General features: G+C 62.2%; 74 protein-coding genes and 1 pseudogene (1 of these 75 running past the window's edge). 40 read left to right on the top strand and 35 right to left on the bottom strand.

The genetic code is table 11. From position 1 onward, the window contains the following. The first annotated feature begins 141 nt into the window (after nt 1–141). Complete coding sequence (locus L0V05_RS11440) at nt 142–1,584, top strand: aldehyde dehydrogenase family protein (RefSeq protein ID WP_234870535.1); 1,443 nt, start codon at nt 142–144, stop codon at nt 1,582–1,584. Then, nucleotides 1,581–2,021: a GlcG/HbpS family heme-binding protein gene (locus tag L0V05_RS11435; RefSeq protein WP_234870533.1), complete on the top strand. Its 441-nt coding sequence runs from the start codon at nt 1,581–1,583 to the stop codon at nt 2,019–2,021. The genes L0V05_RS11440 and L0V05_RS11435 overlap by 4 nt, the downstream gene beginning before the upstream one ends. 28 nt (nt 2,022–2,049) lie before the next feature. On the opposite strand, the gene L0V05_RS11430 is transcribed toward L0V05_RS11435, so the two are convergent. The 4 genes from L0V05_RS11430 to L0V05_RS11415 all read right to left on the bottom strand — a co-directional run bounded on the left by L0V05_RS11430 (nt 2,050) and on the right by L0V05_RS11415 (nt 6,751). Then, a complete protein-coding gene (locus L0V05_RS11430; protein ID WP_234870531.1) occupies nt 2,050–3,132 on the bottom strand; it encodes a glycerol dehydrogenase in 1,083 nt (360 codons plus the stop codon). Nucleotides 3,133–3,774: 642 nt separating this feature from the next. Beyond that, complete coding sequence (locus L0V05_RS11425) at nt 3,775–5,463, bottom strand: subtype B tannase (protein WP_234870529.1); 1,689 nt, start codon at nt 5,461–5,463, stop codon at nt 3,775–3,777. A gap of 38 nt (nt 5,464–5,501) precedes the next feature. Next, nucleotides 5,502–6,248 carry a siderophore-interacting protein gene (locus tag L0V05_RS11420; protein WP_234870528.1) on the bottom strand — a complete coding sequence of 249 codons (747 nt, stop codon included), beginning with the start codon at nt 6,246–6,248 and terminating at the stop codon, nt 5,502–5,504. Beyond that, nucleotides 6,248–6,751, bottom strand: coding sequence for a DUF4405 domain-containing protein (locus tag L0V05_RS11415; protein ID WP_234870526.1), 504 nt, complete (start codon nt 6,749–6,751; stop codon nt 6,248–6,250). The genes L0V05_RS11420 and L0V05_RS11415 overlap by 1 nt, the downstream gene beginning before the upstream one ends. 231 nt (nt 6,752–6,982) lie before the next feature. Here L0V05_RS11415 and L0V05_RS11410 point away from each other — a divergent pair, with 231 nt between their 5' ends. The 5 genes and pseudogenes from L0V05_RS11410 to cyoD all read left to right on the top strand — a co-directional run bounded on the left by L0V05_RS11410 (nt 6,983) and on the right by cyoD (nt 11,105). Beyond that, nucleotides 6,983–7,204 (top strand): hypothetical protein, encoded by a 222-nt coding sequence (locus L0V05_RS11410; RefSeq protein WP_234870524.1) that lies wholly within the window; start codon nt 6,983–6,985, stop codon nt 7,202–7,204. An 89-nt stretch (nt 7,205–7,293) separates the two neighbouring features. Beyond that, a complete protein-coding gene (locus L0V05_RS11405) occupies nt 7,294–8,115 on the top strand; it encodes a cytochrome c oxidase subunit II (protein WP_234870522.1) in 822 nt (273 codons plus the stop codon). Beyond that, a pseudogene (locus L0V05_RS11395) lies at nt 8,112–10,192 on the top strand (cbb3-type cytochrome c oxidase subunit I). Before L0V05_RS11405 ends, L0V05_RS11395 begins: the two are co-directional and overlap by 4 nt. Continuing rightward, the gene (locus tag L0V05_RS11390; RefSeq protein WP_234870517.1) at nt 10,189–10,812 is read left to right on the top strand and encodes a cytochrome c oxidase subunit 3; all 624 of its coding nucleotides are present in this window, start codon (nt 10,189–10,191) and stop codon (nt 10,810–10,812) included. The pseudogene L0V05_RS11395 and the gene L0V05_RS11390 overlap by 4 nt, the downstream one beginning before the upstream one ends. Then, nucleotides 10,809–11,105, top strand: coding sequence for a cytochrome o ubiquinol oxidase subunit IV (cyoD, locus tag L0V05_RS11385; protein WP_234870515.1), 297 nt, complete (start codon nt 10,809–10,811; stop codon nt 11,103–11,105). Before L0V05_RS11390 ends, cyoD begins: the two co-directional genes overlap by 4 nt. 74 nt (nt 11,106–11,179) lie before the next feature. Here cyoD and L0V05_RS11380 read toward each other — a convergent pair whose 3' ends face one another. From L0V05_RS11380 to L0V05_RS11365, 4 genes are all read right to left on the bottom strand, one after another. Continuing rightward, nucleotides 11,180–11,581, bottom strand: a complete 402-nt coding sequence (locus L0V05_RS11380) for a DUF1398 domain-containing protein (RefSeq protein WP_234870514.1) — start codon at nt 11,579–11,581, stop codon at nt 11,180–11,182. Between the two features lie 38 nt (nt 11,582–11,619). Beyond that, nucleotides 11,620–12,075: a MarR family winged helix-turn-helix transcriptional regulator gene (locus tag L0V05_RS11375; RefSeq protein ID WP_234870512.1), complete on the bottom strand. Its 456-nt coding sequence runs from the start codon at nt 12,073–12,075 to the stop codon at nt 11,620–11,622. Nucleotides 12,076–12,182: 107 nt separating this feature from the next. Continuing rightward, nucleotides 12,183–12,914 (bottom strand): response regulator transcription factor, encoded by a 732-nt coding sequence (locus tag L0V05_RS11370; protein WP_234870510.1) that lies wholly within the window; start codon nt 12,912–12,914, stop codon nt 12,183–12,185. After that, nucleotides 12,911–14,179: a GAF domain-containing sensor histidine kinase gene (locus L0V05_RS11365; protein WP_234870508.1), complete on the bottom strand. Its 1,269-nt coding sequence runs from the start codon at nt 14,177–14,179 to the stop codon at nt 12,911–12,913. Before L0V05_RS11365 ends, L0V05_RS11370 begins: the two co-directional genes overlap by 4 nt. Nucleotides 14,180–14,445: 266 nt before the next feature. On the opposite strand from L0V05_RS11365, the gene L0V05_RS11360 reads away from it, so the two are divergent. The 5 genes from L0V05_RS11360 to L0V05_RS11340 all read left to right on the top strand — a co-directional run bounded on the left by L0V05_RS11360 (nt 14,446) and on the right by L0V05_RS11340 (nt 19,812). Further along, entirely contained in the window at nt 14,446–15,456 is a 1,011-nt protein-coding gene (locus tag L0V05_RS11360; protein ID WP_234870507.1) for an ABC transporter substrate-binding protein, read from the top strand. 82 nt (nt 15,457–15,538) lie between these two features. Continuing rightward, entirely contained in the window at nt 15,539–16,993 is a 1,455-nt protein-coding gene (locus L0V05_RS11355) for a sugar ABC transporter ATP-binding protein (RefSeq protein ID WP_234870505.1), read from the top strand. Between the two features lie 17 nt (nt 16,994–17,010). Then, nucleotides 17,011–17,931, top strand: coding sequence for an ABC transporter permease (locus L0V05_RS11350; RefSeq protein ID WP_234870503.1), 921 nt, complete (start codon nt 17,011–17,013; stop codon nt 17,929–17,931). Next, the gene (locus L0V05_RS11345; protein WP_234870501.1) at nt 17,928–18,878 is read left to right on the top strand and encodes an ABC transporter permease; all 951 of its coding nucleotides are present in this window, start codon (nt 17,928–17,930) and stop codon (nt 18,876–18,878) included. The genes L0V05_RS11350 and L0V05_RS11345 overlap by 4 nt, the downstream gene beginning before the upstream one ends. 16 nt (nt 18,879–18,894) lie before the next feature. Beyond that, a complete protein-coding gene (locus L0V05_RS11340; protein WP_234870499.1) occupies nt 18,895–19,812 on the top strand; it encodes an SMP-30/gluconolactonase/LRE family protein in 918 nt (305 codons plus the stop codon). Nucleotides 19,813–19,815: 3 nt separating this feature from the next. Here the strand turns inward: L0V05_RS11340 and L0V05_RS11335 are convergent, their stop codons facing one another. The 10 genes from L0V05_RS11335 to L0V05_RS11290 form a co-directional block, all read right to left on the bottom strand. Then, nucleotides 19,816–20,646, bottom strand: a complete 831-nt coding sequence (locus tag L0V05_RS11335) for a DMT family transporter (RefSeq protein ID WP_234870497.1) — start codon at nt 20,644–20,646, stop codon at nt 19,816–19,818. Between the two features lie 553 nt (nt 20,647–21,199). Then, complete coding sequence (locus L0V05_RS11330) at nt 21,200–22,600, bottom strand: FAD-binding oxidoreductase (RefSeq protein ID WP_234870495.1); 1,401 nt, start codon at nt 22,598–22,600, stop codon at nt 21,200–21,202. Then, the gene (locus L0V05_RS11325) at nt 22,600–23,532 is read right to left on the bottom strand and encodes a 2-hydroxyacid dehydrogenase (RefSeq protein WP_234870493.1); all 933 of its coding nucleotides are present in this window, start codon (nt 23,530–23,532) and stop codon (nt 22,600–22,602) included. The genes L0V05_RS11330 and L0V05_RS11325 overlap by 1 nt, the downstream gene beginning before the upstream one ends. A gap of 11 nt (nt 23,533–23,543) precedes the next feature. Next, nucleotides 23,544–24,263, bottom strand: a complete 720-nt coding sequence (locus tag L0V05_RS11320) for an HpcH/HpaI aldolase family protein (RefSeq protein ID WP_234870492.1) — start codon at nt 24,261–24,263, stop codon at nt 23,544–23,546. Then, complete coding sequence (locus L0V05_RS11315) at nt 24,256–24,942, bottom strand: RraA family protein (protein ID WP_234870490.1); 687 nt, start codon at nt 24,940–24,942, stop codon at nt 24,256–24,258. The genes L0V05_RS11320 and L0V05_RS11315 overlap by 8 nt, the downstream gene beginning before the upstream one ends. A 19-nt stretch (nt 24,943–24,961) precedes the next feature. Further along, the gene (locus L0V05_RS11310; RefSeq protein WP_234870488.1) at nt 24,962–26,035 is read right to left on the bottom strand and encodes an ABC transporter ATP-binding protein; all 1,074 of its coding nucleotides are present in this window, start codon (nt 26,033–26,035) and stop codon (nt 24,962–24,964) included. Nucleotides 26,036–26,092: 57 nt separating this feature from the next. After that, complete coding sequence (locus tag L0V05_RS11305) at nt 26,093–27,124, bottom strand: ABC transporter substrate-binding protein (protein ID WP_234870486.1); 1,032 nt, start codon at nt 27,122–27,124, stop codon at nt 26,093–26,095. Between the two features lie 33 nt (nt 27,125–27,157). Further along, on the bottom strand, nt 27,158–27,982 hold the full coding sequence (locus L0V05_RS11300) for an ABC transporter permease (RefSeq protein WP_234870484.1): 825 nt from the start codon (nt 27,980–27,982) through the stop codon (nt 27,158–27,160). Beyond that, entirely contained in the window at nt 27,979–28,797 is an 819-nt protein-coding gene (locus L0V05_RS11295; RefSeq protein ID WP_234870483.1) for an ABC transporter permease, read from the bottom strand. The genes L0V05_RS11300 and L0V05_RS11295 overlap by 4 nt, the downstream gene beginning before the upstream one ends. A 38-nt stretch (nt 28,798–28,835) precedes the next feature. Next, nucleotides 28,836–29,501, bottom strand: coding sequence for a GntR family transcriptional regulator (locus L0V05_RS11290; protein ID WP_234870481.1), 666 nt, complete (start codon nt 29,499–29,501; stop codon nt 28,836–28,838). A gap of 93 nt (nt 29,502–29,594) precedes the next feature. Here L0V05_RS11290 and L0V05_RS11285 point away from each other — a divergent pair, with 93 nt between their 5' ends. Further along, a complete protein-coding gene (locus L0V05_RS11285) occupies nt 29,595–31,139 on the top strand; it encodes a gamma-glutamyltransferase (protein ID WP_234870479.1) in 1,545 nt (514 codons plus the stop codon). 141 nt (nt 31,140–31,280) lie between these two features. On the opposite strand, the gene L0V05_RS11280 is transcribed toward L0V05_RS11285, so the two are convergent. After that, nucleotides 31,281–32,618, bottom strand: a complete 1,338-nt coding sequence (locus L0V05_RS11280) for a sigma-54-dependent transcriptional regulator (protein ID WP_234870477.1) — start codon at nt 32,616–32,618, stop codon at nt 31,281–31,283. Continuing rightward, nucleotides 32,615–34,321 (bottom strand): sensor histidine kinase, encoded by a 1,707-nt coding sequence (locus tag L0V05_RS11275; protein WP_234870476.1) that lies wholly within the window; start codon nt 34,319–34,321, stop codon nt 32,615–32,617. Before L0V05_RS11275 ends, L0V05_RS11280 begins: the two co-directional genes overlap by 4 nt. 184 nt (nt 34,322–34,505) lie before the next feature. On the opposite strand from L0V05_RS11275, the gene L0V05_RS11270 reads away from it, so the two are divergent. Then, complete coding sequence (locus L0V05_RS11270) at nt 34,506–35,870, top strand: dicarboxylate/amino acid:cation symporter (RefSeq protein ID WP_234870474.1); 1,365 nt, start codon at nt 34,506–34,508, stop codon at nt 35,868–35,870. A 308-nt stretch (nt 35,871–36,178) separates the two neighbouring features. Here L0V05_RS11270 and L0V05_RS11265 read toward each other — a convergent pair whose 3' ends face one another. After that, nucleotides 36,179–42,181: a calcium-binding protein gene (locus tag L0V05_RS11265; RefSeq protein WP_264757842.1), complete on the bottom strand. Its 6,003-nt coding sequence runs from the start codon at nt 42,179–42,181 to the stop codon at nt 36,179–36,181. A 463-nt stretch (nt 42,182–42,644) separates the two neighbouring features. On the opposite strand from L0V05_RS11265, the gene L0V05_RS11255 reads away from it, so the two are divergent. Further along, on the top strand, nt 42,645–43,418 hold the full coding sequence (locus L0V05_RS11255) for an L-fucose dehydrogenase (RefSeq protein ID WP_234870472.1): 774 nt from the start codon (nt 42,645–42,647) through the stop codon (nt 43,416–43,418). A 32-nt stretch (nt 43,419–43,450) separates the two neighbouring features. Next, nucleotides 43,451–44,377, top strand: a complete 927-nt coding sequence (locus L0V05_RS11250; protein WP_234870470.1) for a sugar kinase — start codon at nt 43,451–43,453, stop codon at nt 44,375–44,377. Between the two features lie 42 nt (nt 44,378–44,419). On the opposite strand, the gene L0V05_RS11245 is transcribed toward L0V05_RS11250, so the two are convergent. The 4 genes from L0V05_RS11245 to L0V05_RS11230 form a co-directional block, all read right to left on the bottom strand. Continuing rightward, nucleotides 44,420–45,547: a mannitol dehydrogenase family protein gene (locus tag L0V05_RS11245; protein WP_234870468.1), complete on the bottom strand. Its 1,128-nt coding sequence runs from the start codon at nt 45,545–45,547 to the stop codon at nt 44,420–44,422. Continuing rightward, nucleotides 45,544–46,482, bottom strand: coding sequence for a zinc-binding alcohol dehydrogenase family protein (locus L0V05_RS11240; RefSeq protein ID WP_234870466.1), 939 nt, complete (start codon nt 46,480–46,482; stop codon nt 45,544–45,546). The genes L0V05_RS11245 and L0V05_RS11240 overlap by 4 nt, the downstream gene beginning before the upstream one ends. Before the next feature lie 346 nt (nt 46,483–46,828). Beyond that, the gene (locus tag L0V05_RS11235; RefSeq protein WP_234870464.1) at nt 46,829–48,211 is read right to left on the bottom strand and encodes a sensor histidine kinase; all 1,383 of its coding nucleotides are present in this window, start codon (nt 48,209–48,211) and stop codon (nt 46,829–46,831) included. Continuing rightward, nucleotides 48,208–48,879 carry a response regulator transcription factor gene (locus L0V05_RS11230; protein WP_234870462.1) on the bottom strand — a complete coding sequence of 224 codons (672 nt, stop codon included), beginning with the start codon at nt 48,877–48,879 and terminating at the stop codon, nt 48,208–48,210. Before L0V05_RS11230 ends, L0V05_RS11235 begins: the two co-directional genes overlap by 4 nt. Nucleotides 48,880–48,958: 79 nt before the next feature. On the opposite strand from L0V05_RS11230, the gene L0V05_RS11225 reads away from it, so the two are divergent. From L0V05_RS11225 to L0V05_RS11205, 5 genes are all read left to right on the top strand, one after another. After that, the gene (locus L0V05_RS11225) at nt 48,959–50,047 is read left to right on the top strand and encodes an ABC transporter substrate-binding protein (RefSeq protein ID WP_234870461.1); all 1,089 of its coding nucleotides are present in this window, start codon (nt 48,959–48,961) and stop codon (nt 50,045–50,047) included. Between the two features lie 190 nt (nt 50,048–50,237). Then, the gene (locus tag L0V05_RS11220; RefSeq protein WP_234870459.1) at nt 50,238–51,179 is read left to right on the top strand and encodes a Bug family tripartite tricarboxylate transporter substrate binding protein; all 942 of its coding nucleotides are present in this window, start codon (nt 50,238–50,240) and stop codon (nt 51,177–51,179) included. Then, on the top strand, nt 51,176–51,670 hold the full coding sequence (locus tag L0V05_RS11215) for a tripartite tricarboxylate transporter TctB family protein (protein ID WP_234870457.1): 495 nt from the start codon (nt 51,176–51,178) through the stop codon (nt 51,668–51,670). The genes L0V05_RS11220 and L0V05_RS11215 overlap by 4 nt, the downstream gene beginning before the upstream one ends. Nucleotides 51,671–51,673: 3 nt before the next feature. Further along, entirely contained in the window at nt 51,674–53,191 is a 1,518-nt protein-coding gene (locus L0V05_RS11210) for a tripartite tricarboxylate transporter permease (RefSeq protein WP_234870455.1), read from the top strand. 127 nt (nt 53,192–53,318) lie between these two features. Further along, nucleotides 53,319–53,474: a hypothetical protein gene (locus L0V05_RS11205; protein WP_234870453.1), complete on the top strand. Its 156-nt coding sequence runs from the start codon at nt 53,319–53,321 to the stop codon at nt 53,472–53,474. A gap of 105 nt (nt 53,475–53,579) precedes the next feature. Here the strand turns inward: L0V05_RS11205 and L0V05_RS11200 are convergent, their stop codons facing one another. Beyond that, nucleotides 53,580–54,020 (bottom strand): GAF domain-containing protein, encoded by a 441-nt coding sequence (locus L0V05_RS11200; RefSeq protein ID WP_234870451.1) that lies wholly within the window; start codon nt 54,018–54,020, stop codon nt 53,580–53,582. Nucleotides 54,021–54,115: 95 nt separating this feature from the next. Beyond that, nucleotides 54,116–54,478 (bottom strand): hypothetical protein, encoded by a 363-nt coding sequence (locus L0V05_RS11195; RefSeq protein ID WP_234870449.1) that lies wholly within the window; start codon nt 54,476–54,478, stop codon nt 54,116–54,118. Nucleotides 54,479–54,605: 127 nt separating this feature from the next. Here L0V05_RS11195 and ppsA point away from each other — a divergent pair, with 127 nt between their 5' ends. From ppsA to L0V05_RS11170, 5 genes are all read left to right on the top strand, one after another. Continuing rightward, nucleotides 54,606–56,999 (top strand): phosphoenolpyruvate synthase, encoded by a 2,394-nt coding sequence (gene ppsA / locus L0V05_RS11190; RefSeq protein WP_234870447.1) that lies wholly within the window; start codon nt 54,606–54,608, stop codon nt 56,997–56,999. 547 nt (nt 57,000–57,546) lie between these two features. Continuing rightward, a complete protein-coding gene (locus tag L0V05_RS11185; RefSeq protein WP_234870446.1) occupies nt 57,547–57,951 on the top strand; it encodes a hypothetical protein in 405 nt (134 codons plus the stop codon). An 11-nt stretch (nt 57,952–57,962) separates the two neighbouring features. Beyond that, entirely contained in the window at nt 57,963–58,355 is a 393-nt protein-coding gene (locus tag L0V05_RS11180) for a c-type cytochrome (protein ID WP_234870444.1), read from the top strand. A gap of 294 nt (nt 58,356–58,649) precedes the next feature. After that, nucleotides 58,650–61,331: a bifunctional lysylphosphatidylglycerol flippase/synthetase MprF gene (gene mprF, locus L0V05_RS11175; RefSeq protein WP_406565966.1), complete on the top strand. Its 2,682-nt coding sequence runs from the start codon at nt 58,650–58,652 to the stop codon at nt 61,329–61,331. Continuing rightward, on the top strand, nt 61,331–62,698 hold the full coding sequence (locus L0V05_RS11170) for an AcvB/VirJ family lysyl-phosphatidylglycerol hydrolase (protein WP_234870440.1): 1,368 nt from the start codon (nt 61,331–61,333) through the stop codon (nt 62,696–62,698). The genes mprF and L0V05_RS11170 overlap by 1 nt, the downstream gene beginning before the upstream one ends. 116 nt (nt 62,699–62,814) lie before the next feature. Here the strand turns inward: L0V05_RS11170 and L0V05_RS11165 are convergent, their stop codons facing one another. Then, the gene (locus tag L0V05_RS11165; RefSeq protein ID WP_234870438.1) at nt 62,815–63,717 is read right to left on the bottom strand and encodes a LysR family transcriptional regulator; all 903 of its coding nucleotides are present in this window, start codon (nt 63,715–63,717) and stop codon (nt 62,815–62,817) included. A 118-nt stretch (nt 63,718–63,835) separates the two neighbouring features. Between L0V05_RS11165 and cuyA the strand changes: the two genes are divergently transcribed. From cuyA to hisD, 6 genes are all read left to right on the top strand, one after another. After that, on the top strand, nt 63,836–64,855 hold the full coding sequence (gene cuyA / locus L0V05_RS11160; protein WP_234870607.1) for a D-cysteate sulfo-lyase: 1,020 nt from the start codon (nt 63,836–63,838) through the stop codon (nt 64,853–64,855). Nucleotides 64,856–65,035: 180 nt separating this feature from the next. Next, a complete protein-coding gene (cuyB, locus tag L0V05_RS11155) occupies nt 65,036–65,764 on the top strand; it encodes a cysteate racemase (protein ID WP_234870437.1) in 729 nt (242 codons plus the stop codon). A gap of 42 nt (nt 65,765–65,806) precedes the next feature. After that, a complete protein-coding gene (locus L0V05_RS11150; protein WP_234870435.1) occupies nt 65,807–66,796 on the top strand; it encodes a taurine ABC transporter substrate-binding protein in 990 nt (329 codons plus the stop codon). Nucleotides 66,797–66,863: 67 nt separating this feature from the next. Then, nucleotides 66,864–67,652, top strand: coding sequence for a taurine ABC transporter ATP-binding protein (locus L0V05_RS11145; RefSeq protein ID WP_234870433.1), 789 nt, complete (start codon nt 66,864–66,866; stop codon nt 67,650–67,652). After that, nucleotides 67,649–68,518 (top strand): ABC transporter permease subunit, encoded by an 870-nt coding sequence (locus tag L0V05_RS11140; protein ID WP_234870431.1) that lies wholly within the window; start codon nt 67,649–67,651, stop codon nt 68,516–68,518. The genes L0V05_RS11145 and L0V05_RS11140 overlap by 4 nt, the downstream gene beginning before the upstream one ends. 16 nt (nt 68,519–68,534) lie before the next feature. Then, nucleotides 68,535–69,845 (top strand): histidinol dehydrogenase, encoded by a 1,311-nt coding sequence (hisD, locus tag L0V05_RS11135; RefSeq protein WP_234870429.1) that lies wholly within the window; start codon nt 68,535–68,537, stop codon nt 69,843–69,845. A gap of 68 nt (nt 69,846–69,913) precedes the next feature. Here hisD and L0V05_RS11130 read toward each other — a convergent pair whose 3' ends face one another. Beyond that, on the bottom strand, nt 69,914–70,843 hold the full coding sequence (locus L0V05_RS11130; protein ID WP_234870427.1) for a LysR substrate-binding domain-containing protein: 930 nt from the start codon (nt 70,841–70,843) through the stop codon (nt 69,914–69,916). Between the two features lie 99 nt (nt 70,844–70,942). On the opposite strand from L0V05_RS11130, the gene L0V05_RS11125 reads away from it, so the two are divergent. The 6 genes from L0V05_RS11125 to L0V05_RS11100 all read left to right on the top strand — a co-directional run bounded on the left by L0V05_RS11125 (nt 70,943) and on the right by L0V05_RS11100 (nt 78,623). Beyond that, a complete protein-coding gene (locus L0V05_RS11125; protein ID WP_234870425.1) occupies nt 70,943–71,731 on the top strand; it encodes a HalD/BesD family halogenase in 789 nt (262 codons plus the stop codon). Between the two features lie 11 nt (nt 71,732–71,742). After that, nucleotides 71,743–72,879, top strand: coding sequence for an aromatic ring-hydroxylating oxygenase subunit alpha (locus L0V05_RS11120; protein ID WP_234870423.1), 1,137 nt, complete (start codon nt 71,743–71,745; stop codon nt 72,877–72,879). Between the two features lie 131 nt (nt 72,880–73,010). Next, the gene (locus L0V05_RS11115) at nt 73,011–74,669 is read left to right on the top strand and encodes an ABC transporter substrate-binding protein (RefSeq protein ID WP_234870421.1); all 1,659 of its coding nucleotides are present in this window, start codon (nt 73,011–73,013) and stop codon (nt 74,667–74,669) included. Nucleotides 74,670–74,828: 159 nt separating this feature from the next. Continuing rightward, nucleotides 74,829–75,767 carry an ABC transporter permease gene (locus L0V05_RS11110; protein ID WP_234870419.1) on the top strand — a complete coding sequence of 313 codons (939 nt, stop codon included), beginning with the start codon at nt 74,829–74,831 and terminating at the stop codon, nt 75,765–75,767. Further along, a complete protein-coding gene (locus L0V05_RS11105; protein WP_234870418.1) occupies nt 75,764–76,636 on the top strand; it encodes an ABC transporter permease in 873 nt (290 codons plus the stop codon). Before L0V05_RS11110 ends, L0V05_RS11105 begins: the two co-directional genes overlap by 4 nt. Next, nucleotides 76,629–78,623 (top strand): dipeptide ABC transporter ATP-binding protein, encoded by a 1,995-nt coding sequence (locus tag L0V05_RS11100; protein WP_234870416.1) that lies wholly within the window; start codon nt 76,629–76,631, stop codon nt 78,621–78,623. Before L0V05_RS11105 ends, L0V05_RS11100 begins: the two co-directional genes overlap by 8 nt. Nucleotides 78,624–78,721: 98 nt before the next feature. On the opposite strand, the gene L0V05_RS11095 is transcribed toward L0V05_RS11100, so the two are convergent. The 3 genes from L0V05_RS11095 to L0V05_RS11085 are packed head-to-tail and all read right to left on the bottom strand — an operon-like array spanning nt 78,722 to nt 84,171. Next, nucleotides 78,722–80,470 (bottom strand): Mur ligase family protein, encoded by a 1,749-nt coding sequence (locus L0V05_RS11095; RefSeq protein WP_234870414.1) that lies wholly within the window; start codon nt 80,468–80,470, stop codon nt 78,722–78,724. Between the two features lie 3 nt (nt 80,471–80,473). Continuing rightward, nucleotides 80,474–83,269, bottom strand: coding sequence for a cyanophycin synthetase (cphA, locus tag L0V05_RS11090; RefSeq protein ID WP_234870412.1), 2,796 nt, complete (start codon nt 83,267–83,269; stop codon nt 80,474–80,476). 29 nt (nt 83,270–83,298) lie between these two features. Next, nucleotides 83,299–84,171: a cyanophycinase gene (locus tag L0V05_RS11085; protein WP_234870410.1), complete on the bottom strand. Its 873-nt coding sequence runs from the start codon at nt 84,169–84,171 to the stop codon at nt 83,299–83,301. Between the two features lie 260 nt (nt 84,172–84,431). Between L0V05_RS11085 and L0V05_RS11080 the strand changes: the two genes are divergently transcribed. Both L0V05_RS11080 and L0V05_RS20515 read left to right on the top strand, forming a co-directional pair. After that, on the top strand, nt 84,432–86,342 hold the full coding sequence (locus L0V05_RS11080) for an elongation factor G (protein WP_234870408.1): 1,911 nt from the start codon (nt 84,432–84,434) through the stop codon (nt 86,340–86,342). Nucleotides 86,343–86,912: 570 nt separating this feature from the next. Continuing rightward, on the top strand, nt 86,913–87,047 hold the full coding sequence (locus L0V05_RS20515; protein ID WP_255683698.1) for a hypothetical protein: 135 nt from the start codon (nt 86,913–86,915) through the stop codon (nt 87,045–87,047). 82 nt (nt 87,048–87,129) lie between these two features. Here L0V05_RS20515 and L0V05_RS11075 read toward each other — a convergent pair whose 3' ends face one another. The 3 genes in view from L0V05_RS11075 to L0V05_RS11065 are tightly spaced (each overlapping or abutting the next) and all read right to left on the bottom strand, a layout consistent with a single transcriptional unit that may run on beyond the window. Beyond that, nucleotides 87,130–88,041, bottom strand: a complete 912-nt coding sequence (locus tag L0V05_RS11075) for an ABC transporter permease (RefSeq protein ID WP_234870406.1) — start codon at nt 88,039–88,041, stop codon at nt 87,130–87,132. Beyond that, nucleotides 88,038–89,123 carry an ABC transporter permease gene (locus tag L0V05_RS11070; RefSeq protein ID WP_234870404.1) on the bottom strand — a complete coding sequence of 362 codons (1,086 nt, stop codon included), beginning with the start codon at nt 89,121–89,123 and terminating at the stop codon, nt 88,038–88,040. The genes L0V05_RS11075 and L0V05_RS11070 overlap by 4 nt, the downstream gene beginning before the upstream one ends. After that, nucleotides 89,123–90,129, bottom strand: the 3' portion of a protein-coding gene (locus L0V05_RS11065) for an ABC transporter ATP-binding protein (protein ID WP_234870402.1). 484 nt of this gene lie beyond the right edge of the window; the window shows 1,007 of its 1,491 coding nt (coding positions 485–1,491); its start codon lies off the right edge, out of view; its stop codon occupies nt 89,123–89,125. Before L0V05_RS11065 ends, L0V05_RS11070 begins: the two co-directional genes overlap by 1 nt.

The following is a 90,129-nucleotide window of genomic DNA, read 5'->3' as shown; positions in this document are numbered from 1 at the left end:
CCAATCCCTCATCGCCGCAAACTGGAAGGGCCTCTCCGACAAGGCCAGCTTCCAACAGCGACAGACAAACAATCCCATCCTCATCTCAATGGGTATCGATGACCAGCGAAGAAAGATAACCCGAATGGAAGGAAGCGCATGATGCAACGCCACATGAACCTGATCGATGGAAGCTGGGTCGGCTCCGACTTCACGGTGAACGGGAACCCTTCCGATTTGGCCTCACCTGTCGGGGAATATGCGCGTGGATCGGCCGCTGATGCCGGGGCGGCCATCGCTGCTGCGCAGGCGACTGCGCCAGGCTGGGCACGCATGCCACTGCTGCAGCGACAAGCCATCCTGCGCAAGGCGGCCGACGAGATCACGGCGCGCCGCGAGGAGCTTGGCAGGCTGTTGTCGAGCGAGGAGGGAAAGACCCTGCCGGAAGGAATAGGCGAGGCAACACGCGCCGGACAGATCTTCGATTTCTACGCTGGCGAAATCCTGCGCCAGAGCGGCGAGATAATCAGTTCGGTCAGGCCAGGGATCGGGATCGAGATTTCGCGCGAGCCGGTTGGAGTCGTGGGCATCATCACGCCATGGAACTTCCCGATTGCGATCCCGGCGTGGAAGATCGCGCCTGCCCTTGCCTACGGCAATACGGTCGTTTTCAAGCCGGCCGATCTGGTGCCGGGCTGCGCTTGGGCACTGGTGGACATCCTGCATCGGGCGGGTCTTCCGCCGGGCGTGCTGAATCTGGTGATGGGGCGCGGATCAGTCGTGGGGCAGGTGATGCTGGAAAGCCCGACAATCACTGCAATGTCCTTCACCGGTTCGACAGCGACGGGGGCGCGTGTCGCGGAAGCATCCGCCCGCTTGGGGAGGCGTGTGCAGCTTGAGATGGGAGGCAAGAATCCACTGGTCGTTCTTGATGATGCCGACCTGTCCGTGGCGGTCGATTGTGCCGTGCAGGGCGCCTATTTCTCAACCGGACAGCGTTGTACTGCGTCTTCTCGCCTGGTCGTCACCGAAGGAATCCATGATGCCTTCGTCGCGGCGCTGACGGAGCGCCTTGGTCAACTTACGGTGGGTCATGCACTTGAGGCAGGCGTCCAGATCGGACCGGTGGTGGATCCCGGACAACTTGAACAGGATGAGCGATACATAGCGATCGGCCAGCAGGAGGGGGCGCAACTGGTCTTTGGCGGGCAGCGGGTGCAGCGGTCGACAGAGGGGCACTTCCTGACCCCGGCGCTGTTCACCGAGGCCAACAACACCATGCGCATTGCGCGTGAGGAGATCTTCGGACCCGTCGCTTGCGTCATCCGGGTCAAGGACTATGACGAGGCGCTGAGCGTGGCGAACGATACGGAGTTCGGGCTGTCTTCGGGCATCGTGACCAGAAGCCTTGCACATGCGACCCATTTCAAGCGGGAGGCGCAGGCTGGAATGGTCATGGTCAACCTGCCGACAGCGGGGGTCGATTTCCACGTGCCCTTCGGAGGACGCAAGGCGTCAAGCCTTGGGCCGCGTGAACAGGGACGGCATGCAGTCGAGTTCTTTACCACGGTCAAGACGGCTTACATTTCGGCAGGTGCACCATGACTGGTACGGCGGCGACAACCACGCGACGGGACATCACTACCGAAACCGCCGCTGCCCTTGTCAGGGCAGCGATCGACGAGGCGACACGGATCAAAGTCAGGATCTGTGCCGTTGCCGTGGACGCCAGTGGCCTGCCGCTTGCCCTCTTGCGCATGAACGGCGTGAACGAGCCCATGGTTGCCTTCGCGACGGACAAAGCCTGGACGGCTGCGACAATGCGCCGGGGAACCGATGCCTTGCGCCAGAGGATGGAGCAGGACCCGCTGCGCCTGGGGGCCGCGAACAGAGAGCGGCTGATGCTTTGGGGCGGTGGGCTTCCGATTGTGATCGACGGCGAGGTTGTCGGAGCGATCGGCGTCTCGGGTGCGCTGGTCGATCAGGATGTGCATTGCGCAGAGGCCGCTCTGGCAAGTTGCGGACTCTCCTCGACTGCGTAGGGCAATCGTCTCTACCAGTGCATGCTCTTCAGATAAGCCTTTGCAACGCTGCGACGACCTGATCCTCTGAAACGGCAAAAGGTTCGTTGTGGATGATCTCGCCGGGACGGCACGCCCGACGGGCAACCAACTGGAGTTTTGCGTCCGTCACGTCGGAAATCCCGATATCTGCCAGCCTGGTGGGCAGACGGGTCTCTTGGCAGAACCGTCGCACCCGGTCGAACTCCGCGTCCTGTCCGTTGAGGATCAGACCGGCCAGCACCCCAATGGCGACCTTCTCGCCATGAAGAAAAGCGTGCGTTTCGTCCAACTCGGTCAATCCGTGATGGATCGCATGGGCTGCGGCAACTCCGCCCGACTCGAACCCCAGGCCTGACAGCAATATGTTTGCCTCGACCACGCGCTCGAGTGCAGGACCGGCTACACGCTTGTCACACTCTGCCAGTGCAGCCGCTCCATGTTCGAGGACCGTTTCGAGACATTGGCGTGCTACCGCATAGGCAAGCGGCAACCCCGGCAGTCCAAGGCAGTTCTTCGCGCCGCTTGTCTGGCAGGAATTCGCCTCGTACCACGTCGCCAATGCGTCACCGATTCCTGCCGCCAGAAAGCGGGAAGGGGCGTTGGCTATGATCTCGGTGTCAACAAGAACCAGGTCGGGGTTTCTTGGCAGGAACAGATCATGGGCCACTGTGCCTTCGTCCTTGTAGATGACCGACAGCGCAGAGCAAGGCGCATCCGAGGCCGCAATGGTCGGCACAATGATCACCGGCAGGCCGGCCTTCGCCGCCGCAGCCTTGGCGGTATCAAGCGTCTTGCCGCCGCCGATCCCGACGACGACGGTAGCAGCGTTGTGCGCGGCAAGACCAATGAGGTCTGAAATGGCACTTTCCGTGCATTCCCCGCCAAAGCGGTGCTGGCTGAAGTGCTCGATGGATGCCAGGCATCGCGCCGTCCGCTCCGAAACCATGTCGAAGATGGCTGCGTCCACCAAAACACAGGCGCGGCCGGAGAATCGTGCCGCTTCTTCTCCCAGTCGATCGAGTGCGCCTTTGCCTTGCAGATACCTGCCCGGGAATCGCGCCCCGCGGATGATTTGTGCACTGTTGGGCATCGACCCCTCGTTCCCTTTTTCACTAAGCTAGAATTTCGAAATGTTACATGTCAATTGGGGCCGGCATGTTGAACTCTGATCTTTCGCCTGCCGCAGTTTCGATCGCGCAATCGTTGTGCGCCCTGTCGCGACGATGCGCAGGCGGGCTGGCTCCACATCGACTTTGCGCCGCATGACGCTGGCCTGCAACGCTTTGGGCGCTCAGCGCAGGGCTTGGCGATCCAGCCCAGATAGGCAGTCCGCGCGGGTCGCAGACGATTGGTAGTACGATCCACGGCCTCTATCCGATCGGGGATGGGATGGCCCCGCCTTCGTCCCTACGCCGGATCGAGGAGTGGCCGTCAGGAACCGAAGCGGCTGGCGGAATCGCCACTTCCGATTCATCGGTCGAACTGTCCCGAAGGCCAGGACCGAGGACTGTCCGCCCTATATGCAACTGAAGGACCTGGCCAGAGCTAGAGGGCTGCTTGCAGCACCTCAACCGCTGGAGTTGAAGTCGCAGACATTTGCCTGGATCTCCGACGCGCGAATATTCGGTATGCTCAAGCAACAGAACCTTGGTCTCAGACGTTAGGGGCGTCTCGCAAACGAGCGGCCACAGATTGTCTCCTGTGGTCGCAGAGTATCGATGGCGCCCTGCGGCTACTTCGCGCCCGCAAGCATCCGCGCTAGCCAGTGATAGGCTTCCTGAACGTCGTAGTCGCCGCTATGCGGTGTCATCCAGGGGAGGGCAAAGTTGACCTCCCGCACGTCGGAATCGCCCGCGATGGCGCGAGATAGGGCGACTTCGACGGCAAAGGACGTGTCACGGTCGATCATCCCGTGACGGACATACCAGTAGGGCGCGGCTTTCGCGTCCGTCCTCAGATAGGACATCGGGTCGATCATGCGGATCTGTTCAGCGAGATGCGCTCCGTCGCCCGCAAGCCAAGTCTGCCAGTCGGCTCCCGTGTCGTCCATGCCCGATCCGTCGCCAGCGATGTCATTCGCGTTCCAGCCATAGGGTGTAAAGTTGGACCATGCCTGGCCGACCGTGCCGAACAGCGTGTTCTCGCCGTCGATGCCTTCATTGCCGGTGTTGTTGCTGCGGTCGAAGGCCGGCACGGGCTTCAGCGCCGTGACCTGTGCCACGAAGGCCAGGAAGGCCTGCAGGTCGAAACCTGTGACCCGCCCTGCCTCGACGCTGACCCAGGTGTTGGGCAGGTTGATCGCGACTTCGCCGCCGAACATGCGCGGGATGGTCACGTCAAAAGGCTCGCCCATCGCAGGCACCGAGCCGCCGGTAGCGACATGTCGTTCGACCGAGGCGATCACCTCGGCCGAGATCGCCTCGGTCATCGTTTCGACGGTCAGCGCCTGACCGTCGGCCAGCGTCAGGCCGAGGCCTGCGAGGTATTCTGGATAGGCCATCGCCAGCTTGGCCGAGGCCGAGGACTGCTCATCCGTCAAGAGCCCTCCCGCGGTGTTTCCTGCGCCGCGCAACGGGCCATAGAGCCATTCGTACGCCATGTCCGCATGGCCAAGATCGGTGATCGGGCAGTATGCGATCGCAGCGAATACCGCGTCCGAAAGCGTGCTCGTTTTGTCGGCGGCCATACCTGCGGCCCCGATTTCGGCCAGATAGGGCTGGTAGTCGGAACTGTCGCCAGAGGCTGCGACGACCGCTGTCAATCCGCCACCACCCGATGTGCCGGTCACGACGATCCGTTCGGCAGATCCCGGAAGGGCGGAATCGTTCAGCCGCAGCCAGCGGATTGCCGCCTTGGTATCGACGACCGCCGCAGGCGCATGGCCGGGATAGCTGCCGTTGACCGCGATGATTCCACGCCCGCGCGTCCCGACATCAACATAAACATACCCTGCAGCCAGTGCCGCGCCTGCCTTGTCGGTATCGCTGTCCGAGACATATGCCTTGCCCTCTTCGATTCCGTCCCGCAACTCACTGGCGAACCACCCGCCATTGCTGACGTTCAGGATGATGGCCGAGGTGTCGGTCGCGCCTGGCGGAACAAAGATGGCGAGCTTTTGGTAAGCGTACGGATCGGCCAGCGTCTGTGTCTTTGACCTGGACGGGCTGCCCCCGGGCCCCATACTGCGGGCAGGTTGCTCCTCGGCCATGGCGATCGGCTTGCCCACATATACGGCCTCATAGCGACGCAGAGCCATCGGCGACCCGTCCACCGTCACATGGACCGTGGCATAGGCGGCCGGGTCGATCCGCAGTTCAGCATCATGGGTGCCCTGTGCCAATGCAGCCCCTCCGCTCAGGACCAATGTCGTTGCTGTTGCAGCAAGCCAGCCTGCCTCTTTGCTCAATGTCCCAGATTTCATTTCAAAGCTTCCTTCCAGTCTGTCGTGCAGCGCGGGGATCAGAGATCCTTGACCGAGGCATCGGCCTCGCCGACAACCCAGTAGCCCGCCGCGCGCAGCCATTCCGGCGGGACGCCCCGCGCCAGCACCGCATCGCGCAGGGCGCGGGCTACGCCGGCCTCTGCGGCGATCCAGACAAAAGTCTGCGGCGGCAATGCTACCGCCTCAAGCGCGGTTGCGAGCGCGGTCGCATCGGCCGGGTCTTTGCGATGCACCCAAATCGGCTCATGATCCGCCTTTGTCTCGACCACCTGTTGGTCGGCAATGTCGGATACGGCGACAATACTGGTTACGGTCGCGCCGGGTGGCAACTCCTCGATCCGCCGCGCGATGGAGGGCAAGGCAGTCTCGTCCCCGATCAGCACCCACGACGCCACCGGCCCGCCAATGACCAGAGACCCGCGCGGGCCGCCGATCTCGGCCCGGTCGCCGGGGCGCGCCTGCAGGGCCCAGAGTGTTGCAGGTCCCGCATCGTGCAGGGCAAAGTCGATCTCGAGCCAACTCTCCTCTGGGTCATGGCGGCGGGGCGTATAGTCGCGCATGACCTTGCCACCCGTGCCATCTGGGACAAAGAGTTTCACGTGATCCGCCGGCGACGCCGACACGAAATCTGCCAACTCCGGACCGCCCAGGCGGAGGCGCAACATGTTGGGCGTGACGCGCCGGCTGGAGATAATGCTTAGCTCACGCCGCCTGGTTTCGTGGCGCAGGCGTGTCAGGAGGGGTGTCTTCGAGGACTGGTCCATCACTCGCCTCCCGTGATCAGGGCTACGTCGAGGTCGGCCTCGGTCTTGGCCGAAGTCGCGGCGATTTCGGTCAGGGGCTGACCGGCGTCATTTACCGTGAGGCCCGCAGCGGCGAGCCGGGCCGTCAGGGCTTCGGTCGTCAGGCCGATCGCGGGGGCTACGTCCGATAGAGGCCGCGTGAGCACCAGATGCGCCAGCTGGAATTGTGGTGGGCCGCCGACCGCGGCACTCTCGCCGGCAGGCAGCAGGAACACCCCCGCGGCAAGAGCCGAGACCGCCAGCGCGACAACCATCGGCATGTGACGGAAGTAGGATATCATCGGGCGCCAGTTCCGCCACAGGTGCAGGCCGAAGGGCAGGATCAGCACCATCGACAGCCATTCGTGCATGCCGTGAAATCCGCCGGGGCCGACGTGGAAGAACAGGGCAATGCCCGAAATCAGCGAGACGATAAACAGGCCCGTGATGAACGGGGTTGCGTAGCCGGAGAGCATCTTCGTCATCTGGTCAGGTCCTCGTGAGTCATAGTCGAAGCTTGTCCTCCCGTGATTCCTACGCCCATGCCCCCGTTTTCCGTCGCTGTCCTTGTGGAGATTCTTGAATGGCAACGGACCGGGGTTAGTAGGCGGTAGAGGGTCGCGAGATCCAGTCCGGCGGGACACAAGAAGCGGGTCCGGGCCGGCGGATCAAATGGGCCGCCAGCCCAATGACCCGGACAGGAACTGGGCAGGCCCATGGCCGAAGGGCCAATCGGCATCGCCATTCTCGAAGAAGACGACAAGGTCACCCGTCGACTCCAATCCATTTTCGGCGACCGGCCTGTTGCAGAGCAGGGCCACGAAGCGGGGTGCGCCGCCGCGCACGCTTTCAGCTTGATTTCAGACGGGAAGTCAGGAGTGTTACGGCCACAGATGACGGCAGTGCGCAATACGGAAGCGAAGGTTGAATCGCGATGATCCGGTGGAAATCGGGACTTCCGTTCCTTTGCGTCTGCATGGCTGGGTCAGCTTCTTGGGCTCGGGGGATTTTGTCTCCGCTTGGACCGGTGGCCGAAGCACAGCGCGCGCATCTTATCACGGTGACGGCCGTTACCATGGTCGCGGTCCTGCCCGTGCTGATCGGAGTGCCGCTGATCCTGTGGCGCTACCGGCGTGTCAAGAAAGGCGTCTATCGGCCCGACTTCGAGTATTCGCGCGGCCTCGAACTGGCGATGTGGGGGGTGCCGTTCGTGCTGTTCGTCTTGCTCTCGATCCTGCTTTGGCGTTCGACGATTGCGCTCGATCCCTACCGACCGCTCGGCCCCGATCCGCTTGAGGTTCAGGTTGTCGGTCTCGACTGGAAATGGGTCTTCCTTTACCCCGAACAGGGTGTGGCAACGGTCGGCACGCTGGTTCTGCCCGAAGACAGACCGGTGACGCTGAAGCTGACGACCGATACCGTCATGCAAAGCTTCATGGTGCCGGCGCTGTCAGGTCAGATCTATGCCATGCCGGGAATGGTGACGACGCAGAACCTGATCGCCGACCGCACCGGCGTCGCCGAGGGGCGGAACATGCAGTTCAACGGGCCGGACTTTGCCCAGCAGACGGTGCGGACAGAGGTTCTGACCGAAGGCGACTGGACCGACTGGATGGAAGCCGCCGCCTCGGCGCCAGTTCTTGACGTGACGAGTTACGCCGAGCTCGCACGGGCCGGGACGATCGAAGACGCGAGGCTGCAGTTCGGCATAGCCGAAGGGCCGATCCGGCTGCGCCTCGGCGCTCCGGACCTGTTTTCGACGATCGTCGATCGATATCATCGTGGCCAGCCCGTCCCGGCCTCGGCCCAACCCGGTGCACCCGGCTATCAGCCCGAGGCTCTCCGATGAGTGCCTTTTTCGGTCGTTTGGACCTGACGCAGACCCCATTCTACGAACTGGTCACTTCTCCTACCGCGAGCTCGATCGTCGCGGCCAGCGCGGCGGGCCTCGTCGTCCTGGGCGCCATCGTCACACTGGCGCTGCTGACCCGCTATCGGCTCTGGGGGCCGCTTTTCCGCGACTGGCTGTCAAGTGCCGACCACAAGCGGATCGGCGTCATGTATATCGTGCTCGCCGTCGTCATGCTGGCCCGCGGCGTGGCAGAGGGTGCCGTGATGCGCGCCCAGCAGGCGACAGCGCTGTCTGGCGGTTTCCTGACGGCCGAGCATTTCGGCGAGCTGTTCAGCACGCACGGCACCATCATGATTTTTTTTTTGCCATGCCGATGGTGGCCGGTCTCATCAACATCGTCCTGCCGCTGCAGATCGGCGCGCGCGACATGGCCTTTCCAGTGATGAACCAGGTGAGCCTAGGCCTGACCACGGCGGGTGCCGCATTGATGATGATCTCGCTGGTCATCGGCGAGTTCGCGACGGGCGGTTGGACGAACTATCCACCCTATACCGGAGCGGTCTTCAGCCCCGGCGTGGGTCCGGATTACTGGATCTGGTCGGTGGTCATCGCGGGGATCGGATCGCTGATGTCGGGCATCAATTTCTGCGTGACGATCTACAAGTGTCGGGCGCCGGGCATGACCCTGATGCGGATGCCGCTCTTTGTCTGGACCACGCTGTGCAGCGCGATCATGCTGGTCTATGCCATGCCGCCGATAACGGTGTCGTCGCTGATGCTGGCGCTGGACCGGGTGTTGGGTTTCCACTTCTTCACCAACGACCTTGGCGGCAACATGATGAACTACGCCAACATCTTCTGGATGTTCGGCCACCCCGAGGTCTACATCCTCGTCCTGCCCGCCTATGGCATCTGGTCCGAGATCGCGTCCACCTTCTCGTCCAAGAGACTTTACGGTTACTCCTCGCTGGTCCTTGCCACGATGGCGATCGCTGTCATCGCCTTTACCGTCTGGCTCCACCACTTCTTCACGATGGGGCAGAGTGCGTCGGTCAACATCGCCTTCGGGATCGCGACCATGGTGATCGCGGTGCCGACCGGGGTGAAGGTCTACGACTGGATGGCGACGCTCTGGCGCGGGCGGATCCGCATGACCGTGCCGATGGTTTACATGACCGGGTTCTTCATCCTGTTCACGGTTGGCGGCCTTACGGGCGTGATCCTTGCCAACCCTTCTGTCGACTACCAGGTGCACAACTCGGTCTTCCTTGTCGCGCATTTCCACAACGTGCTGATCCCCGGCGTCCTTTACGGCGTGCTCGCTGGCATTCACTATTGGTTCCCGAAGGTCTTCGGCTTCCGGCTGGATGAGCGGACGGGTCGTCTGACCGCGTGGCTTTGGGTCATCGGCTTCAGCCTGACGTTCCTTCCGCTCTATGTCCTGGGCCTGCAAGGCATGCCGCGCCGGTTGCCGAGCTTTACCGAAGCCGCCTATGGGCCTTGGGTGACGATTGCCGGATTTGGCGCGCTGGTGATCCTGTTGGCGCTGACCATGCTGTTCGTGACCCTCTGGGTCAGCATCCGTCAACGCGGGCAACTGTCGGTGCCGTTGGGGGATCCCTGGGACGGGCGCACGCTGGAGTGGAGCATTCCCTCCCCGGCGCCTGCGTGGAATTTCGCCACCATCCCGGTCGTGAGAGACCGCGATGACTTTGTTGCGCGAAAGGGCGCAGGGCAGGCCTATGAAGCGCCTGCGCGCTATGAGGATATCGAGATGCCAAGGCCGACATATCTTGGCCTGACCCTATGTCTGGCGATGACGGTCATGGGCTTTGCCATTGTCTGGCATATCTGGTGGCTCGCGCTTGTGAGCTTTGTGATCGTGCCTGCATCGCTGATCTATCGCGCGTTCCTGCCGGAGTCGGAGGTCGAGGCCGTCGTTCCTGCCGCGGTCGTTGCAGCAGAGGACAGGGCATGGCGCAAGGCGATCGCCGAGGCGCGGGGCGTCACGCGGGACGAGGAGGACAGCCCCGCCAACTGCGGGCTTGCCGCGCCCGAGGGGGAGCCGGCATGATCCACCGCCTTTATCCCGGCCTGAACCTTGGCCCGGCCCATGGTGACGATCATGCGGAAGCAGAGCCGGTCATCTTTGGCTTCTGGGTCTTCCTGATGAGCGATCTCATCACCTTCGGGATCCTTTTTGCCACCTACGCGACGTCGGCCACGACAATGGGCCGCGCGGGCGGACCCGGGCCTGCCGAGCTGTTCAACCTGGGCAGTGTCGCCCTGCAGACGGGTGCGCTGCTGGCGAGTTCGCTGACCTGTGGGCTTGCGGCGCTGGCGGTGAAGCACCGTCTTGGCTCAGGAACTGCTGTTGGCTGGCTGATCGCGACGATGCTGCTCGGCACGATGTTTCTTGGGCTCGAGCTTCGCGACTTTCACCAGATGATCGGCGCAGGGGCGACACCAGACCGGTCGGCCTGGCTGTCGTCCTACTTCGCGCTGGTCGGATTGCACGGGCTGCACATCTCGGCAGGGCTGATCTGGGCGGCGGTGATGATCGGCCTTCTGCATCGCCAGCCAGAGGAGGGACGCACGAAGCAAAGGTTGTTGATGTTCGGCCTGTACTGGCATTTTCTCGACCTGATCTGGATCGGCATTCTGTCCGTGGTGTTCCTGGCGGGGCTGGCATGAGCGAGTTCAGGAGAGATGTCCTGCGCTATCTGGTCGGCGCAGTCCTGTGCGCCTGGCTGACCCTGGCCGCCTTCGCGGCTATCATTCTCGACCTGCCCAGAACCGACAGCATGGCGGTGATCGCGGTGGCTGCGATCGCCCAGATTGTCGTTCAGCTCTTCTGTTTCCTGCATATCGACCTCAACCGCCGACAGCGCGAAGATCTGCTCTTGATCCTGTTCTCGATCCTGCAGCTTGCCATCATGATCGGCGGAACGATCTGGGTGATGACCGACCTACACAGCCGCATGTAGATCTCTCGCGTCTCCGACCCAGCAATCTCGACATTGCTGACTGGCTTGGGCCCGTGCACAGGACCGCGCTGCCGTCAGCTTGGGAATAGCTCGACCTGCGTTTCGGCCGTGCGACCGAAATAGACCACCCGGCGGCCAAGGAAGCTGACGAGGTATCCGGCGCATCCCGCCTGCTTCACCTTTTCACAGAAGGCCACGTAGCTGTAGTCGCTCGGATTGGACTGGGCCCAACGCACCAGACGTTGGACCTCTGCAGCATCGAACGCTTGGGAGACCGGCGACGTTGACTGCACCATTGGAAACGTGACGTTCTCGCCTGTCGGCAGGTAGTAGGTCTGACTGTTGCAGCGATAGTCGACTGTATAGCCTTCAAAGCCGGCTGCGATCAGCTTGCCGACGATCTGGGGAAAGCTGAGGCTGCCATCATGCGCGCGATTCAGGCAGTCCTGGGCAATGGAAATCCGTTCCGCGTCCATGGCGGTTCCTTTTGTACTGGGGGAGCTGGGCTTGTGGATCAGTCGACTGGGATCGTTGAAAGCCCCTGTCGGTCGATAAGTGTCTTGAGAAGGTGCAACAGCGCTCCCCGCTCTACCTCTGTCAGGACGCCGAAGAACTCGGCGTCATTCGCATCTGCGAGGGCGGCGAGCCTGGGCACCTTTGCGCGGCCCCCGTCGGTCAGCGAAAGCAACTGCGCGCGGCGATCCGTTTCGATGCCCTTTCGCAGGACAAGTCCCTTTTCAGTCAGCCGATCGGCAAGCTTGCTGATCGCGCCGCGTGTCATGCCCATCCGCTCGGCAAGGACGCCCGAAGCGATGCCCTCTTCATCATGCAGGCTGCGCAGAAAGACCCACTCCGCCACAGTTACGTTCTCGGCTGCGACCTTGCGCGCAAAGCCTTGAGAGACGGCATTCGAGACCATGCGCATCCAGTAGCCTGTGTGATCCGTAAGGTTCGAGACGGGGTGCTTCATGATGTCACGATTTATTGTTGACTAGGAAACTAAATAGAGATGGTTTCCTAGTCAACAACATTTGGATCTATCAGGTGCTAGCATTATGGGACGTGCCCTCAGACACGTCAGGACCGACGTCCGGCCGAAAGCCAGGATTGCAATTCGGCTTCCGCGCGCTCCAGCGATCCATAGTTCAGCAACTTGCGCAGAACCGCCACCGTGACGGCCCGGGTGCGCAAATTCAGCGCAGGCTCGTCGCGGTCTGGATCCCCGGTCTGGCTAACGCCGAGCTTTTCGTAGATCTGGTGCAGGCGGTTCTGAACCGACCGCAGGGAAAGGTTCCTGCGCTCAGCGATAGCCCTGTCCGACAAGCCCAACGCCATGTCGACAAGGATCTCGTATTCGACGTCGGAGAAACCGCCAGTCCGAGCGAAACTGCGCTGCTGCATGCCGCGCACCTCGTTGTCGATCACGCACTGATCCTGAAGGAAGATTCCCCTCAGCGCGAGAAACAGCCGCTCTTCCGAAGCGGACTTCAGCACATAGCCATAGGCCGCACCCGCGGGCACGATGCGGCTGATGCCGCGCACATAGGCCTCGTCCGAGTAGTTGGACCAGAACAGAATCCGCGTCGCCGGTCTCTCGTGCCAGATGGTACGGGCAGCTTCGATCCCGTTGCGGCCGCTCATCTGCAAGTCCATCACGATATTGGCTTGCGGATGGCTGCGGGCCAACCGCTCTGCATCCAATCCGTTCACCGCCTCCAGCACGTCGTCGCATTCGGGAAGAGCAATACCGATCTGCTCGCGCAGGTAGGAGCAATGGAGCGGATCATCCTCGACCAAGAGCACCTTCATTCTGCAGCCGCCTTTCCATCGGAAGCGGTCTCGGTTCCGCCGCGGACTGGAAGGACGATGGTCACCTTTGTGCCTCGCCCGCCCGGGTCATCCTGCAGCGCGAAACGTGCCGATATCAGTCGCGCCCTCGTTTTCATGTTCTCGATCCCGCTGCCGCGACGGATGCGGCGATCAGAGGTGCCCTTTCCGTCGTCGATCACAGCGATCCCCACGTGATCCCGCCCCTTGTCCAGGCGCACGACGATCCGTTTTGGTTCGGCATGCTGGACGGCATTGTTGATCGCCTCCTGCACGATGCGAAAGAGGGCTATGCTGACCTTCGGATCCAGCCCGTCGAAAGCGGCCCTGCTGTCGCCCGAGATCTGCCAGTCGATCGCCTGCCCACTGTCGCGGATCGAGCGCTCCAACTGGTTCTCGACCGCATGAGCGAAGCCGAAGAGCTGAAGGACCGAAGGTTGCGCTTCTTCGATGATCTGGCGCAGATCCTCCATGCAGGCATGAAATCCCCGCACCACGGGCTTCAGCGCATCGGCCGAAACCGGGCCGCTCAATGCAAGCCGTTCCAGCCTGCGGACCAGACGCGTAAGATCGGCCAAGGTCTGGTCGTGCAAGTCCATTCCGATGCGTTGGCGCTCGCCTTCCAAAGCCTCGGTCAGTTTCAGCGCACCAAGACGAAGCCCTTCTTCTCGGGCCTTTGCCTCGGCTTCGACCACCGAGGCGAGCCGGGCCTGTTCCGCCGCACGCAGAGCGAAGAAATAGGGTGACAAGAGATCGGCGATGTACCGGGCGTTGCGGACATCAATCGGCCCATAGGCGCCTTGGCTGCATAGGGAACAACTGAGGGCGCCGATCACTTCGCCATGAACGACCATCGGAACATGGATGCGGCTGCGAAGACCATGGTCGAAGATCGGGCGATGGCCAGGTTTCTCGGCGCAGAAACGGGCGTCATTGCACGCGTCGTAGGACAGGATGTGGTCTACCTCGCCCTCCAGGAGGTTGCGTATCGGGCTTTGCTCCACGGGGTCAAGTGACTTGCTCCATTCCGTCTGGATCCCACTTTCATAGGCCGTATGGAAGCGCCCGTCACCCCGAACTATGCAGACATCGAGGTGGTCATGCGGAACGATCTGGGCCACTTCGGTGGCTACGGCCTGGATGGCGGAACGGAAATCGAGCTTCCCCGCCATGACGCGTGATATTGCGAAAAGATGGTCGATCAGCTCTCTCGGTGCGCTATCCACCTTGCCACCTCTTCGCGTCATGTCCGGGCCACCGACGTCGCACTCTATCATGACAGAACCTGCGCAAGGCACCACGGCAGAGGTTGCACAAGCTTTGCGGTTTCACGCAAATCTTCAGCGCGAACCCGCAAACGGCGTGCCGATTCAACCCTATACCGCACGAAGGTTTCCCACCATCCTCGGTTCCGCTGAGGGAGGAACTCAGTCCATCACAAGACCGAGATGATCGCCACGCGGGCGGTCCGGCCGTCCGTGCCGTTCAGACGGACAGCACCTGGGAGGATTCGATGACGACGAGAAAGCTGCTTCTCGCTACCGCAGCCCTGGCCTCCGTGGCCTGCGCTGCGCATGCGGATACTTCGGGCAAGAAGATCGCCCTGTCGAACAACTATGCCGGCAATTCCTGGCGGCAGGCCATGCTGCAAAGCTGGGACAAGGTGACCAAGCAGGCCGTGGCCGACGGTGTCGTCGCCGCTGCTGATGCCTTCACCACCGCCGAAAACCAGGCGACCGAGCAGGCCGCCCAAATCCAGAACATGATCCTTCAGGGCTATGACGCGATCGTAGTCAACGCTGCCTCGCCCACCGCGCTGAACGGCGCGATCAAGGAAGCCTGCGATGCCGGCATCGTGGTCGTATCTTTCGATGGCATCGTGGACGAGCCCTGCGCGTGGCGCGTCGCTGTAGACTTCAAGGGCATGGGCAAGTCCGAGATTGAATACCTGAAGGGTGCTCTGCCGGATGGGGGAAATCTCCTCGAAATCCGTGGCCTTGCAGGGGTCTTCGTCGATGACGCGATCTCGGCAGGGATCAACGAGGGCGTCGCCGAGAACCCGCAATTCAAGAACGTCGGCGCGGTCCACGGCGACTGGGCGCAGGACGTGGCGCAGAAGGCTGTGGCGGGCATCCTGCCGTCGCTGCCCGAGATCGCTGCCGTCGTGACCCAGGGTGGTGATGGCTATGGCGCGGCCCAGGCCTTTGCGGCGGCCGGCCGTCCGACGCCCATCATCATCATGGGCAACCGCCAGGACGAGCTGAAGTGGTGGAAGGAGCAGAAAGACGCCAACGGCTACAAGACCATGTCGGTCTCGATTGCGCCGGGCGTCTCGACCTTGGCCTTCTGGGTTGCCCAGCAGATCCTCGACGGCAAGGAAGTGCCGAAGGACCTGACCGTGCCCTTCCTGCGCATCGATCAGGACACCCTGGAAGCCAATCTGGCCAATACCCCTGAGGGCGGTGTCGCTAACGTGGAATACAGCCAGGAAGACGCAATCAAGGTGATCGAGGGCACCAAGTAGCGCCTATCTCAGCGCTGCGGCTGTGCCATTCTGCCGGGCATCCGCTTGCCCGGCAGACTTCTGATCTGGAGCCCTGATACCGATGCCTCTCGCACCCGGCGCGCTTCTTGAAGTGCAAGATGTGGTCATGCACTTCGGTGAGGTTACCGCTCTCGATGGCGTGTCGCTGTCCATCCGTCCCGGCGAATGCATCGGTCTGGTCGGCCATAACGGGGCCGGAAAATCTACCATAGTGTCTGTCATAAATGGTGGGCTGGCTCCCAGTCAGGGGCGGATCCTGGCCGATGGCCAGCCGCTTGCTAGCTATGGCATCACGCGCGCCCGGGCTCTGGGCCTGCGATCAGTGTTCCAGGAACTTGCGCTCTGCCCCAACCTGACCATCGTCGAGAACGCCCGCATTGCACATCCCGAGCTAAAGGGCTGGCGGTGGCGGGCCGAGGCGCGGCGCATCATCGCGGCGAGCCTCGACCAGATCTTCCCTGGCCACGGCATTGACCCCGGGGCACAGGTCGGCACGCTCTCCATCGCCGAGCGGCAGATGGTTGAAATTGCGATGGCCTTCTCGAATTCCGCTTCGGCTCCGCGCATAGTCATTCTCGACGAACCGACCTCCTCCCTAGATGCCGGCCTCGCCGCGATGCTGCTGGCCCATGTCCGCCGCTTCATCGCGGCCGGGGGGGCCATCCTGCTTATCAGCCATATCCTCGACGAGATCCTGTCGACCGCGAGCCGCATCGTCGTAATGAAGGACGGCAAGGTCGTGGCCGAGCGCCCCGCAGCGGAGTTCACACCGGCGAGCCTTGTCGAGGCCATGGGCTCGTCGACCAGAGAGTTGCAGGGGCGGCGGCAAGCCGAGAGCAAGGGTGCGCCCGTCCTGACTCTCGATTTGCCAAACGGACAGGGCTTTCACGCCGGAAAGGGCGAGATCGTCGGGTTGGCTGGCCTGGGCGGACATGGCCAGACCGAAATGCTCCTCGCCCTTTTCGATGCCCATGCGAGCTCCTGGTGGCCGGCGCGCGGTCCAGAGGTCGCCTTTGTCGCTGGCGACCGGCGCAGCAACGGCATTTTCGAACTGTGGAGCATCCTGAAGAACACCACCATCGCGTCGCTCGATGACCTCACACGCCGCGGCCTTCTGCATCGTCCGGTAGAGGCGGCACGCGGAGCGGAGTGGAAATCCCGCATCGCCATCCGCACGCCTGATCTCGACAACCCAATTCTCTCTCTCTCGGGCGGCAACCAGCAAAAGGTGCTTTTCGCACGCGCTCTCTCCACCCGGTCGCCGGTTGTTTTGATGGATGATCCAATGCGCGGGGTCGATATCGGCACCAAGCAGGAAGTCTACCGCATCATCCGCGCCGAGGCCGAGGCTGGTCGAACATTCGTTTGGTACTCTACCGAGATGGAGGAAATGGGCCTCTGCGACCGGGTCTATGTCTTCCGCGATGGTGCCATCGTGGCCGAACTGAAGGGCGAGGCCATCACCGAAAAGGCGATCCTGGCGGCGTCGTTCAAAGGCGAGGGAGCCGCTGCATGAGGCGCTCTTCCGACACTATGAGGCTTTTGGTGCCAGTGCTGTCGCTTGCAGCGCTGTTGGCCGGGGTGTTCTATCTGCAACCGCGGGCGATGAGCTATACCGGGCTTAACCTGCTGTTCAACCTCGCAGTTCCGATTGCTTTGGCCACCGTCGCCCAGATGCTGATCATGGCGGTGAACGACCTCGATCTTTCGATGGGCACCTTCGTCAGCTTCGTGGCCTGCGTCACCGCGACCTTCCTGAACGACACTCCGTTGCTGGGTATTGCGATACTTGCAGCATCGATCGCGGTCTATGCGATCCTCGGCGTAGTGATCTACCTGCGGAACCTTCCCGCCATCGTTGTGACGCTGGGCATGAGTTTTGTCTGGGGCGGGCTTGCCGTTCTGATCCTGCCCTCACCGGGGGGCGAGGCGCCAGCCTGGGCGCGGGCCATCATGACGGTCAAGCCGCCGTTCGCGCCCGTGGCCATCTTCGCCTCAGTGCTGATTGCGGTCGTCGCCCATATGATTGTCATGCGCTCCTCGCTGGGCGTCCTCATCCGCGCCTTGGGCGGGAATGCCAAGACTGTGGAGCGGTCGGGAACCTCTATCCTCAAGATACGGGCCTTGGCCTACGGGTTGGCGGGGCTTTTCGCCGTGCTGGCTGGCGTGGCGCTGGTAGGTCTCGCGACCTCGGCGGATGCCAATATCGCGCTGCGCTACACGCTTCTGTCCATCGCCGGAGTTATCCTTGGCGGCGGAGAGTTCATCGGGGGGCGGGTCTCGCCCATCGGTGCGGTGATAGGGGCGCTGACCCTGACACTGGCAGGCTCGTTCTTGTCGTTCCTGCACATCTCGCCCGACTGGCAGATCGGTGCGCAGGGCGCGATCCTGATTGTGGTTCTAGCGCTGCGGCTCCTGCTCAACCGGCTCGAGTCAAGGGGAGCCACAAGATGAATGCCCTGAACCGCCTGCTTTCGCGCCCCTGGCTTTGGTCCTTTGCGGCCGCTCTCGCCGTGTGGATCGCCACTGTCGCGGTAACCGCGGGTGCCTCTAGCGGCGGATTGACCGATGCCGCGCTTACCTTCGCCGCTTTCTCGGTCTTCGTGGGCATCGGGCAGATGTTCGTGATCACCCTTGGACCTGGCAATGTCGATCTGTCGGTTCCTGCCAACATGACGCTTGCCGGCACCGTCGCGCTGAAGCTGATGGACACCCAGGACAGCATGATCCTGCCCGGGATCCTGGTTACGCTTCTGGTTGGTCTCTGCATCGGTCTTGCCAATTACGCGCTGATCAAGGCGCTGCGCATCCCGCCGATCATCGCCACATTGTCCACCAGCTTCATAATCCAGTCCGCCGCGATCTGGACCAACCGTGGCCTGCGCATCAAGCCGCCTCCGGTGCTCGCGGATTTCGCCACCTCATCCACCTTCTTCGTACCCAACATGGCGCTACTGGCGCTGCTTGTCTCGGTGCTGGCGTGGGTGCTGCTGAACCATACGATCTTTGGGCGCTGGATCGCCGCCATCGGGCAAAGCATGCCCGCCGCGCGCATGGCGGGCGTCCCGGTCGATGGAACGCGACTGGCCACCTATGTGCTCTGCGCGATCCTGGCGGCGGTGAATGGTTTCCTGCTTTCCTGCTTTTCAGGCGGAGCGGCGCTGAACATGGGCAACGAGTATCTCCTGATGTCGATCGCCGTGGTCGTCATCGGCGGCAGCGCAGTGGCCGGCGGCGACAGCAACGTGCCCGGCATCTGGGGCGCGAGCCTCTTGATGTTTCTTATCGTCTCGATGTTGAACACCTACCAGTTCGAGGCCGGCTACAGGCTGATCATGACGGGGCTGATCATCATCGCCGTCATCCTCGTCGCTTCGGGCCGGCAAGCAAGACCCCGTTAGTGGAAGGCTCAGTGAAGTGTCCGATAACCCGTATGTCATCGACGATCCGCGCTTCATCCAACTGATAGTCGGCTCGGCGCGGCTGGACAAACTTGTCACCGGCTGCCGATGGGCAGAGGGTCCGGTCTGGTTTGGTGACATGGGTTGCCTTCTGTTCAGCGACATTCCCAACCAGCGCATCCTGCGCTGGTCTGCCGATGAAACGGGCGGAGGCGGCGTTACGGTCTATCGCCAGCCGTCGAACTTTGCCAACGGCCAGACCCGGGATCGGCAGGGGCGCCTCGTCACTTGCGAGCATGGCAGCCGCAGGGTGACCCGAACCGAAACCGATGGCAAAGTCACAGTACTTGCCGACAGCTACGAGGGCCGCCCGCTCAACTCGCCCAATGACGTGATCGTTAGCTCTGACGGCGCGGTGTGGTTCAGCGATCCGACCTACGGGATCCTATCAGATTACGAAGGCTACCGGGCAGTGCCGGAGCAGCCGGTGCGCGGCGTCTACCGACTTGACCCTTCGGGCAAGCTCGAACGGGTGCTCGACGACTTCCTTCAGCCCAATGGCCTAGCGTTCTCCCCGGATGAACAGGTGCTCTATGTGGCCGACAGCGGGGCGAGCCATGAACCCGGAGCCCCGCGCCATATCCGTGCTTTCGAAATGCGGGATGGCAAGCCGGTCCGCGGGCGGGTCTTCGCCCATATCGACAATGGCCTGCCAGATGGCATCCGTGTGGATGCGCAAGGCAATCTCTGGTCCTCGGCCGGCGACGGGGTGCATTGCTTCGCCGCTGACGGCACGCGGCTGGGAAAGATCCTGGTCCCGGAATGCGTGGCCAACCTCACTTTCGGCGGGCCGCGGCGCAACCGGCTTTTCCTGACGGCGACAAGTTCGCTCTACGCGGTCTATCTGGCGGTCAACGGCGCGCAGCGACCCTGACTGTCATCTCCGATCGCGCCGGGTAGCAAGGATCAGCCCGGCCAGGATGATCAGCCCGGCCCCAGCCAGTATCGCGGCATTGGGCCGGTCGCGGAACACCAAGGCGCCGAAAACCAGCGCCCACACCAAAAGGGAGTAGGTGAAAGGCATCAGATGCGCCGCGGGCGCATGCTTGAAGGCGCGGTTCACAAGGAGATGGGCCGCCATGGCAACCACACCGAGGAGGCAGAGCAGGCTTCCGTCGCGCCAACCCGGCGTCTGCCACGCGCCGGGCATGATTGTCAGCCCGACCATCGAGGCGATCAGCGCCCCGACAATCTGCCAGAACACAAGGACCCAGTCAGGCGTGCTGCGGAGCCTGCGGCTGAGGATCATCGCCAGTGCGTAGGCGAACGAGCCGGCGATTGGCAATGCCGCTGCCGTGCCAAGGCTCTGCCCCGAAGGCTGTAGCGCCACCACGACACCGGCAAAACCGAGAAGGATCGCCCCCCACGCCCAGCCATCGACCCGCTCGCCCAGAAGCCAGGGCGATAGTGCGGCTACATAGATCGTCGCGGCCAGCCAGTAGGTCACGACATCGGCGAGCGGTAACAGTGCCACGGCCGCGTAGAATTCCATGCCCTCGACAACCAGCACAAACGCCCGCAGCCAAGGTTGTTCCACCTGCCACAACTGGTTGACCCGATCGCCCCAAGCGTTGGGGCGCAGCAGCACGAGCAGCACCGTCAATGCGGCGAGGCCGCGCATCGCCATCAGCAGGCTGACCGAGTAGCTTGCGACCAGCCATTTACCGAGGACGTCGTTGAGCGAGAACACCAGCATCGCCAAGAGCATCACGCCGATGGCCTAGCCCTGCCGATCGCTTTCATTCATCGCTTGGTCCGCTTCTTGTGGTGCAGCATCGCCGTTAGCTCTGGTCAGCAGAAGAGAAAAACCACAAATGCCAGAGCGTCGTCGCTACAATTCAGCATCGCTGCTCAAGCCAATGCCGTGGGACTGGTGCTGTCCGCTCCGGACTTGTCCGTCATGAGTTCATGCTGCTGTTGAGCAAGGTGTCAGAGAAGCGTTTGGTGCGAGGGGACAGGTCGGCTGCAAACCACTGGCGACAGCGCATCGCTTCCGTTTATTCGACTTCACGGCCACTCCGGAGGAATTCCCCCTCAAGTCGATCATGTATGCCCGATCGCGACACGCAGCGCAAAATGCCGAGCGACCGCTGCGAAAGTGCGGGTAAGGAAGACAAGATGAATCGGCGATCAGAAGCCGCTAGGAGAGCTTGCCTCCAAGTTCCTGGCGACGAGTGCCAGTCTGCAAACGCCAGCGCGCCTTCACCTTTCTGCCAGGATCCAGCAACTGCTTCCGGGTCTATGCTGGCCGCATTGCGCGGCTACGCACGATGACCGTCCGGGATCAACGGAAAGGCCTTGCCCCTGTTTAGCAGTCCCGCCGGGTCAAGCGACCGCTTGATGCGTCGCAGCAACTCTTGCTCGTTCATCGGGGCAAGGCGTTGATACTCGGAAAGCCGGTATTGGCCGAGCCCGTGCTCGGCGGTAATGGATCCGCCCAGGCTCCATGCCAGATCATGTACCTTCTGGGTGATCGCCGTTGCCTTTGTCGGGCTGAAGCCGACGACATTGGCATGAAGGTTCCCATCGCCGACGTGGCCGAAAACGTTGGTTCGTGCGTTCGGGTCGAGGGATGACATCGCGCCTTCGAACGAGGCCACGAACTGGGGGATCGCGCTGATTGGAACAGAGATGTCGTGCTTTAGGCTTGGTCCGGAGGTGGCCTCGGCAAGAGTGATGTTCTCACGTAGCGCCCAGAGTTCGGCCGCTTGTCTTTCCGATGTTGCAAGTGAGCCGTCCAGGATGAGGCCGAGTTCAAGGGCTTCGCCGACCAGGTCCTCGAAGGCTGTGGCCAAGCCCGGCAACGAAGACGCAAGTTCAATCAGAACAAACCATCCAGAGGAATTGACTGGAGGCGTCAGCCCGACATTCCGCGCCACCAACTCGACCGACTGCTCCGACATCAATTCGAACGCCGTCAAGGCCTCGCCGCATCGCGCCATGGCGTAGTTGAACAGTCCAAGAACCGTCGCCAGATCGGCCACCGCGAGCAACGCGACGTGTCGCTGCCGAAGCGGAGGAGCCATTCTAAGAACGGCAGCAGTTACGATGCCTAGGGCGCCTTCGGTGCCGACAAAGAGCTGTTTCCAGTCAAGGCCGGCATTGTTCTTGCGCAGGTGTCGCAGCCCATCAAGGCAAGTGCCATCGGCCAGAACCACTTCGAGACCAAGAACCCACTCGCGGGTCATACCATGGCGAACGACATGCACGCCGCCCGCATTCGTCGAAATGATACCGCCGATGGTCGCCGTGCCCTCGGAGGCAATCGAAATGGGAAGCTCGAGACCCTCTGCCGCAGCCAGGCGGCGGGCTTCAGCCAACGAGATGCCGGCCTCGAGTTCAATCGTCATGCCAATCCGGTCTACTCGTCGGACTGCCTGCATACGCGCCAGCGAGAGCACGACCTGCTGACCGGAGGCATCTGGTGTTGCTCCACCCGCCAGTCCGGTGTTGCCGCCTTGTGGAACGACACAAACGCCGCGACTGGCGCACGCCCTCAGCACGCTCGCGACCTGGGCTGTAGACCTTGGCAAGAGAACCGCCACCGCGCTCCCATGAAACGCGCGCCGCCAATCCGTCAGATAAGGCCCCATGGCCCCGCGATCGGCGATGACATTGGTTTCGCCGATGGCGGTGCGGAGATCGGACAGAAGATTGTCCATCAGTAACCCCGGGCGGCGTCCGCGATGGCCTCACAAGTCCCCGTCGCCTCGAACTGGCGGATATTGGCAGCTATGACGGCCGCGCCTGTTCCGGCGTCGATATAAGAGGCGATGTGGGGCGTTACGCGGATCGCTGGATGCTTCCAGAATGGGTGGTCCGGGGGCAGCGGTTCGGTTCGGAAGACGTCCAGTGTCGCGCCTGCAAGCTGACCCTCGGACAGTGCGGCGAGGAGGTCAGCCTCGACCAGATGTCCACCTCGACCGGCATTGATAAGCCGCGCCCCCTTTGGCAATTGCGAGAAGGTTTCGGCGTTCAGGATGTCGCGTGTCTCGGCGGTAAGGGGCAGAAGGCAGACCAGGATCTCGGTTCGCGCCAGAAAGTCCGGAAGCGCGTCTTTCCCGGCGAAGACGGTCACGTCCTCGACGGCCCCGCCTGATCTTGACCAGCCCGCCACGTCGAAGCCGAGCGACACAAGAGTTGCCGCGCAGGCCCGGGCAATCTGGCCCAGACCCATGATCCCGACACGCCGTTTGCCGGCCACCGGTGTCACGATCTGCTGCCAATGGGCGCGCGACTGGAATTCGTCGGTCACGGCAAGGTCGCGGTGATGCGTCAGGACATGCAGCGCGACGTATTCGCGAAGACGCTGGATCATGTCCGGTCCCGTCGTGCGCAGGATCGGCAAGTGCTTTGGCAACTCCGGGTCGCGCAGGACATGGTCCACACCTGCGCCGACCGACACCACCGCCTTGATGTTGGGGAAGGAAGCGATCCCACCGGCAGGTGGGGCCCAGACCACGGCATATTCAACCGCCGCCAGATCGCCGGGATCATCGAAATCCCTCACTTCGAACTCGGGAAGAAGGCCAGAAAGAAGACGCACCCAGTCGCGGGTTTCCGCGTCATCACCCAGATAGACCACGATCGACATTCAACTACCCTTCAGGCCTTCAGGCCCTGCTCGATACCCGTCCAAAGCGCGCCGTATTCGTCGACGGTGACCTGCCATGCCGCGCCAAGCTCGCGGGCGAGGCTGCGCTCGACCGCGGACCAGGCCGGCATGATCCAGGGCTTGCCCGCCGCCTTTGCCGCCCCGGCGATGCGGCGCAAATCCGCAAAGTCGGCCTCGGTCTTGGAATAGGCGCCGCGCCCGCGGCTCAGCGACAGATCGGAGGGTCCGACAAAGACGCCATCGACCGTGGGCAGGGCCAGGATCGCCTCGATATCCTCTAGCGCCTCCGCGCTTTCGACCATCGGGAGGCAAAGCGTGTTCGCATTCTCGCCCGTGTAGTAGGCCTGCGTCACCGCGTCGTAGCGGGAAGGGCGGGTGCCCGAGAAGCTTCGATTGCCTAGCGGCGGGTATTTCGCGGCCAATGTGACCTTTCGTGCGTGATCGACCGAGCCGATATGCGGGATGATGACCCCGTGGCAGCCGATATCTAGCGCCTGCTGGATCGGGATGGTCTCGGGGCCGAGGACCTTTGCGAAGACCTGCGCGCCAAGCGCGCGGATCAGGGCCACCAGCTTGTCGGTCGGGTCGAGGTCGAAATAACCATGCTCGATGTCGAGCACGAACTTGCGGCATCCGAGACCAAAGGCGATCTCGACCAGCTGGTGATGCGGCGTCGACAGCCAGACGGCGTGAGGCGAAAGGTCAGACACCGGCACCCTCCATCCCGTTCTTGGCCAACATCGCGCGGATATCCACGAGGTCCTGGAGCATCTCGCCCTTTTGCAGCCGTTCGATCCAGCCGCCCTCCTCTTCCTGATCCTTGAGGGCGATTTCGGTCAGGCGGTCGATCCGCGACTGCGGGATCACCACGACTCCGCAGTCGTCGGCCAGTACGGCATCGCCCGGTGTGACCGCAACGCCGCCGATCGAGACCGGCACATTGAAGCCGCCGCCCAGGTTGAGAAGTTTCGTGGTGATGGCCGAGGTCTGGCGCGCCCAGGTTGGAACACCTGCGGCAATGATCGCTGCCGGGTCGGTGATGGCACCGTCGATGATGACGCCCGCCAGCCCGCGGATCTTGGCGACGGCGGCCATGAAGCCGCCCCAGCAGGCGTGTGTCTTGTCGCCCGCCCGGTCGATCACCAGAATGTCGCCGGGACGGACACGGTCCATCGCATGGTAGAGCAGGGTCGAGTCCGCACCTGCGATCTGGACGGTCACGGCTGCGCCCGCGACGCGTGCCTCGCCCAGAAGCGGGCGGATCCCGAGGTCAACGAAGCCAGCATGAAGGTAATGCCCAAGGGTGGCCGCCTCTACCTTCGCAAGGCGGGCCGTCCGTTCGGGCGACAACTGCGCCGGCAAGGGCTCGATGCGATAGATGTCGCTCATATCAATCTCGTTCCTAGGTTCAGCTCGTGAAGATGCGAAGGCTGTCGGTTTCGAAGCCGAGGGGCATGCGTTCGCCAATCGCGGGGGGGATTCCGCCGGAATTCTGCTGGCGCACGATGACCTTGCTGCCGTCCGCCATCCGGTAGGTCAGACGCAGGTCTGTTCCGATGAAGTCGATCTCGACCAGTTCCCCGACCGGTCCGGTGCCGGCAGGTTCGCGGCGGACCCGCTCGGGACGAAGCGCCAGCGTCACGGCCGCGCCGGCCGACGCTGTGGTGCCTTCGGCGCGGTAGGTCTGGCCAAGAGCCTCGACGACGCTCGAGCCATGGTCGGCGCTTACCATACGGGCCGGGATCAGGTTGGTTTCGCCAATGAACTCGGCAGCATAAAGGGACTGCGGCGCGTTGTAGAGATTGGCCGGCGTATCAAGCTGCACGATCCGGCCACCCTGCATCAGCGCGATGCGGTCACTCAGCGTGAGGGCCTCTTCCTGGTCATGCGTCACGAAGACGAAGGTGATCCCCAGCCGCCGCTGCATGTCCTTGAGTTCCAGCTGCATCTCCTTCCGCAGCTTGAGGTCCAGCGCACCCAGTGGCTCATCCAACAGCAGGACGGTCGGTTCATTGACCAGCGCCCGGGCGAGTGCCACACGCTGCTGTTGCCCGCCCGACAACTGGGACGGTTTGCGATCCCCGTACCGTCCCATCTGCACCATCTCAAGCGCAGCCATCGCCCGGGCGCGCTGCTCGGCCCGGGGCAGGCGGCGCACCCTGAGGGGGAAGGCGACGTTGTCGAGGATCGTCAGATGGGGAAACAGCGCATAGCTCTGGAACACCGTATGCACCGGCCGCTGATAGGCGGGAATGTCGGAGACATCCTGACCCGAGATCAGGATCTGCCCTTCAGTCGGCAGCTCGAACCCGGCGATCAGGCGCAGCGTCGTCGTCTTGCCGCAGCCCGAAGCCCCCAGCATGGTGAAGAACTCGCCTGAACGGATCGTCAGGTCGAGATGATCGACAGCCGTCATCGTGCCGAAGCGCTTTACCACGCCGCGCAGATCAACAGCCGGCTGGGCAGGAGAATTGTCTTGCATGGGGATGCCTTGTTGCTGCACCGGGCGCGAGTCAGGCCCCGCGCCCGGCCTGGCCCGTTACTGGGCGGCTTTCACCTTGGTCCAGCCATCCTGGTACAGCTTCATCGCGTCACCCAGATCGAGGATGAAGTCGGCATTGGCGATGGTTTTCTCATCCGGGAACACGGCCGAGTTGCTGGCCAGATCGGCCGGAAGCAATGCCTTGGATGCCGGCACGACCGTCGCGGTCTGGGTCAGTTCGGTGGTCTTGGCGGCCACTTCCGGGCGCAGGATGTAGGACAGGAACTTGTAGGCCGCGTCGGGGTTCGGCGCGTCGTTCAGGATCGAATAACCGTCGATCCACATCGTGCCACCTTCCTCGGGCAGGACATAGACGACATCCGGGTTGTCCTTGATCGCCTGCAGAACCGAGGACGACCAGCTTTCGACGATGCAGGCCTCGCCCGAGGAAACGAGGTCGGCGAAGTTCGTGCTGTTGTAGCCGGCCAGCATCGGCTTCTGGGCAATAAGTGTTTCGGTTGCCTTGGCGATCTCGTCTGGGTTGGTGGTGTTGGCGTTGAAGCCGTTCACCTGCAGGCCGGCGATATAGGCGGCAAGCATGTTGTCCAGCATGTAGACCCGGCCCTTGTATTTCTCGTCGAACAGGGCCTTCCAGCTGGTGATCGGCTCATCCACGCAGGTCTTGTTGTAGGCAAGGCCTGTCGTACCCCAGACATAGGGGATCGAGTACTTGTTGCCCGGATCGTAGGACACTTCCTTGAACGAGGGCCCGATGTTGTCGTAGGTGTCGATCTTCGAATGATCGAGTTCGACGATCTTGCCGCGGTTGATGAGGATCTGGACCGCGTATTGCGACGGGTTCACGAGGTCATAGCCCGATCCGCCCGCATCGAGCTTGGCGATCATCGACTCGTTGCTGTCGAAGGTGTCGAAGGTCACGGCGATGCCGGTTTCCTTCTCGAAGTCCTGCAGGACTTCATCGGGCATCTCGCCGGCCCAGCCGTAGATGCGAAGCTCTTCAGCAAGCGCCGGGCAGGCAGCCACGAGGGCAAGGACCGAGGCTGCGACGGTTTGGGAAAGTCTGGTCATGGGTCAACTCCTTGGTGGACATGATCCGGCTGTTCACCGCCGGTTGGATTTCAGCATCAGGGGCAGATAGCGCCCCATCACGAGAAGCAGGATCGCGACGTTCGCCGCGACCATCATTGCGCCGAGCGCGTTGATTTCAGGGGTAATTCCAAGCTTGAGCATCGAGTAGATGCGCAGGGGCAGGGTGGTGGTGCCGACGCCCGAGGTGAAGGTCGACATCACGAGGTTGTCGAAGGACAGGGTTGCCGACAGGATGAATGCGGTGGCGATCGCGGGCATCAACTGCGGCAACGTCACCATGCGGAAGGTCTGCCATTCGTTGGCGCCGAGATCGGCCGCGGCATCCTCGAGCCGGACATCCAACGAAGCGGCAGCGGCGCGGATGATCAGCGTGGCGAAGGGGATCGAGACCAGCACATGGCCCACGATCATGCTGCCATAGCCAAGCGTGATACCGGCGAACGTCATAAACACCAGAAGCGCGACACTGAGGACGATCTCGGGAAGGACCAGCGGCGCGGCAAGGGCAGCGCCCAGCAGGTCGCGGCCCGGAAACTCGCGTCGGGTGATCGCGACAGCGGCCAGCGCGCCGATGGCGGTCGCGATGGCGGCGCTGCCCACGGCGACGATCAGGCTGACATGCAGCGCCTTCACGATATTGCGGTTGTGCCAGACCTTCACGAACCAGTCGAAGGAGAAGCCTGTCCAGACGACGGTCGATTTCCCGGCGTTGAAGGCAAAGGCGACCAGCACCACGATCGGCAGCAGCATGAACAGGTATGTCAGCAGCGTGACCCAGCCCGAAATGCCGTGAACGAACGTGCGGGTAAACCAGCCGGGATGGGTGCGCGTGGTCATTGCATCCGCTCCACCCACCGCAGTGCCCGCATGTAGAGGAGTATTCCGACACCGGCCAAGGCAAGCAGCAGCATCGACACCGCCGCCCCAAGGGGAATGTTGCGGAACTCGAGGAAGAGCTGGACGATCAGGTTGCCCAGGATGATGTCCTTGCCGCCCCCAAGAAGGACCGGGATTGCGAAGACGCCCATTGAGGGCACAAAGACGAAAAGCGCAGCCGCCAGGACGCCCGGCAGGGAAAGGGGCAGCGTGACGCGGAAGAAGGTCTCGGCCGGACCAGCTCCAAGGTCCGCCCCGGCTTCGATCAGTTTGCGATCGATGGGCTGAAGCGCGGCATAAATCGGGAAGACCGTCAGGGGTAGGAACGCATAGACCATTCCGACCAGCGTCGCGCCGTAAGTGCCGAGCATGCCCACTGGTGCATCGATCAGCCCGGTCCAGAGCATCCCCTGGTTGATCAGGCCGCCCCGGCCGAGAAGTACGACCCAGGCCGAAATGCGGATCAGGAAGTTGATCCAGAACGGGATCAGAAGCAGCAGCAACAGGGCCGGTGCCCATCGCCCTGCCTTGAAGGCAATGAAATAGGCGACGGGATAGCCGATCAGCAGGCAAAGGATCGTCGTGGAGGCCGCGAGCTCGAGCGAGTTCACGAAGACCAAGAGGTATACGCTTTGAAACAGGTCCGCGTAGTTCTGCAACGTGAAGCCGGGCAGGACCGCGCCGTAGGAATCGCGCAGGGCAAAGCTGTAGGCCGCGACGATGCAGAGCGGCAGCAGTACGAATAGGACGAGCAACAGAACCGAAGGGGCCAGCATCGCCCCGATTTCAAGCCTTTGTCTGGCCGCGCGCCGCATCACAGGGCCTGTCGACGGCTGCCGGACAGGCTGTCGGCCATCGCCTGCATCGGATTGATCGTCAGGTGCCGCCCCATCGCTGCACTTGCCGCAGCGACATCACGCATCCGGATCGCGGTCAGGACCGAACGGTAGTTGTCGATCTCCTCCTGCACGAGCGTAACCGGAACGCGCGAGACATAGAGGCTACGAACCGACAGGCCGAACAGGAAGTTCAGATATTGCTTGGCAAATCGATTGTCCGATGCGTCGGCGATGATGCGGTGGAACTCTTCGTCGGCGGCAAGCTGCCAATGGACGTCCTCGCGATGGTCGTCCATCTCGGCTTCCATCCGCGCAAGGAAGGCGTCGAATTTCGCAAGGTCTTCGGGGCCGCGCCGTTCGGCCGCCAGGCCGGCAGTGAAGCACTCGAGTTCCCGCCGAAGCTCGTAGGCGCGCATCAGGTCAGCAGGGGTAGCGCTGGCCACGACATAGCCGCGCCGCCCCATGGAAACGACAAGCCCCTCCTGCTCCAGCCGAAGAACGGCTTCGCGCAGGGGCGTGCGGCCGATGCTCAGATCTTCCGTCAGGCGTTTTTCGTCGAGGACCGCATTCGGCGGCAGGATCGCCATCATGATCCTGCTGCGGAGTTCGGCATAGGCCTCGTCGCTCTTGCGCTTGTTCATATCCCGTCGCTCGACCGATATACTTACAATATATTTACGATATACTCGATTCGGCTCATCTGGCAAGATGGGTTGCACGGAAAGGAGAACATGATGCCAACAGCCGCCGACCAGTGGGTCACCCGCAAGCCCTTCGTCACGGGATCGAAGGGCGTCGTCGCTGCCCAGCACGTTCAGGCCGCACGCGCTGGCGCCGAACTGCTGGAGCGCGGTGGAAATGCAGTCGACGCCGCCGTCGCGGCCGCGCTGGCGCTTGGCCCCGTCGAACCCTGGATGTGCGGCGTCGGGGGCAGCGGCTTCATGGTGATCTGGCTTGCGAAAGAAGAGCGCGCGGTCGCCCTCGACTATCAGGGGGTGTTGCCCGCCGATCTGACCGTTGCCGACTATCCGATCGACCCGACCTTGCCTGTGACCTCGATGGGCTTTCCTGCGGTGCGCGGCTTCGCGAACACGCAAGGCGCGACCGCGGTCACCGTGCCGGGGGCCGTAGCGGGCTTTGACCACGCTCTGCAACACTATGGCAGATCTACCCTCGCCGACGCTCTTGAACCGGCGATCCGGCTTGCGGAAGACGGGATTGCGGCCAGCTGGTTCTGCACCCTGATGATCGCCTCTGAAATGACGATCCTGCGCAACGATCCCGTGGCCTCGGCGGTCTTTTTGCCGAACGGTGCGCCGCTTCAGCCAGGCGAGAGGCTGCAGATCCCGAACCTTGCCGAAACGCTCCGTCGCCTCGCACGAGATGGCGCGGCAACGCTCTATGGGGGCGACCTCGGTCGGCAGTTTGTCGAAGAAATGCGGACCAGGGGCAGCAGGATTACGATCCGTGACCTCGAGTCATATGCAGTTCACGACTACGAACCCATGGAAGCGCGGCATCGCGGTATGCGCCTCTTTACACCCGGCGAGCAGAGCGGGGGCATGCGGCAGCGCGATTTCCTGGCAGAAGTCGCGGCGCGGATGCCCGCACCGCGCCGCCAACCTGACGCCGAAAGCTGGCTCGTCTATGCCGAAGCGCTTGAGCAGGCTTGGCGCGCGCACCGCCTGCGCAACGGTACTCTGTCTGAAGTGGGCAGCTCGACCTCGTCGTTGTCGGCCGTCGATGCCGAGGGCAACATGGTCGCCTTGACCTATACGTTGCTCGACCATTTCGGCGCGGGCATCGTCTTGCCCGAGAGCGGACTTCTCCTAAACAACGGCGCGAGCTATTTCGACCCACGCCCGGATTTGCGCACCTCGATGCAGGGCGGAAAGCGGATCAATTCTTCCAACATGGTTCCGACAATCGCGGTGCGCGACGGTATCGCGCAATTCGCCATCGGAGCCTCTGGCGGCGACCTCATCATGCCCTGCGTTTCTCAGATCGCGGCGCTGATGATCGACTTCGGAATGTCACTGGAGGAAGCGATGCATTCACCTCGCCTCGATGCCTCCCATCGCGGCAGCGTCAGGGCAGACCCTCGACTTGGCGCGGAGACGCTGAAACACTTGTCTTCTCGATTTGCTCTGGAGGTTTCCGGCAATGTCGTGATGCCGAAGCTTTACGCTTGCCCGTCTGGAGTGGCCCGTCTGCCGGACGGTTCGGCTGGAGGTGTGAATGACCCCTGCCTTCCAGACGGTGGCGCCGTTGCTGTCTGACACAGCGAGACAGACGCGCCGCAAGCAATGGCTCGCGTGCGCGTCTGCTCGCGCGGTTTAGGCGACCAATTCAATGGCGTGCCCCGTAGTCTTTCGCATGGTTACCGGAAGAACTGGTGGCGTCCCGCCTTCGGTTATGCCTTATCGAAACACAGAGGGGTCAATGCCATGGCGGGCCATCTTGTCATAAAGCGTCTTCCTCGGAATCTTCAGAAGCTGCAATGCCTCCACAACCGATCCGCCGGTCTGCCGCAATACCGATCGGATCAGCGCGGCTTCGTACTCGGCCACCTGAGCCGCGAGGCTTGCCCGTGCGTCGATGCTCTCGTCACGAAATAGGGGGACCGGATCGAGCCCCATGGCCACGGCCTCGGCGAACTGTTGCAGTTCGCGCAGGTTTCCCGGCCAATCATGGCTGTCGAGCCTGGCCTGCACCCCTGCCGAGACCGTTGGCACGGGAAGACCCTGGCGGCGGCTGATGTCGATCAGCAGGCGTCGGAAGATACCCTGCAAATCCTCACGCCGGGCCGAAAGTGGCGGAACATGGATTGAAACGCCGGAAAGGCGATACAGGAGGTCGGACCGGAAATCGCCACGGGATGCCAGCGCCGGAAGATCGGTCGAAGTCGAGGCGAGCATCCTAACATCGAGGGGCCGCTGGGATGTTGCTCCGGCTGGCAGGAACTCGGTGCTACCAAGGATGGACAGCAGCCGCGCTTGCAGAGCCGGCAAAAGCGTGTCGATCGCATCGAAGAAAAGCGTCCCCCGCTGCGCCTTTTCAAGAAGACCCGGAATGCGTTCCGCACGGTTTCCAAGACCTGCTTGACCGAAGAATTCTGCATCGAAACGCGAGGCATCAAGCGCAGCGCAGATGACGTGCACGAAGGGGCGCGATCGGCGGTTCCCCTTGGCATGCAGGGCGCGTGCAACGGCCTCCTTGCCCGATCCAACCGCGCCGATAATCAATGCGTTCACTCCGGTCTCGGCGACGCGGTCGATCGTCTGCCGCAGATGCGTGGCGATGGGGCTGTTGCCCCAGAGGAACGGGTCTTCGCCTGAAGCAGCGGCAAATCCCTCACGCAGGAGGCGGTTCTCGAGGACCAACGCCCGGGACTGCGAGGCACGCCTGAGGGCAGCCGCAAGTTCGTCGGCGCCGGCGGGCTTTGTCAGGAAATCCCAGGCGCCTGCCTTTAGCGCGGCAACGGCCATCTGCACGTCGCCGTGCCCGGTCAGCAGGATGACGGGCAGTTCGGGATCGAGAGCCTGAATCCGGCGCTGGAGCTCTAGCCCGTCCATCCCGGGCATCCGTACGTCTGTCAGGATCACGCCTGGATAATCGGGCGACAGGCCCTGCAATGCGGGTTGGGCCGAGGTGAAGGCCTCGGGCTCGAAGCCGGCAAGTCGAAGGGTCTGCACCTGCGCCGACAAGAGGTCGGGTTCATCATCGACGATCCTGACCTTTGTCCCACCCGGAGTCATTTCGGACCCCTCGGCAGGTCGATGCGGAAGGTTGCTCCCTGTCCGGGGGCGAACGGATCGGCGCGCAGGTCGCCACCGAAGTCGCGCATGATCCCCTGGGCAATGACCAGACCCAATCCAAGGCCATCGGGCTTGCTCGTCGCAAATGGCATGAAGAGTTGCGAGACGATCTCGGGCGAAAGTCCCGGCCCATTGTCGGTGATCGAAAGCTCGACCCTTTCCCCGAAATTGGTGAAACCAAGAGTGATACGGGGATCTGCCTGACCCGCCATAGCCTCTTGCGCGTTCTGGATAAGGTTGACGAGAACCTGCTCCAGCCGGACCGCCTCGACTATCACCGTCAGGTCTGGCGGGATGTCGGGCAAGACGATCTGCGCCCCTTCGACGCGCCTGCGGCTCGCCGTCAGCAGGACCGAGGCTTCGATCGCATCGCGCAGCTTCACCGGCCGGATCTCTCCAGTTGCCTTACGGGAAAAGCCCCGCAGTTCGGTCGTGATCTGGCTGATCCGGTCACTCATCCGAACGATCGAACCAAGGTTCTCCACGACATCCGGAGCCACGCGTTTGGGTAGCATGGCCTGGGCGTTCTCTGCGAGAAGACGGATCGTCGCGAGCGGTTGGTTGATCTCGTGCGCAAGACCTGCTGTCACTTGGCCAAGCGTCGCGAGTTTGTTGGCCTGAACGAGGTCGGCCTGCATTCCGGCAAGCCGCTGCTCGGCTCGACGGCGTTCGGCCATCTCGTCTTGCAGGTCCTTGGTCCGTTCCCTTACGGCCGCCTCAAGCTCGAGGCGACGGTTTGCTTCGGCGCGGACGCGGGCAAGTGCGCGCCTGCGACCGAGGAGCGTCCTGTCCAGCCCAAAGGCCGCAAGAAACATCAGTGAGCCGGCGCCGAGTGCTGCAATCAGGTCGGACTGGCGGGCGGAGGCAGTCGAGGTCACCACGTGCAGGGTCCATGGGGTCAAGGCAATGGGACGGGCGACTGCCAACTCGTTGCTGGCCAAGGGCTGCGCCGGCCGGAAGCGCGTTTCAGGCCGGCTGGAAAGGATGACGTCGCCCTCCGCTCCGGTGACGAAGGTCTGGTCGGCGCTAATGGCCCAGGCAGATTCAAGCTTGTCGAACTCCGTCTTAACAACGACCACCCCAAGCACGCCCTCGGGGCCGGTCACATCGTGGGAAAGATAGAGACCGGGCCGGTGACTGACGGTGCCGAGCGCGAATTGCATTGCCGTGCCATCACGCAACGCCTTGGTGAAGTAGTCGCGGAAGCTGTAATTGACCCCGACGAAGGAATCCGGCTCGTCCCAGTTCGAAGCGGCGATCGCGTCCCCGTCACGATCGAGAACATAGATGACCGAGCTTTGCGTGTCTGCCCGCATCCGGTCGAGCTTGATCGAGACTGCCTCATGCTCGCTGAAGCTCAAGCCGCGCAAGGCGTCCCGGACCAAATCATCGTCAGACAGGATTGCTGCCACCGCCCGCTGCTGGGACAGGATGCTTTCCAGCGATTGGGCCCGTGACTGGGCGCTCGACAGGGCCTCGGTTTCGATGCGCTGTAGCTGGCTTTGGTGGGCCAGCAGGTAGGCGGCAATTGCGCCAGAAACTACCAGGCAAAGCGAGATGAGGCGGATCAGGCCAAGATGCCGGGACGCCAGGCCCGTCAGGAAGGACTCATCTGGCGAGCTTGGCATGCTGCTTCCGTCCATATGCAATATTCCGCACTCAGTAAGGATATTTGTGCGATTATCCACACAGAATGAGCATCTTCAATCAATTCATTTCCCAATGAATCAACATGTTGGGTGTCCAATCCGGTTTCAGGCTCGGCTCCAAGGCATTTGGTAGTCTTTCCGTCACGTTCTCGTCACGAGATCCTTGGAGGAGGAAATCATGCAACTCGACCTACCCGCGTCCGGCGGCGCAGTGGCGCGTCCTTTCTACCGCCATCTCTACTTTCAGGTTCTGGTGGCTATCGCCGCTGGCGCACTTCTTGGCCATTTCTGGCCGAGCGTCGGCGAAGCGATGAAGCCACTTGGTGACGCCTTCATCAAGCTTGTGAAGATGATCATCACCCCGGTGATCTTCCTGACGATCGTGACCGGTCTTGCCGGGATGACCTCGCTGCGCGGTGTTGGATCGGTCGTGGGCAAGGCCTTCGCCTATTTCCTGTTCTTTTCGACCCTTGCCCTGATCGTGGGGATGGTGGTTGCGAACGTCGTCCAGCCGGGAGCAGGGATGAACATCGATCCTGCTACCCTGGATCCTGCCAAGATCACGTCATATGCCGAAAAGGCCCATGAAACGACGCTGACTGGCTTTCTCATGGACGTCATTCCCACGACGATGACCTCGGCCTTTGTTGAAGGAAACATCCTGCAGGTGCTGTTCGTCGCGATCCTTTTCGGGATCTCGCTGATCCTCATCGGCGACAAGGCAAAGCCGATCATCACGCTGTTCGAGGCCGCCGGTGCTGCCGTGTTCCGGGTGGTCGACATCCTGATGAAGGCGGCACCGATCGGGGCTTTCGGCGCCTTCGCCTTCACGATCGGCAAGTACGGCATCGGCTCGGTCGTCAACCTCGCCGCGTTGGTCGGGACCTTCTATCTGACCTCGCTCCTGTTCGTGGTTGTTGTCCTTGGAGCAGTCTGCTGGTTCAACGGCTTCTCGATCTTCCGGCTGATCGGCTATCTGAAGGCTGAGCTTCTGCTTGTCCTTGGCACGTCATCGTCCGAATCCGCACTGCCTTCGCTGATGGAGAAGATGGAAAAAGCCGGTTGCCGCCGGTCTGTCGTTGGGCTGGTTGTGCCGACGGGTTATTCCTTCAACCTCGATGGCACCAACATCTACATGACCCTTGCCGCGCTGTTCATCGCACAGGCAACCAACATCGAGTTGAGCATTCAGGACCAGATCCTGCTTCTGCTTGTGGCGATGCTGTCGTCCAAGGGTGCCGCCGGCGTGACGGGCGCGGGATTTATCACCCTTGCCGCTACTCTGTCAGTCGTCCCGTCGGTCCCGGTGGCAGGCATGGCGATCATCCTGGGCGTCGACCGGTTCATGTCGGAATGCCGTTCGCTGACTAACTTCATCGGCAACGCCGTGGCCACGATCGTGGTCAGCCGTTGGGAAGGCGCGCTGGACCAAGATCGCCTTGAGGCGGCACTTGGTGGGCGCCCGTTCGGCAAAGTCCGCCCGGTGACCAATCTGGCCGTTGCCCCAGCCGGACTGAATATCGGCGAAGCCAGCGCTGATTGATCCGGGGCGCCAGGGGAACTGGTGGCACCAGTCCGATCGAAAGAGGGGTCGGATTGGTTGCCCACGGCGCCAGACGCGCTCTTCGCCTGATGCAATTGTCTGCCCCGGTTCCTCGCCGGGGCAGACTTTTTCGGTCCAAGGTCAGGCTTGACCAGACAGTCCGACGCGGCAGCTTTGGATGTGTTCCCGGCAACCTGCCATGGATGGGACGCCATTGGTGCGGCGCCCCCATAGACGAACGAGGACCGATCCCGCAAACCGGCAGTCGGACGCTTTGGCCCTTCGGGCAGCCGCTTTCCTGTTCCCCTTTAGATTATGTCGAAGTTATCCGCAGTAGGACTGCCGAGAGGACTGGTCAGGTTTGCGAACTTGATCGCGTCTACGCCACCAACGCCATCTGCGTCATAGAGCAGCGATCCCGTTGTTGCGTCGTACAGGATCCTGTGGTCGGCAGTTGTTGCGGCTGCACCGAGCGCGAAGGCGGCGTCATCCAACGGTCCCGTCGACGCCAGTCCCGCAAACACGCCGTCACGGGTGAGCTGGAAATGGTCATGGCCAGGGTCGAAGGACTGAACCGTATCGACATTGGTCGGCCCGAGCGCAGTATTGAACACGAAGGTATCGTCGCCATCGCTGCCGAAGAGGACATCGTTCCCATCGCCCCCCGCCAGCGTATCGTTGCCGATGCCGCCCTTGAGTAGGTCGAGGCCCGATCCTCCTTTCAGAAGGTCGTTGCCAATCCCACCGTCGAGTGTGTCATTGCCTGCATCGCCAGTCAGTTGATTGGCACCTGCATTGCCCGTCAGGCTGTCGTTGAAGGACGATCCCGTCAGGTGCTCGATGCTGATAAGGGTGTCCGTCCCTGAGCCCCCCGTTGCCTGGGCCGCCGCAATGGCTAGGTTCACTTTCACTGCGCTTGAGGCGGTGGTGTAGGAAACGGTGTCACTGCCTGCGGCCCCGTTCAGGATGTTGTTGCCGGCTCCGGCAATCAACAGGTTGTTCAGGCCGTTTCCAGTCAAGTTAGCAGCTCCGCCCAGAGCGATCCGGCCTTCCTCGACGTTGGCCCCGAGCGTGTATGCGGCCAGGAAGGAATTGACCCGGTCGGTCCCGCCGACCGCGGCAATGGCACTGCTCTCCACGACGACATCACTGACGTTATCGACAAAGTAGAGATCGCTGCCGTCCCCGCCGACCATGGTGTCAATCCCTGCGGCGCCATTCAACGTGTCGTCGCCGGCTCCGCCGGTAAGCCGGTTCGCCGCGCCAGAGCCAGTCAAGGCGTCGTTGTGCCCGGAGCCAACAGCGTTTTCGATGTTGATGACCCGGTCCAATCCCGAGTTGCCTGTCGCCTGTGCTGTGGTCAAAGCAAGGTTAATCGCAACTCCACCCGAGGCCGTGGAGTACGAGACGGTATCGACCCCGTTGCCTCCATTTATGACGTTGTCACCGGCCCCTGCAGAAAGGGTGTTTGCAAGGTCGTTGCCAGTCAGGTTGGCGACCCCGGCAGAAAGGATCACGCCGTTTTCGATGTTGGCGCCAAGCGTATAGCTCGCAAGCAGCGAATTGACCCGGTCGATGCCACCGGTTGCGGCCACGGCGTTCGTTTCGGTTACGACATCGCCAACGCTATCGACTGTGTAGGTGTCGCTGCCATCGCCGCCCAGCATCGTGTCGGCGCCTGCTCCTCCGTCGATCGTGTCGTTGCCGCCATTTCCAACCAGACGGTTGTCACCAGCATTGCCGGTAATCGAGTCGTTGAAGCCCGAACCTGCAAGGTGTTCGATATCCACAAGCGTATCCGAGCCCGAGCCGCCAGTCGCCTGCGCCCCCAACACCGCAAGAGATACCGTCACGGCCGACCCAGCGTAGATGTAGGAAGCCGTATCCGACCCGCTGTCACCGTCGAGCGTGTTGTTGCCGGCACCCGCAAAGACTGTGTTGGCAAGGCTATTGCCCGTGATGTTGGCAGTGGCGCCTGACAAGATCCGCCCATTCTCGACGTTGGCGCCGAGGGTATATGCGCCAAGGCTGGAGTTCACGAGATCGGTGCCGCCACTCGCCGCTACCGCGTTGATTTCCGAAACGATATCGCCAGCACTATCGACAAAGTAGATGTCGCTGCCGTCACCGCCGACCATGGTGTCGTCGCCAGCGCCACCGTCGAGCACGTCGTTGCCGGCACCGCCGATCAATTGGTTGGCTGCGCCCGAGCCTGTAAGCGTGTCGCTATAGGCCGAGCCGGTGAGATGCTCGATGTCGATCAGCCTGTCCGCTCCGGATCCACCGGTCGCCTGCACAGTAGTGATCGCGAGATTGAGCCGTACCCCGCCGCTAGCCGTAGAGTAGGACGCGACGTCGCTGCCTGCGCCACCATTCAACACGTTGTTGCCGGCCCCTGCGGTCAGCAAGTTGTTCAACTCGTTCCCGGTCATGCTCGCCACACCGGCAGACAAGATGCGTCCATTCTCGACGTTGGCGCCAAGCGTGTAGGCTGCGAGATTGGACATTACGGTGTCGGTCCCGCCAGTGACGGAGTCACTGTTGGTCTCGGATACGACATCTCCGATGCTATCGACGGTATAGCTGTCACTGCCATTGCCGCCAATCATCGTGTCGTTGCCGACGGCACCATTGATGGCGTCATTCCCATCAAGGCCGAGAAGCCGGTTTCCGCCGGCGTTCCCTGTCAACGTATCGTTCGAGTTCGACCCTTCGATATTTTCTATGGCAACGAGCGTGTCTGTACCTGATCCTCCGGTCGCCTGGGCAGTTGTCAATCCGAGGTTCAGCCGCACACCCGCCGTTGCAGAGATATAGGATACAGTATCGGTGCCTGCGTCACCGTTCAGGATGTTGTTGCCCGACCCGGCATACAGGGTATTGCCGAGGGCGTTGCCCGTCAGGTTCGCCGCTCCACCAGAGAGGATCCTGCCATTCTCGACATTGGCCGTGAGCGTGTAGGCCGAGAGGAACGAGTTGACGAGATCAACACCACCAGTTGAACTGCTGGCATTGGTTTCAGACACGGCGTCCCCGACGTTGTCGACAGTATAGGCGTCACTTCCATCGCCGCCCACCATCGTGTCTGCGCCAGTTCCGCCATTCAGTGTGTCACTGCCTGCCCCGCCGGTAATGCGGTTCGCGCCACCATTACCGGTCAGCGTGTCGCTGAAGGCGGACCCAATCAGGTTCTCGATGCTGAGGAGGGTATCCAAACCTGAATTGCCAGTTGCCTGCGCTGTCGTTACCGCAAGGCTGACAGTCACTGGACCGGATGCGGCGGAATAGGAAACCGTGTCGATTCCCGCGCCGCCGTTCATCACGTTGTCGCCGGCACCCGCAAAGAGCGTGTTGCCCAGGCCGTTCCCGGTCATGCTCGCCACACCGGCAGACATGATGCGTCCATTCTCGACGTTGGTGCCAAGCGAATAGGCCGCCAGATAGGAGTTTACCAAATCTGTGCCACCCGTTGCGGCAGCCGCGTTGGTTTCCGAAACGACATCGCCGGTACTATCGACGAAGTAGCTATCGCTGCCATCTCCGCCGACCATGGTGTCGTCACCGATACCGCCGTCGAGCACGTCATTGCCGGCGCCACCGGTCAGTCGGTTTGCCTCGCCGTTCCCCGTAAGCGTATCGTTTCCAATGCCACCGGTCAGCGCTTCGATCTCGATGAAGGTATCCCCGATGGCAATGCCAGTATTCAGGCCGCTGTCGGACAGGTTGGCAACAAGACCGACCGTTGCGTCGGCATAATCGGCTGTATCGAAGCCGTCTCCGCCGTTGAGTTCATCGCGACCGACTCCGCCGCGTAACAGGTCACTGCCATCATCGCCTCTGAGCAAGTCGTCTTCTGCTCCGCCGAACAGTCGATCGCTCCCACCTCTACCGGAGAGCCAGTTCTGCAAGCCGTTCCCTGTGATGGTGTCAGCCACCTCCGTACCTGAGACGCCATCAATCAAGGTCAGTTTGTCGGTCGCGCCAAAGCCGTCAACCACGGTGCCGGTCGCAAGATTGGCTACGATCCCGCGGGTTCCGCCTTCGTTTGCATCGTTCCGGTAAGCAGCGACTTCGAAACCACTGGTGCCGACCATGGTATCGGCACCGCCAAGCCCTTCGAACTCGATCCAGCCCGCGCCTGCCAGTCCGGTAAACTTGTCGGCCAGACGCGTTCCCTGGACCGCCTCGATGCCGATCAGGAGGTCTGCCTTGCCATAAGTGTCAATCGCGACGCCGGTCGTCAGATTGACGTTCACGCCCTTCAGGTTCGGGTTGTCCCACTCTTCGTTGCGGTACTGAACCCGGTCAAATCCATTGGCTCCGCCGATAATCGTGTCTGCGCCATCATGGCCGGTGAACCCTTCGAAACGCCAAGTATCCACCGCCTCGTCGATCGACGAGATGATGTCGTTGTCCTGGGACCCTTCGAAGAAATGTGCGTAAGTGAAGGTGTCGTTTACCAGACCCGCAAAGCCAGATTTGGTCGTCCCGGTTCCATCAGCTCCAACGGAGATCGTCAGACCGCCAACACTGCGCAGATCGGAATAGCTGATGTCGATCCCGTCATCCTGAACATTGAACAGCGACGCCGAGCCGATGATCGTGTTGGCGCCAAGGCCGGGCTTGATGTAATCGCCCCAGATCTCGCTGGTTCCCGATGCATCTATCTGGTCGTTGCCATCTCCGCCTTCGATATAGTCGTTGCCTCCACCGCCAATCAGCGTGTCGTTGCCGGAATAGCCGATAAGGTCATTGTCCTTACCGTCTCCGGTCAGACGGTCATTGAAATCCGTGCCTTCGGCCAACTCGATCGAGATGAGCGTATCGGTGTTTCCGAAGCCGTCTTTGGCGGTCCCGGTAGACAGATTGACGGTGACACCAGAATTCCCCCCGTTTTCGGCGTCGTTCGAGTAAACCACTCTGTCGCGGTCACCGGTGCCACCATCGATCAAGTCTGTGCCGGATCCCCCGGTGAACCGGTCATCTCCATTGCCACCAAAGAGTGAATCGTTGTCGGATCCTCCCTCCAGTTCATCGTCGTCATCACCGCCAGACAGTGAATCGTTCCCGCCTTCGCCAGACAGATTCTGCGCCCCGCTTGCGCCGGTCATGACATCGTCAAAGCCAGTGCCGCGGATCCGATCGATGCCGGAGAAGACGTCAGTCGAGCCTGACCAGTCGAGGATGGAGCCCGCTGTGGCCGACGAAAACACAACCGAGATACCTGTCGCGGCGTCGCCGTCGTCCTTGTAGGACATCGTGTCCCAGTCGGCACCTCCGTAGACAACGTCAAAACCTGCCCCGGCTTCGATGTAGTCTTCGCCGGTTCCTCCATTGAGTGTGTCGTTGCCGTAGAAGCCGCCGAGGTAATCGTTCCCACCGTTCCCGATCAGGGAATCGTTGCCCTCGTCGCCGAAAAACTCCTCATCTCCGGCTCCGCCATAGACGGAGTCGTTGAAGATCGATCCATTGACGGCCTCGATCGAGATGAACTTCTCGGCGAAGCCGAAGTTGTCGATTCCGGTTCCGGTTGCAAGGTTTACGAGGATCCCTCTGGTGCCGTTGCCTTCGCCATCATCGAAGTAGTCGACCCGATCCCAGCCCGTGCCGCCATCGAAAGTGTCGCTTCCGGTGCCGCCACGAAAATTGTCATCACCGCCTCGTCCGACAAAGCTGTCATTGCCTTGACGGCCCTGTAGGGTGTTGTTGCCACCATTGCCGCGCAACACGTCAGAGAAAACAGAGCCGCGGGCATCTGCAAAATTCAGCAAGGTATCCGTGTTGCCGAATCCATCCCTCGCAACGCCCGTCCCAAGATCGACGATTACGCCTTGCTTGGCGCCATATCGATCATCTCGAATATAATCTACCCGGTTCCCTCCGCCGCCACCATTGAGCGTGTCGTTGCCGGCGAGGCCCATGATATTGTTCCATTCGTCATCACCGACGATGGAATCTCCAAACCTGCTGCCGCGCACCCGTTCGATTTCGCTGACGACATCCGTGCCGCCCAACCCGTCAGTTGCAATTCCGGTACTAAGATTGACGTTGACGCCTGATAGTGCTTCGTCGTTGGCGAGTTCGTCTTCATCGTCGCCACCTGATCCGCCGTCGATCGTGTCATTGCCGGCTCCTCCAATCAGGTAGTCGCCCTCGTCTCCGCCAAAGATTGAGTCGTTACCGTTTCCGCCAAGAATGTCGTCCTCGCCTCCGAGGCCTTTCAGGGTGTCGTTGCCGCCATTACCTTCAATGTAATCACCGTCTTCGGTGCCATCGATTGCTTCCGCACTGCTCCCGCCGATAAAATCCATAACTCCGCCCCCCCCCGAGGATTGAGAACTCACAAAATATCAATGTATCACAACATTAGCATTTGCTGAAACGCTGATACACACCTGCCATTCCCAGATCGGGCCGCCCGGCATTGGTCGAACTGCATGAGTTGTCCTTCGGCCAAAGGCGATGATCTGCTCTCTTGCCTGATGAGAAATGATCCATCGAACCTTGCCGGGCTGATTGGACAGGAATGGTGCGCAGTTTGAGGCGTTGGGACAGGGTTTCTGTAGCGGCGGTCATGTTGCCGGAGGAAAAGCCACTTCCAATCAATGTTTTGATGCAGAAAGACCCGAATGCTGGCAATCTGCGCAGGTTGGGGTGTTCAACGCGGCAGCCCTGTCGCCGCCCCTCGAATGCCGTGGTCCGGCAAGAGAAGGCGGCAAAGCGAGAAGACGCGACCGTGGAGCGGCGCGGGCATGCAATCGAGGACTTGGAAAGATGGATCTGGGCTTGACCGACAAGGTCGTTGTGGTGACTGGCGGTGCTGCCGGCATAGGTGCAGCAATTTCGCTCAATCTGGCTCGGGAGGGGGCAGTACCTGTCATCTTTGCGAGGACGCCGCCGGAGCCGCCCTTCCTCGAAGAATTGGCGGCGTTGAGCCCGAGATCGGGCTGGGTGAGCGTCGATCTAACGCGCGACGATCGGTGCGTCGCCGCAGTCGCGGAAGCGAGAGAAAAATGGGGCCCCATCTATGGTTTGGTGAACAATGCGGGGATAAATGACGGTATCGGCTTGGATGCCGGTCCTGCAGAGTTTCGAGCATCTCTCGATCGCAATCTGGTCCATTACTACACCTTGGCGCATCTGCTCCTTGAAGATCTCAAGCAAACACGTGGGGCTATCGTCAACATTTCATCGAAGACGGCGTTGACAGGCCAGGGCAATACGTCTGCCTATGTGGCAGCCAAGGCTGGGCAACTGGGACTGACCCGGGAATGGGCGGCTGCCTTGGCCCGATTTGGTGTGCGGGTCAATGCCGTTATTCCGGCTGAAGTGATGACACCTCTTTATTCGCGTTGGCTCAAGACCTTCGAGGACCCGGATGCCAAACTTGCAGAGATTACATCCCGCATTCCTCTTGGCCGCAGAATGACAAAGGATTTCGAGATTGCAGACACGGTGGTTTTCGCCCTGTCAAATCGGGCTGGTCATACGACGGGTCAATGGCTGTTTGTCGACGGTGGATACACTCATCTTGATCGCGCCCTTTGAAAAGCAATCAAGCACAATCTAGGCGGCGCTAAATGCAAGTGATCTCCATCGGCGAATGCATGGTCGAGTTGCAGCAGAGCGACAACGGTCTTTGGCGCCAAGGCTTCGCGGGCGACACGATGAACGTAGCCTGGGCCATGCGCGCACTCCTGTCGTCCGAATGGCAGGTCCATTATCTGACGATGATTGGGACGGACAGGATTTCCGACCAGATGTTAGATTTCATTGCATCGGCCGGCATCGAAACGCGACAGATTGCCCGTCACCCGAAACTGATCCCGGGCCTCTACACGATCGCCAATGACGCGACCGGTGAGCGGTTCTTCACCTATTGGCGGTCCAGTTCGGCCGCTCGCCACTTGGCGGACGACCCGGAATGGATCGCAGGAGCTGTCTCATCCGCTGGCCTGGTCTACCTCTCCGGCATCACCCTCGCCATCCTTGAGCCCGACCGCCGCAAGGCCCTTATCGAAGTATTGGGTCAGAGGGACGATCGCCCGTTCCGTGTCGCTATGGATCCCAACATCCGCTCGCGCCTCTGGGAGAATGCGACCGTCATGCGAGAGACAATCACGGCCGCCGCTTCGGTCTGCGATATCTTGCTGCCGACCTTTGATGACGAGGCGGCGGGGTTTGGCGACAAAACACCCGAGGTAACCCTCAAGCGGTACTACGCTCTTGGAGCGGGCGAAGTCATCGTCAAGAATGGAACACATCCTACCCTCTTCCATGAGAAGTGCCTGGAAGGCGCTGTTCCGGTCCAGCCATCTGCAAGCGTCGTGGACACAACGGGTGCGGGGGATAGTTTCAACGGGGCCTATCTGGCAGCGCGCCTGCGCGGCGAACGAATACGGGACGCAGTGCGAAAGGCGCAGTCTGTTGCGGGGCGGGTGGTTCAGCAGCGGGGTGCGCTCTGCGATATGCAGCAGCTTCGAAATGCGTACTCCGACGGTTGTTGACAGCAGATCGCCCAGCGCCAGAGCCGAAATCGGGACGCGAGCCTATGTTCGACCGGCTTCCGCTAATCGCTCGAGTTGCGGAAACCAGAGTTCAGGCTGGGACTGATGCACCCAATCCAGAAATGCCCGGACCCGATTCTGGATCTTGATCGAGTGGTTCTGGGCGATGTCTGAAAGTCGGTGATTGAGGAAGGGGTTATCGAACCGCTCCATAGTCTGGACAACGTACGCTTCTGCCTGATCGCCCATATCGTGTGCGAAGAACCCGGGTATGACTTCGTCCCGATAGAGCGTGAGAAGACCATTCCGGATCCGCGGAACTGACAGCATTTCACGTACGGTCTCGTCAGGCTTGCGCTGCTGATCCAGCCACTGCGCAGCAAGCCAGGTATGTCCGAGATTCAGGATATGAAGCTTCAGCCGCAAGAAGGGGGTGAGATCATCGGTGTAAACGACACTGGGATGAGCGAAGGGCTCGACAAACTGTGGAACACGCCGAATAGCCCAAAGCGCATAGGGCTCCGCCACGGCCCCCACGGGATCCAGGGGCTCCGAAACGATCCGGTCGACGAGTGTGTCGCAGATCGTGACGGAATGCGCGAACCAATCGAGGAAATCCTGACGCTCATTCCAATCGCGCCCGAGTTGGAACAGGATGCGGCGCAACTCCTGGCCGTTATTCGAAATAAGCTCGCACGGCAGGATGAGCAACGGAGCGGCGCCTCTGTCGTAGCGATTGCGAAGGAGGCGCAAGAGTTTCGCGGGAAAACTGGCAGGAGGCGCGCCTGACAGGACTAGGCCAGGGTCCCTGTCCTCGTCTGCTACCGAAAAGCCCAGTTCGCCCACGTTACTGACGACGATATCGGTTTCTTCGGCGAAGATGCGCTCGACCAGTTGCCAGTCGCAAGAGGCGTCAATCGCACGGCTAACGCTCTTGACCATTACCTGTCGTTCTATCGTTCGTCCGGCCTCTAGGCCGCGAATGATCACCGGAAATCCCGAAGGATCGGCAAAGGCACGGACGCGTCCCGCGCGTTCGGCTCCGGGGGTGGACTTCACTATGGTTATCGGACCAATCTGCTGACCGGCCTCGCGCGCTTCATGGACAAAAAGATCCACATGAGCCTGCAGAAACCTGCTGGTCCCGAACTGAAGAATTCGGCGGTTCATCCGTCGAAAGAGACCATGGCCTTGATCAGGCCGGTCTTGTCCTTGGCCCATCTCGGCAGGTCCGCGCAGACCTGCGAAAGCGAGGAGCGATGTGTGATAAGGCGATCGACGTCGGCCCGTCCGTCGCGGATTGCCGAGATGACGTGATCGAAGTCCGTTTGCGTGGCGTTTCGACTGGCCATCAACGTCATCTCGCGGCGATGGAACTCTGGGTCGTCGAAACTGATCCTGGCCTTGAGAAGGCCCACCAGAACCATCACGCCGCCATGGGCGACATAGGAAAAGCTTGCCTCCATGGACGCCTGATTTCCTGTCGCATCAAAGACCACGTCAAAGCCGTCTCCATTGGTCGCGTCAGATAGCCGAGATGCGATCTTGTCTTCCGACCGGATGACATCCTTGATTCCGATCGCAGAGGATACCAGGGCAAGGCGGTCTGGATCTTGGTCCACGATCGTGACCTTCGCCCCGGCAATCTGTGCAAAGATTGCAGCGCCGATACCGATTGGGCCGGCTCCAACAACCAGCGCTCGGGTTCCGGCACTGACGGATCCGCGCCGGACGGCATGGGCCCCGATAGCCAGAAATTCTACTGAGGCTGCCTGATCCTCGGAAAGCCCGTCTGCGCGGATAAGATTGCGTTCCGGCACGTTCAGAAAGTCCGACATCCCGCCGTCGCGGTGAACGCCAAGAACGGCTATGTTCATGCAGCAGTTGGGCTTGCCCGTCCGGCAGGCGTGACATGTTCCGCAAGCAATGTACGGGTTGACCGCGACGAGTTGCCCGACCTGCCATTCGCTCTCGGACGGGCATGCTTCGATCACTCCGGACAGTTCATGCCCGATCACTCTTGGATAGGTCAGGAACGGATGAAGGCCCGAATAGATATGATAGTCGGTTCCACAGATTCCGGCTCGCCTGATCCTCAGCTTCACTTCGCCCGGCTGGAGGGGAGCGCTTGTCCGTTCTTGAACAGTGATCCGACCAGGCGCCTCGCAGACGACCGATCTCATGGTTGCGGGCACGACCAAACTCCCAAGCCGATTCTCCTTATGCTGAATTCACCCAAGAATTCGGTCTGCTGCGTTAGGTGAAATGCGGATTTCATCCCGCTTGCATGTCTTGGCCGGCCCCGAATGACTGGTCCGTCTGCGATCTTAGTGCATGACGAATCCATGCGCTACAACTGGGTGGCCGGCGAAGCGGCTCCGGATGGCGAAGCCCGCCACTGAATGAGCTCGGGAACTGGTGGGCGATGTCCCGGTGCCAAGTGCGCGCGGCCTAAGCCGCCGGCAGATGCAGGCAGGCACACAAGCCCTTTCCTCCGGCTCCCGCCTTTAGGTCAAGATGGCCGCCGAACAGCGCGGCGATCTCGACCACCACGGCAAGGCCAAGGCCCATGCCCGGGCCAAGCGTCGCGCCCCGTTCGAAGCGTGTTGTGACGGCACCACGCGTATCTGCAGGAATGCCCGGGCCGTTGTCTTCGACCTCGACGCACAACGCGTTGCCGTCACGACGCAGGCGGACGGTGACGACCGCGCCTTTGCCCGCGTGAAGGATCGCGTTGGACAAAAGGTTCCGCAAGGCTTCGGACAGGAGAAGTGGCTCGGCGCGGATCGGGGGGAGAGCCTGATCTTCTGACTCGAATCCAAGGTCTATCCCCGCGTCGGTCGCCGCCGGAATATGCTCTGCGGTCAGGTCGCGGGCGAGGGTCGTCGCGTCGACCAGACCAAGTGCCGGCCGGGTTCCCCCTGCAGCATCGACCCTTGCGAGCAGCAAGAGCTGCGCCAGAACTCTTTCGGCATGGCCAAGTGCCGCATCGCCCTTCGCGACCGCATCTCGCGCGGCGTCGATCGTTGGGGCGCGGGCTGCGAGCGCGAGTTGGGTCCTGACGATGGTCAAGGGTGTACGCAGCTGGTGACCGGCATTGCCAGTAAAGTTCCGCAGCCCATCAAGGGAAGCCTTGAGCCGGGCCATGAAGGAGTTCTCCGTTTCAACCAGCGCCCTCACCTCGGAGGGAACAGCGGTGTCTAGGGGCGAAAGGTCGTCGGGGCTGCGTTCCGCAATCGCTTCGCCCAGCCGGTAGAGTGGGCGCAGCGACAAGGTTACCGCGATCCAGACGATGGCGGCTGCGCCCGCGATCATCCCGAGCAGGCGGAGCGCCGATCGAACAAGGATCGCCTGTGAAAGTGCCTGTCGCGCGCCCGTTGTCTCGGCCACCGTCACCACGAATGGCAACTCGTCGATCCCGGTCGATGTCGCCCGCGCCAGGCTGGCGACCCGCACGGGCGTTCCCTGCAATTGGCCGTCCGCAAACGCCGGTGGGCCGCCTTGCGCAGCTTCGGCAACCGGCAGATCGGCATAGCCGGTGACCAGTTCGCCCGTCGGCCCGTCGACGCGATAGAATACGCGGTCCTGGGCGGCGGAACTGAGCATTTCGAGTGCCCCATAGGGGATGTCGATCGCAAGGTTCCCCTCGCTGTCGAGACCGGCATGTTCAGCGATCACCAGCGCCGATCCCGCCAGAACCCGGTCGGCAAGATCGTTGGCCGTCCGCACAGCCTCGCGCCAGGTGTCGACCAGCGCGGCGGCACCCATTACGGCGGTTGCGATCAGAAGCCAGGCAAGCAGGCGCGCTCGCAGCGAGAGCGGCTGGCCTCTCACGTTTCGGTCCGGTCGAGGAAATAGCCAATCCCGCGCGCGGTCTTGACAGTGAGGCCGGAGGCGGCGAGGCGCTTTCTCAGGCGGCTGACATACTGCTCGATCGCATTTGCAGAAAGCTCGTCTTCCAGCGAAGTGAGGGATTGAACGATGGCTTCCCGCGCCACCACCTTGCCTGCGCGCAGGATCAGGAGTTCGAGCAGGCTCCGTTCGCGCGCCGGCAGGTCCAGCGGCTGATCCGAAAGGGCGAAGCTGCGGCCGGTCAGATCGAAGCTCAGCGAGCCAAAACTGATAGTCGATGTCTTGAGCCCCGCCTGCCGCCGCAGGAGCGATCGAACCCGCGCCTCGAACTCGCCGATGTCAAAGGGCTTGATGAGGTAGTCATCGGCTCCAAGGTCGAGGCCTTTCACCCTTTCCTCCGGCGCGCCCCGTGCCGTCAGGATCATGACTGCGGCGGCGTTCCGGCGGGCCCGCATGGCGCGCAACACTTCCAGGCCATCCATCTGAGGCAGGTTCAGGTCGAGCACAACGAGGTCGAAGTTTTCCGCCGCTGCCAGAGCCTCGGCCGAGGCGCCGTCATTTACAACGTCCACGGCATAGCCCGTATGCCGAAGCAGGGCTGCAAGGCCCTCGGCAAGCGACAGGTTGTCTTCCACCAGCAGGATGCGCAAACTGGTCCCTCCTTGGGTCCAAGCCTAACGGGCGTCAGCAACCTTGTGAACCAAGAGGTGCTGCTGCAAGCTGCCGGGCATGTGCCTTGGGGACCTTCGCTTTCTGCTTCTTGTCATCGGCGCGGCCTTTGTCGCGCCCGGATCGGCGCTGTCGGGGGAGGTGGCCGACTTTCCTGCTCCTGCCGGGGGCGCGGCGCGGCAGATGGTCGTCTATTCCTCGCTGGACACCGATCTTGCGGCCCCACTGGTCGCGGCATTCCAGGTCGCACATCCGGACATCGCTGTGCGCTACGAGGATCTGCTGACCGGCGAGCTGCATGACCGCATCGTCAAGGAAAGCCGGGCTGGCGGGAAGACAGCGGATTTCGCCTTTTCCTCGGCCATGGACCTTCAGGTGAAACTGGCGAATGACGGATATGCCCGACCGGTCTTGACGCCCGACACCGCAGACTGGCCGGCCTGGGCCAATTGGCGCGATACGGCCTATGCGCTGACCTTCGAACCGGCAGTTTTTGCTTATCACAAGCCAAGTTTTGTCGGCCGGAAGGTGCCCGATACGCGTGCCGATCTGATCGCTTGGCTGGGCGAGAATCCGGCAGGGGTCCACGCGCGGATCGGCACCTATGACATTACCCAGTCGGGGGTGGGTTACCTGTTTCTTGCACGTGATCAGGAACTCTATCCGGGAATCTGGGCTGTAGTCGAAGCGCTTGGCAAGGCGGATGTGCAGCAGTTTGCCACCTCGGGCGACCTGCTTGACCGGATCGCGGACGGCCGGCTGATCTTCGGTTACAACCTGCTCGGCTCATATGTGGCGGAGGCCGCGAGGCAGCATCCCGAAGTCGGACTGGTCCTGCCGAGGGACTTCACCGTCGTCGTCTCGCGTGTGGCTCTTGTGCCGACTGCCGCAGCATCGCCCGACCTTGGCGCCGAATTCCTTTCTTTCCTGATGTCGCCCGAGGGGCAGAGCCTTCTGTCTCGCGAGCTGCGGCTGCCTGCAGTCAGCCTCGAGGTGGCGGGGCGAGGCGGGTCTTCCGGGGGCGCGATGGACATCGGCACGATGAAGCTGCGTCCTGTGCCCGTCAGCCCCGGTCTTCTGGCCTATCTCGACCAGGCGACGCGCAAGCGGCTGATCGATCGCTGGAATGATGCCCTGGCCGGGAACTGATCCTGTCTTCCGATTGTTTTTTCGCGAAGTGCGTCGGATGTCAGGTCCGTGACAGCTTTCTGTGCTGGAAACGTGTTGTGCCTGTGGAGGCAGGCAAGGCATCCGCGCTTTGGGAGAGGCGCGGGTCAATCGCAAGAAACAAGGACGGATCGACGCCTTCACCGGCGGGCGATCATGTGCGGAGGAAAACATGAAGACTTTCATTCTTGCCGGCCTGATGGCTGGCCTGACCGCCCTGCCTGCGGCGGCGGATTACACGATCATCGCACCGGCAGCGCCGGGCGGCGGCTGGGACCAGACCGCACGCACCATGCAAACGGTGATGCAGGGCGAAGGCATCTCGCCCTCTGTCCAGGTCCAGAACGTTCCGGGCGCGGGTGGCACCATCGGTCTTGCCCAGTTCGCAAGCCAGTCCGCCGGCAATCCCGACGCGCTGATCGTCGGCGGCTTCGTCATGGTCGGTGCGATCCTGACCAACGCCTCTCCGGTGACGCTTGCCGATGTTACGCCGATTGCCCGCCTGACCGGCGAATACGAGGCGATCGTAGTCCCGGCAGCGTCGCCCATTGCCGATATCAACGGGCTGATCGAGGCGCTCAAGGCCGATCCCGGCGCAGTCAGCTGGGCCGGCGGGTCTGCGGGCGGCACCGACCATATCGCCGTCGGCCTTCTTGCCAAGGCGGCGGGCGTTGATCCGACGAAGATCAACTACATCGCCTATTCGGGCGGTGGCGAGGCACTGGCCGCCATCCTCGGCAATCAGGTAACTGCGGGCGTCTCGTCCGTCGGCGAGTTCGAGGAACAGGTGAAAGCCGGAACGCTGCGCTTGCTGGCCGTGACGGCGCCAGAACGGATCAAGGGCGTCGATGCCCCGACGCTGAAGGAATCCGGGCTGGACGTCCAGCTTCAGAACTGGCGCATGGTCGCAGCAGCCCCGGGCCTGACCGACGAGCAGAAAGCAAAAGTCTCGGCCGACATCGAGAAGATGGTGAAATCCGAAGCCTGGCAGAAGCAGCTTGCCGACAAGGGCTGGTCGGACACCTATCTTGCCGGTCCCGCCTTCCAGGAACAGCTTGCGGCTGACATTGCCTCGACCGAGGCCGTGCTCAAAGCCATTGGCCTGGTGAAATGAGCCAGGCCGATCAGAACAACCAGCGCCGCGCCGACCGCGCGGCGCTGGTCATCGCTCTGGGTCTGGCGCTGTTTGGCGCCGTCCTGCTGTGGGACAGCGCGCGACTGGCCGATCTGGGAGGCTATTCCGGCGTTGGACCGGCCAGCATGCCGCGGATCATCGGTCTTGCCCTGCTCGGGCTGGCGATCTGGACCGCAGCCGAGGCCTGGCGCGGTGACTTTCCCGAACGGCCGGAACAACATGCCGGGCCGGTTCTCTGGGTGGTCGGGGGCCTTGTCGCCCAGCTTCTTCTCTTGAACGTTGCCGGCTTCTCGATCGCGACGGGTCTCCTCTTTGGACTGACCGCGCGCGGCTTTGGCAAGCGCAACCTGGCTCTGACGGTTGGGATCGGCATCGTCCTGTCCTTCTTCGTCTGGGCCGTCTTCTCGCAACTTCTAAGCCTGCATCTTCCGGCCGGTCCGCTGGAACGTGTCTTCTTCCCGAAAGGCTAAGCCATGGGCGCTTTCGAGTTTCTGATCCAGGGCCTGGGAACGGCTCTCCAGCCCGCAATGCTGCTTTACGCCCTGATCGGGGTGACACTTGGCACGGCGGTGGGGGTTCTTCCGGGGATCGGCCCGGCGCTGACTGTGGCGCTTCTATTGCCGGTGACCTATCACCTCGACCCGGCGGGATCGCTCATCATGTTCTGCGGTATCTACTACGGCGGCATGTATGGCGGATCGACCACTTCGATCCTGCTGAATACGCCTGGTGAAAGCTCATCGATCATCACGGCGTTGGAAGGGAACAAGATGGCGCGGGCGGGCAGGGGCGGACCAGCTCTTGCGACCGCAGCAATCGGCTCCTTCATTGCCGGGCTGATCGCAACACTTTTCCTGGCCTTCCTGGCGCCCTGGATCGTCAAGGCTGCCCTGGCCTTCGGACCACGCGAATACTTCGCCCTGATGGTGCTGGCCTTCGTGACCGTCTCGTCAGCCTTCGGAGATTCCACTCTGCGCGGGCTCACGTCGCTCTTTATCGGATTGGGCCTTGCCTGCGTCGGCATCGACCAGCTGACCGGTCAGGCACGGATGGCCTTCGGCGTGCCAGAGTTGCTGGACGGGGTTGAGGTCACGACGCTCGCCGTCGCCATGTTTGCCGTGGGCGAGGCGCTCGCAATCGCAGGTCTTGGATCACGTGCGGCAGATGAGGTGATCCCCGTCAAGGGTTCGGTCTGGATGACAGCGAAAGACTGGTCGCGGTCCTGGAAACCCTGGCTGCGGGGCACCGCCATCGGTTTTCCCATCGGCGCCATGCCGGCGGGCGGAGCCGAGATCGGTACCTTTCTATCCTACGCGACCGAAAAGCGTCTGACCAAGCATCCCGAGGAATTTGGCAAGGGTGCGATCGAAGGTGTCGCAGGCCCGGAAGCCGCCAATAACGCCTCTGCTGCCGGAACACTCGTGCCGCTTTTGACGCTTGGCCTTCCGACCAGCGCGACGGCAGCGATCATGCTTGCCGGTTTCCAGCAATTCGGCCTGCAACCGGGGCCGCTTCTGTTTGCAACGAACCCGACGCTCGTCTGGGGCCTGATCGCGAGCCTTCTGATCGCCAACGCCATGCTGCTGATCCTGAACCTGCCGCTGATCGGCCTCTGGGTCCGACTGCTGACAATCCCGCGTCATTGGCTTTATGCCGGCATCCTGCTGTTCGCGACGCTCGGTACGATCGGGGCAAACCCCTCGACCTTCGAACTGGGCATGCTGCTTGGTTTCGGTCTGCTGGGCTATGTGATGCGGCTCTTTGGGTATCCGATCGCGCCGGTCGTAGTCGGGCTGATCCTGGGACCGATGGCGGAACAGCAATTGCGCCGGGCCCTGTCGATCAGCCAAGGAGACTGGATGACTTTGGTGCAGTCTCCGATCGCGGCAATACTTCTTGGCATCGCCGCATTGGCCTTCATCGTGCCGCTGATCTTGCGCCAGAGCGGCAAGGGTGAAGTGTTGTCGCAACTGGCGGGGGATGAGGACTAGTCAGCCCGCATGGGGTTCATCCCATGCGATGGAGACATGGCTGGACTGCTCTGGCGCCTGTTGTCGGTCGGGCCAGCCAACCCAATCTTTCCAGCATCGTCAATACGATGTTCGAAAGGGGCTTCACATGTCGCAGGTCTTTCACGCCGCCCTCAATCTCTTGATGGTTTTCGGTGCAGCGGTCACAGCGTCCGCCGCAGCCAAAGCGCATCGCCAACCAGTCACCGCCGATCTTCGTCGCCTGGGCGTGCCGCAGGACGCTTTCGCCCGTATCCGTCTCTGACCGGCTTCGGACCTGTCTTGCTCACGTGCTGGACTGCAAGCGGAAGCGCAGCTCTCTTGGCCTGCAGCGCGGGACTTCATGCTTTTCCTCGAGACGGCGCCGTCGCTAGACACCCGTTGCTGCGAATGCTGCAAGCAATAGGGGCGTTTCGGACTGAACGAGACCTTGCAGTTCGGCGACGCGAGCCGGTGTGAAATGGCCAGCCTTGTCGAGCAAGTTCACCGTTCCTGCGACAACCCCGTCCTTGAGAACCGGAATGTTCAATGCCGCTTCGCACCCAAGCGAGTTGATCAGGGCATGATCCGAAAAATAGACGGCGAAACCAGCGGTGTCGTTCGCGACGAAGGGCAGGGCCTTTTCGAGGACTTGGATGCTCCAAGCGTCCGATCCGATCGGCTTTGTTCCCGTCACGGGATAGGCTTCCGGATGCGACGAATAGCAACGCCGCGCCAGCCCGGCTTTCCTGTCAACAACGGTGACCGTGAACAGGATCACCCCCGCCCGCTGGCAGAGGGAGTCAAAGACGGCAGCAGTATAATCGGACATCGGGCGCGCTTCTCGAAAGGACGGTTCTTTCCGATCTTTCCAGACCGGATTTCCTTGCGCTAGGGGCGTTCTTCCTTGGCAATCCAGCGAATGGCCTAGGAACTGGCTTGCATCGACGCAACGCGGAGGAGGGCTCGGAGCAGAGCCATCGAAACCGTGGGGGCCGAGCCGATCCCGATCACTTCGTCGCTGTCGCGGGACGAGGTTTCGCGCAAGGTGCAACGCCAGTGGCCATCTGGTTCGTGCGCTTTCCCCGTCAGCTGGATCGTCCACAGAGGCAGACATTGATCGACCATGTGAAGAACAGTCTCCGTGAGGTCTGCTGTCCGATCGGTTTCGAGTTTCGCTCTGGGGAAAACCTGCTGCAACACTGCCCTTGCATCTGCGAGCGTCCCTTCGTCCAGAGCTCCCACACACGCGGCCTTTTTCGACAGTGCCTCGATCATCGCCTTGCTCATGTCGTCATCCCCCTCTTTCCGTATCAAGACAAGTCCGCCTGCCTCCGTTCGTCGTTGATCAAGGTCAATACCATCGCGGCGCCGATGCCTCACACTCAATATCGAAATGTGAGCATGGGAGAGCGACATGGTTTCCGCATCGGCTGCGTCTCGTCCAGTTCTTTGGTTCGAAGACCTGTCACTCAATGATACCCCAATCGTCGGCGGCAAGAACAGTTCGCTGGGCGAGATGGTCCGCCAACTTGGCCCGAAAGGCATTCGTGTCCCGCCTGGCTTTGCCACGACGGCGGATGCCTACCGCGCCTTCCTCGTCGCCAACGACCTGAACGCGGAAATCGCGGATAACCTCCGCCGCTTGCAGGAGGGCAAGATCACGCTTCATGAGGCGGGGACGACCATCCGCAGCCGGATCGCCGGAGGAGATTGGCCTGAATCGATCCGTGCCGCGATCGTCGAGAGCTACCGGGAACTGTCCCGCCGCTCCGGCTCGGATCAGGTTTCCGTCGCCGTGCGTTCAAGCGCGACAGCCGAGGACCTGCCCGATGCGAGCTTTGCCGGTCAGCAGGAAACCTTCCTCAACGTGCGTGGCGAGGAAGCACTCCTCGTTGCCTGCCGCCGGTGCTTTGCGTCGCTCTTTACCGACCGCGCCATCACCTACCGCCAGCTCAAGGGCTTCGATCATCAGAAGGTGGCCCTGTCGATCGGCGTCCAGCGGATGGTGCGATCAGACCTAGGCGGATCGGGCGTGATGTTCTCGATCGACACGGAGTCCGGCTTTGACAAGGTCGTTCTGATCAATGCCGCCTGGGGGCTTGGTGAAAACGTCGTTCAGGGTGCGGTGAACCCAGACGAATACGAGGTGTTCAAGCCGCTTCTCGCTCGACCGGAGCTTGCGCCGATTGTCGAGAAGAAGCTCGGCGGCAAAGAAAAGAAGATGATCTATGCCGGACGATCCGGCGGAGAAACACGCAATGTTCCGACCTCGAAGGCGGAACGCGAGTCCTTCGTGCTTGGTGATCCCGAGATCCTCGAACTGGCGCGGATGGCGGTCACGATCGAAAAGCACTACGGCAGGCCGATGGACATGGAATGGGCGCGCGACGGCGAAACCGGCGAACTCTTCATCGTCCAGGCGCGTCCGGAAACCGTGCAGTCGCGTGCTGATGCCGGGGCGCTGAAATCCTACAAGGTGGCCAATGCAGGCAAGCCGATTCTTGAGGGGCTTAGCGTCGGAAGTGCCGCGGCGACGGGGCGGGTCAGCCTGATCGAAAACGCCCGCGACATCGACCAGTTCGTCGACGGCTCAATTCTCGTCACCTCGACAACTGATCCGGACTGGGTGCCGATCATGCGGCGCGCCTCGGCAATCGTGACCGACCACGGAGGCCGCACATCGCACGCGGCGATTGTCAGCCGCGAACTGGGTCTGCCCGCCATCGTGGGGACAGGCAACGCCACGCATATCCTCCATGACGAGCAGGAAATCACCGTGTCTTGCGTCGAGGGCGAGGAGGGCGTGATCTATGAGGGACTCGCCGATATCTCGGTCGAGGAACTGAGGCTTGACGATGTTCCCCGAACGCGGACGGGCATCATGCTCAACCTTGCCAATCCGAGTGCGGCCTTCCGTTGGTGGCGGCTCCCCGCCGATGGGGTGGGACTGGCCCGTATGGAGTTTGTCGTGAATTCGGCGCTCAGGGTTCATCCCATGGCTTTGGTCAACTACGACCGTCTGAAGGATGTCGAAGCCAAAGAGCAGATAGCTGCTCTCACGCGTGGCTACGACGACAAGACCCTGTTCTTCGTCGAGGGGCTGGCGCGCGGCCTCGCGCGGATTGCCGCGGTTTTCTACCCCAAGCCTGTCATCGTCCGCATGAGCGACTTCAAGACCAACGAATACGCAGAACTTCTTGGCGGGCGCGAGTTCGAACCGGTCGAGGAAAATCCGATGATCGGGTTCCGCGGCGCTTCGCGGTATTATTCGCCACGCTACAAGGCGGGCTTCGCGCTTGAATGCCAGGCGATCCGTCGGCTTCGGAATGTTCTCGGCTTCGACAACGTGATCGTGATGATCCCGTTCTGTCGGTCTCCGGCCGAAGCTGACAAGGTCCTCGCGGTCATGAAGGAGAATGGTCTTGAGCGCGGTCGGGACGGGCTAAAGGTCTATGTGATGGGGGAGATTCCGTCGAACGTCATCCTGGCCGAGGACTTCGCCAAGCGGTTCGACGGCTTTTCCATCGGCTCGAACGACCTGACGCAACTCACGCTCGGTGTGGACCGTGACTCCGAGGAACTGGCTTCGCTCTTTGCGGAAACGGATCCTGCAGTGCTGTGGATGATCGAAAGCCTGATTTCGCGGGCCCACGCCGCGGGTTCGAAGGTGGGCCTGTGCGGCCAGGCCCCCAGCAATAACCCGGCTTTTGCCCGTCTTCTGGTCAAGGCGGGCATCGACACCATCTCGGTCACACCTGACAGCTTCCTGGCCGTAAAGAGGCATGTTGCGGAAGGCGAGAAGCACTGACCTCAGCTAAGCGGCAAGGGTAGGTCCTGCGGCTGGTAGTCATCCGCAGGACGGCCATTCTTGCGGCTATGTTGCCTTCTTTGGCCGTTAGGGACGCTCCGGCAGCCGGTCACCCCGGAGGGCCGGTGTGGCGCAGACCTTGGGTGACAGTCTAACGAGGTACCCTGCGGCGTCGCTCTCACGAATGCGAAGGCGATCCGCACCGGGATCCGCGGTCGTCAACTTCCGCAAGGTAGTGGTCAATCGGTTGCGCCCCCTACGGATGGCTTCGCAAACGTGCGTCCAAGGAAGGCGCTCCTGGCCTCCGTCAACATGGCAGGAATGACCGCCTCCTGGCACCTTCAGCTTTAGTGGATGGTCGGCAATCAGCGTAGCTTTCGAAGCTGGATGCGACGGCTGGATCAGTTCCTTCCGGACGCATTGTTCGAGACATTTCTTGGGAGGACCGAAGATGAAGACCGGAATTTCGAGAACATTTCGCAATGCAATGTTGCTGTCCGGCGCATTTGCGGTGGCGTCCGTCGGTCCCGGCTTTTCAGGCGTAACGATGACAAGCGTGTCTGGGGACAGCAAGCCATCGGACTGCGGATCGGCCAAGAAGGCGGATTACTCCATCGAACTGAGTGGCAGCCTTGCGGGATGCTGGGCGACATTCGTCAGCCACTACAACTGTCAGGAAATGAACGGGTTCTCTCTTTACACGGAGATCGGCCGCGAGGAGTTCGACGGAAAGCTCGAAGGCGAGGCGATCAAGTTCGATACCCAGTACACCTTCACTGGCATCTACCCGAAGGGTTCGTGCCCCGCCCCGGCAGCCGAAAAGGAAATTGTCGGCGGATGCAGCCACCACGTTACGGCGGACGGCTTGATCGGCATGATCCGGTTCTACGACGTGATGCAAGGCGAAGGAGCGCCACACTACTTCTACGAAGGATCGCTCAGCCGCGGTTAGTTCAGTTCAGGATGATGGAGGAAGTCGTGGCTGGTTTGCGTCTCTCTGCCGTGTTGTTCTTTGCGCTAATTCCTCATCCGAGCCTTGCAGACGGCGACGCTGCAAAAGGCGAGGGTGTATTCCAGAACCGATGTGTCGAATGCCATGCGGTTACGGGCGACCAGGTCAAGATCGGTCCACCACTGACCGGTCTCTTCGGTCGCGTCTCTGGCAGTTGGCCCGGCTTCGCCTACTCCGATGCCATGAAGGCGGCTGGCATTGTCTGGGGGGCTGAGACTCTAACTCAGTATCTGCCAAATCCGCGGGCGATGGTTCCCAAGACCAAGATGAATTTCAACGGTCTGAAGCGTCCAGGCGAGGTGGAAGATCTAATTGCCTATCTGGCAGCAGCCACGACGAACTGACCAAGGCGGGAAGCTGCGCCGAAACTGGGCGAGTTCATGTTTTTGTCGCCGTGTATGCCGACCCCAATGGGTTCCAACTTCGGTTGCCGGTCGAGGCGGAGCGTTTGCCGACGGGGCAATGACTGCAATGCGCTAGACTTCGAAGCAGCGGTTGGGCGACAACACCAGGCGGATGCTGCAAGCGCAAAGTTGTGATGCAGCCGGAGCGGAATGTCATCGGTCAGGTGCTGGACTTCCGGAGCGGGTGGACGATTGTGGCGTCACGATTTGGACATCGCTCAGGTCAACGGCACCATGCAGCAAGACGGTTTGGCGGTCCCCGCCCCGATCGATGGTTGGACCCAGGCCACGGACTCCAGTCAGCCCGAAGACCCGCCACCATTTCTCCCTACCGAAGACGAGACAGGCGCCACACCGACGCCGCTATCGCAGTTTTTCGTCCGCAATCGAACGGTTCTGAGTGCGCTTTCGATCATCATTGTCTTCTGCCTCATGGCGCTGACGATAGATCGACTGACCTCCGAGATTCGGTATGAAGACGTCCTTGCGGCGCTCGACAGCCTGCAATGGACCGCCATCGCATGGGCTGTCATCTTTACCGCCCTCAGCTTCATCGCGCTTGCCTTCTATGACCTGAATGCCCTCGAATTCGTTGCTCGCCGGCTTCCGGTTCCATCGGTGGTGGCGACATCCTTCATTGCCTATGCCGTGGGCAACACGGTCGGTTTCGGCGCGCTGAGCGGCGGCGCAATCCGCTTCCGGGCCTATTCGCGCTTGGGCCTTTCCCCTGGCGAGATTGCACGGGTGATCGCCTTCGTGACGCTGGCATTCGGCTTGGGCCTTGTCGCGGTCAGCGCCCTTGCAACACTTGCCGTCGCGCCGCAGATCGCAATGGTACTTGGGTCAAATACCGTCTGGCTCCGGTTCCTGGCGGTCGCGGTTCTGGTGGCCCTCGGCGTCCTGCTGATCCTTGGCCGCGACGGTCACGAGGTCAGGGTCTTTGGTCATTCACTCAATCTGCCGGACACGCGTACCTCGTCGCGGCAGTTCCTGGTCTCGGCTGCTGATATCGCTGCGTCGGCTTCGGTTCTCTACGTGCTCTTGCCCGAGACGCATCTGGGATGGCCGACCTTTGTTGCCTTGTATGCCACTGCGATCGGCATCGGGGTACTAAGCCACGTTCCCGCTGGTCTTGGCGTGTTCGAGACGGTGATGATCGCAGCACTTGGCAAGACGATCGGGATCGATCAGTTGGTCGGCAGCCTTGTTGTCTATCGCCTGATCTACCACGTCCTGCCGCTACTGGCTGCCGTTGCCATGCTGGCAGTGACCGAGATGCAGCAGGTCCGCAGCAGTGCCGCCGTACGAGAAGCCGGTCAGGTGGCGGGACGGCTGGCGCCATCGCTGCTCTCCGCCTTTGCACTGGTGCTGGGGGCGATGCTGATCTTCTCGAGCGTCACACCGGCCAATGATGCGGCGCTTGTCTTCCTGTCGTATTACGTCCCGCTTCCGATCCTTGAAGCATCGCATTTTCTGTCCAGCGTGCTTGGACTGCTCCTGGTGATCGCGGCGCGCGGGATTGGCCAACGAAGCGATGGCGCCTGGGCCGTTGCGATCGGGACAGCGGCGCTTGCGCTTGTTCTGGCAGTAACCAAGGCCGTGGCGATCGGCGAAGCCGTGATGCTTGGCGTCTTCATTGCCGCGATGTTGCTGAGCCGCGCGAGCTTTACCCGACATGCCTCGCTGACAGCACAGGTGCTTGGCCCGACATGGCTGGCAGCGATTGGCGTGCTGGTCATCGCGGCCGCCGGCCTTCTGCTGTTCATATATCGCGATACGCAATACAGCCACGAACTCTGGTGGCAGTTCGAGTTTTCGGAGGAAGGCCCCCGCAGCCTTCGTGCGCTTCTCGGGCTGGTTCTGGTATCCACGGCGGTCGCGTTACGCAGTCTGCTGCGGCCAATAGCCCATCGCCCGGATCCCGCACAGGACGATGACATCAGGGCCGCGACCGAGATTGTCATGCAGCAGGATCAGGCAGACGCGAACCTGGTTCGGATGGGCGACAAGCATCTGCTGTTCTCCGAAAGCAGGCGCGCCTTCCTGATGTATGGAATTCAGGGCCGGTCGTGGATCGCGCTCCTCGACCCGATCGGGGACGAGGCCGATCATCAAGAACTGGTCTGGTCCTTCATCGAGATGGCTCGCGCCAACGCTGGCCGACCGGTCTTCTACCAGATTTCGCCACAGTTGTTGTCATGCTGTGCCGATGCCGGCCTGCGAGCGTTCAAGCTGGGCGAACTGGCTGCTGTCGACCTCGCTTCTTTCGATGTGAAGGGGCGGCGCAATGCCGGTTTCCGACAGGCGATCAGCAAGGGCGAGCGCGAGGGGCTCAGCTTCGAAATCCTTGAAGCGGAGGACGTCGCGGATGTCGTGGACCGGCTGCAAGAAATCTCTGATGCCTGGCTTGAACAGCACCAGGCGCGGGAGAAGCGGTTCTCGCTTGGAGCCTTCAGCCGGGACTATGTCTGCATGCACCCGGTCGCGATCCTTCGGCGCAATGGGGATATCGTGGCCTTCGCGACCTTGCTGCGAACCGAAACGAAGGCTGAGTTCAGCGTGGACCTGATGCGCTTCCATCCAGATGCGCCAAACGGGGCGATGGATTATCTCTTCGTCCGCATCATGCTCCATGCTCGCGATGCCGGCTATCGGTCGTTCAACCTCGGCATGGCGCCCCTCTCGGGCATGTCTCGACGCGAGGCTGCCCCGGTCTGGGACCGGATCGGAAGCACGCTGTTTGAACATGGTGAGCGGTTCTACAATTTCAGGGGTCTCAGGGCGTTCAAGGCCAAGTTCCATCCAACCTGGGTGCCACGCTATCTGGCGGTAACCAACGGAACCGGTGCAGCGCTGGCATTGATGGACATCACGCTGCTCATCAGCGGCGGAGTTCGGGGAGTGGTTGGAAAGTGATGCGCACGGGTCTTCTTGTCGCAGCCATCGCCGCCGGGCTGGCTATACATCCTTTCGCCTCACTGGCGCAGACGGACACGCAGTTCGATCTGGGGATGGTGCCTCCAGGACATATCCTGCTGCCCGAAGGCGATCTTCGAGCGAATGTCGTTCTGATCTCCGACGGTGACGGCTGGAACCAGACCGATCAGGCTGAGGCCGAAAAGCTCGCGTCAAACGGGGCTGCTGTGATCGGGATCGATTTTCCAAAGTATCTGACGGCGATGACGGCGCACGCGGGAGATTGCGTCTATACCATCTCGGACATTGAATCACTGGCGCATCAGGTCCAGCGCGCGGCAGGCGCCAAAACCCTTTCTGCTCCGATCCTGGCCGGTGTCGGTGAAGGCGGAGCGCTGGCTCTGGCGATGATCGCGCAAAGCCCGGCCGCGACGATTGGCGGGGCGATTGCCGTCGATCCCAAGGCCGGCATCCCCATTCGAAAGCCGCTTTGTACCGACGCGCCATCGGCGCTTATTGGGGATCGCGTCGTCTACGGGCTGGACAAAGCTCCCTTGCCGGCGCCGATGACCGTCCTTTTCACCGACGCTGCCACGAAGGATGCGCGGGACCACGCTGCTGATCTGGTGAAGTCTCATCCCGATGTGGATGTCCGCCAGGTGACCGGTGCCGCGAACGATGTGCTGTCGCAGGCGTTGTCTGACAAGATGGATGCAATGGGCAGTACCGAGGATCCGCTTGGTCTGCCGATCACGGTGCTTCCTGCGAAACCCAGCATGGACACCATGGCCATCATCTATTCCGGCGACGGGGGGTGGCGGGACCTCGACAAGGAAGTGGGCGGCGTCCTCCAGCAGAAGGGGGTGCCGGTGATCGGCGTAGACTCGCTGCGCTATTTCTGGTCTGAACAGACGCCCGGACAGACCGCGCAGGACCTCTCCCGCATCATCGAAGCCTATCGCAGCGCCTGGGGCGTGCATCACATCCTGCTGATCGGATATTCCTTTGGTGCCGACATCCTTCCGGCAGCCTACAATCTGCTTTCCGACGCCGACAAGGCGAGCGTGGCCCAGATCACGTTGATGGCTGTGTCGCACGAGGTCGACTACGAGGTTTCTGTCGCAGGTTGGATTGGTGTCTCAAGCGGGTCTGCGGGCGATCCGGTCGACGATATCGCGAAGATCGATCCCGGGCTGATCCAGTGCATCTATGGCACCGATGAAAGCGACGATGCCTGCCCGACGCTTAAGGGCAAGGGAATCGAACTGATCGGTATCGAGGGTGGGCATCACTTTGATGGCGACTACGAAGCGTTGGCTGACCGCATCCTGAGCTCGCTCCAGAGGCGTCTTGCCGCCCGGCTGTGACCGGCAATCCAAGACCATGGATGGGTACAAGAAGCGCCTTGGGGGCCGCGCCAAAAAAATCCGAGCAGTCACGAATTGGGGCGTCGCGCGCCCGAGCGGCAAGCAGGGGATGGGGCTCAGGTCGTTCGGATCAGGGGCAGTTGCGCCCAGACCGCGGCCTCGGCGGGGCTCGGCTCGGTTTGCAGGCGCATGGCTCGTATCGTCAGCTCACAGCTGGGCAAGGCTTCGGACAGGTCGGCGATCTGTCCGGCCGACAGGCCCTGCAAGGCAAGGGACTGCGGAACCCAAGCAACCGCAGTCCCCACTGCAGCCATTTCAAGCGCGGCGATCGTCAGCGATGTCTCGGCTTTGGGCAAGAGAACGGTCCCGGCAGCAAGCTTTGGCAGGATCCGGTCAGCCATGACACGACCGAGGAAGACATCGGCGGGATAGGCGATGATGGGAAGCTCAGCGTCCGACGCGCCATCCAGTATCCTGCCGGACAAATCGCGGCGAATGACCGGGATCAGCTGGTCAGAACCGATATCCATGGTCTCAAGATAGTCGCCCGCAAAAGCGTCTGTCTCGTCGGTCGCGCGGTAAACGATAGCCAAGTCCGCCTGACGCGACAGGAGCAGGCCAAAGCATTCGTCAAGGTTGGCCGAGCGCAAACGGACATAGATCGCATCGCCATTGTCCTGGATGCCCTGGATGATCTTGGGCGCAAGTGAAGTCGTCAGCGAATGCTGGCTCGCGATGACAATCCGGTTGGACGCGATCCTGTCGCCACGGCGCAAATCGACCAGAAGCTGGCGAAGCGCGGCCGACAACTGCTCGATCTGTGCGCTCTGCGACAGCGTCGTCGGTCGCAGGCGAACCGGCTTGCGGCTGCGGTCGAAAAGCTCGACCCCGACATGGTCCTCGATCTGCTGGATGCGGCGAGAAAAGGCAGATTGCGTAAGTCTTCGGCGTTCGGCAGCACCACTGAAAGATCCGGTCTGTGCAATCGCAAGAATATCTTCGAGCCATTCCAGCCGCACGGGGTCGCTCCGGCAATATCATGCAATTCTTGCAAGTTAATCCGAGAATTTCGAATTTGCAATCGATTGACTCTGAGCCAATAGTTTTGTTCTGCAAGTCTTGATGAGGACAGCTGAGATGCATCTCGCTCGTTTTCCGCGGGTTTTCCTGGCCCATCTGCCCACGCCTCTCGAGCGGCTCGACCGGCTCACGAAGGAACTTGGTGGACCCGAGATCTGGATAAAGCGGGACGATTGCACCGGCCTGTCCACCGGCGGCAACAAGACCCGCAAGCTGGAATTCCTGATGGCCGAGGCCCAGGTTCAGGGGGCGGATACCGTGATCACCCAAGGGGCGACGCAATCCAATCATGCGCGCCAGACCGCGGCATTCGCGGCCAAACTGGGTTTGGCCTGCCATATCCTCCTCGAAGACCGCACCGGATCGAACGATCCCAACTACAACGCCAACGGCAACGTGCTTCTGGACCATCTCCATGGGGCAACGACATCAAAGCGGGCCGGCGGTATGGACATGGCCGCCGAAATGGAGCTTGTCGCGCAGCGACTTCGCAACGAGGGGCGGAAGGTCTACATCATTCCGGGGGGCGGTTCCAATCCGACTGGGGCGCTTGGCTATGTCAATTGCGCGTTCGAACTTGTGTCGCAGGCCAATGACCGCGGCCTTGTCATCGATCATATCGTGACGGCGACGGGCAGCGCGGGTACTCAGGCCGGGCTTGTCACCGGTCTCAAGGCGATCAACGCAGGGATCCCGCTTCTGGGGATCGGGGTGCGGGCGCCGCGCGAAAAGCAGGAGGAATCCGTCTTCAATCTGGCGGTCCGCACGGCCGAGAAGCTTGGCTGCCCCTCTGTCGTGACGCGAGGCGATGTGGTGGCGGATAGCAGCTATGTCGGCGCGGGCTACGGCATCCCGCGCGACGACACTCTGGAAGCGATCCGGCTTTTCGCGCAGCTTGAAGGCATCCTTCTGGACCCTGTCTATTCCGGCAAGGGCGCGGCAGGGCTGATCGACTATATTCGAAAGGGTCGCTTCAAGAAGGGAGAGAGGGTCGTGTTCCTGCACACTGGCGGCTCGGCGGCGCTTTTCGGTTATGACGCGATCTTCTCGGAGCAACGCAAGGGATTGACGGTTTGACCCGATGAGTCTGGGCTGCCCCACCAACTGTTTGGCCCCAAGAATGGCCCGCACTCCACGAGGACTCGTGGTGCCATGCTTGGCGACGGCCTCGGGTGGGGCGCAGCTGCCATCGCTGGTCTTTGGGGCAGGGCTGCACGACAGTTCGCTCCCTGGATCGGCCAGGCAGGGGGAACGCCGATGATCAGGCGGGTGGGCATTCTGGGCGGAATGGGGCCCCAGGCGACCATTCTGGTCATGCAGAAGCTTCTTGATGCCGTGCCGGCCTCCGACGATGCAGACCATATTCCGCTGATCGTGGATCAAAATCCGCAGGTTCCTTCGCGCATCCGCCATCTTTTCGAAGGGAACGGCGAGGATCCCGGCCCGGTGCTGGCCGAAATGGCCCGTCGGCTTGCTGCGGGCGGGGCGGCGGCTCTGGCGATGCCCTGCAACACCGCCCACCATTATGCCAAGTCCATCACCTCTGCCGTGAACGTGCCGTTTCTGGACATGGTCGCGCTGTCGGTCGCACATGCTTCAGAGCGTGTCCATGCGGGGGGACGTGTGGGCATCCTTGCATCGCCCGCCGTGCGGAAGGTCGCGCTTTTCGACGCGCCTCTGGCGGCAAGACAACTCACCGCAGTCTATCCCTCGGACGAGGCCGCGATGCTCGCGGCCATCCGACGCATAAAGGCCGGCGATACGGGGCTGCAGGCGCGGGAGGTATTGAAGGCGGCATCAGAGGAACTGTTGCGCGAGGGCGCGCGTGTGCAGATGATCGCCTGCACCGAGTTCTCACTTATCGCAGACTCGGTGGCCGAAGGTGCAGAGGCATTCGATACGCTGGACATCCTGGTTGCCGCGATCCGAGACTTCGCCTTCTCGACCGGGGGAACGGAGAAACAGCCGCAGAAAAGGTTCGGCTGAAGACAAGAAGACAACCACAACAAAACAACAGAGGAGACGACCATGGCCTTCAAACTGAAACATGTCCTGCTTGGTGTCGCCGCATCTGCCCTGATGGCCGGGCAGGCCCTGGCGGAAAAGATCATCATCGGCCATTTCGGCAACCCCACGCCCATGCAGTTGCTGTCGACCTCCGACGCGCTGGCAAAGGAAACCGGCTGGGAGATCGAATGGCGGAAATTCGATGCCGGCACGGATGTCATCGCCGCCATGGCCTCGGGCGATGTCGTGCTGTCCGAACTTGGCTCGTCCCCGGTCGCAATTGGCACAAGCTCCGGGCTGGATATCCAGCTCATCGCTTATTCCGATGTGATCGGCAAAGCGGAGTCGCTGATTGCCCATAACGGTTCTGGCATCAAGACCATCGCCGACCTCAAGGGCAAGCGGGTCGCCGTGCCGATCGGCTCGACAGCGCATTATTCGCTGATGGGGGCTCTCCAGCACGAAGGCCTGACCGAGGCTGATGTCACGATCGTTGGAATGCCGCCCGATCAGATCGCGGCCTCCTGGGAACAGGGTGTGATCGATGCAGCCTGGATCTGGCAGCCGGTCCAGTCAGAGATCCTGAAAACGGGTGAGTTGATCGTCGGCGCTGACCAGACGGCGGAATGGGGTTTCCCGACCTATGATGGCTGGGTCGTGAACCGCGAATTCGCCGAAGCCAACAAGGACAAGATCGTGGCTTTCCTCAAGGAGATCGACCGCGTCAATGGCATGTATCTTGCCAACCCTGCGGCGTGGACGCCGGACAGCGCCGAAGTCAAGGCACTGGCCGCCGCCACGGGCGCCGATCCGGCTCAGGTTCCGGGCATCCTGGAAGGCTTCACCTTCCTGCCGATGGCGACACAGGTCAGCGACACCTGGCTTGGCGGTGCCGCTCCGAAGATCAAGGTGACGGCCGAATTCCTGAAATCCGCCGGCAGGATCGATACGACCATTGACGACTACTCGGCCTTTGTGAACCCGAGCTACGCCCAGGCCGCCGCGCAATAACACGATTGACACTTGCCCGGGCCGGAGCAGGCCCGGGCCGCGCGGGCGCTCGCAGCAGGAGAGCAATTTGGGCCTCAAGATCGACTCCGTTTCTGTCGTTTACCCGGCTGCTGACGGCCGGCCCCCTGTGGCCGCGCTCAGCGAAATCAAGCTGGATATCGACGAAGGCGAATTCGTCGTTGCTCTGGGTGCCTCTGGCTGTGGGAAATCGACTCTGCTGAACCTGATCGCGGGATTTCTCGCGCCGACTTCGGGACGGCTCACACTCGATGGCAAGCTCGTCTCAGGCCCCGGCGCGGATCGGGCCGTGGTCTTTCAAAAACACGCGCTGCTCCCCTGGCTGAACGTGCTCGACAACGTCGCCTTCGGTTTGAAGATCCAGGGGGTTCCGAAACGCGAGCGCTATGAGACGGCCAATGGTTTCATCGGCCTGCTCGGGCTGGAGGGGTTCCAGACCTCTCCTGTCTACAAGCTTTCCGGCGGGATGCAGCAGCGGGTCGGCATCGCTCGGGCCCTGACCTGCGATCCAAAGATCCTGCTGATGGATGAACCCCTGGGTGCCCTCGACGCGCTGACGCGCGAGAAGGCGCAGGAACTGATCCTCAAGATCTGGGGTGAAACCGGAAAGTCGGTCTTCTTCATTACGCACAGTGTCGAAGAGGCCCTGTTCATGGGCACCAAGCTGATCGTCATGTCGCCTCGACCGGGGCGCATCACCCATGTCTTCGATCTGCCGTTCTCGCGGCGCTTTCAGGCTGCCGTCCCCGCCCGACAAGTCAAAGCTTCGCCCGAGTTCATCGATCTGCGCGAGAAGGTCCTGAAGATCATCTTCGCCGACGAGGAGGCTGAGGAATGAGTTCCGCACCTGACCCGAAACCAGAGCAGACGCCGGGGATCATTACCCGACTGTCCCGCGCACGACCGACCCAGCCGGGCGAGATCTATGGTGTCCCGGGGCAGGGAAATACCTTCTGGCTGTCGGTTGCATCCATCGCAGTGCTTCTGTTCGTCTGGTGGCTGGTGACCGCCCTCGGCTGGGTCAAACCGCTTTTCGTCCCGTCGCCCGTCGACGTGGTCCGCAAGTTCATTTCCATCTGGCAGAATGGCTTCACCAATACCTCCTTCATGGACCATCTGCTGATCTCGACCTTCCGGGTCTTCGGCGCCTTCATTCTTGCCTGTCTCATTGGCCTGCCCCTGGGGCTGGCCATGGGGATGAGCCCGCTGATGCGCGGCATCCTCGATCCGCCCATCGAGTTCTATCGACCGATCCCGCCCCTGGCCTATCTGCCACTCATGATCATCTGGTTCGGCATCGGCGAGATGTCGAAGGTCCTTCTGATCTTCCTGTCGATCTTTGCACCGATCGTCCTGGGGGCAAGGTCGGGCGTAAAGTCGGCGGCGATCGAACAGATCCATGCGGCCTATTCCTTCGGCGCGACGCGCTGGCAGGTGATGCGCCATGTGATCATGCCAGCGGCCCTGCCCGAGATCTTGACCGCGATGCGCATTGGGATCGGCTTTGGCTGGACGACGCTGGTGGCCGCCGAAATGGTCGCCTCGACCAAGGGCCTCGGCTACATGGTGCTCTCTGCCAGCCAGTTTCTGCAAACGCCCGTCGTCATCATGGGGATCTTTGTGATCGCCATTATCGCATTCGGTTTCGACCTGCTCATGCGCTTTCTCGAACGCCGCCTTGTCCCCTGGAAGGGTCGGATGTGACCCGAAAGACAAACCAATGATTTACCTGAAGAAAGCCTACCGAACCGCCGAGACGGACCAGCAGGATGTGCGCGCTGCCGTTGCCGCGATACTGCAGGGGATAGCTGACGGCGGCGAAGAGGCGGCCCGGGCCTATGCCCGCGATCTGGACAAGTGGACAGGTGAGATCGTCGTTTCGGAAGCGGCGCGCAAGGCGGCGGCTGATGCTGTTCCCGAAAGGCTGAAGGAGGACATCCGGTTCTCCCACGCCAATATCCGCCGCTTTGCCGAGGCCCAACGCGCCACGATTTCCGATTGTGTGGTCGAGATCCTGCCGGGGCTGACAGCCGGGCAAAGGCAGATCCCGGTTTCGGCGGCGGGCTGCTATGTGCCGGGCGGGCGCTATAGCCACGTTGCCAGTGCCATCATGACCATCACCACGGCCAAGGTGGCCGGCGTTCCGCACATCACCGCCTGCTCTCCGCCCCGACCCGACGTCGGGATCCCCCCGGCGATCCTCTTTGCCATGGATCTTTGCGGCGCGGATGTGATCCTGAACATGGGCGGCGTTCAGGGTGTTGCGGCAATGGCGAATGGGCTTTTCGGTTTGCCGAAGGCAGACATCCTGGTGGGGCCCGGCAACCAGTATGTCGCAGAGGCGAAGCGGGTGCTCTTTGGCCAGGTCGGTATCGACATGTTCGCTGGACCGACCGACAGCATGGTCGTCGCCGATGCCAGCGCGGATGCCGAGATGGTGGCCTTCGACCTGGTCGGGCAGGCAGAGCATGGCCATAACTCGCCGGTCTGGCTGGTCACCTCGGATGCGGCGCTCGCGCAAAAGGTCCTCGACCTCGTCCCGCGACTGATCGACACCTTGCCCCCCGTGAACCGCGATAGCGCACGGGCCGCCTGGGATGGCATGGCCGAGGTCATTCTTTGTGATGGACCCGAGGAGATGGCGGAAGTGGCCGACCGCTATGCGCCCGAGCACCTGCATGTCCAGGCCAGAGACCTGGAATGGTGGCTGCAGCGGCTGAAGGCCTATGGTTCGCTGTTCCTGGGAGAGGAAACCACGGTCGCCTTCGGGGACAAGACTTCCGGGCCGAACCATGTGCTGCCGACCTCGGGTGCCGCGCGCTATACTGGGGGGCTCTCAGTCCACAAGTTCATGAAGACGGTGACCTGGCAGCGGGCCACGCGAGCTGCGACCCGGCCCCTTGCCGAGGCCACGGCGCGGATTTCCCGCCTGGAAGGGATGGAAGGGCATGCTCGGTCTGCAGACATCCGTCTGGCCAAGTTCTTCCCCGGCGAGAAATTCGACCTCATACCCGACATCACCGCTTCCTGATCGGGATGTCCGCCGCCAGTCGCCGGTAGCTGTCGTGCCGCGTCGATTGCCGATGGGGCACGCTTAAGTCAGGTTGTCACCTGTGACCGGCCGCCAGTCCTGGGCGGCTGCAACCAGGCGAGCAGCTTTTGCAGGCCTGTTTTCCGGCTGCGTCCGCGGGGGTAGACTAGGCTGTAGGGATGGCCGAGGGGCATCGCCAGCGAAGACAGCGCAACCAGCCGCCCGTTCCTGAGATCCTCTTCAGCCAGCATGCGCTGGCCAAGGGCGACACCCAAACCTTCGCAAGCGAAATCGAGCGCAAGTCCGGACATGCCGACGACGAACCCCTTCGATCGTCCGGGCCGGACCAATCCATAGCGGCCGAACCATGCCTCCCAGGAGGGGAGGGAGCCGAAACCTGGCCCCCAATCGGTGTGAATCAGGTCCTCGTCCGGAACACCCTCGAGGCCCGGGCCCATGGCCGCAGGGTTGCGCGCAAGGTAGCCAGGGCTGCAAACTGGTAGAACCTCGTCCCGGCGCAGTTCGATGCGCGTCAGTTCTGGATAAAGGTCGGTGCCGTAGCAGATCCGCAGGTCGATCTCGCCCTTGTCGAAATCCACCGGATCTTCCTCGACGCGGAGCGCGAAACGGATCTGCGGTTCTGTCTGGACAAAGGTGGAGAGCTGCGGCGCAAGCCAGCGTCTGGCAACCGAGGGGAGCACGCTGATGACCAGCCGCGATCGGGTCGTACCGGTCAGTGTCTGCTCGGTGACAGTCGAGATCGCCTGCAAAGCCTCGGTCGTCCCGGCAAAGATCGCATGGCCGGCATCGGTCAGCACTACGCGGTTGTTGTGCCGTGCGAACAGGCGTTTGTCGAAGAACATCTCGAGGTTTCGCACCTGCTGGCTGATCGCAGCAGGCGATACGCCAATCTCGCGGGCGGCGCCGACATAGCTGCCTGTCCGGGCCGCCGCCTCGAAGGCGCGCAGGGCATTGAGAGGGGGAAGGCGGGTGGACATCTCTGGCTTAGATTTTCTAAGCCAACTTAACATTTTGCCCGCTTGTGAAAAGAAGAATCTGAGCCACCTTGATTTCAGAAACCAACCTGAGAGGCCCAGATGCGTGAAATACTCGATCTTGACCGGTTCCCGCTCGACCAACCCGGTTCGCCCGCCTGGAACGACCTCGTGGCCCGTTGCCGGGCCGACCTCGCCAAGGAAGGCATGTTCAACCTCGAGGGCTTCGTGAAGCCCGAGGCTGTGGCGCGGGCCATGACCCAGATCGAACCTGTCATGGAAACGCTGTCCTTCGTCCACAAGCGCGCTCACAACGTCTATTTTCGCGACGAAGTACCTGGCATTTCCGAAGGGCACCCGGCGCTGAACAAGGTCAATACGATCAATCATACGGTTTGCGGCGACCAGATCGCTGAAAGCGTGCCGGCGTGGATCTATGAATGGCCCCAGTTCGCCGTGTTTCTGGCTGCCACGATGGAAAAGGCCACGCTTTTCACCATGCGCGACCCGCTCGCCCGGCTGAACGTCATGCGCTACGGCGACGGCGAGGCATTGAACTGGCACTTCGACCGTTCTGAATTTACCACGACCCTGCTGCTGCAGGCGCCGAGCGGCGGCGGAGACTTTCAGTATCGCTCGAACCTGCGCACGGACACCGATCCCAACTATGATGGTGTTGCAGCCACGCTCGAGGGCCGAGACCCCGAAACGAAGACCCTCCACCTGACCGCGGGCACATTGAACGTCTTCAAGGGCAAGAACACTCTCCACAGGGTCACGACCTGCAAGGGCCCCCGGTCCCGCTACATTGCCGTCTTCTCGTATTACGAACGTCCGGGCGTGATGTTCAGCAAGCAGGAGCAGATCGGATTTTATGGCCGCGCGGCCTGATCGGAGACACCATGGGACAGGACAAGTTCAAGAAACTTGCTCAGGCGCTGAAGCAGAGCGAAGTGCTCGATTACGATCAGGCCTGGTCGATGCCGCGCAGCTACTACATCGACGAAGATATCGCGGCACTTGAACGAGAACGTCTGTTCGGTCGCGAATGGCTGTGCTTCGGCCGTTCGGAAGAGGTTGCCAAGACTGGGGACTACATGGCTTTCCAGTTGTGCGACGAACCGCTTGTAGCCGTTCGTGGCGAAAATGGGATGCTAAGGGTCTTTTCCAATGTCTGTCGCCACCGTGGCGCGCTGCTTGCCCAAGGCAGCGGGAACCGGTCTCGACTTGTCTGCCCCTACCATCAGTGGTCCTACGATTTCGAGGGCGGCCTTGCCGGCGCACCCCGGATGGAGTCCCACAAGAGTTTCGACCGCAAATCCTGCCGCCTGCCAGAGTTTCCGGTCGAGGAATGGCACGGCTTTCTCTTCACGAATCTTGGCCGCAATCCCGAACCGCTGACCCCGCGGCTAGAGGGTCTGAGCGCGCTGATCCGCAACTATCACATGGAGGAGATGAAGCTACGCTACGTCGCCGATGAGATCTGGCACACCAACTGGAAGTGCCTGATCGAGAACTTCATGGAAGGCTATCACCTGACGCCGCTGCACAAGACCACGCTGCATCCGGTCAACCCGACGCGGCTTTGTTCGCATTTTCCGGCGGGGGATGCCTATTTCGGATACAATGCCGGCTATTCTCCTGATCTTCCGCGTTCCAACAAGGGGCACCCCGATCTGACCGAGGCCGAAGTGGACAACTGCGTGATGTTCGCGATCCCGCCCGGGCTCGTTTCAGGCTGCGGCGGTGATTACAGCTCGTTCATCTGCGTCCAGCCGGAAGCGATCGACCGTGTCAAGGCGCGGCTCGGCCTGATCTTCTATGGCGACGGCTGGACCGACGACGCCGTTGCCCATGCAGTGACGCTGTTCAACGACACCATGGCGGAGGACAAGGATGTGCTTGTCGGGCTGATGGCGGGGATGGCTTCGGCCCATCACAGCGCCGGGCCGCTGGCCCCAGCCGATTTCGAAGGGCCGGTGCTCGATTTCTACCGCTATTACAGCCGCCGGATGCAGCAGGCGCTCAGTGGCGCGTGAACTTTGCGCCGCCGGCTCACGTCGCGATTGACCGCGAGGCGGAATTGGCGGCGGAATGTCAGAAAGCGACGGTACAGGAAACGCGGAACGACACCCAGGCAAAGACCAAGGGAAACCAACAGGAGAGATCAATGGCTAAGGATCGTCGGCTTATCGACCGGCTGCGCCGGGGGCGGAGCGAGATTGAGAACCACCTGATCGACGGGCTTGTCGATGGACGGATCAGCCGACGCGACTTCATGCGCCACGGTTCTGTCCTTGGCCTCTCGCTGCCGCTTCTTTCGGCAACCACAGGTGCCGCTGGTTTCGAGCTTCTCTTGCCCTCGCCCGCCCGGGCGGCGACCGGAGGCACGATCCGCGTCGGGCAGATCGTGCCGGCGGGCGCCATCGACCCGGTGAAGATTGCCGATGGCGGAGGTATCACTGTCCTGTCTCAAGTGGCCGAGAACCTTGTTCTTTCGGCCCCTGACCTGACCGCCCAACCCCTGCTTGCGCTCAGCTGGTCCCCGAATGCCGATGGCTCTGTCTGGACATTCAAGCTGCGTCAGGGTGTCAAGTTCCACAGCGGCAAGGAAATGACCGCCGATGACGTCGTTGCAACGTTCGATCGGCTGACCGACCCCGAGAATGGCTCGAACTCGCTGTCGGCCTTCACCGGGGTTCTGTCCAAGGGCGGTACGCGCAAGGTCGATGACTACACGGTCGAATTCCACCTGGATGCGCCCAACGGCGGTTTCCCCTATGTGGTTTCGACCGACAACTACAACGCGGTCATTCTGCCGGCGGACTATGCCGGTGACTTCGAGAAGGACATGAACGGCACCGGGCCGTTCAAGATGGTCAAATACGTGCCCAAGCAGGGTGCTAGCTTTGAGAGGAACCCCGACTACTGGGGCGGTGCTCCAAATCTCGACCGCGTCGAGATCACCTTCTACGAGGACTACCAGCCTCAGATCCTGGCCATGCTCGGCGGTCAGCTTGACGTGATCGAGCAGATCCCGGTGCTTCAGGGCGCGGCGCTGCTGAGCAACCCGGATGTCACGATCATCAGCACCCCGTCGTCGGCCCATCAGGAAGTGCACATGCGCACCGACATGGCGCCGTTTACTGACAAGCGTGTGCGCCAGGCCGTGGCGCTGACGCTCGACCGGCCGAAGCTGGTCGAGGGACTGATGCGGGGCAAGGCTCAGATCGGCAATGACAGCCCGTTCATGCCAGCCTTTCCGTCGACCGATACCAGCGTCGCCCAGAGGCAGATCGACCTCGCTCAGGCCAAACAACTCTTGGAAGCCGCCGGGATGGCGGACGGTTTCGAGGTGGAGCTGACCACAGAAAAGTACCTCGAAATCCCGCAATACGCTCAGGTGATCCAGAATGCTGTGCAGGCCATCGGCGGCAACATCAAGCTGAACATCATGGATCAGGGGGCCTATTACGGCGATGCTGTGCCCGGCAACTCGCCCTGGCTCGACTCGACGATGGGCATTACCGACTACGGTCACCGTGGAGTGCCCAACGTCTTCCTGCAGGCACCTCTGCTCAGCACCGGGACCTGGAACTCGGCACATTTCAACAACAAGGAGTATGACGGGCTCGTCACGAGCTTCGTCGCCTCACTCGATCTCGAGTCGCAAAAGGACACGGCCGGCAAGATCCAGCGGCTGCTGCTGGACGAAACGCCGATCATCTACGGCTACTTCTACGATTTCCTGACAGCCACCAGGAAGGGCGTCACTGGTGTTGAGCCGACGGCGATGAGTCACCTGTTCCTGCAAAGGGCCAGCGTCTGATCAAGACACAGCCTTTGGCAGGCCCCGGCGCTATGCCGGGGTCTGCCGGCGCCAGGGGGATCGGGCGGAGAGATGCGGGCGAGCAGGTGATGATGGTGGCAGAAGGCTGGGCTTACAGCCAATTGGCGAGCGGGGGACAGGCCGATCGCTAGATACCTGATGAAGCGGCTGTTGCTTTCGGTTGCAACGCTCTGGTTGCTGAGCGTGCTGATCTTCGCAGGTGCGCGGATGCTGCCGGGAAATGTCGGCCGCGCGATGCTCGGTCCCTTTGCAGATGCCCGGGCGGTCGAGCAGTTGAACCACGAGCTTGGCACGGATCGGCCGTTGCTGGAGCAATATGCAACCTGGATCGGTGGCTTCGTGACCGGCGATCTGGGTGAATCCTATGCCTATCGGGCCCCCGTCGCGCCGTTCCTTTGGACAGCGCTGCTCAACTCGGCCAAGCTGGCGCTGGTCGCATTTCTCATGGTGGTTCCACTCGGCCTGCTGGGCGGAACGATTGCCGCGTTGTATCGCGACCGAGCCGCGGACCGGATTCTTTCGGCGCTTGGTCTGGCAGCGACGATTGTGCCGGAATTCGTATCCGGGATCATCCTGATCCTGATCTTCGGCGTCTGGTTGCGCTGGTTCCCCATCTCGGCCACCGCACCGGAGGGTGCCGGGCTTCTGACCCAAGTGTATCACCTGATCCTGCCGGCCATCCCGCTTGTTCTGGTGCTGTTCGGCTACATCGCCCGGATGGCGCGCGCCGGCATGATCGAGGCGCTCGACGCCGACTATACACGCACCGCTGTTCTGAAGGGTCTCAGCTATCCCCGCGTGATCTGGCGCCACGTGTTGCGCAACGCGCTTCTGCCCACCATCAGCGTCATCGCCACCCAGACCGTCTACCTGATCGGCGGTCTGGTGGTGATCGAGATCCTGTTCCAGTATCAGGGAATAGGCAGCCTGATCTATACCGCCGCCAACAAGAAGGATTTCCCCATGCTCCAGGCGGGAATCCTGTCCATCGGCATCCTCTTCACGGCAACGACGCTGATCGCTGATCTGCTCTATGCCCTGCTGGATCCTCGCATCCGCCACGGAGGTGACGAATGACCGCGACAGCGGCCCCCGAGCAGGATCGCACGACACAAAAGTCCGCGCCCCGCAGTCTGGCCAGCCGTCTCGTACGGCGACCCTCTTTCGTGATCGGCGCAGCGATCACGCTTTTCTGGATCGGCTGCGCCATCTTCGGTGCGGCGCTCGTGCCCTATGACCCCTTCGAGACCGACGTGATGAACACGCTGATGCCGCCCTCGGCCGCGCACTGGTTTGGCACGGACGACCTAGGTCGGGATATCTTTTCGCGCGTGATCGTGGGCGCGCGCGACATCCTTACGGTCGCGCCGCTTGCCACGCTCCTGAGCACAGCCCTGGGGACGGCGCTTGGTCTGGCGATGGGATATTTCGGCGGGGTCTTCGACGAGGTGATGAGCCGGCTCGTCGACGCGATCCTTGCCCTGCCGACCGTGGTCGTGGCGCTTCTTGCACTCACCGCGCTTGGTGCCTCGACCACCACCGTCTTGTTCGTGATCGGCTTCACCTATGTGCCCATTATCGGCCGCACTGTGCGGGCAGCGGTTCTGAGCGAGCGCGGCCTCGATTATGTCTCGGCGGCGGAACTGCGGCGCGAAAACCCGCTCTATACCATGTTCGTCGAGATTTTGCCGAACGTCATGCCGGCGATCCTGGTCGAGGCGACGGTCCGGCTTGGCTATGCCATCTTTACCGTGGCGACGCTCAGCTTCATCGGCTTTGGCATTCAGCCTCCTTCCCCCGACTGGGGACTTTCGATCGCGTCGAGCTATGGGCTGATCGGCGGTGGTTACTGGTGGACAGTCCTGTTCGATGGCCTTGCGATTGCTACGCTTGTCATCGGCGTGAACCTGGTCGCGGACAGTGTGCAGGGGGCCCTCAATGACTGAGACCTCCTCGCTCAGGATCGAGGGACTGTCGGTCGGCTACAGTGTCAAGGGCCAGATGCAGCGCATCCTTGACAATGTCAGCATCGAGATCGGTCGGGGAGAGGCTTACGGGCTGGTTGGGGAATCCGGCTGCGGCAAGTCGACAACCGCCTTTGCTGCATTGCGCTATCTGCCGCGCAACGGTCAGGTCGAGTCAGGCCGGATACTGATCGACGGGCACGACGTCTATGCGCTTGATACCGCACAGCTTCAGGATCTGCGGCGTCGCTCGGTCGCGATGGTCTACCAGGACCCGGGGAGGGCGCTGAACCCGTCGATCCGTACTGGCCGTCAGCTGGCCGAGGTCTTCGAACTGCTTGGCGAGCAGCGTGCGGACTGGCAACGCCGCAGCGTCGAAATGCTGGAGAGGGTGCGGATCCGCGATCCGCTTTCGGTCATGGCGCGGTTTCCCCATCAACTATCGGGGGGGATGCAGCAGCGGGTCTGCATTGCCATGGCGCTGGCGAGCAACCCATCCTTGCTGATCCTTGACGAACCCACGACCGGCCTCGACGCGACGGTCGAGGCAGAGGTGCTCGACCTGATCCGGCAGCTTCGCCACGATCTGAAGACCTCGATCCTGTTCATCAGCCACAACCTCGCCGTCGTGGCGCAGATGTGCGATCGCGTCGGGGTTCTTTATGCGGGTCAGCTGGTCGAAGAGGGCTCCACTGCCGAACTGTTCCGTGCGCCTCGGCATCCCTATACGGCGGAGTTGCTGCGGTGCCTGCCCGACCGCAACCGCAGCAAGGCCGATGCGCCGCTCTCAACGATTCCGGGCTTCCTGCCGCTGCCCGGCAGCATCACCCAAGGGTGCATCTTCGCGGAGCGCTGCCGGCTTGCTGATCCCCTCTGCCGCGCGGTGATCCCCGAGGCGAAGTGGTCGGGTGACGGGATGTCGCGATGTCACCACGAAGATCGTATCGGAGAGTTGCGGGCCACCGGCACTGGTCTGCCGTCAGCCAGCCGCGAGCCCGGTCTGGGCGAGCCGGTTCTGGAACTGCACCAGGTCAGCAAGACCTTCGGGCAAAGCGCCCACCACATTCGCGCTGTCAGCGAGGTCGACTTGACCCTGCGCGAGGGCGAGACCCTGGGCCTGGTTGGTGAATCCGGCAGCGGCAAGACCACGCTGGCCCACGCTATTCTTGGCCTTACTCGACCCGATCCCGAAAGCACGATCCTTCTGGATGGCAAGACGCTCGGCGCCCGCTTGGCGGACCGATCACTCGATCAGGTCAAGGCGATGCAAATCGTGTTTCAGAACCCGGATTCGGCGCTGAACCGGTCGCATACGGTTCGGCGCATGATCGGGCGCACGATCTCGCGCTTGCTGAACCTGTCGCCGGAGGAGCGGACGCGGCGGATCGAAGACTTGACGCGAGCGGTCAGGCTGACCCCGCGCCACCTGTCCGCGCGGCCACGGCAATTGTCAGGAGGCCTGAAGCAGCGGGTCGCGATCGCCCGTGCCTTTGCCGGCGAGCCGCGCGTTGTGATCTGCGACGAGCCGACTTCGGCGCTGGATGTTTCCGTGCAGGCGGCGATCCTCAACCTGCTGGTGGAACTGCAGAGCAGCGAGCGGGTCAGCTACATCTTCATTTCTCACGACCTTGGCGTAGTGCGCTACATCTCGGATCGCATCGCGGTTCTCTATCTTGGCAGGTTGTTGGAAGTCGGTCCGGCAAAGGCGGTGTTCGAGGGCCCCCACCACCCTTATACCGAAGCTCTGCTTTCGTCGGTCCCCTCTATCGAGGACCGGCCCGCGCATCGTGTGAGGCTCAGCGGCGAGATTCCCAGTGCGACTGGCCCGATGACTGGCTGCATCTTTCACTCTCGCTGCCCACGGAAGATCGGCGCAATCTGTGAAACTCAGGAACCGCCCCGGCTGCAGTTGGGCCCAGACCACGTCATCGACTGCCATCTGCCGCAGGACCGGCTGGGCCGCAACTGATCGTCTCGTGCCATGGCGTGGCCGGTTCAGCGAGGCCGCATCCGGCACTTTGCACCAGTTAGCGACGGGCCGCGGGTCGCCACCACGCATCCCGCCGCTCAGGTCGCGGCAGCTTCGGTGCCAGCAAGCATGTCGAAGATCTTGGCGCGTTCATCGTGAACGAGCAGCAACGCCAAGTCGCCGGGGCCAACCATGCGCAAGATCTTGTCGGCCCCGTCGGCCGGGCTGGCGGCAAGAAGGACATGTTCCGGTGCAAGGCCGAGGTCCAGGCTCGCCTGCCGCAGCAGCCCGGACACCTCGCCCGGCGCCCGTCCGCGCAGATACTTGGGGTTCTCCGCCGCCACGACCACATCCGGGGCCAAGGCAAAGGCGCCGCTCGCCAGCGCGCGAATGTCCGCGTCCGATCTGTCGCCCGCGTGGCTGAGCAGGACGAAGCGCCGACGCGCCGGAAGTGCGGCCAGAGCCGAGGTGACCGCTGCAATCGAATGAGGGTTATGGGCAAAGTCGACGAAGACCCGGGCGCCGTTCACCACGAACTCGTTGGCTCGGCCGGGATTGTCTCTGGCATCGCTGCGGAACGTCGACAGGACATCCCGGATGGCGCTGTCCGGAATATCGAGCGCCCGAGCGGCAAGTGCCGCCGCGAGGGCATTCTCGATGTTGTAGCGGGCCACTCCGCCAAGCGTCAGGGGGATATCCGCTGCGGCCAACAGCGCGGTATCCGTCTTTCCGTCGAAGAGATGGAGCATTCCCGCCTCCAGCCAGGCGCAGGCCTGTCCGGTGGTCCGCGCCGTGCGGATTTCTCCGGCCATCGGATCGAGGGCGAACCAGACCGCCGAGAGGTGATGCTCTGCCGCGATCTGACGAAGCGTTGCGTCCCCGGCATTCAGGATCAGTGAGCCACCGGGGCCAAGCGCGCGACGGACTGAAAGCTTGACCTCTGCCAGTTCGGGCACCGTGTTGATCCCGTATTGCCCCAGATGGTCGGCTGCCACATTCGTGACGACCGCAGCACGGGCGCGTGTCACGGGAAGACCGCGCCGCAGTATTCCCCCACGGGCGACCTCAAGAACGCCGAGTTCAAGCCGCGGATCGCGCAGCAGTAGCCGCGCCCCGGCAGGGCCGGAATAGTCACCTCGGTCCAGGATCTCGTTCCCGACGCGGACGAAATCGGTCGAGGACAGTCCCGCGACCTTGCCGGCTGCCTGCCCCATGGCTGCGATCAGCCGGGTGGTCGTGGTCTTGCCGTTCGTCCCGGTCACCAGCGCCAACGGCACGTCATGAAGTGCGCGCCAGTCAGGTGCCTGCGGCAGGTCGTCAAGGCTCCATGTCCGCGTTCCTGTGCCGTGGCCGAGGGTGATCGCATCGTCGTCGAGAAGCCGGTCGATCCCGCGCGCGTCAGCCTCGTCGACAAGTCGGACCAGCGCGGGATTTGCTTCGAGGGCTGCGATGCGGCTCAGTTCCTCCTGCATCCGGGGCAGGGGCCAGGAGTCGCGTCCAAGCATCTCGCAGGCCGTGAAGTACCAGGCTGCCTCGATCACATATGCTGCGGTCAGGAGTTGATCGACGGGCGCCTCGAAGAACAGGCTTGCCCCTCCGTCGAAGGGCCGCAGCACGAAGCCCGGGCGCCGGCCCAGACCTTGCAGAAGTTCGCGGGCATGGGCCTGCCATAGCGTGAGCATCCGTTCGGTATCGCCGTTCGGCGCCAAGCCGTCACCCACGGCGCCGGGGCGATCGGAATAGAGGTTCGGCCCAAGCAACCTCCGGCACCCATCCAATACCAGTTCCGGGTCCTCGGGGACCGGAATAACCAGCGCTTCGGCGAGCTCGTCGAACCGGGCACCCATAGCTCAGTCGCCTTCCTCGCCCCCCCGCGCAAGACGGACCCCGCGCTCGTCGCGGATCAGAGTGTCACCACCGGCCAGCAGCTCTTCGAAGCCGACGCTCGGTTCGCTCTTGACCGGCGTTACAGCGGCGGCTTCGCGCTCGGCCTTCTTGAAGTAGATGATCTGTTTCCACGACCGGGTCAGCTCGTCGGCGAAGACGACCAGCAGGTCTCCCGGAAGAGCGGATTCGAGCGCGCGGTCGATGGCCTCTACCTCGCTGGTCATCAGGGTGATCTGGGTCTCCTTGACGCCTGCGGCGAGAAGCACCTCGCGCAGCATCTGCGGCACCTCCATTTCACCCCGACCGCGGCGGTCGTCGTCGGGCTTGAGGAAATAGTGGTCGAAATGCCCCGCGAGCTCCTTGCCCGCAGCGACGATGTCTTCGTTGCGCCTGTCGCCAGGCATTGCAGCCACGACCAGGCGGCGGCCCTTCACGTCCAGCCGGTCAGCGAGTCCCGCCATCGCCGCGATGGCCGCCGGGTTGTGACCGTAGTCGAGGATCACCTTGAACGGATGTTCATCATAGACGTTCGTCCGCCCCGGCGCCTGGAAGAAGCTTGTGTCGAAGGTCCGCAGCCCGTGGCGGATGTTGTCGAGGTCCAGCCCGAAGGCGAAGGCCATCGCGCAGGCGAACATGGCATTCTGCACGTTGTAGAGCGCCTTGCCCTCAAGTGTCGCCGGGATGAGGTGCGACCAGAGGACCGGCAGGTGCAGGCCCTTGGAATAGATGGTGATCATGTCGCCGTTCATGGCTTTTTCCAGAACGACGGCCCGACCGCCCGCCCGAATGTGCTCCTTCACCAGCGGATGGTCGGAGTTCATCGTCACATAGCAGATGTGGCTCGCGTGGCAGAAATCGGCCATGCGCAGGCAGTGCATGTCGTCTGCGTTGAGCACGACCGTGTCGGTCGCCGTTTCGACCACGACGCGCTTTACGATAGCCAGTTCCTCAAGCGTGTTGATCCCGCCCATCCCGAGATGGTCCGAGGCCACGTTCAGGCAGGCCGACACGTCGCAGCGCTGGTAGCCGAGGCCCGAGCGGACAAGCCCGCCCCGCGCCGTCTCCATCACCGCGAAATCCACGGACGGATCGCGCAGCACCATCTGGGCCGAAGCAGGCCCGGTCATGTCGCCCTTCACCGTCAGCTTTCCGTCGACATAGACCCCGTCGGTCGAGGTCATGCCGACGATCTTGCCGCTCGACTTCATGATATGGGCGAGCATCCGGCTGGTCGTGGTCTTGCCGTTTGTCCCAGTGATCGCGGCGATCGGGATGCGCGATTGGGTGCCGGGTGGGAAGAGCATATCCATCACCTTGCCCGACACATCGCGCGGCTTGCCCTCGGATGGGGCGACATGCATGCGGAAGCCCGGTGCGGCATTCACCTCGACGATCGCGCCGCCGATTTCCTTGTAGCTTTTGGTGATGTCGGCGGTCAGGAAGTCCACTCCGCCGACGTCCAATCCAACCGCCTTGATCGTCCGCTCGGCCATGTCCTTGTTGTCGGGATGGCAGACGTCGGTCATGTCGATCGCCGTGCCACCGGTCGACAGGTTCGCGGTCGAGCGCAGGTAGAAGACCTCGCCCTTGGGCAGCACGGTCTCGGCGGTATGCCCGGCATCCGCCATCAGCCGTTCCGCCTGTGCGTCAAGCTCCAGGTTCGTCAGCACCTTCTCATGCCCGATCCCGCGGCGCGGGTCTTGGTTCACGATGTCGACCAGTTGGGCAATGGTGTGTTTGCCGTCGCCGACCACATGGCCGGGCACGCGCTTGGCCACCGCCACGAGTTCGCCGTTCACGACAAGCATGCGGTGGTCCATGCCAGTCACGAACTGCTCGACAAGGATGCCGCGGCTTTTCGATTGGGCCTTTGCCTCGGCAAAGGCGACCTCGATCTGTGCATCCTCGGTCAGGTTGATCGACACGCCCCGCCCGTGGTTGCCGTCAAGCGGCTTGACCACAACGGGATATCCGATCCGCTTCGCCGCCCGGATCGCCTCGGCCGGAGAATAGACGAGGCGCTGCTGCGGCACCGGCAGGCCAAGATCGTTCAGCATATTGTGGGTGTCTTCCTTGTCACAGGAGATTTCCACGGCGATATGCTTGGTCTGGCTGGTGATCGTCGCCTGGATCCGCTGCTGGAACTTGCCGTGGCCGAACTGCACGAGCGAATTGTTGTTCAGCCGGATCCAGGGGATGTCCCGCTCTTCTGCTGCCTTGACCAGCGAGGCGGTCGAGGGCCCGAATTCGCGGCGCTGCGCCGACAGGACAAAGCTTTTCAGCTCGGCAGCAAAGTCGAACTCCGGGTCATACTCGTAATCCGTAAGCTTCTTCACCTGTTCCGGCAGAAGATGCATCAGAAGCTTGATCGCCAGCCGGCCCGCGTCGAGCCCCACGTCCCGCTGGCGGTATTCGTAGACGAGGTTGTATTGCCCCGGCACCCCGGTGCCCCGTGTCCGCCCGAAAGTCACGTCGGATCCGGCGACGCCCTGAATCTCGAGCGCGACATGCTCGGCAACATGGCCAAGCCACGTCCCTTCCCCTTCACGCAGCCGCCGGATCAGCCCGCCCGGCTCACGATAGGAACAGCCGTGCTCGCGCAGGCCGGGCAGCGCCTCGATCAGCCCTTCGATCCATGCATCACCCAGTCGTGCCGATGGCCAGTCTTCAAGAACACCCAGATCAACGACATGCCGGATGACGGGAAATCCCGCCCAAACGTTCGGACCGACAAACACATTGGTCGAGACGATCTTCACGGGCGTTTCTCCTTCCTGCTGGGTTGGGGTCAGTGAGTGCGGGTCAAGTCGTTTGGCAAAGAGCAGAACGCGGCATGAGCGTCGGGCGCGAAGGCATGGCGTCCGTTCAGGTCGTAGCGGCAGCCTTCGCCCATGACATGAACCTTGAGGCCAAGAAGGGTAAGCGCCTGCCCGGGGCGGGCCTCCCACATCGAGGAATGGGTAAGTTCCGAGGCATCAACGACCGTGACCGTTCCTGATCCCACCACTTCAAAGACGCCGTCAGGGCCGATGAAAGCAGCCGTATCCTCATCAATTCCTAGGCCGATCAGGAAAGGATTGTAGGACGACGCCGACAGCAGCCGCCCGAGCCGGTTCCTTTGGGTGAAGTGCTGGTCAATGATGACGGCATTGGTCAGCCCGAGGCCGGGGGCGAGGCTAACGGCCCCTTCGACCGGGGAAGAATAGCTTTCGCCTCCTGCGATCATGTGCTCGGACATGATCGAGGCCCCCGCAGAGGTCCCCGCGACATGGACGCCTGCTGCATTCCGGCGGCGGATCTTCTGGGCAATTCCCGTTCCGCCCAGGATGGTGGAAAGGCGCAGCTGGTTGCCGCCGGTGAGGAAGATGCCGGTCGCCCGGTCGAGCATCTCGAGATAGCGCGGATTCTCGCAATCGGCACGGCGCGTGATCGGCAGGAAATCAACCTGCGCCGCCCCGAGTTCGCGGAAGATGCGATTGTAATCCTGTCCGGTCGTTTCGAGTTCTGACGCCGTGGGAATAACGACGATGTCTGCTCCAGCGCCGCCGGACAGATCGACGAAGCGCCGGTGGATATGGCGCTCCTTAAGACGATCCTCGCCACCTCCGATAGGGATGATGAAGCCACGTGGAGCGTTAGCGCTGAGCGGGGCAGGAGACATGCCGAACGATTTCCCGGATTGGCCATATCGGCCAGCTGCAGTTCCCCCAAAACGCGGCCACGCCCCTTGAAAGACGTTCCGCCCCCCACATGAAGCAACCATGGCGAAAGGCGGGTGGCCTCGCAAGCGATTAGGTGAATGGTCGTTGACGACGCACCCGCGAGATTCCCGGTTCTAATCTTTCGAAGCCGGTTTAAGCTGAACGGACCAATCTGAGTCCCGCTCAGCCAGACGTTGCATCAGACGAGGAGGTTGGTTCCATGAGAGTCGTTTCGGTCCTTGGCCCGTCGCACACCGGGAAGACCACGTTGTCTCAAGCCTTGGCAGGGCTGGAAACCGAGCGACCGCAACGATCCGGATTCTACGGCGAAGCCGCCGTTTCCCGGTTCCAGTTCATGTCGGAGGATTGGGCCATTCTGGATTGCCCGGGCGGAATCCAGAACTTGCCGCTTCTGCCATCGGCCCTTGCCGCCAGCGATGCCGCGGTTCTTTGCGTGACGGCGGAAACCGATGCCGCAGTCCTTGCCGCGCCGTATCTGCGGCTGCTCGAGGCGGCAGGCCTGCCGACCTTCATCTTCCTGAACAAGATCGATGCCGCGACCGACCGGATCAGTGACGTCGTCGCCGCGCTACAGGCCTATTGTGCCCATGCCATCGTGCTGCGGCAGATCCCGATGATGGAGGGGCGCAGGATTGTGGGCGCGGTCGATCTGATTTCGGAACGTGCCTGGGAATATCACGAAGGAAAGCGGTCTTCGCTGGTCGAGATACCGGCAGGGATGCGCGAAGGCGAGCAAAAGGCGCGGTCCGAACTGCTCGATCACCTCGCCGATTTCGACGACACGCTTCTGGAAGAGCTGATCGAGGACAAGAAGCCCCTCGCCGCAGAACTTTATGATGTGGCAACGCGGGTTCTTCAGCATCACGACCTTGTTCCGGCCCTGATGGGTTCTGCAGCCCACGGCAACGGTTTGCTTCGACTGATGAAGTCGCTCCGACACGAGGTACCGAAGGTTGATGCGCTGCGCGACAGGCTAGGGGGCGGTCTGGCTGTGGGGGCCTTCGCGGACAACGCCAAGCATCTGGGAAAGACCGTGCTGATCCGCGCCCTTGCCGATGGCATGGCGGCCGGTCAGCGACTGGCCGGGGGCTCGGTGGGAAGCCTTGTCGATCTGGATGGAAAGACCCCGATGGGGCCCGTTCCCGCCGGTTCCATCGCCATAACCGTGAAGTCTGACCACCTGACCCTGACCTCACCCATTTATGGCAAGGACGGAACTCTTGCCTCGCCCGAATGGGCTGCGGCACCCGGTGCACCCTATCGCAGCGTGATTTCCCCTCTCAACGAGCGGGACGAGGCTCGGCTGTCGTCCGCATTGGGTCGGCTGATGGAGATCGACCCCGGCCTATCGACCCGACAGGACCCGCAAAGCGGCCGGATGATCCTGTGCTGCCAGGGGCCTTTGCACCTACGCAAGGTTATCGAGCTTCTGGATACCCTGTTTGGCGTGAAAGTCGAAACCGGAGCAGTACCCCGCGCCCTGTGCGAGACGCTTGCCCGACCGATCGAAAAGCACCATCGCCATCGAAAGCAGTCGGGCGGGGCAGGGCAATTCGCCGATGTCCTGATCGAGGCCGCGCCGCTGGAGCGAGGCGCCGGATTCCGCTTCGACGAGCAGGTCAAGGGAGGCGCAGTCCCCCGCAACTACATTCCTTCTGTAGAAGCAGGCGCCAGAGATGCTCTGGCCGAGGGGCCACACGGGCATCCCGTGATCGACATCGCCGTGACCCTGAAGGACGGCAAGCATCATTCGGTGGACAGTTCCGACTTCGCCTTCCGCACGGCCGGCAAGAATGCCCTGCGCGAGGCGATGGCCGAAGCTGGCACGCGCGTCCTGCAGCCGATCAGCCGCATCAGGATCGAGGTTCCCTCGATTTATTCCGGGGCTCTCGTCCCCCTGATTTCGGGGCTTCACGGTCAGGTTCTTGGCTTCAAGGGCGACAGCGAGGCAGCAGGCTGGGACGTTTTCGAAGCCTTGCTTCCGGAATCCGCTGAGCAGGAGCTCTACCAGGCGCTGGCCAGCACCACCCGTGGGACGGCGCGCTTTACCTCCGCCTTCGAGCGTTACGAGGATCTTCGCGAGGAACAGCAAGTCGCCAACCCCGCCTGAACGCGAGATGGCGGCCTGCCGAGCGGGTTTGATGCGGCGGTTGTTGGTGACTGCTGAGCAAGAAGGCAGTCTGCCGCGCGCCGGACCCATTCGCGCCGGACCGATGCGGATTCTTCCTCTGGGTTGAGAGACGCTGTCGGATGATGCGGAAGGCAAGCCGGTCCAAGATCCGGAGCTTCGCTCGGGCATGCCCGAGATGCTGATCCTGATCGGTCTTCATGCCACCAAGCTCCTGGCGCTCCCGATATGAGATGAACCGCGTCAGACCGGTCGACCGCGCGCCTTCAGCAACCGAGTGGCCTTGGGACAGCACCAGTCAGTCATACCTCCGGAGCGTGGCGCCGAAGTCCTGAGGCCTGTGCTTCGCCCGGGGTGTTCCCTCACTTCGCTCGAAAGCCATGTCTCGGCGAGGACGACCTAACGTTCGGCAGGCGAGTCTCCGGCCGGCTGACAACAGAACTCGCGAACAAGCCGCGTCGCTGCAACGCTTTCGATTGACAGGTCAATCCGTGACGAACGATGATCCTGGAAACTCGTGTGTAAGGGACATCGGCCAACGGGAGGACCGTCTTGAAGAAGTTTGCCATCTGCCTTTTGCTCAGCCTGCCACTTCTTTCTGGCTGCGTTTCGGAAACCGTTCCGAATGCCGAATGCCCGAAGGACGCGGACATGTCCAACCGCGGGGCGAACCCGAACTGCGTCTGACGCAGGCAGACAGTCCGGTTGAAAGAACCGAGGGGCGCCGCAGCAGCTGGGGCGCCCCTTGCATTTCTAGGCCTGGCAGCGGTCAGCGTTCGTAGGGTTCGCCGAGGGATGCGACACCGTTGATCTTCAGCAGTCGCCGGTTGGACGAGATGATCCCCAGAACCACGATCGTGACGATATAGGGCAGGCTCGACAGGAGTTGCGAGTTCAGCGGCACAGCCTGGGCCTGTGCGGCCAAACCGCCCAGGGAGACAGCCCCGAACAGCAATGCGCCGAAGAAGACACGGCCAGTCATCCAGGTTCCGAACACCACCAAGGCCAGCGCGATCCAGCCGCGGCCGGCAATCATTCCGTCGGCCCAGAGTGGCGTATAGACCGTTGCCGCATAGGCGCCCGCCAGGCCTGCCATCGCACCGCCGAAAAGGATCGCGCCATAGCGCAGGGCGATGACCGGATAGCCGATGGCATGCGCGGCCTTCGGGTTCTCGCCCACAGCCCGGATCACCAGACCCAGCCGGGTGAATCGGAACATGCCCCACACGGCCAGCGTCGCGACAAGGGACAGCCAGACGATGGCGTCCTGGGTGAACAGTCCGCCGATCACTGGGATGGACGAAAGGCCCGGCAGGGTGATCTTCGACAGCCCTGTGACGGTCAGTGCTTCGTAGGAGTTGCCGATCAGCGCCGAAAGACCCTGACCGAGAATGCCGATGGCAAGTCCGACAGCGACCTGGTTCGCGCGGAAGCCAAGTGCCAGAACACCGAAGATGAGCGAGAGGCAAGCCCCAGCAAAGCCTGCGCCAAGGAAGGCCACGGCATGGCTTCCGCCATGATACACGATGATGAAGGCGATGACTGCGCCGAGCGCCATGATCCCCTCGATCCCGAGGTTCAGAACCCCTGACCGTTCAACGACAAGCTCGCCCAGAGCCGCCAGAAGAAAGGGTGTGGCGGCGGCCAGCATGTTGGCCAGGATGAACTCGATCCCGTTCATGGCGTGCCCCCCTTCGCATCATGTCCGATGTCAAGCCGGTAGCGGACGAAGGTCGTGGCGGCGAGGTAGAAGACCAGAAGACTTCCCTGGAAGACCCGCACGGCCGCAACCGGCAGGTCAGCCGAGACCATTGCATTGTCCCCGCCGATATAGAGGACCGCCATAAGAAGCGACGAAGCAACGATCCCGATCGGGTGGAGCCCGCCGAGATAGGCGACAATGATCGCGGCATAGCCATAGCCCGTCGAGATCGAACGCTGGAGCTGTCCGATCGGCCCGGCAACTTCGGCTGCCCCGGCCAGACCGGCCGCGAATCCGCCGATCAGTAGCGACAGCCAGATCGCGCGGGCTTCCGAGAAGCCGGCATATGCGGCCGCCCTGGGTGCGAGACCCCCGACCAGGAACTGGTAGCCCCGAAAGCTCTTCTGCATGAAGACCCAGGCGAGGATGGCCGACACAAGCGCGATCAGGAGCGAGACATTCACCCGAGTGCCCGGGATAAGGATCGGGACCATCGCGTCATACTGGAACATGACCGACTGCGGGAAATTGAAGCCCTTCGGATCTTTCCACGGGCCGAGCAAAAGGTAATTGAGCACCTGAGCGGCGATCAGGCTCATCATCAGCGTGACGAGGATCTCATTGGCGTTGAGCCGCACCCGCCAGAAAGCCGGGATCACGGCCCAGAGCGCCCCGCCAATCGCCCCAAGGATCAGCATCGCCGGCCAGATCCAGCCGCCCGTTGCCTGCGGAAACCAGACCGGGATGGCAGACGCAAAGATCGCGCCGAGGATGAACTGCCCCTCGGCCCCAATGTTGAAAACCTTGGCGCGGAAACCGATGGCAAGGCCCTGTGCGATCAGCAGAAGCGGCCCGGTCTTCAGCAGCACCTCCGAGAAGGACGCCCACGACATGAACGGCTCGAGCAGCATCGCGTGGAAGACTGCGCCTGGGTTCTTGCCCATGACGAGATAGAGAATCAGGTTCACAGTGACGGCTGCCGCAATGGCGATGATGGGCGCCAGAACGGCCATCCGGGCCGATGCTCGCTCCCGGCGAATGAGGCGAGGCAGGACGAACATCAGGCGACCTCGCTGGCCGGAACGTTTGCGCCGATCATGTAGCGGCCGATCTCTTCGGGTCCTGATGTCCGCGGGTCGAGGGAAGGAGAAAGCCGTCCCTTGTGCAGGACCTGGATCCGGTCGCAGATCTCGAACAATTCTTCCAGTTCCTCGGAGATCACCAGCACGGCCACGCCTTCGTTGCGCATGGCGATCAGGCGCTGGCGGATCGCAGTCGCCGCGCCGATATCCACGCCCCAGGTAGGTTGTGCGACGAAAAGGAGCTTCGGCCTCAGGAGGATCTCGCGCCCTACGATGAACTTCTGAAGGTTGCCCCCCGAAAGCGCGCCGGCCTCGGCCTCAGGCCCCGGCGTCCGGACGTCAAAATCCTTGATGCAGGCGGCGGTGAACTCGGCCTCCTTCATGCGGTCGATGAATCCATGACGCAGCAGACCAAGTGGATGGGCGGTGAGCAGGCTGTTGTCGGCCAGCGACATTTCGGGCACCGCACCCCGCCCCAGCCGGTCTTCGGGGACAAAGGCAAAGCCTAGTGCCCGTCGCTCGGCCGGTCCAAGATGGGCGACGCCCTGATCCATCATCCGCACCTCGTCGCGCTCGCCGTCTGCCAGGCGCGTCTCGCCCGAGATCAGCCGCGCGAGTTCCGCCTGACCATTGCCCGAGATGCCGGCGATCCCCACGATCTCGCCCGCATGGACCGTCAGGCTGACCCCGTGCAGCGAAACGGCGAAGGGGTCGTCCTCGACATGGTCGAGACCGGCCAGTTCCAGCCGTTTCTCGCCCACGGGGCGGATATCGGCGTGAAGGGGCGGCGGCATGTCACGTCCGATCATCATGCGCGCCAACTCATGGGCATCATGCTCGCGCGGGTCGATATTGCCCGTCACCTGACCAGCCCGCAGCACGGTGGCCCGATCGCAGATCGAATGGATCTCGTCGAGCTTGTGCGAGATGAACAGGATCGACACGCCAGTATCGCGCAGCCTCCGGAGGGTGTCGAACAGAAGGC

The sequence above is a fragment of the Alitabrizicola rongguiensis genome (assembly GCF_021491355.1).
Taxonomy (GTDB): domain Bacteria; phylum Pseudomonadota; class Alphaproteobacteria; order Rhodobacterales; family Rhodobacteraceae; genus Aliitabrizicola; species Aliitabrizicola rongguiensis.
This window is presented reverse-complemented; position numbering and strand designations above follow the sequence as displayed.

Coding starts and splice junctions, on each gene's coding strand:
- L0V05_RS11440 (WP_234870535.1), top strand. CDS start 142: ATGCAACGCCACATGAACCTGATCGATGGAAGCTGGGTCGGCTCCGAC.
- L0V05_RS11435 (WP_234870533.1), top strand. CDS start 1,581: ATGACTGGTACGGCGGCGACAACCACGCGACGGGACATCACTACCGAA.
- L0V05_RS11430 (WP_234870531.1), bottom strand. CDS start 3,132: ATGCCCAACAGTGCACAAATCATCCGCGGGGCGCGATTCCCGGGCAGG.
- L0V05_RS11425 (WP_234870529.1), bottom strand. CDS start 5,463: ATGAAATCTGGGACATTGAGCAAAGAGGCAGGCTGGCTTGCTGCAACA.
- L0V05_RS11420 (WP_234870528.1), bottom strand. CDS start 6,248: ATGGACCAGTCCTCGAAGACACCCCTCCTGACACGCCTGCGCCACGAA.
- L0V05_RS11415 (WP_234870526.1), bottom strand. CDS start 6,751: ATGACGAAGATGCTCTCCGGCTACGCAACCCCGTTCATCACGGGCCTG.
- L0V05_RS11410 (WP_234870524.1), top strand. CDS start 6,983: ATGGCCGAAGGGCCAATCGGCATCGCCATTCTCGAAGAAGACGACAAG.
- L0V05_RS11390 (WP_234870517.1), top strand. CDS start 10,189: ATGATCCACCGCCTTTATCCCGGCCTGAACCTTGGCCCGGCCCATGGT.
- cyoD (WP_234870515.1), top strand. CDS start 10,809: ATGAGCGAGTTCAGGAGAGATGTCCTGCGCTATCTGGTCGGCGCAGTC.
- L0V05_RS11380 (WP_234870514.1), bottom strand. CDS start 11,581: ATGGACGCGGAACGGATTTCCATTGCCCAGGACTGCCTGAATCGCGCG.
- L0V05_RS11375 (WP_234870512.1), bottom strand. CDS start 12,075: ATGAAGCACCCCGTCTCGAACCTTACGGATCACACAGGCTACTGGATG.
- L0V05_RS11370 (WP_234870510.1), bottom strand. CDS start 12,914: ATGAAGGTGCTCTTGGTCGAGGATGATCCGCTCCATTGCTCCTACCTG.
- L0V05_RS11365 (WP_234870508.1), bottom strand. CDS start 14,179: ATGACGCGAAGAGGTGGCAAGGTGGATAGCGCACCGAGAGAGCTGATC.
- L0V05_RS11360 (WP_234870507.1), top strand. CDS start 14,446: ATGACGACGAGAAAGCTGCTTCTCGCTACCGCAGCCCTGGCCTCCGTG.
- L0V05_RS11355 (WP_234870505.1), top strand. CDS start 15,539: ATGCCTCTCGCACCCGGCGCGCTTCTTGAAGTGCAAGATGTGGTCATG.
- L0V05_RS11350 (WP_234870503.1), top strand. CDS start 17,011: ATGAGGCTTTTGGTGCCAGTGCTGTCGCTTGCAGCGCTGTTGGCCGGG.
- L0V05_RS11345 (WP_234870501.1), top strand. CDS start 17,928: ATGAATGCCCTGAACCGCCTGCTTTCGCGCCCCTGGCTTTGGTCCTTT.
- L0V05_RS11335 (WP_234870497.1), bottom strand. CDS start 20,646: ATGCTCTTGGCGATGCTGGTGTTCTCGCTCAACGACGTCCTCGGTAAA.
- L0V05_RS11330 (WP_234870495.1), bottom strand. CDS start 22,600: ATGGACAATCTTCTGTCCGATCTCCGCACCGCCATCGGCGAAACCAAT.
- L0V05_RS11325 (WP_234870493.1), bottom strand. CDS start 23,532: ATGTCGATCGTGGTCTATCTGGGTGATGACGCGGAAACCCGCGACTGG.
- L0V05_RS11315 (WP_234870490.1), bottom strand. CDS start 24,942: ATGAGCGACATCTATCGCATCGAGCCCTTGCCGGCGCAGTTGTCGCCC.
- L0V05_RS11310 (WP_234870488.1), bottom strand. CDS start 26,035: ATGCAAGACAATTCTCCTGCCCAGCCGGCTGTTGATCTGCGCGGCGTG.
- L0V05_RS11305 (WP_234870486.1), bottom strand. CDS start 27,124: ATGACCAGACTTTCCCAAACCGTCGCAGCCTCGGTCCTTGCCCTCGTG.
- L0V05_RS11300 (WP_234870484.1), bottom strand. CDS start 27,982: ATGACCACGCGCACCCATCCCGGCTGGTTTACCCGCACGTTCGTTCAC.
- L0V05_RS11295 (WP_234870483.1), bottom strand. CDS start 28,797: ATGCTGGCCCCTTCGGTTCTGTTGCTCGTCCTATTCGTACTGCTGCCG.
- L0V05_RS11290 (WP_234870481.1), bottom strand. CDS start 29,501: ATGAACAAGCGCAAGAGCGACGAGGCCTATGCCGAACTCCGCAGCAGG.
- L0V05_RS11285 (WP_234870479.1), top strand. CDS start 29,595: ATGCCAACAGCCGCCGACCAGTGGGTCACCCGCAAGCCCTTCGTCACG.
- L0V05_RS11280 (WP_234870477.1), bottom strand. CDS start 32,618: ATGACTCCGGGTGGGACAAAGGTCAGGATCGTCGATGATGAACCCGAC.
- L0V05_RS11275 (WP_234870476.1), bottom strand. CDS start 34,321: ATGGACGGAAGCAGCATGCCAAGCTCGCCAGATGAGTCCTTCCTGACG.
- L0V05_RS11270 (WP_234870474.1), top strand. CDS start 34,506: ATGCAACTCGACCTACCCGCGTCCGGCGGCGCAGTGGCGCGTCCTTTC.
- L0V05_RS11265 (WP_264757842.1), bottom strand. CDS start 42,181: ATGGATTTTATCGGCGGGAGCAGTGCGGAAGCAATCGATGGCACCGAA.
- L0V05_RS11255 (WP_234870472.1), top strand. CDS start 42,645: ATGGATCTGGGCTTGACCGACAAGGTCGTTGTGGTGACTGGCGGTGCT.
- L0V05_RS11250 (WP_234870470.1), top strand. CDS start 43,451: ATGCAAGTGATCTCCATCGGCGAATGCATGGTCGAGTTGCAGCAGAGC.
- L0V05_RS11245 (WP_234870468.1), bottom strand. CDS start 45,547: ATGAACCGCCGAATTCTTCAGTTCGGGACCAGCAGGTTTCTGCAGGCT.
- L0V05_RS11225 (WP_234870461.1), top strand. CDS start 48,959: ATGTGCCTTGGGGACCTTCGCTTTCTGCTTCTTGTCATCGGCGCGGCC.
- L0V05_RS11220 (WP_234870459.1), top strand. CDS start 50,238: ATGAAGACTTTCATTCTTGCCGGCCTGATGGCTGGCCTGACCGCCCTG.
- L0V05_RS11215 (WP_234870457.1), top strand. CDS start 51,176: ATGAGCCAGGCCGATCAGAACAACCAGCGCCGCGCCGACCGCGCGGCG.
- L0V05_RS11210 (WP_234870455.1), top strand. CDS start 51,674: ATGGGCGCTTTCGAGTTTCTGATCCAGGGCCTGGGAACGGCTCTCCAG.
- L0V05_RS11205 (WP_234870453.1), top strand. CDS start 53,319: ATGTCGCAGGTCTTTCACGCCGCCCTCAATCTCTTGATGGTTTTCGGT.
- L0V05_RS11200 (WP_234870451.1), bottom strand. CDS start 54,020: ATGTCCGATTATACTGCTGCCGTCTTTGACTCCCTCTGCCAGCGGGCG.
- L0V05_RS11195 (WP_234870449.1), bottom strand. CDS start 54,478: ATGAGCAAGGCGATGATCGAGGCACTGTCGAAAAAGGCCGCGTGTGTG.
- ppsA (WP_234870447.1), top strand. CDS start 54,606: ATGGTTTCCGCATCGGCTGCGTCTCGTCCAGTTCTTTGGTTCGAAGAC.
- L0V05_RS11185 (WP_234870446.1), top strand. CDS start 57,547: ATGACAAGCGTGTCTGGGGACAGCAAGCCATCGGACTGCGGATCGGCC.
- L0V05_RS11180 (WP_234870444.1), top strand. CDS start 57,963: ATGATGGAGGAAGTCGTGGCTGGTTTGCGTCTCTCTGCCGTGTTGTTC.
- mprF (WP_406565966.1), top strand. CDS start 58,650: ATGCAGCAAGACGGTTTGGCGGTCCCCGCCCCGATCGATGGTTGGACC.
- L0V05_RS11170 (WP_234870440.1), top strand. CDS start 61,331: ATGCGCACGGGTCTTCTTGTCGCAGCCATCGCCGCCGGGCTGGCTATA.
- cuyA (WP_234870607.1), top strand. CDS start 63,836: ATGCATCTCGCTCGTTTTCCGCGGGTTTTCCTGGCCCATCTGCCCACG.
- cuyB (WP_234870437.1), top strand. CDS start 65,036: ATGATCAGGCGGGTGGGCATTCTGGGCGGAATGGGGCCCCAGGCGACC.
- L0V05_RS11150 (WP_234870435.1), top strand. CDS start 65,807: ATGGCCTTCAAACTGAAACATGTCCTGCTTGGTGTCGCCGCATCTGCC.
- L0V05_RS11140 (WP_234870431.1), top strand. CDS start 67,649: ATGAGTTCCGCACCTGACCCGAAACCAGAGCAGACGCCGGGGATCATT.
- hisD (WP_234870429.1), top strand. CDS start 68,535: ATGATTTACCTGAAGAAAGCCTACCGAACCGCCGAGACGGACCAGCAG.
- L0V05_RS11130 (WP_234870427.1), bottom strand. CDS start 70,843: ATGTCCACCCGCCTTCCCCCTCTCAATGCCCTGCGCGCCTTCGAGGCG.
- L0V05_RS11125 (WP_234870425.1), top strand. CDS start 70,943: ATGCGTGAAATACTCGATCTTGACCGGTTCCCGCTCGACCAACCCGGT.
- L0V05_RS11120 (WP_234870423.1), top strand. CDS start 71,743: ATGGGACAGGACAAGTTCAAGAAACTTGCTCAGGCGCTGAAGCAGAGC.
- L0V05_RS11115 (WP_234870421.1), top strand. CDS start 73,011: ATGGCTAAGGATCGTCGGCTTATCGACCGGCTGCGCCGGGGGCGGAGC.
- L0V05_RS11110 (WP_234870419.1), top strand. CDS start 74,829: ATGAAGCGGCTGTTGCTTTCGGTTGCAACGCTCTGGTTGCTGAGCGTG.
- L0V05_RS11105 (WP_234870418.1), top strand. CDS start 75,764: ATGACCGCGACAGCGGCCCCCGAGCAGGATCGCACGACACAAAAGTCC.
- L0V05_RS11100 (WP_234870416.1), top strand. CDS start 76,629: ATGACTGAGACCTCCTCGCTCAGGATCGAGGGACTGTCGGTCGGCTAC.
- L0V05_RS11095 (WP_234870414.1), bottom strand. CDS start 80,470: ATGGGTGCCCGGTTCGACGAGCTCGCCGAAGCGCTGGTTATTCCGGTC.
- L0V05_RS11085 (WP_234870410.1), bottom strand. CDS start 84,171: ATGTCTCCTGCCCCGCTCAGCGCTAACGCTCCACGTGGCTTCATCATC.
- L0V05_RS11080 (WP_234870408.1), top strand. CDS start 84,432: ATGAGAGTCGTTTCGGTCCTTGGCCCGTCGCACACCGGGAAGACCACG.
- L0V05_RS11075 (WP_234870406.1), bottom strand. CDS start 88,041: ATGAACGGGATCGAGTTCATCCTGGCCAACATGCTGGCCGCCGCCACA.
- L0V05_RS11070 (WP_234870404.1), bottom strand. CDS start 89,123: ATGTTCGTCCTGCCTCGCCTCATTCGCCGGGAGCGAGCATCGGCCCGG.